Here is a 115,343-nt window from a genome sequence, read left to right on the forward strand (position 1 = left end):
CTTTCTCTTCTAATAAACCTCTTTCACGCAAGGCAAATATTGTCCCAACTGTCCCATGACCACATAAATCCATTTCAAAACCAGGTGTAAAGTAGCGCATTCTTATATCTCCTACTTCTGAGGAAAGAACAAAAGTTGTTTCGTTAAATCCAACTTTTTCAGCAATACGCTGCATTTCCTCTTCTGTTAATCCATCTGCATCTAATACAATACCTGCTGGATTACCCATATTCGGTTTATTCGTAAATGCGTCATAATGAAATACGTTTATAGTCTTCATTTTCTTTTCTCCTAACCTTCTTTAAAATTTTTATAATAAAGCTCTATCTCCGTTTTCAACGAACAATTATTTCTCCAAAATATTCTCTGCATCTTTTCATTTGAAGTATGTGTGCTTCCGATGTAATAAGTAGCCCCTATTTCCTTTAACATATGTAAAGATTGAAGATGCAGCCGGGAAGCAATTCCTTTCCCACGATAACAAGGCATTACCCCAAAATAAAATAATCGTCCTTCACTTTCTGTTCCAGTTTCTATATGCGGTATGGACATACCAATCGGCTCATTTTTATCATAAAAAACAATACATGACTTTTCCCAACCCTTACCTAACTCTGTTTGTACAGAATAAAAATGTTCATCGATAGTTAAAATTGAAGTTTGATCCCCTGAACCCGACATACATTGTTCCCAAATATATTTAAATTCTTTTTCCGATAACGTTCCTTCTGCTATTGATCGATATGTATATTGTCTTTCAAGTTCTTCTATATTGTTCAATTCTCTACATACTTCTACCTTTGCTGCGTGCAAAGAAAAACCTGCATCAAGTAACACTCTCACACTTGAGTTATAACTACTAAACCTTTTGTTTAATACAATACTCGCTCTTTTTAACTCCCAATTAAAACAAACCTCTTCAAATCTACTTATCTTTTCTTTATATGTTTGTACGTTATACAAAACATCTTCTTCTATTTCTTCAATCGTTACTGCATTTGGTAAGCCATTTAATACTTTTTTAGAAGGGCCAAACAAATTCTGAATGATTGCAAGATCATATATCACCACTTTAATTCACCTACACCTGGCTCAATAAACTTCCCTGAAACATCCTCATTTGAATCTATTATCCAATCATATATATTTTTTGCTCCTTCAGCCGGGGTCATATTCGCATCAAAAGCACCAATTTCAGTCTTTAATTTTCCAGGGTGAATAGCAGTTACACGAATTCCTTTATCCTCAAACTCTTGTTGTAAACAGAGTGTTAGCATATTTTGTGCAGCTTTAGCAATTCGATATGAATATGAGAACTGACCTTGTGGAAACTCTTTGTTCGCCATTTTATGCAATGAACCTAACCGAGAGGACACATTTATGATTCTCGGATGATCCGATTTAGCTAAAGCCATATATGTACCTTTTACAGCTCGAATTACACCTAAGCAATGAATATTAAATAAGTCCGTTAACTCTTCTGAATTTGTATGTAAAACCTCAGTCTCCTTCCCAGTAATTCCTGCGTTATTTATAACTAGATCTATATACTCTGTATATTCCTCAAGCTGGTTTTTCATTTGCTCCGTACTCTCATCAATCGATAAGTCTGCCAATATAGGAAAACATCTGCAACTAAACATTTTCTTCAATTGTGTTAACGCAACCTCAGTTCTAACTAACGGATAAACGATATGTCCATTTTCATGAAACACTTTTACTAACTGTAACCCTAATCCGCGATTTCCACCTGTAATTAGAACTCTCATATATTCATCTCCTTATTTTTAAAATAAATAAGAAAATCCATCCACTTACCATTCTCTAATGAAAACGCCTCTCTCTTGCATTCAAAAGAAAAACCGGATCTTTCCGCAAGACGAACGGATGGCTCATTATCAACACGTATATGTAATTCGATTCTATGAAAATGAAGACGATTAAAAAATAACGATACTGCAGCTTTCACACTTTCCATGCCATATCCGTTTTTCCAGTATTGATTATGTATGGAATATCCCATCATCGCCCATTGATAGTCCATACGTAAAATTTTAATCAGCTCTAGCTTACCAATATTAGCTCCGTCTTCTTTACGAAAAATACCTAATACGTACATCTCATCTCGATGCGCTGCTTCATCAAAGCCCCTTATCCATTCCGTGAACCATTCTTTTGTTGATGATGCCATAACTTGATAACCATCATCATATTTATACTGCGATGGTAACCTCTTATTAAATCCATCTAACCAACTTTCATAATCATCATTTTGGAACGAACGGATCATCAGTCTCTCTGTCTCTACCTGTAATAGCGGTAGCTTCATTTACATCTCTTCCCTTAATTAATATTTGAATATTCTTTATTATCTTACACAAAATACAAAATCTAGTAAATTATTATGTTTTTGATAAACAATGACCTGTTAAACTACAATATTGATTTTTGAGAAATACAAAAGGAAACCCTGTTCTGAAGGGTTTCCTTTTGTCATCATACTCTCAATCTTATCTGTAATTTAAACCTTTGTATTCTGTCTTTAATATTCCATACACATCAACATCTTCATATGTATTTAATAAAAGTCTATTTTTTCTCAATGTGCCTTCTTTACGTAAGCCCGACTTCTCTAATACTTTAATTGATGATCGGTTTCTAGAAATGGCAGATGCCCAAATTCTATTTAAACCTAATTCGATAAAACCAAATTGAATTATTCTGTTTACAGCCTCAGTTGCAAAACCCTTTCCCCAATAATTCTTACCAATCCAATAACCAAGTTCACCTCTATTGTTACCCTTGTCAATTCTTAGTGTAATTGTACCTACAATTTCTCTTGATTCTTTAGAGACAATTCCTAAAGGGTATTCAATTCCTTTCCTTATAAGTTCTGGTTGCATATCAACCCAATCTTGCGCGAACTCTAATTTATATGGGTGTGGAAGCCCAAGAATATTAGCTAATTCCTTATCATTAGCTAACTCTTTAATTCTAAACACGTCATCATTAGTAAAAGGTTCTATACATAAATGCTCAGTTTCTAATTTTATAGCCATAGTTTCTCCCCCTAGTACTGAAATTAGTTAGCTCCCTTTATTTTCAATATTACACTAAAAAAACATAAAAGGTTTTAAATATTTACAATATCAACCAACAGAATCATAAACAAAAAATCCAGTTATGCTTTATACATAACTGGATTCCTCATTACCTAATCGTTTTTTATTTTACAAGTACATTTTCTCTTAATTCTCTCTTCAACACTTTCCCTAAAGCATTTTTCGGTAACTCTTCTACGAATACCACTTCTGGAATTTTGTAACTTGCTAACTTCTCCTTACAATACTGAATAATACTTTCTTCTGTTACTGTTGTTTCGCCATCCTTCACAATGTAAGCTCTTGGAATCTCTCCCCAAAATTCATCTGGAACTCCAACTACTGCAACTTCTAAAACACCATGTATTTCATGAATAACATCTTCTACTTGGTCTGGATATACATTGTCACCACCGCGTATAATAACGTCTTTATATCTTCCCATAATATGCAAGAATCCGTCGTCATCTATCATGCCAGCATCGCCCATGTTAAACCAATTATCTTTTACTACCTTCTTTGTCGCCTTTTCATTATTCCAATACCCTTTAAACATGTATGGACTTCTTACATGAATCTCTCCAACTTCATTTGCTTTAAGTTCATGTCCTGTTTCTGGATGAACAATTTTCACCTCTACATTTTTCAAGGCTTTTCCTACAGAAGACATCTTTTCTTTTCCCATCATTGGATGCCATGAAGTTACAACCCAACCTTCTGTACTACCATAGCCTTGCACCATATAGATTCCTTTTTCCATATATTTTTGGATGAGTGTTTCTGGCACTTTTGTTCCACCGCTTTGTGCTACTTTAAAAGTAGAGATGTTACGTTCTTTTTTATTTAGTTCATCAAGCATATAGCTATAAACAGCCGGGAATGCAAGCATCGTAGTAATTTTCTCTTCTTCAATCTTATCCCAAATAAGAGTAGGATTCGAATCAGCTAAGAAGATCATCGTAACACCATGATAAATACAATTTAAAATAGAAAGCACGCCACTCATATGAAATAATGGATGCACGGATAAAAAGCGTTCACCTGCTGGAATTTCTCTTTGTCCTGCAATCTCATCAAAATAATGATGTAAGTTTTTATGACCAATTACACATGCTTTTGCCTGTCCAGTCGTTCCTGAAGTAAATAAATAAATGGCATCGTCTTCTTCATGAACTTCTACGTTCGGTTCTGTCATTGGCTGTTTTTGCAACTCTAATTCAAATGAACCAAAGCCTTCTTTTGTCGTTTGAATTACATAAGGAATTTCTTTAACAGCATCAACATTTAATAACACTTCACTAAATTCTTCATCAATAACTAACACTTTTAATTTCGCTTCTTTTACAATCGTTTCTAATTCATATACAGTAAGCTGATGATTTAGCGGAATACATACCGCTCCAATTTTTAAACTTGCCATCATAACGCTTGGAAATGGGTGATTATTTTTGCATAGTATTCCAATGCGATCTCCTCTTTGCACACCATTATGTAATAAATAATGTGCAAGCTGATTTACTCGTTCATTATATTGCTGAAACGAATATCTTTTCCCTCCGCCTACAAGCGCTTCCAAATTTGGTGATTGCATTGCTCTTTTTTGTAATAATTTTTGCATCGTTCTCAAGTAAAACTCCCCTTTATATATGTTAGGTTTTTTATTTTACCAGATTAACTATTAATTTACTAAAGATTATACTTAGTGAATATAATAAGAATATAAAATAGCCATTTACTTCACAAGTAAATGGCTATTTCCTCTTATATATTAGAATACTTCTTGTTCATCACATATTGCACATACTCAGGTGCACTTTTATCAATCTCTTCATCACTTAGTTTATATTCTGCACCATATAAATAAAATGAAGGTATAAATTCCATACCTGTATATAAGCATGTAGCTTGGAATGGTTTCGTCAACTCATCCATCGTAATTCCGCTATTTTCATAATCTTTTTCTAATCCACCTATAGAAACTGCTACACCAAACTCATTTCCCTTCACTTTATCCCCTTTTGATCCGTATGCAAATCCATATGTTAATACATCATCAAACCATTTTTTTAATAATGGCGGTGTGCTGTACCAGTAAAGCGGAAATTGAAATATATATCTGTCATGTTCTACTAATAACTTTTGCTCTTCTTCAATATTAAACTCCCAGTTTGGTGCCACTTTATATAATTCATGCACCGTAATTTCATCTGAATGTTTCTCAAGTTCTTCTATCCATCTTTTATTAATTTTTGATTTTTCAATATGAGGGTGTGCTACAATTACAAGTGTTCTCATCATTTTCCATCCCCTTTATAAATGAATCAATCCTTTACATATTAGTATGAATGCATTACATATAATTGAAAAGTACGTACTTTCAGGTGCTATAGGAACCTTGAGGTACCTTTGGAGGTGTTATATGAATCAAAATGATAACTGTCCAATTGCAACGACGCTCGATGTAATCGGTGGAAAATGGAAAGTTCATATTTTATGTGTTTTGATGGATGGAAAAATGCGAACAAATGAAATCCGACGAGAAATCCCAAACATTACGCAAAAAGTTCTGACTCAACAACTTCGGCAACTTGAAGCTGATGGGATTATCCATCGTACTGTATATCAAGAAGTACCACCAAAGGTTGAGTACACAATAAGCGAATACGGGAAATCTTTAATGCAAATTATGAATGAACTATTTGAATGGGGAAAAGATCATCAGCTCAAAAGATTACATGACTAAAAAGGCACTATATACTTTGTTTAATCCTCAATGTTTATATTTTGTGTTTTTATAAATTTTATTTTTATCGTTTTTGGGCTAACTTGTTTTCTTAGATTGATGGACGTGACCCCACATCCATCGATCTAAAAAGATATAATTAAAAAAATGAGATTTCTATACAATTTCGCATATAAACACTACTTCTACCTCATTAAACACTTGCCCGACTTTTTCTAATCTCAATTGTACGTAAACTATAAAGGAGCACACCTAAACCGAGAATTTTTTCGTTATTAGACGCATTAGAACCTAAGGTAATAGTAGGTACATTTAAACCCATAAACCTTTCACTCCATTCTATAGGCATATATCCCTGCTTACCAATTACTAATGTACGTCCATCTATTGTACGGAGAGTACTTTGAATAAAATCAAACTCAACTTCTACATCTGACAATTTTGTGGCTTTATCTGTCATCAAAGTACCTCGTATCATAGTAAATCCTTGTATCATTTTTTCTTTAAACATACCAATCTGATTATAATTTGAATCATAGACTACCCAATCATATCCGTCCACTTCAGTATGAAAATAAGCTAGAATTTCCCCGCTACTCGTTTCTAATCCGTAAACATCTTTATTATGTAAAAAGGGTATTACTGAAAAAAGAATATTTGATGAAACCATCTTTGTTCCTGCTATATACTTACCATCAGGATGATATAGACCAAATTGCTTGTTTCGTTTTGGTAATTCTAATACAACCAAAGTATCAACATCCCAAAATGTTGCATTACTTTTTATCATATTCTTTTGTATCAACTTTCCTTTTCTTAACTGCCAAAATCCAATCCCAAAAAAGATAGAAGCAGCGATAACAAAAAAGATAAACTGCCCCCAATTAATATGTCCCCAATCTTCATATACAGCGCATAAAGTAAGAATAAAAATACCCGTCCCAATTAACAGTTTCAACTTTCCTTTTCGTTTATAGTAATCAAATAATTCCATTTCTATATCTTCACCCCTTATTTGTGGTTCCTAACTATTAATATATCAAAAACATATAATTCCCTCTATTCAAAAATATAAGTTCTTCCACTGTCCACTGCATTGGAAACAAAGTGATAGTCGGCCTTTTGAGCTCAAACTCCTGAGAAAGAATAAAAGCGAAATCAATATTTTTTTATTTTAGAGATAATACCATATCACCATCAAGCTAATAAAAAGATACTCCTTAAAAATAAAAAACGCTATTCTCTCTGTAAAATCATAGAAAAGAATAGCGTTTCTTATTTTGAAATAGAAGTCAGCATTTAAACTAAACATGCTAATATTGATTTTGTGCGATTGTCAGTTACTTCATAATAAATTTCTAATCCTTTCCGAGTACCTGTAACCATTTTAGCAGCCTTTAGTTTAGATAAATGTTGACTAATTGTACTTTGAGGCATTTCCAAATCCCCATACATTGTTGTTACATTAGTAGGACCTTTTGCAAGCATTATTTTTACTAATGATAAACGAACAGGATGCGCCAATACCTTTAGTACTTCAGAGATTTCTTCAAACATTTCTTTTTGTTCTTTCATCTTATTGCTCCCCTTTTATATACATATTTATGTTATCCATATATATAATTCGAAGGTATATACGATTTTATGTCCGTCATTTTAAAAAAATATAAAAAAACTTTTTCTCGAAACTAAAGGAGTATCTTCACATAATGTCTCACTATTAGAACTCTTATAGATACAGATGTATGTACTCTACACTCAGCTCACTAAAATTAATAAAAAAGAGAGCAGATAACCTGCTCTCTTAAGATGCCTCCTTATGTTCCGTGGAATGTTTTACACTTCCTATTCTCTTTAGCTTATTCCAACCTACCGCTACTCCTCGAATCGATGAGAATATAGATTTAACGACAACATAAGTCATAAATTGACGATAAATAAAGCGTTGTAAAATTAACCATACTAATGGTTTCGGATTCTCTTCCTCTAATTTAAATGCAAATAGAGATGCGAGAAGATCCATTAAAAAGAATACAAAATAAAATCCTAAAACTTTTAGCGGATCACTACTAAATAACCCCATAATCATTAATATATCTGCAAAAGGAGCAATGAATTGCAAAACATATTGGAATAACCACATGTTAGGCAATGCAATAAATCCTAACGTTTTATGCTTTGAATTACATAACGCTTTTCGATGTTTCCAAAGACATTGGAGTGTACCATATGACCAACGATATCGCTGTTTAATGAGACTTTTCACATCTTCAGGTGACTCCGTAAAAGCATACGCTTTTTCTTCATATACAATTCTATGTCCTTGACGTAAAAATGTAATAGTAAGATCTGTATCTTCTGCTAATGTATCTTCGCTTAAATATCCCGATTCAACTACATTCTTCTTACGCCACGCCCCAATAGCCCCTGGAACTACTGTAATACAATTTAATTCATCAAAAGCTCTACGTTCTAAATTAAATCCTGTTATATATTCAACATGTTGCCAAGTAGTTAACAAGTTTCGTCTATTCCCCACTTTAACATTACCTGAAACTGCTGCTACATTTTGATCTTCAAAGTGTCTAACCATGAGAGAAATGGCGTCTTGCGCAATAATAGTATCCGCATCTAAAGTGACAATAATCTCTCCTCGCGATTGTTGAAACCCTAAGTTCATTGCCGATGATTTCCCGCCGTTTTCTTTCTGAATGAAACGAACTTTAGAGTGTTTATAAAATGTTTCTTGCATTACTTTTGACGTACCATCTGTCGATCCGTCATCCACAACAATAACTTCAAATTCTCCATACTTACTATCCAAAATTGAGCGAATCGTCTTAGCTATCACCTTTTCTTCATTATATGCTGCTATGACAACACTAACAAAAGGTTGATAGGACGAATGAATAGTGTGAGGTAGCGTTTTTCTTTTCTGCTTCCATGCAAAATAAATTAAGAATAAGAATCGAAAAATCCCTAATCCAATAGCGATATAAAAAATAGTTGTTAATATATGTTTAAAGTATCCCGCCCCTGAAAAGACAGCTTTATTGTAAAGTAAATATTGCTTCCCCTCAGAAGAAACAGGAGGCATAATTTCATCACGTTCTTTATTCATTAAATCTGAAATTGTTACAAAACTATATCCATGCTTTTTTAAGTCTTTAATAATGATCGGCAACGCCTCTACCGTATGGGTACGATTCCCTCCCGCATCATGGAGAAGAATAATATTTCCCTCTCCCTTATAAACGGGATTAAGAGCACGCATTACTAATTCATTTGTTGATGGTGTTGCCCAGTCCTCAGGATCCACTTTTTCTGCTACCATTGTATAGTTCATATTTTGTGCTCGTAAAATAGGCAATATTTCATTTGAGGAATCCGGGTTAGCATCCGCTTCGTATGGTGGCCTAAACAAAACTGTAGAATGCCCAGTTATTTCCTGGATCAGACGTTGCGTCGTATTAAGTTCTACTTTTGTTCGTAGTAAAGACGTATCAGCTACGTTAGGATGCTTGAAAGTATGATTGCCAATTTCATGCCCTTCATCGTATATTCTTTTCACAATACTAGTATTTAGTTGTGCGTTTTCACCAAGTACAAAAAAAGCAGCTTTGATCTTATTCTCTTTTAATATATCTAAGATTTCCGGCGTATATTTCGGGTCTGGTCCATCATCAAATGTTAGTACTACTTGTTTCCCTTTCGGTTTTCCATATCGCTGCACTTCGTATGCAGATGGTAAGGATTGATATACTTCATCTGTAAGATAACCATCTTTACCTACTTTAAAATCTCTCAATCCATTTTGCTTTTCATTCTCAATCTGTAAAATTTCACCTTGTCCAGAATAATTCACTTCATCTAAACTAGTGATTTTATGTAATACATCAGGATTTTTTTGTGCCTCAATCGGATTTTTTAAAACTTTCCATATTGTAGGATCTTCTGCTCCTAATCTCCATAACGCAAACCCCTTTGCTTTGTTGTCCATTGCGATTTTCACTTGATTATAGAGAGTAACGCCGTCTAAGAACCAAGCAGTATGTTCTTTATCTCCTGTTTTATATCTAAAATAAGGATTTCCACTCATCTTATCCCATTGAATATTCATATCTGAATTATGAGCCATTACCATAACTTCTGAAAAAGTTAAAGATTTCGCCGGTTCCTTACTATTTACTTTCCAATCATATCCATAGTTACCGAAAGCAACTATAAGTTTATTAGACGGAATATTCAGTTCTTTTAATGTATGTTGAAACCATTTATTTGAAGCAATTGGTCCTGGCTCTCCTGCTCCATAGTGCTCATCGTACATCATTACAATCATTCGATCTATTATTTTTGCTAACGCACTATAATCAAAAGCCTTATCATTAGCTGGAACATCTTGTGTAACGAGCAAATCATGTTTATGAAAGACCCTAGTAAGTTCTTTCATAAAATTTGTTACGTTTTCTCTATCACTTTCAGGTACGGCCTCAAAGTCAATATTAATACCCGCAAATCGATTCTTTTCAACTTGCTTTACTAAATCATTTATAAACTTTGTCTTTACATCATTTGAGGAATTCAGCAACTTATGAATTAGCCCACTATCCGGACCAGAAGCTTCCTCAGTATAGTTAGTTAGTAAAGGCATAATTTTCACTTGATTTTTTTCTGCTAACTTTACTATCTCAGGTTTTATCTCACTTCTAATCGTTAAATCTGCTTTTAAATGATACCACTCTGGTACTAGCGTGGTTAATGAATCGATATTTTCTTTTAAAGAAGCGGTACTATTTTCATCCCAGTTTACATAAAAACCATACACTTCTTTACGTTGTTTACTATCCTTCGGCGAATTCACCAAATTTTTATTATCCTTCGTTTCGGTATTTGGTTTAAACTCTTCCTTCTTTAACTGCTGATCACTAAGTTTTTGATTAATTGGTACAAGTTTATTATCTTGTTGTACAGCTGTATTCATATTTGGAATTTCTGGTGTTGAAAAAATACTTTGAAAGAAAAAATAAAATACAATACTTACGCTAACTATTGAAATACATAGAAACGAAATAAAAGCTATGTTTCTTCTTCCTTTCGGATCATAAAAAACAGGTTTTACTTTATCTTTCTCTTGTTGAATGTTTTTCTCCATTATATTTTTCACATACTCCTTCTTAATAGAACGATAGAATAATAAAGTACAACTTTAAGCAGCCCAACTCCCACCTAACTTCTTTGCCCTAGCCAAATTTTGAGATGGGAGTTTTACTGCCCGCAATAGTGAGATAACTCCTTTTCACTTTAAAACGAATCTCCCACTTCTATATTTCTATTGATTCTTCTTTTCATTCCCTTGCTGGTGGCCTCTATTTTCTTGTTGAGATCCCCTACCATTATTCCCCTGCTCGTTTCCAACATTTTCTTTTTGGGATCCTCTTCCATTGTCACCTTGCTGATTCCCATTATTTCCTTGTTGAGATCCCCTACCATTGTCACCTTGTTGATTCCCATTATTTCCTTGGGGTACTCTTCCGTTGTTTCCTTGCTGGTGCCCATTATTTCCTTGGGACCCTCTTCCGTTGTTTCCTTGCTGATTCCCATTATTTCCTTGGGACCCTCCCCCGTTATTTCCTTGCTGATTCCCATTATTCCCTTGCGATCCTCTTCCATTGTTCTCTTGCTGGTGCCCATTATTCCCTTGCGATCCTCTTTCGTTGTTTCCTTGCTGATTTCCATTATTCCCTTGTTGGGATTCTCGACCGTTGTTTCCTTGCTGATTCCCATTATTTCCTTGTTGGGATTCCCTACCGTTATTCTCCTGCTTAGTCCCTCTATTTTCTTGCTGAGATCCTCTACCATTGTTTTCTTTTATTTGCTTCGTTGGCTGTTCCTCTATTTTCTTTTGTTCTTTATGCTCTGGCTTCTCATATTTTTTGTCTTTTACAGAAGACAAATCTGGCGCTACATCAGGAGATGAATCCGGCTGCGATTGTAACTCTTCTTCGTTTTCCACCGGATTAGACGGCGTGGCCGGCGGCGTAACCGATTTGTTCTTCTCATTCTCTTGCTTTATATAGACACCTGTGCCCATTCCAGCTTTTCTAGCATTCTCTCGTACTTGCATCGTGCTACTTTGATATTCGACTGTAATATGTTTTAGCTCATATTCTTTCTTTAATTCTTTCATTACCTTTTCCAACTTCGGTTCTAGCAACTTATCCTTTGCAATAGCGGTTAGCATAACTTGCTTATCATTCGTTAAATACTTATCCTCTTGACTCTGCTTTATAATTGTACGTATTACTTCTTGCAATTGTTTATTTTCCCATTGCTTTAATTCTTTTAAAATACGCCTTCCATCATCATTACAAGCTTGTAAATCTATAACGCGAAGATCCTTCGTTACACTCACTTCTAAACTTGGATTTATATCAACTGAGACGTAAGCGAATACTTTTTCTTCCGGTTGGTTGTAGAAAAATAACAGCGCGCATAGAAAACAAGCAACAAGTAATGATGCCGGCTTTAAGAAATAAGGAATTGAAAAACGCGATACTTTTTGTTCTTGCTCATCAAATGAAATTTCCTCTCCAATCATGCAAGAATCCCCTTTTCTTTTACACGTAATAAACTCTCCATTTGGCGTTAAAACAACTACGCTATGTTTTTTTATATCCATCACAATTCCTTTATTCATCATGCTTCCCTCCCCTTATATAATCAAGAATGTATGTATAGTTGTTTGCGAAGATAATACACATTGCAATGATATATTTTCTATGCCGCTCCAACGTTTTACGACTTACCCTAACACGCGGTTCAATATGTTTAAGTGGTAATTTTTTCTTTCGGAACAGCTCCTCCATCATTTCCTCTTCTTTTATAATCATCTTTACAATTTCTATTAAGTGTTCACGCGTATCACGATGCTTAGGAGATTCTTTAGCAAGCTCTGAAAATGTGATTTTAAACTCAGCTAACACACTTTGAAAATGAAGAATTTCCTCCTTACGGTTACTATTATCCATCTCTTTCATATACTCCGTAAGCGACACTTGCATTTCTAACATTTCCTCTTGCTCATCTTCTTTTAAAAAGACACGATTATGCTTAGACTCCTTGCGTATATAGTCAATTACATCTCTTTTTATAAGAAGATCAGCAAACGCTAGAAAAGATTTCCCTTTTTTATATGAATACTGTTCAATTGCTTCGTTAAACGCAAACAATCCAATACTATATTCATCATCCTGTTCTGTAATATATCGGCGGCAGACAGACGAGATTGATTTTCTAATAAACGGCTGATACTGTACGATAAATGCTTCTTTATCTTCTTCGTTATTTTGTATGTTACATACGATATCTTCTATTTTCGGTTTTCTTAAGATCTTCATTACTAAACTCAACACGGGTAATCTCTCTCCCTCCTTCTGCTTGAAATAGAAGAATGGTCACTAAACAAGTGACCATTCAACCACATTTTCTTTAGGCTTGTCTTCTTGTTGTTCATATTTTTCAAAGCCAACTTTTCTATCGTTCTTACAGTTAGGCTTACATTTCACTCTACTTTCTTATTTTCTTCCGCTTGTTTTGCTTGCTCTGTTTCTATTTTATCTGCAATCCTTGCATAACTCTTCTCTATATCATTGGTAATTTCACCCTTTTATTTCGGATGCCCCACTTAATCTAGTAATTTTATTAACACATCAATATTCTTTCATAATCAATTTTCTTCTATTTATTTTCTTCACTATACATATTCGGAGGAATACAAAGTTTTATGGGGGTCAAAAAATATTTTTTATAAAAAATACATATTTATTTCAAAAATAAAAACCATTGATTTGAAAAAGGGCTAATCAAATTGATGGTTTTCTTATCATATCTATTAAATTAAGTTAGGCTCTCATTATGTATAAAAAAATCTGCTGTTCTCCCTATTTCCTGCCGCTTTTCTCCATCGTTATCTTTCTTGATTATCATAATATGTCTTATCTGCATATTTTTGATCATTTCCTTTTAGATAAGCTAATATTACTTTTGGATTTTTAAGTAAAGCCCAGTCTCCATATGTATCAAATCTTCTGCATGAAGTTATCATGCCATTTTTAATGGTACCAAATTTCTTATTATTTCGTTTTCCCCATTCTTTTAAGCGTTTCGCGAAATCTGCATCTTCTGCCATAAGCATGTTTTCATTAAATCCGTTAATTGCCATAAAATCTTTTCTATAACACCAAAAAATCCCCACAGATATAGCCCCGTACTTAAAAAGTAAGGGAATTATAATTAGAATTGCAGAAAAGAATATTCCAAAAGACATTCTTTCGAACTTCCCATTCACCCCACCACCAATATATTTACCTGAAGATAAATATTTATCTACATTAGATAACAAAGACTCTGTCATTATCGTATCAGCATCTATAGTAACGATTATTTCTCCACTAGCTATTTCTGCCCCTGCATTTCGGATTTTAGATAAGTTTTTATCTTCATTTTTTAATGTAATACAATCATAAGATTTTGCTATTTCCTCTGTTTTATCTGTGCAACGATTTAAAACAACTATAACTTCCGTTTGCTCTTTATATGCCTCTGATGCTTTTGCAATTGACTCCAAACATTTTCTAATGTACTTTTCTTCATTATGTGCAGGGATTATAATAGAAAACTTCACATCTTTTTGTAAATCGCTTCCTGAAGATTCGTTTATTTCAGTCATAATATTCCCCCTTATTTTAGATAAATATATGTTATACATAACATATATTAAAATTGATTAAGTTTTATTATAAAAAAGTACTTAAAACAATATAGACATATTATTTTAATTGTAATAGGGCTACTATTAAGCTAACAAAAATTGACGTTGCATAAGCTTAGCTTAATAGGGACGTGTTGGGGCCTCTATATAAAAAACCACAGTTTACACCCAAACTGTGGTTTTTTGACGTACAATGATTTATCAACTTCTGTTTTTAGTCTTAAAATCTGCAACAGAACCAGGATCCCTCCTGAAAGTATAAATTCCAAGGAGGGAATCCGTTTTTTTATTTACTTATATACGTACAGCTGTACCACTTACAGCAACCATTAACATTCCATCACGAACAACTTCGTAATCTACGTCAATACCAACGATAGCGTTCGCACCTTTTTGTTTTGCAAGTTCTTTCATTTCGTCCATTGCAATATCACGAGCTTCTTTTAGCTTACTTTCATAAGAACCAGCACGACCACCGACAACATCACGAACAGAAGCGAATAAATCGCGTACAATGTTGGCCCCCATAATAGCTTCACCATTTACAATATCAATATAGTCAATAATTTCTTTACCTTGAATTCCAGACGTTGTTGTTACAATCATGTTTGACACCCTCCTAATTTTTTATAATATTCAATTGCATGTGTCTCTCTATGACATATGTAATTAAAAAATAGCATTAAAATTGTTTAACATATGTATCGCTATAACATATGCAAGGGATCTATTAGAAATAAGATAAGCCGCAGTAAGCATCACCGTGCCAGGTAAATATATAGCAAGATCCGAAAGTTGATTTGAATGAAGACCTGCAAAAATTATAATCGAAACGATGGATGCAATAGCAGTACCAACATATTCCGAAAAACGATTTACTAATATATGACGAAATATAATTTCTTCAATTATTGGTCCTATAATCCCAAATAGAAGTACTGTGAATATAATAGGCACCTCTGGGCCCTTTGAAAGGACCTGTTCTTGGTTCTCTGGCTGACCTGTATTTAGAAAATGCATAATAGAATTTTCCACAATTACCATAAGTAAAACCACCATAGGAACGCTTACTATTTTCAAAATTGTTTTCTCTTTAAAATAAGTAAAACTTTCAATAATTTCTTTCCTAAAGAAAATGATTCCTACAATAGCAGGTACAGTCAAACCGATGGCACTAAGAGCAAATTCTGATTCAACTAAGTTGCTGTTAGTTAAAAGGGATATGCCAAATAATATGAACAAGCCAATTTGAAGTAGTGCAAACAGTATATAAACTATTAGCATAATAAGTTCTTTTGTATTCGTTTTTATAAAGCTCACTTTATTACCTCCATAATGAAATTACTTAGAATCTTTGATTTTTCTTTCTGCATAACGTTCTCCTTCTAAATATACTTATATAATTTCCGGACCGGACGGTTCGGTCTGAAAACTAATGATACTATAAGTTTCTAGTTTTTTAAACCCCCTTTATAAATTATTTACAAAATCAAAACGGTACAAAGCAAATAAATTTATATTTCAGCTTCTGATTTACAATCAAATTCCAGTACTCATTCATTATTAACAATTAATCTTTTATAGTATGAAGTGATACGGCTTTTAACCGCAAGATCTCCTAATTAAACGAAGTGAAAATGAGAGTAGTTCAAACATTTTAGCTAAACATATTAATTAAAATTATATATAATACTCATATGTCGATACGGTAAAATTAGTTGCATGATATGACTGAATTAACCAACTGGTCATATTGTTTTTGACAGAAAATTCATTCGAATAGTATGGATAATACAGTTTGAGGTTTCCATCAGATAGGAATTGATAAGATATTTTTTGTTCCAAACTTATTTCTACTTACAAAAAAATCAAGAAAATAGAGGGTAAACATTACCTGGAATATTAAGCTCGTTTTTATTAGGAGGACTATAAAGCATGACTAAAGTTGATACAGTAAAAGAAAAGATTATTGAAACATCTTTATATTTATTTAATACTAATGGGATAACTCGCACATCCATTCAGGATATAATGACAGCCACTGAACTACCGAAAGGATCTATTTATCGTAGATTCAAAAATAAAGAAGAAATTGTTCTTGCTGCCTACGACAAAAGTGGTGAGATTATGTGGAGTCATTTTCATAAAGCAATGGAAAATAAAAAGACAGCAATCGATAAAATCCTTGCAATTTTCCTTGTATATCAAGATGCAGCTAATAACCCTCCTATCGCTGGAGGCTGTCCATTACTTAATAGCGCAATTGAAAGTACTGGCGTATTTCCAGAATTACAAAAAGCAGCAGCAAAAGGCTATGATGATACAGTAATGTTAATGGCTTCTCTCATAAAAGAAGGAATAGAGAAACAAGAACTTAAAGAAGAGATAAACATTATTTCGCTCGCTTCTTTCCTTGCCTCTTCAATGGAGGGCGCTATTATGGCAAGTCGTGTATCTAACGATAATATCCACCATCATTATTTTATTGAACAAATAAAACATCATCTTTTCTCTTATTCTAAATAAGTGAGAACTTGCATTTCCTTTTTATAGACTTAAATTGAATACCCTTCCCATAAAAAGTATTTACTGTTTATTAGAAGGGTATTAGTTTTTTTGACGTTGTATATTATACATACTACCAATCTCTTTTTCACATACCTCTTCTTTTTACTTTAAAAAATATCCACTTTGGTTTCTCCATTTAAAGCATTACCTATCTCCTTTTCCCTATAGATGGACAAAATATTGGGCACTAAATGAACTTTCCCAGAAGTAAAGTTCTAAAAGTAACCTATCCATAAAGCTACTAAAACTACTACTAACAAAGCAAAACAAAATGTGATATTTCGAATCCACTTTTGTATATCATGAAAATACTTTTCTATAAATGCGGTATAAGTAGAAAGCATAAGAAATAGCACAATGAAAGTAAAGGATCCCAATTTATCGTTATATTTTTCATTAGTAAATGTGCTTACATGGAGGAAAAGAAAAACAAATGTTATTATGGATAGCTCAAATAATCTTTTTTTATTCACTCCGCCACCACCACCTTACAATAATTACCTTTCATTCCAGTTTATCAGAACATAATGTGTAGTAGTATATGAATATTATACTCACGTCAAAAAGGCCAACAATTCAAGATTGTTAGCCTCCATATTCCATAATCGTGCATTTTAAAATACTACAAACGACTGGATTCTTCAACTTACACTATATTCTCTTTTAATTACAAAAAACGAACCCCGAATTGTTCCAGCTAATTTAGACTTCTGCCTAGCAAACTTAAATTTCTCTGCCAATTCTGTTGGTACCTCCATTCCATCAGAAAGCTTAAATCCAACAGCCCTCTTCTTCGGGTTATCCAATGTATACATGACGTTAATCACAAGACCATCTTCATAAAAGACGTATGCAAACTTAATATTTTCCACTTGAAAATACGATGTTTCTAAAGGTTTCGCCGCAAATTCAATATTACGTTCTTCCTTCAAAATGCGGTTCACATAATCAAGAGTCTTCTGGCTTGCACTAGCTGGTACAACTATAAATTCATGCTTGTATTTATTCATAAAGTAACGGGCTTCATGAGCACGTAAACCAGCTAGCGCTTCTACTATAGGTGAAGACTCTAAACCAACTGTAGTTACATTTTTAAAATCAACGATACAGGACAATTTCATCTCTCCTTTTAACTATTTACTTCCTAACAACCGGAATCCACATTTCACCAAACACTAAACCGTTTCTTTTCCCCATCTCAACCGTCGTATTTGGCCCACCAACATAAGCAAAATCTGTTGCTTCTCGTAAAGCTTGACCGAAGGCGATACCAGTAAGCTTATTACTTAGCTCTTCAGCTGTTTTGTCTTCCCCTTTTACTACTAAGTATTCTCCCTTAGGAAACTGAATCACTCTAGATTCTTCTTCTATTTGTGCTTCTGTCATGACGCCCGCATAATACATCATCTTGTTATTCACCGCTTCGCTCACAGAAAAAATATAATCATTTGTAGCTAGAGCTTTTAAAGTATCCAACCTTCCATCTTCTTTAACAGCCGACCAAAAGTCTTCCTTTTCTTTTTTTATTCCAACAAAATCTGTATATTCACTCTTAATTTCAGTTCCAATACCTAACACAATAAAGCTATCTTTTTCTTCAATCGTATAATTTTTCATATTCAAAACTTTCCTTCTTTTAAAATGAATCAAATGATTTATCTTTTCATCTGATGAGTTTATAATAACTTTAAATCATGTCAAAAAATGATACTGTTTAGGAGAACCAAATGAAAAAAGTTGAACGGATTAATACAATTATGCGGTATATCAACAATCGCTCCCACTTTACAATTTCAGAAATCATACGAGAATTTAACATCTCTCGATCGACAGCTATTAGGGACATTAGAGAAATAGAAGCTATGGGCATGCCACTTGTTGCTGAAGTTGGGAGGACTGGGGGATATTTTGTTATGCATAACTCTATCCTGCCCGTTGTTCGCTTTACTGATAACGAAGTGAAAGCTCTTTTTATTGCCTTTATGGCTACAAGAAATCAACAACTTCCCTATTTAAAAAGTCGTCAATCTTTAGCCGAAAAACTGTTAGGACTCATCTCAGAAACCCAGCAAGATGATATCGTTCTTTTAAATCAACTCTTGCTGTTTGAAGGGACTAACCCATATAACCCTGATCTACTTGAGCTTTCTGACCTCCCTCACCCTATGTTAGAAAAACTCATCCAAATCCTTCTTTTGGATAGACATTTATTGATTTCCATTAAAGAAGAGAAAGAAATCAAGTCTTATTCCATTTATCTATTACACCTGTATCAAGAAAAAAGTCAATGGATCATTGAAGGGTTTGACTTAAAAGAAGAAAAGAAGAGGATGTTTCCTGTCGATCATCTCATCCATATCGAACCATACACGACGAAAAAAAAGCTAAATAAGAAAAAGATTTTAGAAAAACTAAGTAAGAAGGATGAAGTGATTAACCTTATACTTGAACTTGGTCCAAAAGCAATTGCCCAGTTCAAAAAATACCACCCTTTCAAAATTTCAATATCTTATACAAATCCTTACCAATCCACAGCCATTTTAAAAACATTTATCAATGTTAACAATTCGGATGAAGTAACGGAAATAGTAAATTGGCTACTTTTCCTAGGGAAAGATATTACAATTAGGGAAATGCCTGAAGAAATACTAGAGAATTTACAAAAGCAATTGTGCTTTTACACTCCATAAACAGTGAGCCATTGTCACTGGGTAGATATCCTTTTTTTAATATCATTTTATTTACTACAGCGAGAGCACAACAAATAATAAAAGCACGGAAAATCTTTCCGTGCTTTTTCAAAGATATATATTATTTCGGACGATTTATTTCACTTACCCTAACTGACGTTTAAATGCTTTACTAGCGAAAAAGTAAGAGATGATCATGATCCCTACGCACCAAGCGAGCGCAATCCAAATATCGCTTCCAACAGATCCTTCATATAAAAGAGCACGAATCGCATTCACGATTGAAGTTACAGGCTGGTTTTCAGCAAATGCACGAACAATTTTCGGCATCGTTTCGGTAGGTACGAAGGCCGAACTAATAAATGGAAGAAAAACGAGTGGGTACGAATATGCTGTCGCCCCTTCCATAGACTTCGCTTTCAGCCCTGGAATGATAGCCAACCATGTTAGCGCTAACGTAAACATCCCTAGTATCCCAGCTACTCCAAGCCAATCTAGAATATTCGCACTGGAACGGAAACCCATTAAGAGCGCAACAAGAATAACAACTAAGATAGTAAGTACATTCGCAACAAGAGAGGTTAAAACGTGAGCCCACAATATCGATGAGCGCTTAATAGGCATCGTAATGAAACGTGCCATAAGCCCACTCTTTACATCCGTAAATAATCGTACAGAAGTGTAAGCGACACCAGATGCGATAGCCATTAGCAAAATTCCTGGCAATAAATAATTGACGTAGTTATCTGTTCCTGTTTGTATAGCCCCACCAAATACGTATACAAACAATAGCATCATCATAATCGGTGTAATCGCTACCGTAATAATTGTATCTGGACTACGCATAATATTGCGCATTAAGCGCCCAAGTAATACCCCTGTTTTGCTTTTCATTTACATCTCCTCCTTTTTGCCAATGATCGCAAGGAATATTTCTTCCAATGTAGGCTGCTTCTCGATATACTCCACTTTTGCTGGCGGGAACATCTCTTTCAGTTCAGTAAGAGTACCTGTCGTAATAATTTTTCCACCATGTAAAATAGCGATACGGTCAGCTAATTGTTCTGCTTCCTCTAAATACTGGGTTGTTAGTAAGATAGTTGTTCCTCCACCAGCAAGCTCTTTAACTGTATCCCACACTTCAATGCGCGCTTCAGGATCAAGCCCAGTCGTTGGTTCGTCAAGAAAAATAACTGCTGGCGCCCCGATCAAACTCATCGCGATATCAAGCCGGCGCTTCATCCCACCTGAATACTGATCTGCCCTTTGATTGGCCGCATCTGTCAGGCTAAATCTATCAAGCAAATCGTCAGCAACTTGAGCAGGATTGGAAACACCACGTAACTTGGCAATCATGATTAAGTTTTCCCTCCCGGTAAGCATGCCGTCTAAAGCTGCAAATTGTCCTGTCAAACTGATACTTTGACGAACATGATCTGGTTGGCGCTTAATATCAAATCCGCAAATACTTCCTTCACCGCTATCTTGTTTCAGTAGCGTCGAAAGGATGTTAACCGTTGTCGTCTTTCCCGCTCCATTTGAGCCTAGCAGCGCGAAAATTTCTCCACGCTGCACCTCAAAATCCACTCCCTTTAAGACTTCTTTATCTCTAAAAGCTTTTTTTAACCCTTTTACAGAAATCGCTGCATTACTCATACTTTTTCCCCCTTATAAAATTAAATTACCTGCACCCTCTATTTAGTACCACTGATAATCTGTATTACTTAGTAGTGGTTTAAAAATATAACTGAATAGCGATGGCGTTAATTCACATTTATGACCAGCTAATCAGTCGGTATTACTTGTTGCATTTATTTTTTTCTCAATTTCTTCATAATACTTTCATTCAAATCTTCACGATACTTAGAAACATACGTTTTAGCGTTTGCCACTAGTTCGTCAGCAAAAGATGCCACATCTTCCCCAGTAATATCTAGCACTTGTCTCCCTTCCGCTGCACCAGCTTCAAACAAATCGATTAATTCGTACTGAATGTGCAGCATATCCATCCCGTTTCCGGTCGAAAAATTCCACATGTAGTTTTGAATTTTCTTAAACACAAACTGATAGTCCTCTGGCAGTGCTGCAACACGTGCCATCATCATTCTGTACTCTTTTTTATCACCAATTAATTTTTTGAATATTTCCAACATCTTATTTTCCTCCTTTTTTTATAAAGCAGAACCAGAAACTCTCCAAATATGAGCCGAAACATTTTATATTATGAGGCTAGTTTGACTTCAAGACGTTAATTTTTGACGATACAAAATCCCATTTTTTCCAAAACAATTCAAGTTCCTGACGTCCAGCTTCATTTAATGAATAAAACTTACGAGGCGGTCCCATATCTGATGGTTTCTTTTCAATATTCACAAGCTTTTTCTTCTCTAATCGTACGAGGATGGTATAGACTGTTCCTTCCACGACTTCTGTAAACCCAAGATCATTCAGGTGGCGAGTAATCTCATAACCATACGTTTCACGGCGACTAATGATTTCCAGCACACACCCTTCCAGTGAACCTTTCAACATTTCAGTTAAATTTTCCATGTTCTGATCCTCCTTTACCCCCTATTCTGTCTGACTTATATTCAGTATTACAGAGTACTAAGGCGAATTTTTACTGAATAGCTTTTGAGTAAAACTACACTATTCAGTATTACTTATTACAACTACACTGTATGACTAAGTAGCGGTACATGTCAACTGATTTTCAAATTTCTTCTAAAATCCGCTATTACCTATTATTTAGTGAAAAGTTTTTTAAGAAACAACACTACTCAGTATCACCTATTACAACTACATTGTATGACTGAGTAGTTGTAAATGTCAACTCGATTTTTATATTTTTCTAAAATCAACTACTACCCACCCCGCTAAGAAAAGAAAATACCCCAAAACAATAATTCTATATTATTGTTTTGGGGCGCTATAAGCTAGCTCTTCTTCTGAATAAGACCAATCATCCTCTTGTTACGATAACATCATATCCATATCTTCTGCTGCAGTTGTAATTAATTTCAAACCGAATGTTTCTTGTAATACATCGAGCACGCCAGCTGAAATAAATTCAGGTGCCTTTGGACCGATGCGAATATCTTGAATTCCAAGACTAAATAGCCCAAGCAAAATAGCAACCGCTTTTTGTTCAAACCAAGATAAGACAATGCTTACTGGCAATTCATTCACTTCGCATTGGAAAGCATCAGCTAAAGCAGCCGCTATTTTCACTGTAGAAATGGAATTATTACATTGTCCTAAGTCGATGTAGCGCGGAATCTCGGTACCAGGTACAACGCCGTAATCCACATCATTGAAGCGGAACTTTCCGCAAGAAGTCGTTAAAATCACTGTTTCAGGCGGAAGTGACGTTGCTAATTCACGATAATATTCCCCGCCTTTTCCTGGTGCATCACAACCTGCGATGACAAAGAAACGCTTAATCTTTCCTTCTTTTACTGCCTCAATAATTTCTGGAGCTAATGATAAGACTGTATTATGATGAAACCCTGTTACTAACTGTTCATCCGACTCCATATGTACTTCTGGAAGTTCTAGCGCTTTTTGAATCAATGGTGCAAAATTATCATTTTCAATTTTTTGTACGCCCTCTAGGCCGGCAATATCATATGAATAAAATCGATCAGAGTATGATCCTTTAATTGGCATAACACAGTTCGTTGTCGCTAATATGGCACCTGTAAATTTTTCAAAAAGGCGTCTTTGATCATACCATGCCTTACCGATGTTTCCTTTTAAATGTTTATATTTTTTCAGCTGCGGATACCCGTGTGCTGGTAACATTTCCGAATGCGTATAAATATTAATTTCTTTTCCTTCTGTTTGTTTTAATAATTCTTCTAACGCAAATAAATTATGGCCTGTAACTACAATAGCTTTACCTTCTACACGGTTTTGTGTAATTTGAACAGGCTCTGGAACACCAAAATGATTCGTATGTGCCTCATCTAGCAACTCCATTACCCGTAAAGCTGATTTCCCAACTTTCATAGCCATATCAGCATGTTCTTGTTCATTAAAGTTAGAATTGGTTAATGTCATATACAATGCTTCTTGCGTCGTAGCATCTACAAAAGCATCCGTATACCCTAGCTGAGCAGCATGTGTGCGATAAGCTGCAATTCCTTTTAACCCAAAAACAATCGTATCTTGTAAACTCGCAATCGTTTCATTCTTGCCACAAACACCCATTACTTTACATCCGCCTGTTGGGGTTTGCTCACATTGATAACAAAACATATCATCCCACCCTCTCCCAATCATTCATTACACCCTAAGCATAATATCCATTGAAAAAAAGTGATGTGATATCAATCACAATAATATATAAAGATTTGTGACAGTTCATATTGTCGACATAATATTTTTACTATATCCTGGCATTCATACTTGCACATGATTTATTTGCATCATATATCGGTACACTTTTAAGGAATACAAATATCCTATCCACCTAACATTTCACAAAATTTTCCTTACTGATGGTACAATTAAAGTTATGGAGGGACAATATGATGGTATATATGATGTTTTATTACGGAATACTGTTTCTTATACTTGGTATTGCAGTATTTCTGTTTATTATGGCTGGGGCACGAAAAATTAGGAATAAAAATCTTTCATTCGTATTGATCGGTTTAGGGATAAATATACTTGCAAGTCCAGTGGCACTTTTTATAGGGGGGATGGCAACAGATTCTCCATATAGTACTGCACTTGATTTTTGGAAAGGATTTTTCTTTATTCAAGGAATACCTCTTTTCTTACTACTTATAGCTTTCGTTTGGTGGTTTATTTGCCCGCCAAAAGTAACAGTTCAAACGAGTATTGAAAAAGAACTTGAACAAAATAGTAAAAGCACTCAGAAAAAAAGGACACGAGGTCGTCCAATTACTGCCTTACGTATTGTAATTCCAATTATTTTAGTAGTAGGCTGTTTGTCTTACATTTTGTATTTACAGGACATTACACTAGAAAAAAGTCATTCTCCAAATAATAAAAATACGATTAAAGTAGTGAAAATAGATTCAGACTCTTCTCATGGTTCCTCTCCCGTCAGAATTAAATACGGCTTATGGGAACATTTTGACATAAGTATTGCAAATGAGGGAGAACGTCTCGATTCCTCAAACGTTTTCGTAGATTGGAAAAATGATTATGAAGCAACGATAACACTGCGAGGCAAAGAATCCGTACCTGAAGTTGTGGAATTTAACATATCAAATAAATCGAATGGTCCTATTTTTAAGAAGGTACAAAAAGTGGTCAGTTCCTTTACCTTTCAAAAAAGTGAATCTCCAAATTTAATAAATATTATTGAGCTTAGAGAAACAATAAAATCAAAAGGACCAAGTCCCAGTTCAACTGTAAGAATCTATTATGGGAAAAGAGGTAGCATTTTAGAAAAATATAAAGAGGTCACTCTTAAGGAAATGTATACGACAGATAACTTTAATATCAATTGGAGAAACGATGAACAAGTACAGGTAGAAGTATTAGAGGAAAATGTAGTAACAGCTACCATCGTGATTGATTTGTCAAAATGAATTTATTTTTTACATGTTATAACTGTGTTCTATCCGGCACACGAGAGATACATAGCATTTATAAATGAATAGATTTACAGACATGATGAACCGCCCCTTTCTTTACAATACATTTACATTATCTTAACATTGTTTACATTATTTATATGATATATTTATATAGAATCTACTTAATAAATTTCATGTACATTGTTATCTTTATAATCTCTGATTTAATTGATAAGAGATTATGTTATATTTTCATACCAGGGGTGAATGAGGATGACTGAAACTTTAAAAACACTTATTATGCTTGATGCTACTTACGTTGTTATCGCAATTATGACGGTACTGGTATTTGTATACTTGGAATTAAAATCTCAGTAACGTATGCGGACTTCGCATTTAAATATAGTTAGAAGAAAGCGAGGAGAAAATTGTTTCTCCTCGCTTTTTTTATTTCAACAAATCCAATGTATGTAAAAGTAATCCTCTATCCCCTACTTCTCCATGACCAGGCACTACTAAATTTATATTTCCATATCGCTTCAGCACATTTTCAATCGATGTGGACCATTCATTTACATAAGCATCAGCAACGTTTCCTAAATCTTTGGCATCTGCAGATTTTACTAAACAACCTCCAGCTAAAATGTTATATTGCGGTAACCACACGACGATATTATCTCCTGTATGTCCTTTCCCTGGATAAAATGTTTCTACTTTCATATTTCCAAACTTCAAATTTGTAACGGTTTGTAAGTCTCCAAGTGGTTCTTCATATCCATTTTTCTTTGCTAGTGCTGCAGTTAGTGCTGTACTATGCGCTTTAATGCCTCTTTCTTTCAACGTTTTTATTCCACCAATTCGATCAGCGTGTGCATGTGTAATAATGACATCCGTTACGCGCTTCTTAAATTTCTTTTCTACCATCTCTATTAATTCCTTCGTTAACTTATCATCCCAAGAAGAATCAACAAGTACTAACCCCCTTGAAGTAGTAAGAATTAAACCGTTCGAAGGAACTGCTTCTCCGTTAAAATAACCTAACTCCGTATGAACCCATACATTTTTGTTTAACTGAGAAATCGAAATAGTTCCTGCCTCATTTTTCATTACTTTTTGCTCTACCGTTCGTTCTGCTTGTACAGAAGAAATTGTGCTAACAAATTGAGTTGTTCCTAGTAAACTAACACATACTCCTAATTTTAATAATATATTCTTTTTCATTTTCTCCACCCTTTCTTTCAAACGAAATAGTTATTACCTATAATAGACAATTCATCTTCAGTGTTTGTTCCATCTTTTCTTACTATTTTTCATACCATTAATTAAAGCGCACAAAATTTTGTACGCTTTTTAACTTCCCTTTTACCATTCACGTTTTTTATTAATCATCATTTTTTCTTCAAATGCCTTCTCCAAATCAATTTCTAACTTGTTTGCTAAATCACATATATTCCAAATGACATCAAACATTTCTAAACCGATTTCTCTTTTTGCATCTTGTATTTTATCGCGCTTTAATATAACTTCCGCTAATTCCCCTAATTCCGCCATTGTATACATTGTACGCTCTTCAATTGTTGTATCTTGAAATCCTTTTTCTTCACTGAAATTTGATACATATCTCTGGAATTCCACAATATTCATACTTAATCCCCCTTCATGATACATACTCCATTTTCTATTACACTTATATTTTGTTAAATTATAACATTCATACTATAATTGATTTATAGCCCTTTAACGGAGGTGTTCTCAATGACTCTCTTCGCTTCCCCATCATTATTCATACTAGCAATCATTTCATTTGCACTAGCTTATTTCATCGGAGTAAAACAATACACTTGGCTCTTATCAGGATTCAATGAACGCCGTGTACCAGAAAAAGATAAGTTATCAAAAATAGTTGGTCTTTATAATTTAACTGCTGGTGTTATTGCCACAATTGGTAGCGTCTTCCTTACTCCTAATGTAAAAATCTTATTTCCTATCATTATAATTGGACACTTTATAATCGCTGCTTATGTAAATACACGCATGGTGCAGTGAAAAAAGATCACCCAAATGGATGATCTTTTTATAATTTATCAACATATTGCTTCGCTTCTAGTAAAGAAAAACCAAAAGCTTCTCTTACTCTCTTAACTGCTGTAACTGTTTTTCCTTCTTCCATAAGCTGCCGCAACTCTTTATTAATTTCCGGTTCTCTATCTACAATTCCCATTTCTTTCGTAATTAGCTGTAACCTATCTTCCATTCGCTTTAAACGCGCATCCGTTTTCTTTTCAATTTTATTTAACTTTTCGACGATATAAATAAACCCAAAGATCGCTATCGGTATGATCATCCAAAATTCCATGACTATTCCTCCTCACTAGCTTTCATTTGTTTTATTTCACTAACTTATGTAAATTTTACCACGAAACACATTTAATGTATAATAGTAATATACAACACTGTTGATAAACCTTTTATTTCAGGGGGACACTTTATGAAAAGATTTTTTAAGACGTTACTACAATTTGTAGTTCTTTCAATTACACTACATGTATTATTTGATATCGTTGGCTGGCTTGTTTTCAAGGCACCAATTCAAAACAAACAAATCATTATTTCATTAATTACAGCCTCATGGCTTATGTACATGTACCGCGATAAATTTTTTAAAACATTCACTTCGAATTAACTAAAACACTTCATCTTTGATCGATGAAGTGTTTCTTTTTCTCTCATTCTCTCTATTTACTACTGTATAATAGAACTAACATTCTGTCTTTTTCGACGAAAGGAGTCACTATGAAATTAAAAAGTAACAATATATACGAGAAAATGAACCAATATTCCATTGTAGGTTTAAGTCTTGCTGTTATACACGACGGCAAGCTAAATGAAACAGCTGCTTTCGGAACACTTGAATCTGGAACAACTAGAACTGTTACTACAGATTCCATATTCAATTCTTGTTCTATTAGCAAATTTATCACCACAATTCTCGTACTAACATTATCCGATCAGAAAATCATACATTTAGATGAAGACGTAAATGATAGACTCACATCTTGGAACATCCCTACTAATCTATTTACTTCACAGAAAAAAGTCACATTGCGAAACTTGTTAAGTCACCAATCTGGAATCATTGACCCACCTAATAGTTTTGAACATTATACACTTGCACATGGGCAACCAAGCATGTCTAAACTCCTTGCCGGTAAAACACCATATTGCTCCGTACCTATAGAAGTAACTTATAAACCAGAAAGCGAATTTCACTACTCGGATGCAAACTTTTGTATAATCGAAATACTACTTGAAGATATAACTGGAAAGCCATTCAACCTTTTACTAGAAGAATATATATTTCAACCACTGCAAATGGAAAATAGTACAATCTTCTCTCCTGAAGACATAGATAAAACCGATGCTTTTGCTTGCGGACATAATAAAGATGGCACCGTTACAAATGAGAAGTATCCATTTTATCCATTCGCAGCTTCTTCAGGTATTTGGACAACACCAACTGACTTATCAGCTTTAGTTATTGAAATCATTCATTCCTTACAAGGAAAGGGTAAACTAAAACTTTCTCAAAAAACAGTACAAGATATGATTTCTCCTCAAGGTTGCTCAAAATGGACGGGACTAGGTGTTTTTCTGGATGATTCAAATGAAGACTTACAAATATATTCACTCGGATGGGGCGTGGGATTTCAATGTATGATGGTTTGTTATCCATACCGGGGTAATGGTGCTGTTATTATGACGAACACTGACTTAGGTGTTCATCAAATGGAAGGGATTATTGGTGAGATTTTAAAAACGTTATCCTTATAATGAAAAAGAAAGAAGCCGTTCCTTTCAGCTTCTTTCTTATATAACATTTTTCGCAACAATTTTTATATGTTCTGGTGCGATAATCTCCGTTATACTTTCTTGGAAATCTTCCTGCAACATTTCTTCAATATGTTCTAGCTGCACTTCAACATGTGTGCATTCTAAATTATGTATATTTAAAAGTGCATAATGATCTTTTTTCTTTATTACTAAATATTGATTTTCTTCTGTTACAAGTACAGAACCTAATCGTACTCCTAGTAGGCGTTGATCATCAAACTTCACAGCCATCCCCCTTACTTTATATGTAATAAAATAACATTTTATGTAATCTACTCTTTATAAACTATATCATAATTTATTAAAATATAAATATCATATTTCTTTTTACTAAAAACTCCCTATTCTTTTATATATTTCGATACAAAAAACTTTCTCAACACGAAATTAGAATTTTCAGTTTTTATCCTTATGAAAATCAATTATAATAAAGTCAATAAATGTTTGACCTCTCCTAATTCATGTACATATGGATGATCAGTAGTCGCTGCTACTGATCTATTTTTTTGATTTCAGAAAGTAAATACGCCGCATCCTTTCCTACACCACAAATAAGTGCAGAACCTCTTTGAGACTGCCATGGCAAGCCGATATAATATAATCCTCTTACTGGACTTATTCCTTTTACATGATTAAGCAATCCATTCTCATCCACTGCCTTTTCTATTTCAATCCAGTTATAGTTCTGAATAAAGCCTGTTGACCATATAATGCTTTCTGCACTATATGTTTCACCATTCTGAAACATAATGTTATTTTCTGATGCACTTACTACTTTTTCTTGTAGTTGTATTGATCCATTACGAATGAGTTCCTTACCTTCAAATCCAAAAATGGGATCCTTTCTCTTTTGAAACCATTCCCCCCTCTTTGTATTTACTTCGGCGTACAATAAACCCAATTTTTCTAACCAATTGAAAATACTTTTTCTAAAAAGATGTAACGGTAAATACGTTAAAGGATGACTAATAGACAGTGTAACTTCATGAGTTTTTGCCAGTTCTACTGCAATTTGCATTCCTGAATTCCCGCCACCTACTACGAGTACTTTCTCCTTAGGAATTTGTGATGGTGATTTATATTGTGATGAATGTATTTGAAAAACATGTGATGATAGATTTGCTGAAACTGAGGGAATAAACGGTTGCTGAAAACCACCTGTTGCGATAATAACTTTTTTCGTTTGTAAAATTTCTGTAGGGGTATGTAATTCGAATATATCTCTTTCTTTCTTTATTTTAAAAACTTTAGTTTGCAATTGGATCGGTAATTGAAAATGTCTTGCATATTCTTCTAAATACGTTGCAATTTCATCTTTATATGGAAATTCATTTTTTTCATCTATTAACGCCATACCTGGTAAACTACTGTAAGGCCGCGGAGTAAAAAGCTGTAAAGAATCATATCGATTTCTCCATGAATCACCAACTCGGTTTCCCGCCTCAAGTAATAAAAAATTATACCCTTCTTGTTTCAAGTAATATCCCATTGTTAATCCAGCTTGACCCGCTCCAATAATAATTAGATCTTTCATTCTAATCCCTCCTCTTCTTAAATATATGAATAATTGTTCATATATTCATACGTTTCCATAATCATAACATTTTATTTTTATATAATTCAATATGTACTCAAAATAAAAAGAGCAGTTTACCATCAAGTAAACTGCCCCTTCATTCTACCTTCCCAGTCTTTAGCGCTTGTGCCCAGTCATATCTTTCCTGTTGAACAGCTAATCCAGCAGCTTCTTCCCAATTATAAGGAACTGAAATTTGTTCAATTATCCATTCTCCCAAAACCTCTTCTATCACTACATATTTTGCATGCGGAGTTCCTGATTCCATTTTATGCATAACAGGTAACTCATCTTTGTATGCTGGAAGTCCTACACTCCCCGGATTTATAACGATTTTTTCGTTTGCTAAATATACAACTCTAGGAATGTGCGTATGACCGCATACTATTATTTTTTGCTCAATATTTTGGAGTTGATCCATTATATTTTTTTCATTCTTTAATATCGCACCATTTTCATTCATCTCTTCTAACAAATACACTTCATCTGAAATTGGCGTACCATGACAACATAACATATCTTCTATAATAAATTGTGACGGATGTTGTTGTAACCAATCTATATGATTTTTTGTTAATTGATTTTGGACAAAAGTTAGTGTAGCCGACTGCTCTTGTATAGGTTCCCAAAGCATGCGATCACAGTTTCCCTTAATATGTACCATCTCGTTCTTCATTAATATTTCAATGGTCCCTAAAGGATCTAACGGCCCATACACACTATCTCCTAAATTTATTATCATTTCGACCTTGCGACGTTCCAAATCTTTTAATACTGCTTGTAAAGCGTGACTATTTCCATGAACATCTGAAATGATTGCTATTTTCATCTAAATCCCCACTTTACTATATTATTTATAAACATCTGCCGCCAATTCTCTCAAAACATCCACATTCACTACTTCAAAGCATCCATTGTTTTTCTTTATAATCTCTTTATCACAAAAAATATTTAATGTACGTAATAGATGCCGATAACTCGTTCCTAACAATTCCGCTGTTTCCGTTAAATTCCCACTAAATACAATTCTATTTCCGTGCTGTACTGCCCGGTCTCCTGCTGCTAACATGTAACTCGCAAGTCTATTTTCAAGAGGATATAGTAAATTAATGGTACTATTTTTTGAAAGCCGATTTAACTTATGCGCTAACGATCCGCAAATACATCGTAAAAATTTCGCATCATGAAATAGTTGATTTCTCACTTTCCCTAAAGGCAAACCAACACAATATGAATCTGCCATCACTTGTACGTTTGAAGTTGTCTTTTGAGAATGAATTAACTCTACATCTCCTAACAGCTGCAAGCTATCATAAAAGCATAATAATACAGATTTCCCGTTACTTAATGTATTAAACGCTTTCGCTTTTCCTTCAACGAAGAAAAATAAATAATCTATCTCTTCATTTTCTCTACAAATAAACTCATTCTTCTTAAAAAATATAAGTTCCATATATGGTTTCATATCATTACTAAAAAATGAGTCAATATTATTTTGTTTCATATACTCTGCTAATTTAATAGAATTACATATTTTCTTCATAGTTCCCCCGCCTTTACAACTACTCCCCATTGTAATCAAAATTTTCTCCTTCCACTATGACATATGTCATAGTAATACACAATTTTAGCATGATACAGTCATTACAAATATGAAATACAAAGGGGATATTACATTGTATAACTTTCTTTCTGTCTTTATTGGTGTGCTCATCGCCGTTATGCTTCCATTGAATGGGATTTTATCTGAGTTAATTGGCAAGTATACAGCAAGTATCGTCATTCACCTTGTCGGTTTAATTGCAGTTATTTTCGTTTTAATCATAAACAAACATAAAATCCATTTTGATAAAAGCATTCCATTTTTTTTATATAGCGCTGGAGCGATTGGAGTATTCACTGTTCTTTTTAACAATATAAGCTTCTCCGTCCTTGGTGCCTCTATTACGATCGCATTAAGTTTACTCGGTCAATCCATTGCTTCCATCGTTATTGATCATTTCGGTTTATTAGGAATGAAAGTTGCAAAGTTTGAAAAGAAAAAACTAATTGGATTATGTTTCATCTCTTCTGGAATTATAATCATGACAATTTATTAATGGGGGCAAGAAAATGTTATATGTTACGATCGCTATTTTAGCTGGTGTTTCTATCGTCGTTGCTAGAATTATTAACGCAAATTTAGCAGCGAAAATTGGAAATTGGGAAGGCACGTTTTTTAATTATATTACTGGCTTATTTTTCTCTATGTTATTTTTAATTTTCAGTTCAGATTCAATGTATATTCCAATGCATACGTTACAATCCATACCTATCGCTGTATATTTAGGCGGATTAGTAGGCGTTATCGTTATTTCATTATCGAACTATATCACTCCTAAAATATCAGCATTTTATTTAACGTTACTCATCTTTATCGGACAGTTATTTGCAGGGACTATCATTGATTTCTTCCTGACAAATGAACTCTCAACTGGAAAGATTATCGGCGGTGTTTTCGTATTAATTGGGCTTACTTACAATTTACTCGTTGATCGCCCTCTTAAAACTGTTAAGAATAGCCACGTTCAACTATAATACTTTACGCTTACCTATCATATATTAATAGAAAAGCTCTTTATACGAAGTAATAGAGAGGAGAATATTCTATTAAGAAAATTATTTTACTGCTTTGTAGCACATTGATTATTTGTGGGATCATATGGTTTATAAACTCTGGAAAATCTATTCAAGATCTCTATACAGCAAATAAGCCCAAGAAAAAAGCTACTATTATTTCCACTCAAAGGGATCCAAATGAGCCCCCTGTCTTTTTAGGAAAACAGGAAATAAAAGATATACATGTCGAATCCATTAAAACAAAAAAGGATCTCTTCCTCACAAAAACAGATGAATTAAAAACGTTTATTAATAGTATGGATACCGCAAAAAAAGGAAAATTAATATTAGATGAAGAAGGATCAGATTTAATAGATTGTGATATGTGGATTACTTTCGGAGATGGAACTTATAAAAAATATTTCATTTGGGTAGTTGATCATCACAATAACGAAGTGATGATTGCTCAGCAAGATACTCCTGATGATGTAAACCTAACGTACTATCAACTAAATGAAGATAGTTCCAAAAAAGTTTATAACTTATTAAAAAAAATTATTTAAACGAAAAAGTCATGAGCACGTGAGCTCATGACTTTTTGCACTATACATATTCAGGAAACACTTTACAACCCTTTTCCTGTTCTATATCATGTCCAAAGAAAATAATTGGTTTCTCTTTTGTCACAACTTCTTTTAAACGTTTAATTGAAGATAAAGCTAATTCCGAATCAAATCCCGCAAACGGCACTTCATCTTCAAAATTCTCTTTCGTATAAGATGCATCAATCGTTAATAGTACAGGACCGTTTTTTTCCGTCTCAATTAATAATGACTGATGTCCTGGAGAATGTCCTGGTGTATACAATAACCGAACACCAGGTACCACTTCATAATCACCTTCAATAATTTTGCAGTTTAAATTTGGCAGATATGCTATTGTTTTTCCACTGTAATATTTCCGTTATGTGTATTTAATTTAATTACATTTTCTCCTTTTCCAATAACGGTATTTCCATTATATTTATCAAGGATATTCGCTCTACCATTATCAACAGCAACATTAAATTGAACATTAGTTGGTTCTTTTTCAGTTTCAATATTAATTTTTCCATTGTGAGTCGTAAAATTGAGATTTCGATCCAGTTCATTCGTTTTCAGAGTAAGACTTCCATTTTTAGTTTGCCCCTCTATTTCACCTTCAACATGGTCTAGCATTATTCGTCCGTTGTTCGATTTCACATGAATATTTTGTGCCAATACATCTTTGAAATCCATAATTCCATTGTTTGTTTCCGCGATAATTTTTGGCGAATTGATTTCTCTTAATTCAACACGTCCATTGCTTGTATTGATATTAAAATTTGTTGCGTTTAGTTTTTTAGCAGAAACATAGCCATTATTATTGGAAACTTTTAATAATTCATATTGTTTTTCAGGTAGATACACATTTAATGTTAATGGCGCCAACACTTCAGAAATATTAAAGTTGAACCAACTCTGTTGTTTTTCTTTATAAGAAATAAGAAGCGTTGAATCTTTCTCATCCGTAGCTAATGTTCTTTTTACGTTTGGATTAACCTCACCATCTAATTTTACTTTCACGTTACTACCTGTTGTAGGGTTGATGTTAACACGAACATTATTCGTATCGATAATGACGCTTGACACATTATTATTAATGACCTTTTCTTCTGAAATTGGTACCCCAGCAATTGAACGATAAGTGAATAAACTTCCAATAATACCAATAATGAAAATAATACCTGCAATGATTGAGAAACGCTTCTTATTTATCATGCTTCAAACCACCTTTTACTAGTGCTATATTGAACTTTAAATAACGAACAAATCCTTTCGTTGCTAACTTCGTTAAAAATAACATAGCAATAACAATGAAATATCCAAGTCCACAAAGTGCTAAAGAAACGAAAAGATTAAATAACAAGAATGTATTTGGATGTATAATCGTATCAACTAAAACAAGTAATGGTGCACCTAAAAATGAGATACCTATAACCCAACCTGAAAAAATCAATGCCGCTAATGTAATTGCAGGTGCAAGTACGATTAACAAATTGAAAAAACCTAATCCAATTACTGCCCAAATTGCACGAAAAACATTTCCTGTTGTTGCACTTGTTGTTACTTTCTCAATATGATAATCTGCTAATAACTCTTTGGCGATTTGAGCTGGAGAACCTAATGAAGCTACAATTTCTTCTTCACTTTTCCCTTCCTCTAATCCGAAAGTAAAATGTTCTTCATAATCTTTTAAAATATCTGCACGCTCTTTTTCAGATAATCTTTTTAGAGATGCATTTAATTGTTGTAAAAATTCATTTTTCGTCATTACTTACACCTTCTTTTATTAATTGATTGACACCTTGTGAGAACTCATTCCATTCCCTCAAAAGTTGGTACAAATACGTTCTACCTTTATCCGTCAGCGTATAATACTTCCTTGAAGGACCTTCTGAAGACTCCTGTAAATACGTTGTAAAATATTCTTCTTTAGTTAATCTACGCAGTAGAGGATAAACAGACCCTTCTGATATTTCAATTCGATTGGAAATACTTCGAACTAATTCATACCCATAACGGTCTTGCTTATCAAGTAAGACAAGAACACAAAGTTCTAAAACTCCTTTTTTAAATTGTACATTCAATATTCATTCACCCTATTCTAATTGATGTTCACTACTATTTATTATTCAGTACTGTTTTATAATAAGTAACCACAAGTATAATATAACACTTGGTATTGTTCATTGCAAGGTACACTGGAAAAATAAGTATAACTTTCATCCAACGCCTATAAAATCAAAACGATGGCGGATCCTCTCCAGTTACACGGTACTACATGATGCTGAAACAGGCCTTTTACAAAATAGAAGGGACTTAACTTTTTTACATAATGACACTCCACCTACTATAATAAAAATAAAAGAGTAAATGACTCTTACTTTAATGGAGGGAATACAAATGAAAGCAATTGGTTTACATGAATACTTACCTATTGAAGAAGAAAACAGTTTAATTGATATGGAAGTTGAAAAACCTGTTGCTACAGGAAGAGATATACTCGTTAAAATTAACGCTATTTCCGTTAATCCAGTTGATACAAAAGTTCGCTCTCCGAAAGATAAAAAAGAAGAAGTAGCGAAAATACTTGGCTGGGATGCGAGTGGTGTTGTTGTACAAACTGGCGAAAGTTGTACGTTATTTAAAGAAGGCGACGAAGTGTTTTACGCTGGAAGTATTACGAGACAAGGTACCTATAGTGAATACCACCTAGTTGATGAAAGAATTGTTGGTAAAAAACCAAGAACGTTAAGTGATGCTGAATCTGCAGCACTTCCGTTAACAGCTATTACAGCTTGGGAAGGTTTATTCGAACGTTTAGGTATTGATTATAATAAGAAAGATACGAACTCCTTTAAAAACATTTTAATTATAGGCGGTGCTGGTGGTGTAGGTTCAATTGCCATTCAACTTGCGAAATGGGCCGGACTAAATGTTATCACAACTGCATCCCGCAATGAAACGATACACTGGGTTGAAAAATTCGGTGCCGATTATATCATTAACCATCACCAACCTTTACAAGAACAAATATTAGAGTTTGGGCTAAAAGATGTAGATTATATTTTCTGCCTAAACAATACAGATCAACATTGGCAAGCAATATGTGACCTCATTAAACCACAAGGCAAAATTTGCTCTATCGTAGAAAATGAACACCCTCTTGAGATGGGCATTTTAAAAAGTAAAAGTGCTACACTCGTTTGGGAATTTATGTTTACAAAAGCGATGTATGAAACTGGAGACATGATTACGCAACACGAACTATTAAATAAAGTAAGCGAACTACTAGATGAAGGCATTTTAAAGACTACTTTAAATGAAACATTCACACCAATTAACGCTCAAAATGTAAAAAAAGCACATGCCCTGCTTGAAAGCGGAAGTACAATTGGGAAGATCGTTTTAGAAAAGTTTTAATAACAAAAAGTCCGATTTCCAAATAAGAAATCGGACTTTTTACTATCTTTATTTACTTGAAATCTCTTGATCATTTTGAACGTCTAACGGAGTTCGCTTCCCTATTCCGAAAGCATAGAAACTAATTGTAACGATAGCTAAGAAAATAATACCTACAACTAGTGAAATGCGCGTATCATCGTTAAACCACATTCCGATTAATACCATAATTAAAAAGGCAATTGTTAAATAGTTTGTAACAGGAGCAAACGGCATTTTGAACGGATGATCTTTCATCTCTGCTCCCTTTTCTTTTCTAAAATTAATTTGGCTAATTAAAATGACAAACCATGGTACCATACCAGGAAGTACACTCGCACTATATACATATACGAATAAGTTTTTTGGTGCAATATAACTTAGAACTACACCGACCGCTAAACCGATAATTACGCCAACTGTACCGAATAAAGGTACACCATTTCCAGAAAGTTTCGTGAAATATTTCGGTGCTTGTCCATTTACACCTAACGTATATAGCATACGACCAGCACTATAAATACCACTATTACAACCAGACATTGCTGCTGTGATAACAACGAAGTTAATAAGTCCCGCAGCTGCCGTAATACCAACTTTCGCAAAAGTTGCTACGAACGGACTTCCAATTGTACTTAATTGATCCCACGGATACACAGTTACAATAACGAAAATCGCACCGATGTAGAAAATTAAAATACGCCAAATTGTACTTTGAATCGCTCTTGTAAGTGTCTTCTTCGGATCCTTCGCTTCACCAGCAGTAATACCGATTAATTCTACACCTTGATACGCTCCTACTACAAGTGATAATGCAAAGAAGAATCCAGAAAAACCACCTGTAAAGAAACCACCATTTGACCAAAGATTCGATATGCCAATCGCTTCTCCACCGTTACCAATTCCAAAGAAAATAAGTCCAAATCCCGCAATAATCATTAATAGAATTGTAACGATTTTAATCATCGCAAACCAAAATTCAAATTCACCAAATGACTTAACAGAAATTAAGTTAGCTGCGCCAAGAATAACCATTGCGATTACACCTGGTATCCAAGCTGGTAAATCCGGGAACCAATATTGCATATACGCCCCCACCGCGATAATCTCTGACATCCCAACGATAACCCACTGGAACCAGTTACTCCACGCTGTCATGTAACCAGCTAACGGGTGAATATACTTATGACCGAACGTTGCAAATGATCCTGTACTTGGCTCCATATACAACATTTCTCCCATGGCACGCATGATGAAGAAGATAAAAATACCTGCAATTGCATACGCAAGCATAACTGACGGACCTGTCCATTTAATCGTGCTGGCTGAACCCATAAACAAACCAACACCAATTGTTCCGCCTAAAGCAATCATTTGAATATGACGTGCTTCTAAACCTCTTTTCAATTCTTTGTTTGCCACTTCACTTCCCCCTCTTAGATGATTCATAGCCGCATTTTAAAACAAGATGCTTTCCCCTAATTCCTTTCGGCCCTGAAAATGATGAAGCAAACGTCATTTTACACTAGCTTTAAAGCTATCCTAAAATCGTTTTTCTGCTTCTTATAAAATTTTCAAAACCTTTCATCTTCCAACATTCTATAAATCTTAAAATTACTTACCTTATATTAATTCATTAATCTGAAAAATTCAATTATTTTTTCAATAAATTAATATGCATGATTACGTTTAAATTTTAACTGAATTAACAATAAAATACATCTATTCAATATGATTCCGGTATGTATATTATTACAATATAAATAACCGAGGAGAGCATTTTTCCCTCGGTTTCACATCTCATGTACTTCAATTGTTATAGTTGATAACGTAATTTCCCACGCGTCCAATTCATATACCAACCAGAAATTTAATATATTAATAAACTACTAACTTTTTTAATCTAATTTTGAGGCAGGAATCTTACTGCCTCAAAACAGCGGGATAAAATATAAAAGAGTCTCATTTTTAATGAGACCCTTTTACCATTACATATTTAAATCGTTTTTGAAGTTTGTTTACCTAGAATAAATACTTTAGTAAACACCATCATGATAACTACTATAGCCAGAAAATAAAGTGGCATCACCAGTAACGAGCCCGTATGCAGCTGACTCATTCCCCAAATTGTCATCGTTACAATTACATAGTACCCTAAGCTAAACAATGCACCTGCTGTACCAATAACATCTTGAAAATCTACTAATGCTAAACTTAAACAGTTAGGTAGCGCTACTCCGATTCCTAATAGCAATATAAACATCGCTACTAAAAATACAACCATATATATTGCATTCGGATTTGGTCCAACAAACGTAATAACAGATAAAAGGATAGCTCCTCCTGTCATTACGAGACAACCGATATATATAATTTTCTCTGGTTTATACGTGGCAAGCAATCGTTTTGAAACTTTCGCTCCAATAATAGAAGCAGAAGCAACAACAATCCCTAAAAATCCATACATACTAGGCGATAATTGAAAGTATTCAATAAAGATAAACGGTGCTTCTGCATAATAGCTAAATAAAACACCATTTGCTCCCCCAATTAATAGCCCATACGTTACTACTTTCGGATTTGTAATTAACTTCTTTAAGACTGCAAACACATTTATTTTATTCGTTACCGAGTCCGTTTTTGTTTCTGGAAGAGAAACAAACGTATACAGAAAGATACCGACACTCATAACTACTAAACTTAAAAATACGATTTTAAATCCAAACATTTGATCAAGAAAGCCACCAATTAACGGTCCTATCGCTGGTGTAAAAGCAATAACTGCCGAAATTTGAGCAAACATAACGTGGCGCTTATGCCCCTCTACACTTTCACGTAGAATCGTTTGTGTCACAACTGATCCTGCACTTGCTCCAAACGCTTGAATAAAACGACTTACTAATAAAACTTCAATGGAATTTGCAATAAAGCATAAGAAACTCCCAACGCCATATACGACAATTCCAAATAACATTGCTGGGCGACGACCAATTATATCTGATAGCCATCCAATAAAAAATACACCTAAAGCAAATCCAGCAAAATACACACTAAGCGTTAACTGTACCTCATTATTACTTACATGTAACGCCTTTGAAATGTCCGGTAAAGACGGTGTGTAGATCGTTTCACTAATTTGCGGAAATGCGACAAGAATAATCATTAACAAAAGTGATGGTACTGAGACTTTTTTCATTTTTCATACCCTCCTATAACTTTGAAAATCTCAGAAATAAAAAGACTTTCCTTAGCTACGGAACAGGAGGGGCCATGATAGAAATTCGCTCATAAAACAACAAAGAAAACACCTCAATTACGTATGTTAATACTTATAGGAGGGTAATATTAACATTGATTTTTTAAATACACTTTTTCAATTATATTACATATTGCGTTTCTTTTTCTATTATTCGGCCTTGGCAGATTTATTAAAGAGATACCTTGAATCAACAACCTTTTTATGGAATAATTAGAAATAGTTTGAATCAATAGATTTAATTATTAAACGATAGACTAGCATATTTCTAATTTCGCCAAGCTTACAAACAGGAGGACTTTCGTAATGATTGAAATTTTAAGGACACTATTAAACTTCCTAATTTCTCTATTCTCAGGAGAATTACCAATTGTATATTATGTATGGATTATCGCTTTATTTGTCATTCAAATAATCCAGGCTACTCTCAGCTATAAGCTCTTTAAAAAGAAAGACAATTTCAGCACTTATATATCGGAAGGATTACTCGCTTTTATTATTTTATTGTTTGGAGGAATATTAGTATCTAAGTTACTTGCCTACATAATAGACGATCCTACTATTAGTATGACGAATGTAACACATTATTTTGTTTCTCTTATCATATTAACTATATTTATCGTAATAACCTGTGTTAAAGACTTTATAGAGACATCTATAAAGAATAAAAATATATTACTTTTTAGCTTGTTAGTAATTTCCTTACTAACAAGTATACTTTCATTCAAGTTTTTATCACCTTTAATTGAAGGTTCTTTTTCTCTTTCTAAATCTTTTATAACTACTTTAATCATTCTTGTAACTATATCAATCCCTCTATTAATTTCCTTAGAGGATAAGTATGCAGATGAAAAAGAAACGGAAAATGTATAGTTTCTCATTTATATAAAAGAAAGAGGGAGCTCCCCTCTTTCTTTTATATCATCCCTTTTAATATCAATCCTAAAACTGACATTATTATCGTACTAATAATAATTCGCAAAATCCAAGTTGTGTTTGTACTTATTTTTTCTAATTGCTTATTAATTGTTGCTATGTCTTTCTCATTAATAGTAGTACGCGTTTCTAAAGCACGAATGTCTCTCATAATTTCTTTTTGGTCGGCCTTGAGACTGTCAATTTTAGCATAAACATCTTCCATGTATTCACACCCTCTGTTCATCTTAATAGAAAAATCTATATATATTATGAGACAACCCTCTTACCGGTGAATACATTCCGTATATGTGCGCACCAAATTATTTGTACAATCTAATTATGTTTCCATTCTTCTATATTTAAATTAGCGTTAGGATAAATTAAATATAGAAAAGGAATCCCTTGTTTATGTAACAGCAAACAAGGTGCTCTCCAGCATATGAGAGCACCTAAGATAATTTCTATTGTTTTCATCACCATTTTCATGTTTACTAACTCAATATAATCAGTATGATTTTATGAAGAGTCTACTTTGTTAGCTGCTTAATGTATACTAATAGTAATACGAAATAGTTCCATTGATAAACTCTCTAGAACAATAAATATACTGGCGGAAACAGACCTATACCCAATATTTTTTCCAGTAACATGAATGGTTATTTCTGATAGATGTGTTTGTATATCATTGTTTTCAAAAATTCCATCCTCAACCTTTACAATATCTGCTTCACAATCTACTTCTTTAAAAGTTTTCAGTAATTTTGTTTTTAATAAACTACAGTCAAAGTTTTTATCTTTTATTACAGCAAATTTAACCTTCATATCGATTTCCCCATTTTTAACAAACTAAAATCATTAAATCTATATAAATATATATTATTCTATTAAACGATTCAAAATATATGTTTCTTATAAACCATTACTAAATTCCAGTTCTAAGGCTTTATATAAAAAAGAAAACAAAAAAAGTGAAATTCTAATCATTAAGAGGGGTATCTATCCCCCACTAATTGTTTAGTTGAACTAACCAGACATTTACAAGATTAAAAAATTACTCTTTCAATCGCTAAACTAATTAATATATAATCCCCCTGTTTTCAGTGGCTCAAATTTTTTCATTTTTAATTCATGGATTCTGAGAACTTTTTGCTTTAATATTAATTAGTCGCTTCTTAAATTCTGTAATATTGGAAATAACTATATAGTGAAACAAATTAACTATTAGGAGTGCTATTGATGTTTGATATACTTCGTCTCTTAATTTTTTTTCTCATTGCTATCTTTTTATTTTTCTCCATAATAATGGAATTTAAAAAACCTCAAAAAAGTGTATTTTGGTTTTCGATTGAAGTCTTATCTCTTCTAGGAATTGTAATGCTTTTTAAAGATTTTTTATCAAAAATATAACTTAACCCACGAATAATCACGTGTTTCAAATACGATATCTTTATCTGTTGAACGACCTTATCTCTCGTTAAAAAATCTTGTTTTCACCCTATTTCTTAACAAGGGCTCTAGCCTTAAGTTGTCTTTTCTTTATAAAAAATAGCCTGCCTATTTCTGTAGGCGGGCTATATCTTTATTACACCATACAAAAAGTATACTCTCTTCTCCACTCGAACTTTATGTAATAATACAGATTCCAAATAATGATAAAAGCAACAAACTTTCTTATAACATCCTCATTCTAGTAAGAAAGTAGCTAAAGCTGTCCTATCTTTAGAAAGGGATGATGCTAATATTGTTAATAGCACAAAAAAGCACCGTCACAAATGACGGTGCTTTTTCTATGTAAGAGCTACTAGAAGATACCCTTCTAGTCTACTCCCATTTATAAGTCCAAAATTGTTCCAGTTGCAGCCATTTTAATGTTGCTGCATCTTTGTTTTTGATTTTTACATGCGTTTCTTCAAGCATCGCTTCTGTTTGCGAACGGTGCGCACCTAGTGCAGCTAATTTATGCTCGAATACTTCACTAATATTATTTACAACATCCGGCTCACCTAGTACAGCTTCGCGATTTTTCGTAATCGCAACCGCATGAATAACTGGACGTTCTTCTTTTGACATACGTGATACGGCGCGAACGACAGCGCGGCCAAATGCATCATGATCTGGATGTACGCCGTGCTCTGGATAAAATGTAATAATTCGAGATGGATTTACTTCTTGAATGATCGCTTCAATTTTATCTGCTACGAAATCAACATCTTCAAATTCTAACGTTTTATCATGGAAACCAAGCATTCTTAAGTCTTGAATCCCCATCGCTTCACATGCATCTTTCAATTCTTTTTTACGGATATTTGGAATCGTTTCACGGTTAGCAAATACGTTCTTACCCATGTTACGTCCCATTTGTCCTAGCGTACCGCACGCATACGTTACAGGTACTCCTTGATCTGTTAATAAGCGAATTGTTCCTCCCGCCGCAAATGCTTCATCATCTGGATGCGGAAATACAACAAGTACATGTCTCTCCATAAGTTTCCCTCCTTCTTACTTAAATGGCGTTAAGCTTAACTCAAGCGCTACTGCTAAGCGGCCTTGGTTATCGTGCCCTGCAAGTAATAAACGCTCTTTATCGTCTACTTCCCAGTGCGTAATACCTTCTGCATATACCCAGCCGTGATCCATCTTTAAACCAACTCGGTATGGGTTTGTTCCAGTTATTTTCCCGCGCTCAAAGCGAATCATTGCATTTCGAATGAATGCTCCAACTGTCATCATCTTTTCATTAAAGTGTGACGCGTACGCTCCGTTCGTCGTTTCTAAATGAATATATACATCTTTATTTACAAAACGTTCAATTTCATTTTGAATAAGAGAACTATCTTTTACTATTTCCATCGGAATTCACCTCTTTAAACCATTTTACGCAAAAATAATGTAAATTGCTATCTCTATATTAGAGGACAACGCCCACTTTTCCTAATAATTTGCACTGTGTTTCTTCATTTTTTTATATCATATTTGACACTCCCACGGCTAAAGCCGCAAGCTGACTAACGTCAATGGGATTCTTGCTACCAAAGGCGACGTCTATTTCTAGTATCGCTGACGTGCAAGATTGCGGTGTGCCATCACCACTCCGTATCCAGTGCATCTAGCAGATACGGCACTCGTTCTATTACCAAACGAGTCAGATTGTGAGTTCTCAAATGTGTTTTAGCGTCTTGTACTTGACGACTCAATACATTTTACGGAGTAGAAGAATTTGTTATTCCAACCTCATATGTATTCTGTTTTCAGAGAACAAGATTGTTTTAGAGACTTTTACTTGTCTGTTATGAAAATTATACCATTTCAAATACTTGATGTACAGAACATACTTTCGATATTGTATCTGTACATCGCATTTGACCTCACTATCATCCACCCCTAAAGGGGGTACTATCGCACCGTAGTGGGCTTTCCTATTCGGAAAATCTGTAAAATCATCATTTTTTCCTTCACTTTGTTAAATAGTTTTCTTTCTTTTTTGAATTTGCTACAATATATTTTATCCCGTATGAATACAGCGAGATACATTTTGACAATTAAATACATACTTTAAAGAAGGTGACATGATTGGAACAATCAGCACATGAAGTAGCAAATTGGCAATATTATTTTGCAATTGCCGTATTTTTAGTCACGTACGGATTTATTATTTCTGAGAAATTGAATCGTGCTGTAATTGCACTATTCGGTGCTGCTATTATGATTATTTTTGGAATTGTAGATTTACATACCGCTTTCACATCACATATTCAATGGGAAACAATCACCCTTTTAATTGGGATGATGATTCTCGTACATATTACGAGTCAATCAGGCGTCTTTGAATTTGTGGCCATTAAAGCAGCGAAGGCAGCTGGCGGAAAACCAATCCGCATTTTATTATTGCTATCCCTATTAACTGCTGTCGGATCTGCATTTTTGGACAATGTAACGACTGTCTTATTAATCGTACCTGTTACACTATCTATTACACGTATTTTAAAAGTAAATCCTGTTCCTTATTTGATTTCAGAAGTATTATTTTCAAATATAGGCGGAACAGCAACATTAATCGGTGACCCACCTAATATTATGATTGGATCAGCAAATAAGCATTTAGACTTTAATGCCTTTTTACTTAACTTAGCTCCTATCGTAATTATTATTTCTATCGTGACACTTGGCATTATTTACTTTATGTATCGCAATAAACTAAAAACAACAACTGAGCAAATCGAAAAACTTATGGTATTAAACGAAAAAGATTATATTAAAGATCAAAGCCTCCTTTTAAAATCGATCACGATTTTGGGACTAACTATTTTAGGGTTTATCCTTCATTCTGTTATTCATGTAGACGCTGCGGTTGTCGCGATGACAGGCGCTACACTTCTTATGCTAATTGGAGTAAAAGAACACGATATTGAAGATGTATTTGCCCACGTTGAATGGGTAACTATTTTCTTCTTCGCTGGACTATTTGTTCTCGTTGGCGGGTTAATTGATATCGGACTTATTTCTTCACTCGCAAAAGAAGTACTCGACGTAACGAATGGTGATATCGGTTTTGCCGCTATACTTATTTTATGGGTATCAGGGATCGCATCTGCGACAATTGACAATATCCCATTTGTCGCAACGATGATCCCACTTATTCAAGATTTAGCTACAGGGCTCGGACTATCTGTCGATTCTCCGCAAATCGAAGTACTATGGTGGGCATTATCACTTGGAGCTTGCTTAGGAGGAAACGGAACGTTAATCGGAGCATCAGCAAACGTAGTCGTTGCTGGTATCGCTAAACGTGAAGGACATGCTTTCTCTTATATGGACTTCTTAAAAATTGGTTTGCCGTTAACAATCATTGCATTACTATTATCACATGCTTATATATATTTACGTTATTTAATGTAAAAGTTGTATTGCATGAAATTATATCGACGATTCGACAGAGAATATCGACTTACCGACAAATAACGACAACAAAAAAAGGTATGCAGCGCTAAACTGCATACCTTTTTTCGTTCACCAAAATATACCGATAATTGCTAATCCACCTAAAATCATACCACCAATTTGTCCAACGATTGCTGGTGATAGTTGAACACCTTTTCTCACTTCAACAACTGGTCTTTCGTGCCTTAGTTGCTGCACTTCGCTTTGCAATTGATGTACACTTCCGTGCAATTCTTTAATTAACTCCTTTAATTCAGCGACCTCTTCATTTACTGGTTTTGCTTTTTCTAAATTCATCTCACATAGCTCCTTATCAATGCAATCAGTACACTGTAAAAATTCGCCAATTATTATTATATCTCCTGCATACTACATATATAATTTCGAATATACTTTCTAACCTTGTAGCTCTATCCATTCATCCCGCAATATCCCCATAATCATACGGTCAAAACACTTCCCATCTCTTTGAACTGCTTCTCTCATAGCTGTTAATTTAATCGTTTTATGTTGATAAAATTCATCGTCATTTCAAACTCCCCCTTTTTTAATAACGGGGATACTTATTTTAGCCTATTTATCCCCTTGTTCCATAAACTGCTTTATAAACGGGATACTTACAATAAGCGCTGACATTGGTACATCTCCTCTACACGAAATTAACTTCATTGTATAATTTTTCGTTTATTCTAACAATAATAAAAAGCCCTCCAAATTTAGAGGGCCTTCCCTAATAGCAAAACTATATTATTTCGTAAACATTTTCTCCGCTTCATCCATTGCCATTTTGTTTCCTAAAGCAGAATAGTCAAGCCATGGTTGGTCATTGATAATGTATACGTGCTTGCCTTTAACTGCTTTTAAGTCTTTCCAGATTGGTGTTTCTTGAAGTTGTTTAAATGCAGCTTTTGCTTTATCGTCTCTGTTTACAACAACGAAAATAGCATCTGCATCAAAGTCAGGTAATACTTCTTGTGAAATGACTTCGAAAGGACGGTTTCCATCGATTTTCTCTACACCATTTGCAGGTTGTAATCCTAAGTCTTGGAATAAAATTGGTCCCATCGGTCTTTTCGTACTAAATACACGTAATTCTTTGGCAGTAACGCGAATTGCCATTACTTTTTCGTTATTACCTAGCTCTTTATCTATTAAACCTTTTACTCGTTTTGATTGCTCTTCGTAATCTTGAATATATTGATCCGCTTCTTTCTCACGGTTTACAAGTTTACCAACTTGTTTTAAATGGTCTCTCCACGTACCTTCATCTAAATTGAAAGTATGCGTTTTTGCAATTTTTTCGTATTTCGCTACATCTTTACCCGCGTATTTTTCATCCACATAAATGTCAGTAGGCTTTAATTGAAGTAATGCTTCCATATTCGGATCAGTTACAACACCCAGTTTCTTCGTATCTTTCAGTTGTTCTTTTGCGTGTGGTAAGAAATCTTTTAAATCTCCACCAATTACAGAACCTACTGGTGTAATTCCTAATGCAAGTAAATTATTTGTTAAATGAATAGACATTGAAGCAATTTTTGGGTCATTACTTTTTTCCGTTTTTTTCGTTGCCTCTTCATTAGATTTCGTTTGACCACATGCTGCTAATACTAAAATACACATGATGCTAAATAAAATAGTAAGTTTCTTTTTCATATGTTCTCCTCTTTGAAGTATTTATTTTGTTTTTGTAAGTAAATAAAGAAAATACGGTGCTCCTAATGCGGCCACTACTACACCAGCTGGAATAGAATTTGGCTCAAATATAGGACGACCTATCGTATCTGCTAGTACTAAAATAATCATTCCGATAATACCAGCCAGTGGAAGGAAATGTTGATAGGTAGTACCTACTAACTTTCTGGCGATATGCGGAGCAACTAAACCGATAAAACCAATCCCTCCTGCCATCGATACACTCCCGCAAGATAATCCAACCGCTGTAGCTAAAAGTAGTAACCGTTCTTTTTGAACAGAAACACCAAGTCCCGCTGCCACACTATCACCTAGTGACAATGCATTTAACGTTTTAGATTTTAACCATGCATACGGGGTAAGTATGAAAATCCAAGGTAATAATGCTAGGACATGAATCCAATCCCTTCCCCACACGTTACCAACTAGCCATCTAGAAGCGAATGTATACGTCTCATCATTTAACTTGAGAGAGAAAAATAACGAAATTGCACTAAAGCCAGCTGAAACAGCAATACCAACGAGAATAAGTCTAATGGGAAGTAAACCTTTCGAACGATCACTCGCAAGTAAAATAATAAGAAATGCAGCTAATACTCCTCCACCAAATGTAAATAACGGTATTAAAATCGATGCATTCTCATTAATAGAATGAAAGAAAGTAACGAATATAATTAGCCCGAAAGATGCACCTGAATGCAGTCCAAGAATACCAGGATCGGCCAACGCATTCCTTGATAACCCTTGCAAAATCGCACCGGAAATCCCAAGGCCAATACCAGCTAACATTGTGATTATAATTCTTGGCATACGATAATCGTATAGCACGGTTGCACTCTCAAAATCACCATGACCGAAAAGCGTTTGAATTACTTTGAGCGGTGCAATGCTAAGTGTCCCCGTATTTAAGCTAAGCAAAATGACAGCGATACTAATACAACCGAATATTGTAGTTACAGTAACGGCTCTCGTTTTATCTGTGTTTAAAATCTTCTTCACTTACAACTCCCTCCCAACTTTACGTGCTATATAGAGGAAGAACGGAACTCCAACAAGAGCCACCATAATTCCTATTGCAAGTTCTTTAGGAGGATTTACTGTTCTTGCCCCTAAGTCAGCTACAACTAATAACATGGCTCCTAAAAATGCTGACATAGGAATAATGAGTCGATAATTCACACCAACTAATTTTCTAGCAATATGCGGGATAACTAGTCCTACAAATCCAATAGAGCCAACAGCTGAAACAGAAACACCTGCTAGAATAACTACTATAATCATTCCAAGTATCCTCGTTCGATTCGTTTTCACACCTAAATTCGTAGCGACATCATCCCCCATTGATATGAGTGAAATAGACCGCCCTAAAATTGTCGCAAAAACAATTGTTATGAGAATAATGGGAACTAAAAATTTCAAGTGTTCCCACTTAACCCCTGCAACACCACCAGCGTACCAAAAAGCTAAATCTTGACTTAAGTCATAATAAATCGCAACACCTGAACTTAACGAATGTAAAAGCGCAGCCATAACAGCCCCAGCGATCGTTAATCTCATCGGTGTTAATCCGCCTGATGTTGCTGATCCGATAATAAAAATGAGCACTGTACTTAAGACTGCTCCAATAAAGGAGACAATCATTAAATAGGAATACGGCATATGCGGGAAAAAGGCAAAACTAAGTGCTACTACAAACATCGCACCTGCATTTATACCCAGCACACCTGCATCCGCTAAAGGATTTCGTGTTACTCCTTGCATAACAGCTCCAGCCACTGCAAAAGCCGCTCCTACAACTGCTGCACCGATTACCCTTGGGAGTCTTAATTCATAAATAATTTGGTGCTGTATTAATTTCGGATTATAATCAAAAACCGCTGTCCATACGGTTTGTAAATGGATATCCTTTGCACCAAATGCAACAGCTAAAAATATAGAGCCGATTAAAAATAAAATTGTTAAGCTCATGAAACATATGAACTTAATATGTAGCCAGCGATTATTGCCAGCATATACAGCAGGCTTATGTAACATGTTTCATTTCATCCTTTATATTCAGTTGTTTTTTATAATTATTTTTTATTTGTAATTATTATTGATAATAATTATCATTTTCATTTAGATATTATATCGCCACTTTTTTTAAATAGCAAACTATTTTTTCACTTCGCTAAATATTAAAATACTTATTACAATTCCCTTCCAAAACTTACAAATACACGCAAAATAGACCTACTAGCTTATTTTTAAAAGTGTAGTATACTTAATCATTATTTTGAGTTTTCAAATAAAAATATCTAAGGTGATGCAATGTTATATATAAAACAACTACTACACTTCACTTACGAGCAAGCATTATCTTGCTTATTCCCAGTCGTTATTTTCTTAACACTAGCCCTTTCAAAAATCGTTTCGATCCCAGGGTTATACCGCTACGATTTCATACTCATCGTATGCCTTCTTATGCAGTGGGTTATGTACAAGACTGGCCTTGAGACGAAAGACGAATTAAAAGTAATTACTGTCTTCCACCTCATCGGCCTTTTACTAGAAATATATAAAGTTCATTTCGGTTCATGGAGTTATCCGGAAGAGGCATATTCAAAGGTTTTTGGAGTTCCACTTTACAGCGGCTTTATGTATGCAAGTGTTGCAAGTTACATATGCCAAGCGTGGAGAAGACTACATTTACAAATGTATCATTGGCCGAAAGCTATTTTTGTAATACCTCTAGGAGCAATGATTTACTTCAATTTTTTCACACATCATTTTCTATACGATTTTAGATGGTTCTTAACGTTACTTCTATTCATCGTTTTCTTTCGAACATTTGTGGAATTTTCATTACGAGGCGTTACATATAAAATGCCGCTCGTTCTCGCCTTTTTTCTTATCGGATTCTTTATTTGGATTGCAGAAAACATCGCAACATTTTTCGGTGCATGGCAATATCCAAACCAACGGGAAGCTTGGAATCTCGTTCACTTAAGTAAAATCAGCTCATGGTTTTTACTCGTTGTCATTAGCATTATGATTGTTACACAACTCAAACATTTGAAGCAGTTGAAAAGATAATACTGATTATATAAAATAGTTAGCCCATCACTCATTAGGGGGTGATGGGCTTTTTTTAGTAATGTTTTTTAAACCATCCTTATCAAAGGAGTTATAATTTACAACAGCATAAACAGTTACACATTATGAACTACTACTAGCTGAAGATGTTGCTACAGATGAAGCGGCAATCGTTGCCATTATAGCTGCCTGTTGTGCTTGGATGAGGACTTCTATCATTGTTTGTAAACCTGTGTTGGTAGCTTTACTTTCCTCACCTTTCTGACTTACGAACAGTTGAATAGCAATAAGAATATTCGTATCTGTATGCCAACGGAATAATTTCTCTCCCTGCAATTTTTCAATCAACGCTTTAATAGAATGAATCTCTTTTTCTCCATCCTCAAGTAACGCTAATAGCCCGATTGCTGGGTAATGCATCTGTTTCACTTTTACCTTTTCTTGCTTTAACAAATTCCATATGTTTGTGCATGTTGCAACTAATATTTCTTCCCTGACATCCTTCTTTAGTGAAAGAATATGGCTTAGAAATTGGAGGTCATTCCCTTTGCGCAAGCCAGCTTTTGCTAGTTTCTGATAAAGACGCTCCACTCGGTCCATAAGTGTTTCTACATGCTCTGATTGTCCTGCTAATAAAACGGAGAGCGGATAATCATTTGTACCTGTTAGGAAAAGATGATCCTCTTTCATACGTTTATATACTTGCATTGAACGCTGAATGTGCGTGCCATGATGCTCATTATCTTCTGTTAAAAGCACAGCTGCTGCAAGATAAGTAAATATACTGCGACTAAAGCCACCAGCGACCAATTGTTCATATAAGTCTAAAAACTCTCGAAAAGCTTTCTTATAATCTGTAAAGTGAATATCTAATGTTGCGGCCACTACAAAGCGATGATAAGACTTTAAGTATGAAAACATCCCTACCTCATTCTTAATATAACTACTAATTTCTAAAAAACGTCCGAGATCAAGCAATTTATCACTACTTGCATACATAGCAGCAATCATCATTCCTGTTCGAGAATCACTCGTTTTCCATTTTAGTTCTCCCTTTAACTGTGAATATGTATGTATATATTGCTCTAGCTTTTGTTCTAATGTAATCATAGTATTCACCCCTATTTCTAGTTCCTCTCTATTATTATACGCATATTCCATATTTAGGAATACTATAATTAATAATCCATCATAAAAATAATATTTTTTTATCCTTATATATTGTTTTTCTCCCTTCTTCATCAGCATCACGATGATAATCCCTAATCCTTCAAGAAGTTATACAAAAAAGGTAGATAATAATTTATCTACCTTTTTTTGTATATATTATTTAACATTACACCTGTATTGCTCGTTATATGCAATTAAGACTAAAGAGCTTTAATAATACGTTCCATCGCCTTCATCTGACCAATATGATCTGCTTCATGATAAAGCATCATACCGTAAAGCTCACCAACTGTTTCTAGTCCTAGGAACGGCTCTGGCAGTTTATTTTCAAATGCTTCTGCTGGAATTTCTTTAATACGTTTTGCTTGTTCTTTTAATTGAACCGTTAACACTTCTAACGATGGTCCTGCTGTTGTCCATTTAGATGGTCTTGATCCATATCCAAACATACCTGGATATTCCGTTGGTAATTGTTTAAATTCTTTTCCAAACATGAAAACTTCTGCTGCCGTTAACACATGACCGATATGCCAGCGAATTGTATTGTTAAAACCCTTTGGCTGCGTATCTGCAGTTTTATCATCTAGCGTCTCCATAAATGTAAGTAACGCACCGCGCGTTATTTCAAATTGTTTTAAGCCAACTAGTCTATTCATTTTATCGTTCCCCTTCTTCATGTACCATTTATTATGAACTAAGAATGTTCAACTTATTAAAGTTTTACCTTGTTTAATCTATCAGAAACAAATAAGAAATACATCTAATATGCTTATTAAAAATAATAAAAAGGTTCACTCCTCGTAAATATAGAATTACTTACTATGTAAATAAAGGAGGAGTGTACTTGCATGTTACATATTTTAAAACAACAATATAATCTTATTAGCTCTACAAGAGAAACTCTATTTTCGTTTTTGGAAGAAATCCCACTAAAAAAATTACATAGCACTATTCCGAATTTCGGGAGCGGTAGCATTATAAAGACACATATTCATGTAGCCGATTGCTACCGATACTGGCTTGGATCATTCGCATTCAAGCAAAAACGGGCAGATTTTTCATTTGCTAGCGATTATGAAATTGAGCATGCAGATGTCACGAAAGTCCGTGCTAGATTTAAGTTAGTAGATGAAACTGTACAACGCTTTTTAGATGAATACAATGACCGATGGCTCGACAATATAGCAAATGAAGTAAAATGGCAAAAAGAACCTTGGAGTACAACGCCGCTATGGCTTTTAACTCATACGGAGACGCATGAGTTTCACCATAAAGGACAAATTGTATCTATGGCTAGACACCTTGGATATGTTCCTCCTGATACAGACCTGATTAGTTGATATCAAAAAGCTTAGGATGAATACAAATCGAGCATGTTTTGAAAACCAATCAAAACATGCTCTTAAAATATTCTACCTTACAATCTCCATATCCTCATCAATACCAAATAGTCTCGGCATAATTATAAGCATCACTATTTGGTATAGCATGTTTCCCTTGTGCTTGTGCCTTTCTTGGATCTAAATCATATACCATTGGTGTATAGCATGATGTTTGCCCTTTATTTACAACACCATTTCCTCCAGCACTTCCGCAAGTATATGCCTTTCCATCTGTTTTTCTAACAATTCTTGCATCAGCTTCGTTATTATAAACTGCCAGGCGAGTTACAGTAACTTTTGCCCATGCTGTTTTACACGTCGTGCTAAATTTTAATTCCACATAAGAATTTGAATCAATCCACTTCTTCTCTTTCGTTACTGCGGATTGATCACAGCTATTATAATAAGGACTTTTCCCATCATATGAGTGGTCTTCTGCGTATGCTTTATCGCTATTAGTCGTACTAAACATACTAGTTACAACGAGTAAAGATAACAATAAACATGCACTCACCTTTTTTAATAGCTCCATATAATTTCACTCCTTTATTAATAACGTGCTGTTTTCCCGTAACCGTTATTAAACGTAACTGCTTCAGCATCTGCTGTGTATCCGAAATCAGCAGTTAAATCAAATACCATTCCTGTATAAGTACTCGTTTGACCAGTTTTAATTGTGCCATTTCCTTGATTGGAAGTGACTGATTTTTGAAACACACCATTTTTGTATTTATTCACAACAGCGTACGCATACACTCCTCCTGAAACAGCTGGTGCTGGTTGATCTAAAACAAACTTAGCCCAAGCTGCATGACATTTATTACTGTAACGTAAATACACTGTCCCTACTTTTTTACTACCTTCGTATACCGCTGTAGACTTTGCATTAAATCCATCTGCATCACACGTTGTACTTCCCCCGTATACTTTCGTTGTTGCTGGATTTTTCCCGTCATAATAACTACTCAGATCGGTAGCTGCAAATGTACTTCCTTGAAAACTAAATAATACCCCTACACTCGCTACACTTAACACACATACTTTCATTAACTTTTTAAACATTGTAAATCTCCCCCCCCAAAATAAGTACGTATATCTATCCCTATGTACGCCCCTCCTTTCATGCTGCCTAGAGGCATCTTACAGAAACGAATAAAAGTTGTAAATTCCCTTACGATTATTGGAATATACGAAGAAATTTACTTACCCTTGTAAGAAAAAAAGTTGAGAAATACACATTTGAAAACATCCTTTATTTAAAACATAAAGAACCGATACTCGTTTCATGCAAGCATCGATTCTCAATACAAAATTACCATTTCTTCTTTTATAGAAAATAAATATTTCTCCACTTAATCCGTTGTAAAAAACTCCCTCGTCACATCAATAAATTGCTGCAGTGACACTGTCATCCATTTATCTTTATGCCAAGCAATTTGTGTGAAAATTGGATTGATAGTATTTTCTAGATGTAACTCTTTTATCGTCCCCTCTCGTATATCTTTTTCTACTACTATCGCCGGTAAAACGGCTATACCTAAATCTGCAATAACACATTGTTTTATTGCCTCTACACTAACAAACTCAATCTTATTTGCTGGATACACATCTTGGATGCGAAATAACTCTTCAAATAAAGTCCGATATGAGCACCCTAGTTCTGTTAATAAAAGTGTTTCCGTCTCTAAATCTTTTATCGAAACAGAAGTTTGCTGGAGTAAATGATGCCCTGGAGCAGCTACTACTTTTAATTCTTCTTTCATAAGCGGCTCAACATGTAAAGCATCTTCTGTTTTACATTCATCCAAAATAAATGCAAGATCGACTTTTCCTTCCATCAATTGTTCCTTCGCATCTTTATTGGAATGTGCGGGTTTAAATATAAGTTTTATTTGAGGAAATTGTGCTTTAAATCTCTTTAATATAGAAGGAAGTCTATATGTACATTGGCTTTCTTGCGCACCAATCGTTAACGTACCAGCTATTTCTTCATCATCTTTCACAGCCGTCTTCGCTTCGTTACTAAGTGCGATTATCTTGTCCGCGTATAGTTGAAACTTTCTTCCTGCTTCGGTTAAGAAAAGACGTTTCCCTAATCTTTCAAATAACGGCGTACCTAGCTCAGTTTCTAACGTTTTAATTTGCGCCGTTACGCTTGATTGAGCAAAGTTTAATTTCTTCGCAGTTTGGGTAAAGTTCAAAGTGTCCGCGGCGATTTTAAAGGTAATTAATTGTTTTATCTCCATTTATCATCCCTCTTTTCAATCGGAATTCCCGATTGATTTCATCGAAATAATCCTCTTTGTCTATTGATATTTGTATTGTATGATAAAGAGCATCGACAAACAATATAATGGAGGTATTCCATATGAAAGCACTTTGTTTCGAACAGTTTGGAAGTCCAGATGTACTACAATATAAAGAAATACATGATCCAATCATAAATCCAAATGAAATTCTTCTCCGTACAAAAGCAATTGGATTAAACTTTGCTGATATTTACAGACGCCGCGGTGATTATCATCTTGCTGGCAATCCACCTTATATATTAGGTTATGAAGGGGCTGGTATTGTTGAAGAGGTAGGAGCTAACGTTACAAATATCAATCCTGGAGACCGTATTGCATTTACTGATGTTCCATTTGCAAATGCAGAATTAGTTGCCGTTCCATCAGAAAAAGCAATCCCGCTTCCAGATTCAATTTCTTTTGAAACAGCCGCTTCTGTCTTATTGCAAGGCTTAACAGCACATTATTTAACGAAAGATAGCTATCAAATAAAACAAAGTGATATAGCTTTAGTGCACGCTGCAGCTGGCGGTGTTGGGCAACTTCTTATTCAAATGATTAAACTGCTAGGCGGAAAAGTAATCGGCCTAACTTCATCAAACGAAAAAGGAAAAGTAGCCACATTAGCTGGTGCCGATCACATATTTTTATATACGGAATCATGGGCTACGAAAGTACTTGAAATAACAAATGGTACCGGGGTAAATGTTGTATATGAATCAGTAGGCTCTACACTTGAGGAAAGTTTTAACGCTACTAAAGTTGGTGGTACTGTTGTATTTTTCGGAATGGCTGGCGGTAATCCTGCTCCCGTTGATCCGCGTATGCTTATGGATACTTCAAAAACTTTAACTGGCGGAGACCTTTGGAACGTGCTTACTACTTTTGAAGAACGAAAAAAACGCTCTACTCAATTATTTGATTGGATCGCTACTGGAAAATTAAACATTGCAAGTCCTACTACATTCTCTTTACAAGACGGTGCCCGTGCTCATAAATTATTAGAGAGCAGAAAAAGTACAGGGAAGATTTTATTGATTCCATAATTCACAAAATGAAAAGGAATCTAGGTTAAGTTTTATGAAAACCTATAGTAAAAAAAGTTGATAAATGAAAGGACATAACTAATACGTTATGTCCTTTCTTCTTCAAAACGCTCGGATAATTTTCGATCTCTTTTCTCAATTAAAAGCATATGTTTTTTATTTGTATATCGCTAGGAAATTATCACTTTATTTATGAATAAGGCTACGTACCGATTTAAACTAAAAACTAGCTTTCGATCCTATAACAACAGTAGCATCTAATTCCTCATCTCGAGCTACTTTCGTGGTAAGCCCAGCACCAGCAAAGATTTCAAAGGTCTGATTTGCCTGCATTTCGCTCGTCTCTATTAAAAGATGACCTCCAGGTGCTAGCCAGAGAAATGCTTCTTTCGCTACTCTTCGCTGAATGTCAAGTCCATCCTCTCCCCCATCAAGCGCCACCTTTGGTTCATGTAGGCGAGCTTCCTGTGGGAGCAGTTTTATTGCATCAGTAGGAACATAAGGTGCGTTTGCAAGTATGGTCTTCACGTTGCCTTTAAGTGAATGAGGCAACGATTTATACAAATCACCTTCAAAAACATGGCCACCGAAACTCGTTACATTGCGGCTTGCACATCGTACCGCAATAGGGTCAATATCAACACAATATAATTCAACTCTTCCTAAAGCTGCCGCTAGAGCTGCACCGACAGCACCTGAACCACAACAGAGATCAACGACAATATCACCAAAACATGACAGCGCTTCTGCTTGGTGAACAAGAAACTCGGTTCGTTGACGAGGCACAAAAACACCCCGCTCCACTTCTATCCGCATCCCACAAAATTTTGCGTATCCAACAACATATTCAAGTGGTAAACCATCGGCTCGCATTTCCACCATTCTCTTGAGGTCCTCTGGAGTTTGGGCTACTGAAATAAGTAACCTGGTCTCTTCTTCTGCGAAAACACACCCCGCGCTCTGAAGCCTGTTAATTATACATTTTTCTGTTTTATTGTCCAAAAAGGAATTACATTCTTTTCCTATTTACCTCACCACTTTTCTTATTTATAACCCTGTATTCGCTAAAAATTGGATGTATCCTTTTTAACAAAGTGGTCCTATTCAAAAAAATACGCCCTTATTCAATTAAATGACCCAATTGTTGAACAAAGAAACATTCTACACATTAAAAACAAAATCATAATATAAAGATACAATACTTCAAATGATGCACTAAAAAATAAAAAGGAAGCTAGATTTTACTAACTCCCTTTTCTTATATCTATTTGAGATAGGATTATATTTTCACACTTTCTTTCCCTTTTGCAACATAGCTCATATCTCCAACTGACTCGACTGTATATGTTCCATCTTGATATAAAATCTTCGTCACACTAGCATTTTCCACTCCAAGTTTTGTTTTACTACTGTCTAGCATTTCTATTAAGGTAGTAATCAACAGCCCATGAACAACAACTAAAACGTTACCGCCGCCATCTTTAGCTACTTCTTCACTAATATTATCTATCTCTGCTTTTATACGAGTAGAAAATAATTCCCAATCTTCCGCCTGTTTCGTAGGATCTGCTGCTCTAATAAGATCAATAACTTCTTGAATAGAAAACTTCATAAGTTCTTCTGGTGATGCAACGCCTGCAGCTTTTCCAACCGCATCCCACATATTATCAAGTTTTTCACCTTCAAAAATACCAAAATTTAATTCTCGTAATTTTTTTCTTTGCTCAAGTTTCAATTTTGATTGCTCACTATATTTTAATACTAAATTAGCAGTTTCAATCGCGCGGCCGCTATCACTACTATACGCACTTGTAAAATGAATATCTTTTAATCCCGTTCCTAAATTAGAGGCAACTTCCACACCTTTTTCTACTAACGGAGAGTCTGCCCAACCTTGCGCGCGATGGTTCGTATTTAATATTGTTTTACCATGTCTTGTAACATATAACGTAACTACGTTGCTATCTGTTTCTCGATTCTTCATTCTTTTTTCTCTCCCTTTACATTTCTATCTCAATTTTAACACCTCAATTATTCATTGAGCAAAATATATGTAAGTAGCTTCGCTTAATAAAAAACGCTACCTTTCTGTATATCCATACAAAAAGATAGCGTCTTTTATGATTATATTTCTTAACCGATACTCCTACTCAGCAAATGCACTCGAATATTGTACAACTCCTTCTACACTCTCAAGAGCATTCTCTGTTAATTCCATTACCATAAACACTTCTTCAGGCACTTCAAATGGTGCTTTTATATTCCACTCACTGGCTTTCTTAAAACCAAATTTCGGATAGTACTCTGGATGTCCTAATACTACAACTGATCCGTATCCAAGTTCTTTCGCTTTTTCTAACGCAGCTACTATAAGCTTTCCACCAATTCCTTTTTTCTGATATCCCGTAGCAACTGATACTGGTGCAAGCGCTAATGAATCTACAGAAGCTCCATCTTGTTCTATCGTAATTTTAGATAACATAATATGACCGACTATTTCTTCATCTACTGCAACGATTGATAACTCTGGAATAAATGCGTCAGACTCTCTAATACGTTTTACAAGTTCATGTTCCTTTTTATCACTAAATTCTTCATTTAAAAATGCTTGTTGTACAACTTCTTCCGTTTTTCTATAATCGGTTTGTCGTTCTTGTCTAATCGTTACCACTCTGGATTACCCTCTATTCTTTCTCATTTCTTTTTGAATTTTACGAAGTGCTTTTTTCGATCCCCGCTCAATATCATGTTGCATTTTTCTTTCTTTATAATCGACAAATAGCGTATTTAAATCGTATCCCTCTGGATATAATTCTTTTGCTGATACCTCTAAAGTAATACGTTTTACATTCACTTCAATGAATTCACCGTTATAATATACAACGACATTATAGAAGTTATCTTTTTCCTTATAGATGATACCAAAATCATCATGATCCAATAAATTTACACGGTCGCCAATTTTATACTCGTAATGATTTTCTCTTTTTTCTTGCAGGAATTTCGGCTTTCTAATTTTACTTTCATTCACTTTTTCTAAAGTATATTCTTTATTTTCCATGTACTCTTTCGCTCTTTTCAGTACACGTTCTCTTACGTTCATTTTATTTGCAATCCAAAGTGCATTACTTTCACCTGATTTACCGATCACTAATTTATAAAGCGGTTCTAGCGTCTCACTATTAAATTGCATGGCTGCGTTCATGAAATCATCGTGCATTTCTGAGAAGCGTTTAATTTCACCGTAATGCGTACTCGCAACTGTAATACATCCTGCAAGATAAAACTCCTCTAAAATAGAAATTGCAAGTGCTGCTCCTTCATTCGGTTCAGTCCCGCTTCCTATTTCATCAAATAATAGCAACGTATTATTATTTGACATCCTCATAATCTCAGATAAATTTTTCATATGTGATGAAAATGTACTTAGTGCATTTTCGATACTTTGATTATCACCAATATCTACAAATACATTTTCGAAAATAGCAATTTCTGTTTCTTTATCTCCGGCAATATGCAAACCTGACATTGTCGCTAATGTTAACAATCCAATCGTCTTTAACACAATTGTCTTCCCGCCCGCATTCGGCCCTGTAATAATTAAACTACGATAGTTTTGACCGATTTCAAAGTTTAATGGTACTACTTTTCCACTTAAAAGCGGATGCTTACAATTTACTAAATGAACGTAGCCATGATCATTTAACTTCGGCTCTATTCCATCAATCGATTTACTAAACTTCGCTTTCGCAAACACCATATCATACTGACTAATTAATTCCATATTAATTTTTATATGATATATATTTTCTACTACCATTCCTGATAAAGTCGCTAAAATTTGATATTCTTCCATCGCTTCTTCTGCTTTCAAACTTGCCAGTTCCGCATTTAACTTTGTAACCGTATGCGGTTCTATAAATACAGTAGAACCTTTAGCCGACGCTTCAACAATACTTCCGGCAACTTGATTTTTATAAGAAGATTTAATCGGAATCGTATAACGATCATCTTTTTTACTAATAAAGAACTCCTGAATATACTTCTTATTTGCACTGCTATTTAAAAACTTCGTTAAACGTTCTTTTATTTTCCCATCTACCGAATCCATATTATTTCGAATTCGTTTTAACTCTTTACTAGCGGCAGAATCAATACTATTACCTTTTATTGAAAAATTAATTTCCTCTTCAATACTTTTAAATTCAGTCATTGAATTTGCATAAGAAGCTAATACTGGCGCAAAAAATTCTTTATCTAACATAAACTTTTTAATCTTTCTACATCCGCGTAAAAAGTCTGAAACACTTACTAACTCTTCTGGATCTAAAATCATTCCTTTTTCTAATTTTTGAATTGTACTAGCAATATTTGAAATACCGAAAAAAGGAACATGCCCTTCTGCATCTAATATAGCTCGCGCTTCGGTTGTTTCATTCAATCGATTCCTTACTACTTTTATACTTGCACTCGGCTCTAATTTATTTATTAATTCTTTTCCTAATCCACTTACACAATAAGATTTCACTATATCCTTTAATTCGTTATATTGTAACTTTTCAAAAGTCATCGTATTCATTTTGTTTCTCCTCACTATGATTGATTTCTATCATAAATGAAGATACCTACTCATTAGATTCCAATGAGTTCTACATTATTCAATTACCATTTTTAACATTAAAAATATACACAAAAAAGCTGCGGGGATACCGCAGCTTTTACATTTACAAAGCATGAGTAATAACATATGGGGAAATAAACCATAAAAAACGGATGGCAATCCCCTTATTACACGCTTTATAAAGTATTGTAGGTATCTTCATAGGTATCGAAATAAATCCATGACAAAATTAGGGGTATGGTATACATAAAAATCCCCTGTTCTTATCCGATTTATTTCATTCAATTTTTCCTATTTAGTACCTACCGCACTCACAAAAAGCACCTCTCATTATTTTATATTATGGTCATTGAAATCTAATTTACTGAAATCATCATACTATATGTATAGCAAGAAGTAAAGGTGTCATACTTTAGTCGTACGCACATATGCAGATGTTTCCTCTTGCGATATTAGATACAATATATATAAATCGTTTAACGGAGGGGTTTCTATGACAGACTTTCAAAAACAATTTTTCGCACGATTACATATAGAAGAAAAAGACAAAGTTTCATTTGAAGATTTACCTAACATTATGTACGCGATGGCACAAACTGTCCCATTTGAAAACTTAAATGTTCTCGAAAAGAATTTTAAGGAAATATCAAAAGAAAATCTAAAAGAAAAAATTTTAGTAAACACTCGTGGTGGTCTTTGTTATGAACTCAATCCTACTATGTATCACTTCCTTAAAGACGCTGGATTCGATGTTCATCTCGTTTCAGGAACAGTGTATAACGCTGCAAATTCTATATGGGCTGTTGATTCTGGCCATATCGCAACCGTTTTAACACATCATAATGAGCTTTATTTAATTGAAGTTGGATTCGGATCATACTTACCACTTGCACCTGTTCCTTTCTCAGGTGAAGTCATTCACTCCGTTACAGGAGATTATCGTATTCGTAAAGAAATGACCGAAAAAGGAAACTACATGTTAGAGATGCGTAAAAACAATGAGTTTTTGGATCAATCTTCTACTGATGATTGGACGTTAGGCTATGCATTTTATATAGAAGAAGTGGATGAAGAAAAAGCAAATGCAGCACAAAAAATTATCGTTGAACATGAGTGCTCACCATTTAACAAAGTACCTCTTATTGTAAAACTAACTGAAGATGGGCATGCCTCTTTAACGAAGGATAGTCTCACAATAGCGAAAAACGGTAAAAAAACGAAAGAAAAAGTTACAGATGGGCAATATAAAAACCTTTTACATTCAAAATTCGGAATTACATTATAATTTTTCAAGCCTTGCCTTTTAGCAAGGCTTTTTAATTTTCAGCAGGGATTTTTTGCAATTTGTTGTATTTCATAGTTATATAGAAATATAACTACATATTTAGAAAGGAAATGATTATGACAGAACTTAAAGATCGACTACAAGTAGATGAGAAAGAAAAATGGGATTTAACGGATATTTACGATACCATTGAAGATTGGGAAAGTGATTTTCATAAAATTGAAGTATTAACGAAAGAACTACACGAGTTTAATGGAAATATTCACGATGGCAATAGTTTATTAGCCTATTTAACAAAGAGTGAAGAAATTTCTAGCATCATATCTTTACTATTCGCTTATGCACGATTACAATCTGATCTTGATACACGCGATACTGACGCTCAATCTCTTGTCGATAAAGTAACACAATTACAAGTGAAAGTAAGTGCAGCTAAATCTTTCTTTTCTCCATTCTTACTTAGCGTAGATGAAAACACATTACACACTTACATAGAAGAAGCTGAAGGCTTACAATATTATAAAGAAGATTTATTTGAATTATACCGTTATAAAAAACACGTATTGAATAAGGACCAAGAAGAGATTTTATCACAAATGGGCGAAGCACTCTCCTCTCCGCAACATACATATGGCATGCTAAATAATGCAGATATACTATTTGGTGAAGTGACTACTAATGATGGAGAAAAAGTTACTTTAACACGAGGAATGTATGCAAAGTTAATAGAAGATGAGAACCGCGAAAAACGTAAAGAAGCCTATAAAGCTTATTACAAACCATACGTTCAATTAAAGAATTCTATCGCTTCTACTTTATCTGCAGCTATTAAAAATAATGTTACTGTTTCTAAGCTAAGAAAATATCCATCAGCGTTAGAGAAATCATTATTTGGCGACATGGTTCCGAAAGAAGTATATGAAAATTTAATTGAAACGACGAAAAAAAACATTCAATCTTTACATACATATAATGAACTTCGAAAAGAGAAATTAAATGTCGATGAACTAAGACAATATGACTTAAGTGTCGACTTAGTAAAAGGTGTAAAACAAGATATTCCATACGATAACGCGTTTGACATCATGATTGAATCACTAGCTCCTTTAGGTGAAGAATATATTGAAACATTAAAAAGCTTTAAAGATAAACGTTATATTGACGTAAGAGAAACGCCAGGAAAACGTTCCGGTGCTTATAACTTTGGTGTATACGGCGTTCATCCATTCATTCTTTTAAATCATCACGATGATTTAAATAGCCTTTTCACCCTTACTCACGAATGTGGGCATGGCATGCATACGCACTACTCACACGGATATCAACCAAGAATTTCTGCACACTATACTATTTTCGTCGCAGAAGTCGCTTCTACAGTAAATGAAGTGCTATTAATTCATCATTTATTAAAAGAAGCAAAAGATGCTAACGTGCGTAACCATTTAGTAAACCATTTCATTGAGAAATTTAAAGGCACTTTCTTTACACAAATCATGTTCGCTGAATTTGAAAAAATCACGCATGAAATGGCACAGCAAGGTAAACCATTAAATGCCCAAACCTTTAGCGAGGTTTACGAAAACTTGTTTAGAGAATATAATGGCGACTCCCTCGTATTTGACGAAGAAGTAAAATACGGATGGGCTAGAATACCGCATTTCTACCGTCCATTTTACGTATACAAATACGCAACTGGATTCGCTTCTGCAATCCAAATTGCTGATAAATTATTAAGCGGCGATCCAAATGCACAGAAAAACTATCTCGAATTCCTTAAAGGTGGAAGTTCAGATTATCCATTAAATCTACTGAAAAAAGCTGGCGTTGATTTAACTACGCCAGAACCGATTGAAAGTGCATTAAATCGTTTTAGTGAACTTGTTGAAGAGTTTTCAACTTTATAAAAAAGAAGAGCCTCTCGCTAGAGGCTCTTTCTCTTTCATGCTCCGTTTCCTTCTATTAAATCATTCGCCATTTTCCTAAACTCTTGATTAAATGTATCATTCATACCATTTTGAACGTTAGAGAACAATATGACGAATGTTTTTTTATCCCAGTTAAAATTATTAAAAGTATTCCAGCCTGCTAATACCCCGTGGTTATGATAATAATCTGGATACGTATAGAAACTAAATCCATATTTTCTTGCAGGTGATGCAGTAAACATATCTAATACACTTTGTTTAGATAACAGCTTTCCATCCATTATTGCCTCATCTAATCTTTTCATATCTTCAACAGTTGTATACATTTCACCACACCCATACAACCAGTTCATTTTTAAGCGGGGGGCAGCTATTAATTCATTATCTTTTCTCGTATAACCTTCTGCTAAAAAAATATCTTCTGGGAGAGTCGCCCCCATTCCAGATTCATACATGCCAGCAGAAGTAAAAATATTTTCTTTCACGTATTCAGCGAGCGGTTTATTCGTAATTTTTTCTACAATATATGCAAGCACCATATAATTATAGTCTGTATATTTCCAGCCTGTCCCTGCAGGAAATTGCAATTTTTGCGCTCCAATCCACGTTACTAACTTTAAACGTGACCCTGCATCCACCCTACCTTGTCCTTGATCTGGCAAGCCAGATGTGTGTGTTAATAGATTTCGTAACGTAATGTTTTTATCTGCTGGAAACGATGGGATATACTTATTTACATTGTCTTCAATATTTAATTTCCCTTTTTCTTTTAGCTGCATAATAGATATTGCAACGACCGTTTTCGTAATAGAACCAATACGATATTTCGTTCTTGGCGTTGTTACTACTTTATCTTTCACATTCGCATATCCATAACCTTTTCGTAAAATCACATGATCTTTACTAGCTACAAGAACGCTCCCATTAAATCCTTTATCTTTTAAATATTGATCTAGTTTTCCAGCTACAGCTTCATAGCGTTTTTTCTCAGTTGCATCAACTTCTTGCATATCGTCCTTTTGCTTACTATTTAAATTAGAAAATGCCTTTATATCATATTTCTTACCTTTATTTGCATGTATTAGTGCAACGACACTCCCACAAAAAATAGCAAAAACAAAGAAAACGATTAACCATTTCTTTAGCATAATAGGAACCCTCTTTTATATAGTTTCACTTAACGCGCATCCATTCTATTCTATATCTATTAATTTTTAAATTTTTTATAATACTACCTATTATTCACCTAAATGAACTAGATTCCTTTTTCTCATATTCAGTTTTCGGCTACTCTCTATTGTATTTCTTTCTCGCAAAATTTCCACCATACAATCGGATGCACCCTACTATAATTTCAACATCTTATGTAACATTTGTTACACAAGATAAGAAACGGAGTTGTTAAGATGAAAAACACAGATAGAAACAATCGTTTAGATGATATGACGTTTCATTATCCTACAATGGAATATAGTTATAATTTAATATTAAGTAAAATAGATTACAACTTTAAAAGGAAATGATACTAAAAATTTTCAAACAAAATAAATCATGTAAATAACGATAAAGAAAAACAAATCATTATAGCTAAAATTACAGGCAATGAACTTCATTGAAAATGAATCTCATTTATACTTTGATTATACAACAAATAAAAAAAGAAATGTCGCTCACTCGGCATTTCTTTATATTTTCTTCATAAAAAATTTACATTGCTAACTTTCTTTTATTTTCTTGTTTTTTCTATATAAACTGACTGCCGAGATACTTAACAATACTACTATACATAACCACGCATACGCATACCCTTTCTCATCCACAATATAACCAAATAAAACAGGTGCAACAATAATAGCAATTTGATTTAATGTAAGTGCTACACTCACTGTTATTCCTACAGATTCTTCACTTGCCAATTCAGCAACTTCGGCTATAAAAAGACTAAACCATCCAATTGAAAAGAATCCTAACAATGCACTTACACTATACAAGACTCCACTCATTATTGTATGTATATTCATTACTAACAATAAAATCAAGCCGATAGAAGCGCAGACAGCTATAAATAAAGGTATACGCCGATTCCCCTTATACAACACATCACTAATAGCTGCTAATGCAATACGACCAATCATTCCAGAAAAGAACATAACTGAAAATACTGTTCCGGCTACAATAGATGTAATCGATTGTTCCCCTGCTAAAAATTTCATGAAGTGTCCAACTAACACCATTTGTAATGAAATCATGCAAATACCCGTTATATAAATTGGATACAACTCTTTTTTGCATATCACTACTTTTAGCTCCATCCAAAAGGAAATGTTATTATGTCCTTTCCTCGCTTCCTCCTGAACATATGGCTCTTTGTAAAACATAAAAAATAATAGCCCTCCAATTATACAAATGCATGCGATACTATTGATCGCGTAAGTCATATTATATTGTACTGTAAGAAACGGGATTAACACTCCCGCTAACGCGCCACCAATCGGTATACCCGCTTGCCTTATTCCCATCGCTAATCCGCGATTTTCTTTTCGGAACCATTTTAAAATCACTTTACTTCCTCCTGGCTGGGAAACACTATAAAACATTCCTATTAATAAAAGTACAAATAATAACCCATTAAATCCATTTACTATATTAGTCAGTAAAAGCGAACTCCCTAGCAAAAATGAACTGATAGAAATTAATATTTTTTCATTATATTGATCAAGTAGCCGACCGACAAAAAGCATACAAAATAACGGTCCAACATTTACAACACTTACTAATAATCCACTCTCCGTATTCGTAAGTGCATATTCTTCTTTCCAAAATAAAGCGAAAACCCCGACACCATACGTTATAAGTGTCGCTGTTGTTTGAGCAATCGTCGCAACAATTAACATAACCCATTTATAAGTACTATTCACCCTTTCTTCAATCAACATAATAATCCCTCCCCCTTCCATTGTATGAAAGTTCTGATATCATATAAAATAAAGATTCATCATATAATCCATCAAAAAAATTGATACCTTTTCGGAGGGATGATACGTGGACATAAAAGATTTAACTGTATTTTACGAAGTCGCGAAGGAAAATAATATTTCTCACGCAGCGAAAAATTTGAACTATGTGCAATCAGGCGTAACGATGCGTATGAAACAACTAGAAAATGAATTAGGTGTTCCTTTATTTTACAGAAACGGAAAAGGTGTAACTTTAACTTCTAACGGTGAGATTTTATTAACGTACGCCAAACAAATTATCCACTTAATGGATCAATCTATAAAAGCGGTTCAAAGTAATGGAACTGATCCTAAAGGTACTTTAAAAATTGGGTGTACAGAATCTACAACTGCGGTAAGGCTTCCCTCTATATTAACGGCCTACTATGAGAGGTACCCAGAAGTCGAATTGATTTTGGAAACAAATACGACTGAACAACTAATTAAGCTTGTATTAGAGCGAAAACTAGACGGAGCGTTTATAGCTGGCTCTACTCAGCATAATAAACTCCATACAACTGTATTTCATGAAGAAGAATTGGTTCTCATTAGTAAAAAACCTTTATCCTCTCTTACAGACATAGAAGATATGAATTTACTCGCTTTTAGTCACGGGTGCTATTATAGAAGTTTATTAGAAGACTGGCTTCAAGAAGAAGACATCTCGCCTAAACGAGTATTAGAATTCGGAACAATCGAAGCGATACTTGCATGTGTAAAATCAAATATAGGCGTAGCGATTATGATGAAATCAATTTTAAAGGGACATGAACATGACGTATCATTCAACCCTTTACCAAATAGCTTCAAAAAGGTTCCTACTACTTTCATTACTAGAAAAGACATATTTCGCTCAGCTGCATTACAAAAATTTATGGAGATGACTCACAATGCATGAAAAGAAAATACGTGGGATGAAACGAAAAACAAACACTATGATTAAACGCATTGAGGAACATACAAAAATATTCCCTTCTACTTTCTATAACGATGAATATTGGTATATGCCTTTACCAGTTTCTCAAGCTTTTATCGAGTCTCATAAAACACCTAGAAAAGTAAAACGATTATGTATACAAACCTTCATAGATCGAGTGAATCATTTAATAAAAATAAAACCGAATGATACACATACATATCGAGTTGTTACTATAATTTCTATAGAAAATTTATGGAGATCGCAAATTATCGTATTTAAAAACGATGACTACTTTCAAAATTTTTTCAATAGAAATAGTGAATTTCAAAATTGGGTCCCTCTTTCAAATGAAATTAATTTTTGGGAAACATGGGGGATTTCAATTCGCCCTACTGCCCAACTGTTTCACTTTCAAGAAGTCATTTATGATGAAGATACAATCGATAAAAAAGAGATTTGGTTTATTGGAGAGTTATCTTAAAAGGGGTACTTTCAAATGAAAAGCTTCCCTTTTTCCACTTATTAAAATTGCTATATGATGAATTTGTCATTTTATTATATAGGAGGTTTTCAAATGGTAATACCTAAATATCCTGATGTCCCTACTCTTACGAAAAAACAAATCGATCAAATTACAGAAATCACTTTTCTAAAAGAAATAACACCACAAAAATGTGATGCAATATTCGTTTTCGGCGGTTCACACCCTGGCAATTGGCAAGCTCCTCTAGAAGCTTATCGACAAGGTTTAGGAAATAAAATTATCGTTACAGGTGGTACTAGTTTACATGGCATGAAACATCCGAGCTGGAATTACGGGGATTTGTCAGATGCAGAAGTAATTGTAAATAAATTACTTGAACATGGCGTACCAAAAGATGCTATCCTATTCGAGAAAAACTCCCTCCATTCTATCGCTAATGTAATGGAAGCGAAAAAGATTTTTGATTTTACAAAGATTAATCAGCTACTATTTGTTTGCAAAAGTTTAGGCGCTGGTCGGCAATATCGAGTATTAAAAAAACATTTACCTAAAACTATTACGTGTATCCCATATACATTTGATACAAGTTTCGATGGTGAGTTTATCATTAATAGATATAATTGGATGGAAAATGAAAAAAGTCGCTCTATGATTTTTGGAGAATACTTGAGAAATATTTGCTACGGTAGAAAGGGCGGCATTGAGCCACCTGAAAATGAGGTTGAAGGTTTAGAAGAATATGTATCCTATTACTATAATCTAGCATAATAAAAAAAGGTATACCAAAATGTCGGTATACCTTTTCTCCTAGTTATTTTTCTTTTAACACACTATGTAATCGATCAGGATAATTTGTAAACATTCCTGTAGCACCCCATTTTATTAACAATCTCATATCTGGTTTCTCATTAATTGTATAAGGATGAATTAGCAGTCCATTATTTCTAGCTATTTTCATATATGACTCATCAATAATTAATTCTCCGTTATCATTACGTAAGTTTGGTCCAATACCAACTGCATACTTTTTAATTTCTTGAAAATCTTCATTCGTTACACGTTTCGGTTCATGTGTAATAGCAGACCATTCAACAATCTCATTGTTTTCATTTGGATAATACCAAAGCAGTTGAACTAACGGAATATTTTCATTCATACTATGAATCTTTGTTAAACTATCTTTACTAAATGATTGAATCATCACACGGCTAGAAGACATGTTTTGACCTATTAAATTATATTTTTCTAATAAAGCTAATAATTTCTCTTCCATTCCTGGATACACATCTGGTGATTTTGTTTCAATGTAATACTTCATGCTTCTTCCGTACTTTTGGAAAATTTCTTCAAGAGTCGGAACTTTTTGACCAACGTACTCTTGCTTAGCCTTTTCTGGATACGCTTTATTGAACCACGATCCTGCATCTAAACTCTTTATTTCACTTAATGTTTTATCTCGTACTTCACCTGTACCATTTGTCGTGCGATCAACTGCCGTATCATGCATTGCAATCAACTGGCCGTCCTTAGTTAATTGAATATCTAACTCCAAATAATCCGCTTTCATTTTTTTCACTAAATCATAAGAAGCAAAAGTATGCTCAGGTGCATGTCCACTTGCTCCGCGATGTGCAATATTTAAAAACTTATTCTTATTCCACTCATGCTTTCCTTCTGCTTTCGCATGAACAGCTCCCCCAGCAAAGATACTTCCCGTCATAAAGAAGATAACTAAAACGCTAATAATTTTTCTCATCCTTCTAACCCTTCCTACGTTACAAATTTCAACAAGTTAATGAGATTTACACGAAATAGAAGATATACTTTCATCATTTTTATAAGTTTATATTAAAATTCCAATCTTACAAATATAATTCCCCTATGTTATTACTATACTATTTATTTTCCATATCCCCCCTATTCACATGTAACTTCCTATTGATTACATTTCATCAATAAAAAAAGCCATAAATTATTTAGAGGACACTTCTGTATCCTTAAATAAATTTATGGCTTATCTCAAATATCTCCGGCCTCGATTAACTTGTCGAAATTAATCATACCAAACCTATTAATATTTGTGAATATTATTTTTTCAGTACGGTAAAGCTTTAATCAGTATAAGTTATATATCTATCTTATACTAATTAGTATTTGAACACATCGAATTTTTCCGAACAGCCCGATTCCTATCTAACTTCTTTAATTTCAATTCATACAAGATAAAATTCTATTGTCATTTGACATGATATTTACGTAAATCTAGGCTTTACTTAATTACAAATTCTTAATTTCGTATATCCTTTCTTGCAAGTTTAGGTTTCTTTTGAGAATGTGGTATATTTACATGTCCCAAAGCAGCCACGGATTGTCTCCTTTCCTTCCTTGACAGTTTAGGCTTCTTTTGAAAATATAATTCTTTTAAATGTCGCGAAGTAATACCTTGTTTTTTGAAATCAAAGTAAAAATACAAATGTGTACTTAGCGCTAGGAAAACAACTGAAATAAATGAAAAAATAACGATTAGCACAATCGCCATAGCTTTTTGGCTCAAAATTCCAATACTAACTTGACCAATCATATAACCTAAACCCGAAAAATATACAATTTTAGAGATTTTCACATCTTGATCAGTGATCCCCCTTAAGCGAGCTGTAAAATATTTAATCCAGAATAATTCAGATTTATAAACAATTAAACTATATGCAATAAGCGATAGAATAAAAAATAAAGGAGATTCTATTTCTACGAATTCGTAAGCTAACTTTTGCACAGCTATAAAACTACAAAATGAAATACTTAACGCAACAAATCCAGAATATAATAAATGTTGCAATTGAGGCTGCCGAGGCTTATGAATAGAAACCCAAATTCCCCATAGATTACATATCACATAAAATGGTAAAGCTACGTAAGAGTATATATTGTACGGTGGAAATATGAATAAAATGATGAGTAGCATAAAATTCATGATAACCCACACAAAGGCCCCTACAATATTTCTTATATCAAATGGTATTAATATCCGCATACAATCATCTATGCTGTTGCCATTATATTTGTCCATTATACACCCCATAAAAATTTAAAAATTTTATCTAATACATTTCCAATTCCTGATTTAACTCTATCTTTTACCGAATCCTGTTTGCCATCATGATTCCAATCACCTTTGTTAAATTTGATTCCATCTGTTAACCAACTTATCCCGATAAAAACACCAAAGCCAATTCCGGCCCCAACTACAGTTCCAATTGGTCCCCCAATTACTGTACCTATTGCAGCACCAGTTAATGCACTAGTAGCAGCAGTAGAACCAACCCCAATTGCTGCATCACCAATAATATCACCAGCTAGCTTAGTTTTTGACGCTTTATTTTCAATATTTTCCTTTGTATCATTAATTACATCCCATCCTACAGCTGCATAACCTAAAGCATTTGTTTTTAATTTCAATGAACCTTTAAAAAATTCTTTTGGTGATAAAACATGTCTTTTTACATCATTTATTTGCTTTACTTCGGCTAAAGGTAATGTAGTCTGTAACCTCTAGGAAATATAATACAATAAAAAAATGATTCAATCTAGTAATTGCCAACACTTATAACTAAAAACTAAAAAAATTCTAACAACAAAAAATAAAGGGAATTAATTTACATATATTTTTATAATAGTAATGTCTCTTCACTACACAATCTTTATTTTGTAAGCTAAAAAAATAGAAGTATCGTCCTATATAAGACAATACTTCCGTAGTTACTTAAAAATCACATAATAAATTACCCATTACCTCTTCCAGCATTACATCTGGATTTACCACTGCTTTTGCCAAACGCCATCCTATAAAGCCATCTGGTCTAATTAATACAGCTCCTCCATTCTCTATCCTATATAATTCACGAAAAACATTTTCTTGAGCAATAAAGTCTCCACTTCCACCTACTCGATACAGTTTAATATTTATTCCTAATTTAGATGAAACATCAAATACAGCTTCAGCCCAAGAGCTATTGTCTACTCCAGTAAGTAATACAAAATTGTTACCAAATAAGTCTAATATAGAAGCTTCTTTCCCTTTATACATCCCCCAAAAGTGTGGCGCTCGCGTTCCAGGTCTCCCGTTCAACTCTACGCTATCCATTCTATGTGGAATGACTGATTCATCTATTATTGCATCTGAACTATAATGATACCCAACAGTCACAGCTAAACCGTCCATATTATTCAGACTGCCTTCCTCTCTATTCGCAGCACGAAACAGTAAACTACTCGCATAATCTGTCGTTAATTTTGCAACAGGATATCTCTCTTCATGATATGTTTCTAACAATTTTGGTTTTGCCTTTCCTTTTATAACAGCCGCTAATTTCCAGGCTAGATTGTGTGCGTCTTGTATTCCTGTATTGGAACCAAACCCTCCTGTTGGCGGCATAATATGTGCAGAATCACCAACTAAAAAAATGCGATTATCTTGAAATTTTGTAGCAGTACTTTCAGTCGCTTCCCACGGTAAAACACTTACTATTTCTGACTCAACATTTGTACTTCCTATTGCGGTTTGAATAATTTGTTTACAACGTTCTATAGTGAAATCTTCTGGTTGCTCTCCTTTTAATGGATCGTAGGATACATGGTAAATCCATCTTCTTTCGTTATCAACTGGAATAAGCGCACCAAGAACTTCAGGATGAAGTACCATAGTAAAACCAAATGCATCTCCTTGTATAAATTCACTTAAATCCGCTTCAAAATAAATATTCATATAATAACCACCAATTGTTCCACGGCCCTCGGTACTAATCCCTAGCTGCTCACGTATTTTACTTTTCGCTCCATCCGCTGCAATTACGTAGTCACAATGAACAACGCTCTCTTTTTCCGTTTCACGATTTCGAATCGTTGCGATTACTCCTTGCTCATTTTGTTCATAAGAAACCAATTCATGATAAAAAGATAATTCTCCGCCTAATGTTCTCGCTTCTTGTAACATCATCTCTTCTAAAGTAATTTGATAACAAGCAGTTTGTTTTGATGGACTAATCTCTTTTACTTTTCGAAGTAATTTTTCATCGTTTCCATACTGAGTCACCCTCAATTGTGCGAATTCTTCCTGATTCGCCTCAGCTATTGTATGAACAGCTATTCTTCCTCGGCAATTTTCTAATGTTTTACCCGCTGATCTAATTCTTTGTTCTAAACCTAATTCTCGAAATAACTCCATCGTACGAAAAGTGATTCCACCTGCTTTCGGATGAATGGCAGTAGACGGATGCCTTTCAATAAGCAAGTATTCAATATTATGTTTTGCAAGGAATAACGCAGACGCTAATCCTGATAATCCCCCTCCAACAATTAAAACTGGTACATCATTCGATTCCATATACTTATCCTCCACATCATTGTTCTGAGCTCAGTGACATAAATATAATCAAAAAAACAACAAAGATATAGACTTATATTTCATTTTAAATTATCATATAGATAGATTACGCCCCAAATTACTTTTACTTTTTCATACATCTATAATCTGCTTGAATTATGCATGTATGAAAGAGTAAAACGAAACAACTCACTTCAAAATAATAAAAACATGATAAGCGGTCGTAACCCAATAAATTATATAGAGTTACGACCGCTTAATTTTTTGTGCAATGACTTAACCATCCTCATCTGTAAACAACGTATTATTAAGCCTTTTCTATCTCCTACCATTTTCAACTCATAAAATTTCATTCGTCTCGATTTTCTTTCCCAATATTGCAGCTCATACAACAATCATGTAGCATTACCGTATCGAAGTAATGGTCCATCATCTTAAACCTTTCGACTCATTAGCAGGAGGTAAAGTAATTGAAATGAATAAACAAGAACAATTAAATGTTATAAAAAAAGATTTTATTGATTCTCAAAAAGTATTATTAGCAATTGGCGATGAAACACGTCAAGCTATTTTGTTAGTTCTCATGGAAACGGAATGTCAAACAGGATTACGTGTAGGTGAAATTACGAAACAAACACACCTTTCTCGACCAGCGGTATCACATCACCTTAGAATTTTACGAGAAGCCGGTATTATTTTAATGCGAAAAGAAGGTACAAAAAACTTTTATTATATTGATATACGTACAAAATTAAGTTTATTAAAAAATCTTGTATTAGATATCGAAAAGCTATTGCACAACTTTTATCCCACTTTAACGGGCAGTAAGACCCCCACCTCAGAATTCAGCGAAAGCAAAGAATTTAGATAGGGGATCAACTGCCCATAAAAGTCCGATTGGTTCAACTAATAATCAGTGGGGGATGAAGACCCCCCCACTGATTAAAGTTTCACTTTATTGAAATTTGGAGGTATAAGAAATGAAAGCGATGATAATTGATAAGTACGGAAAAGTCCCAATGCGTATGGCCGAGGTACCTATTCCTGAAATAAATGAGCATGAAGTGCTCGCAGAAATTCATGCAGCTAGTATTAACCCAATTGATTTTAAAATACGCGATGGAAAAGTAAAGGTGTTACTTAAATATGAAATGCCCCTAATCCTTGGGAATGACTTTGCTGGTGTCATCATAAAGGTTGGATCAAAAGTAACTCGTTTTAAAGTCGGCGATGAAATATATGCACGTCCAAGAAAAAATAAGATTGGTACTTTTGCGGAGTATATAGCCATTCATGAAGATGACATAGCTTTAAAACCGAAAAATTTAAGTTTTGAAGAAGCTGCTTCAATTCCACTTGTTGGCTTAACATCCTATCAAGCATTACATGACATTATGCAATTACAAAAAGATCAAAAGATTTTAATTCACGCTGGATCTGGTGGTGTTGGTACTTTCGCAATTCAGTTAGCAAAAATAATGGGCGCTACCGTTACAACAACTGCTAGTGAAGCTGGTTCCGATTTAGTAAAGTCTCTTGGAGCAGATCAAATTATTAATTACAAAACAGAAAAATTTGAAGAAATACTAAAAGATTATGATGCAGTATTTGATACCATTGGTGGTACAACACTTGAAAAATCATTCAATATTATAAAAAGCGGCGGCAACATTGTTTCCGTTTCAGGAATGCCAAACGCTCGTTTCGGTAAAGAATTTGGTTCTGGATTTTTTAAAACATTCTTATTTTCATTAGCAAGTAAAAAACTTACTGCACTTGAAAAAAAGCATAATGCTCAATATTCATTTTTATTTATGAAGCCAAGCGGAGATCAATTACGTACTATCGCAAACTATATTGAAGCCGGAAAAATCAAACCTGTAATCGATCGAGTTTTCCCTTTTGAAGATGCGCAAAAAGCAATGGAATATTCAGAGGCTGGAAGAGCAAAGGGGAAAATAATTGTAAAAATGAAATAATAATAAAAACTCCATTTTCTTCAAATGGAGTTTTTATATTTACTGTTAAATAGACATAGTGCAGTGAAGTCCTTACAATAGATTGCAAGGGGAAATATCATATTATACTTTTAGCTAATTTTACAAAGAATACATACGTACAAATACATAATAAAAAAATAAACAAGGAGGAGATAAAATGACTAAAAATAATGAAGCTGGTTGGAATTTAGACCATAGTTATACGACTTTACCACAATCATTTTATACAGAAATCCCCCCTACTCCCGTAAGTTCACCGGAGTTAGTTAAGCTAAACCATTCACTTGCGATATCTCTTGGCTTTAATCCTGAAGAATTGAAGAAGGAAGCCGAAATCGCTATTTTCGCTGGTAATGCACTCCCAGAAGGAGCTCGTCCATTAGCTCAAGCATATGCCGGTCATCAATTCGGACATTTTAATATGTTAGGCGACGGTCGTGCTCTTTTAATTGGTGAACAAATGACTCCTTCAGGTAAACGTTTTGACATTCAACTGAAAGGTTCTGGTCCTACTCCGTATTCACGCCGCGGTGATGGTCGTGCTGCACTCGGTCCAATGCTACGTGAATATATTATTAGCGAAGCAATGTATGCACTTGATATTCCAACTACCCGCAGTTTAGCAGTTGTCACAACAGGCGAACCAACATATCGTGAAACAAAGTTACCTGGAGCTATTTTAACTAGAGTAGCAAGCAGCCATATACGCGTCGGCACATTTCAATATGCTGCAGCTCGCGGTTCTATCGAGGATCTTCAATCACTAGCTGACTATACAATAAAAAGGCATTATCCAGAAATTGAAGATCATGAAAACCGATATACTGCATTGCTACAAGAGGTCATTAAAAGACAAGCAAGTCTTATCGCAAAATGGCAACTTGTTGGATTTATTCACGGCGTAATGAACACTGACAATATAACGATTAGTGGTGAAACGATTGATTACGGCCCTTGTGCATTTATGGACAATTACGACCAAGGAACTGTATTTAGCTCCATTGATACACAAGGTCGCTACGCATATGGAAATCAACCATATATGGCCGCATGGGATCTCGCACGACTAGCTGAATCCTTAATACCAATCCTACACGAAGATGAAGAAGAAGCATTAAAGATTGCTCAAGACGAAATTTCAAAATTTAGCGTACAGTATGAAAACCATTGGTTCCTTGGAATGAAAAAGAAATTAGGACTATTTAGCAACGAAGAACAAGATCAATCACTTATTGAGCAACTTTTAAAAATGATGGAGAAATTTAAAGCGGATTACACAAATACATTCCGTTCATTAACTCTTAATACGTTAGAAAATACCCCTCTATTCGATAGCCCTGAATTTAAAGAATGGTACAAACTGTGGCAATCTCGATTAGAAAAACAAGATGAATCGAAAGAAAATGCCTACGAAATGATGAAAAATAATAACCCATCAATCATCCCAAGAAACCATCGCGTAGAAGAAGCACTAGAAGCCGCTGTCACAAATGGCGACTATAGCGTAATGGAAAAACTTCTTGAAGCTCTAGCAAATCCTTATGCATATTCTACAGATCAAGAAGAATACTGCCTTCCACCTGCGCCTACGAATCGCCCTTATCGTACTTTTTGTGGGACTTGATTGTTTAATCTGTAAAAAGGTGTGTTCATACAAATTGTGTGAACGCACCCTTTTTTATATTTTCACCTCTCAACTAGAAATTTAAAATGCCCCCTCCCCCGACACCTTTTCTTTACTCCAAAACAAATTAATACTATTCCAATCGGCTTACTGAAAAGTTTGTTAAACAAATATTGAGAAATAAAAATCGTATTTCTAAATATTGTTATTTTTGATACTATATTTTATAAGAATATTCAAAAAGCGAGGGGATTTCATGAACGTTCAACTACAAGGTAATGAACAAATTACAAAATTATTTAATGATTGGTATTTAGCTATGCTAAAACAAGATGTGTCCCAGGCAACAAACTTAAAGCATGAAATTGAGGAAAAAGAACTAAACTTTGAAGAAGATGAAAACTTAGCATTATACTATTCTCTACTAGATTTTCGTTTCAAAGTTTTAACTGATGGTTTAAGCATCACAAAAGACAGTTTCAATAAAATAGATTCTTACGCGATTTCACCTAATCACCAACTTTCTTACTACTATCATTTATTTAAAGCGATTCATGCTACTTTAACAACAAATTATAATTTAGCAAGTGAACATTATGAAAATGCTGAAAAGCTATTAGTTAATGTTTCAGATAAACTAGAGGAAGCTGAATATAATTACCGATTCGCTATCTTTAATCAACATTTTTATAAACCGATTGATGCAATTCAGCAAGCAACAAAAGCCAGAAATATTTTCATGACTGAAAATGGATTTGAGATAAAGTTAGCACTTTGCGACAATATAATAGGTTCCTCATGTGTATTTCTAAAACAATATGAACAAGCAGAGGAAAAATTCAATTCTGCTCTTTCAATTTTACAAAAACTAAACGAAAAGGATTTAGTATTAAGCGTTCGCAATAATCTAGGTTGGCTCTATGCAAGTCAAAACCTGTCTTCTCTAGCGATTCGACATTTATCAGAGGTAACAACAAAAGTGCCTACACACTTTAAAGCACTCTTTTTACAAGCCAGAGAGCATTATAAACTTGGTGAAATAAACATTGCTGAAGAATTTATAAAAAAAGGATTGGGAGTTTGTACAGAACTAAACAATATTGAATATATACTTCATTTTAAAATTTTAAATTCCCTTAACAATAATGAGACAACTGAAGATCTAGAAAAGATTATTCTTGAAGGAATTACGTATTTCGACAAAGAATCTTTATATAACTACACTCAAGAATATTCAGAGAAATTAGCAACTAAATTTTATGATGAAAATAATCATGTGAAAGCGAGTGAGTATTTTCATAAAGCGTTACAAGCAAAAGAAAAAACGTTTGAGAAAGGAGCTCTAAAATGATTAAAAAAATTAGTTCTGTCGTTCTAGGACTGTCTGTTATTGGTATTATTTCTATTGGGATAAATAGTGCTTTTACATATCAAGCAAGTCACGCCGATCTCCCTGCACCACAAAGGCCTGACCTTGTTCAATCCGTTGACGTAGGTAAAGACTATAACTCAACAACAGCTGAAAAAACACTTTAAAAAACGAAAGACCTTCATTTAAGAGGGTCTTTTTTAAATGCGCTTATTTAGAGTTAATGTAATCAAATGTTTCTTCATATAGAGGTTTCCATATGCATCCGACGGGATTCGAACCCGCACTCCTTTCGTTAGCATAGGCTAAGGGGAACACGCTTCCCTACGGAATTTCACCGACAGGAATTCCACCTGTCTCAGCTTATTTTCTTTTCGGTGCTTCTGAAACCTTCGCCTTGCGACCCGGTGCGACATGTTTTCCGGCGCTCTTCCCTTCTAGAGCTACGGAGGCATTTTTCTTGCAAGTAAAATATATTTCTACAAAATTAGTAAATCACCTTTATTTTACCAAACTCATTTTGTTTCTTTCATCAATTCCGCAATCCCCTTACTCCCCTCACTACCAACTTTCTCAAGTTCCTCCACAACTAATTTCCGTCTCTCTACAGAATGATTTTGACTTAACTTCGCTTTTCCTTCTATTTTATTTATCTTTACTTTGAACCCAACTATCCCCTTACTTAATCCTCCCATATAATTCGGGTCTACATCATTAAGTGAGTAGGTGCTCTCCGGATCTTCATACTTATGTACTAACTCTTGAAGAGAGTCTATTAATTCCTGTTCATCTTCAACAATTTCTAATTCACCATATACATGCACTGCAACGTAATTCCATGTTGGTACTGCATTGTTTGTTTCATACCATGACGGAGAGATGTAACTATGTGGTCCTTGAAATATAGCTAGTACTTGCTGAGTCCCAATATCTTTCCACTGTTCATTCGGCCGTGCGAAGTGACCATGTAAAATAAGGGTCTCCCTATTTAATAACAACGGTAAATGCGTCGCATATGGTTCCCCATTATGTTGAGAAAATAACGTTGCAAAGCTATTTTGTTCCATTATTTCGTACTTCATTTCTTCATCTTGTATTGCGAAATATTTTGGTATATACATAAACTCCCTCTTTTCCGGTCTTTTATTTCTCATTATATTTAAGTCTTGTGGCATTCAACAGGGCCAGTTTGTATTTGTTTTATAATGGCAGCGTTCTATTTCAAAAGAATAGGCAGCATGTATTCCATGCCGCCTTAGTTTATCTTTTCTAATATATTTGTAATAAATGCTGTCTTACCTTCACTATAGCTCGTTCTACTTTTTGCCTCTCTTGCTAACTCTTCCTTTAAATGTCCATATTCAACAGCAACACCTTCATGTTCACGAAGATAATCCCGAAACGCTATATGTCTTCTTAGCTCTTCACTTTCTTTATCACACACATACAAATGATGTTCCATCCAATCTGTACTTTCTCCGTCCCACGGAACGAAAGCGTCCTTTCTGCCAAACGCCTCTCTCCCTTTGTAGCTCCATTCTGCCTGATGATAGTATCCTATCGCTTCAAGCTTTGTTACTACTTTAGGAAAAAACCCATAATCTTCTATTACGATATCAATATCTAATATTGGTTTTGCTGCAAGTCCTTTAATAGATGTACTCCCAACATGTTCAATGGATAAAATACTGTCTTCCATTACATCGTTAATGAGAGTTTGTAATTTATTAAATTCACTTTCCCATTTGATGTTATACTCTTCGATAGTAATTCTCTGTTTCAAAGTATCCCTCTCCTCAAAAGCAACTATAACCTCTGAATATGAGTATCCTTAAAATCCGTCTCATATTTCAATCCATATCCAAACATTCGATCCATTCCAATATGTGCTGTCCATATTAGGCCTATCATAATAACTATATCTATCTTAAAATAAGCACCTATGATAACAATTAATATCGATATGATATATGTGTGAAATAAATTATAAATGTTAGCCCCAACATGATTATTTATACCATACGCTAACATTGATAAATCCGGAGCTAAGAGGAACAGAAAAAATATTATCCAACTAAATTCATATAATGAATACGCATAAATCGCAGCTATGAAAACAACTAGCCCTTCAAAATGTACAATACGTTTTTGCATTCTTTATCATTCCTATTTTTCTATATTTACCGATAAAGTTTCATCACTGAAAGTATCCTTTGCATTTTTTGACCAGATGGTTGCTAAAATCGGTCCTGCAATGTTATGCCATACTGCTGCTAACACACTTGGGAGGGCGGCAGCTGGTCCAAAATGTGCTGTTGCTAGCGCAACACCTAAACCTGAATTTTGCATTCCTACTTCTATTGAAATAGCTCTTCTTGTCCCTTCGTCTAGTCTAAGTATGAATGCTGTTATATATCCGAGTAAAAAACCGAAAGCATTATGGAGCATAACGGCAATAAAGATAAGAAGGCCTGAAGAAGTAATACTACTTACATTCGCTGAAACAACTGCAGAAACAATAATGATAATTGCTACAACCGATATGAAAGGGATAACGGTCATTCCTTTCGTAACAGTTTTAGGGAATAACTTCTTCACTACTAATCCTAAAATAATAGGTATGATAATAACTTGTACGATAGAAAGAAACATAGACATAGGATTAACCGGCATCCATTGTCCTGCAAGTAATAATAAAATAAGAGGTGTAGCAATTGGTGCTAGTAACGTTGATAATGATGTCATTGCAATAGACAACGCTAAGTTTCCTTTTGCTAAATAAACCATAACATTTGATGCGGTGCCACCCGGTACTGAACCGAGTAATACTAATCCAGCTGCTAATTCTGCTGGCAGATTCATAACGTAGGCTAGTACGTATGCGACAAGTGGCATAATAATAAACTGAGCACATACACCGATAATAACTGGCAATGGTTTTGTAGCAATAATTTTAAAATCAACAGCCTTTAATGTTAACCCCATCCCAAACATAACAACCCCGAGTAAAATCGTTATGTAACTATTTAACCCGAGAAATGGAGCGGGAATAAAATACGCAATAGTTGCAATACAAATAACCCAAAACGCAAAATACTTTCCAGCTATATTACTTATCGCTTCTAGTACTTTCACCCCATCATCCCCTATCCTTTAACTGAAAAACTTTATTCGGATTCAAAATATTTTGCGGATCAAGAGCTCTCTTTATTTTTTCCATTACGAATAATGCCGCCCCATGTTCTTCTTCCTGATACTTCCGTTTTCCAATACCAACGCCATGTTCCCCTGTACATGTTCCTCCTCGTTTAAGAGCATATAGAACGATACTTTCATTTATTTCATCTGCTTTTTCCACTTCTTCTTTATCGTTTGGATCAACCATTAAGAGCACGTGGAAATTCCCGTCTCCTACATGACCAAGAATACCACCAACAAGCCCAACCTTATCTAATGTATCTTTCGCATGTTGAACTGCCCCAGCCAATTCTGAAATTGGTACACATACGTCTGTACTCATAAGCTTTTTACCAGGATAGCTATGAACGTAAGCATATGCTAGGTTATGCCGTGCATCCCATAATTTATTTCTCGCTGCAGTTTCCGTTTCAAAAGCAACTTCTTTACATTTATGATCAAAAACAATTTCCTTCGTAAATTCAACATCTTGCTTTAACCCTGCTTCATTACCGTGAAACTCTAAAAACAATGTAGGTTCTTCTCTGTAACTTGTTTCACTATAATGATTGACTTGTTTCATAGATAGTTCATCAACGAGTTCAATTCTCGCAATCGGAATACCCGCTTGCAATATGTTAATAACAGCTTCTACTGCATCATTTATAGTTGGAAACGATGCTCTCGCGGCCATAACATGCTCCGGTATGCCGTATACTTTTAATGTTAACTCTGTAAAGCATCCAAGCGTACCTTCTGATCCTACGAAAACACCATTTAAATGGTAACCTGATGACGACTTCGCAGCTAAATTCCCAGTATGTATTACTTCCCCATCAGCAAGAACGACTTCTAAATCACGAACTTGATCACGCATTACTCCATACTTAACCGCTGTCGTTCCGCTTGCATTTGTAGCAACCATTCCCCCTAACGTTGCATCTGCTCCTGGATCCACACTAAAAAACAATCCGTATTTCTTCAATTCTTTATTGAGCTGAGAACGAGTCACTCCTGGCTGGACTTTCACCAGAAAATCTTTCTCTCTTATTTCAAGAATTTTGTTCATTAATGAAAAATCAACCGTAATTCCTTTTTCATAAGGAATTACATGTCCTTCTAAACTAGAACCTACCCCAAACGGAACGACGGGTGTCCCGTGCTCACTCGCTATTTTCATTATCGTGCTAACCTCTTCGGTCGTTTTCGGAAAAACTACTACATCAGGTAAACTACTAGCATGATAAGATTCATCTTTACTATGTAACTCTCTTACTGTTGTATTAATTACTACTCGATCTTCGGGAAGTACACCCTTTAATTCATTTACTAAACGCTCTACCGTTATTTCCATCTTACACTCTCCTACTTTCTATAAATTTGAATTACAAAATATGTTAACTATTTTATACATAATAATCCGAAAAATTAAATAATTCAAGTTTTACATATACGAAATTCATTTCTTACTTTCGAATAAAAAAAGAACTTGCAACAATTACTGCAAGTTCTTTTCTATAAAACTATATTTTAAATGACTTCTTTATTAACAACATAAACCAAATTAAAGTAAATGCCATCAGCGAATGAGAAAACCCAACAATATAAGTTAACCCTTTAAAGTCCGCTCCATTTAACTGAAGAAGCCCTCTTGCTGCCAATGAACCTAACATTAATATTAATGCGATATTATGTACAACAAACCACTTATTAAAACTTTTCGCTTCATGAAACGCGAATACTTTTGCTAATCCTAAAGCAATTAAAAAGAAGAAAAAGCCGAGTACAAGTGTATGTGTATGTAAAAGGTTTAACAAAGTAGATCCTACAATCCCTTTATACTTTCCATACTCCCTAGCGAAAATCCCTGATAATAAACCGATAATCAAATACGTAAACGATGCATTATATAATTTCTTCATTATATACCTCCTTGAGTAGAATGTGTAGTGTGTCATATTTAGTAATAATGATAGTTATATAGTAAAAACTCCTAGTCACCTAGGAGTCATTGTATAAGCATCTCACTCTTTACAATCAATTCTAATTATAAAATATCCCTTTATGCAAAACAAACGAACTTTATGTGAACAATCCGGGATCTTGTAAAATATGTTGCGATTTTGTATTACACAATCCATACTAATGATTATAAATGTTAAAGGTGGTGCAGTAGATTGTGATAGTTCTTGAAACGGAACGACTCGTTCTTCGCTGGTTTCATCTAAAAGATGCTCCATTTATTCTCGAGTTAGTAAACGATCCTGCATGGATTCAGTATATCGGTGATAAAAGGATTAAAAACTTAGAAGATGCAAAAAAATACATCTTAAACGGCCCCGTTGATATGTATAATAAAATGGGCTTCGGCCTTTACTTAGTAGAACGAAAAGAAGATCTCACTCCGCTCGGTATGTGTGGCCTTATTAAAAGAGATTCATTAGAAGATGTTGATATCGGCTTTGCCTTTTTAGAGAAATTCCGTTCGAAAGGATATGGCTACGAGTCAGCTTCTGCTGTAATCGAATACGGAGTACAAAAACTAGGTCTGAAACGAATTGTAGCCATTACTACTACTGATAACATCCAGTCAGGAAAGCTTTTAGAAAAAGTAGGATTGAAGTTCGAAGAGATCATTTCGAACTCAGGGGAAGATTTAAAATTATTCGGCTATAACGCGTAAAAAGATTTTGAAAGAAAAACCCTTGATCTATCTACGCTAAGCAGAAAATCAAGGGTTTTATTTATGTTCTAAGAGGCGTAATGATCCAATAGAATGCTCTTCAATATGTAAATCTGTTTCGTGATGTAGTAAACCATCAATGTCATGAACGGCATCCCTAGCATTCGGATTAATCACTTTTGTATGAAAGCTAGAGAATTGATCACTCATAAAGCGATAAAGTGAAACTTTAATTAGTGGGGGTTTTCTTCATCTCCCACTGATTATTAGCCTTCACTAATCGGACTTTAATGGTAGCACCTTTACCTGTTCCGTACTGTGGATTTGCGTCTGCATGTAAAGATGAAACCTCCATTTGCATGCCCATCCCATCTGAAGACGAAGTGGTACCATCTCCCCAATAAGAAGCTAAATCTAGTTGGTGCTGGTAATTTACTAATGTTGCTTGTGCCTTATTCATTGAATCTTCACCACTCGTTTTTTATCGGACTTCTTTTTATACTTTTATTTTCTTTATGAGTTATTAGAAAAATAATTGTCTATATAAGTCTTTATTTTTTCAAAATCCTTTTCCATAAATAAGTTTGCTGGTACTTCAATTATTGGAAGATTATTTTCATTATCAAAAGGTGGACACGGTTTGGGAACTACCAAATAGTCAACTGAGTTTTTATCCCTAATATAATTAATCGAAACATCATAATACTCAGAAAAATATTCCTTCAAATCATCGTGATTCCTTAAAAATGGTAGAGAAAATATTGAACCATAATTTATACCAGCGTCGACAATTAATACAAAGCATATTTTTTTCATGATACACCCTCCTAGTATAATAAGTTTTAAGTTAATAACTGTTCCTTGAAAATTAAATAGTTTTTATCTTCAAGAGCTACATCAAAAAATGATGTATGGGTAAAATTTAGTCTTGGATACCAGGGGTTTTCCTAAATAATGGAAGTGCAGAAATGGATCCATCGGGAATATGCTTACTCCTCCTGTAGTTCGAGCACATTAAAAGACTGCGACCTAGACCAAAATGCACTGCATACGCACAAGCTGTATCGGTTTCCTTTTTCTTTATATTCAATTAAATCATATCATTATTTTACATAAATTTACAGACTTTGTTTTTTATTTTATTGGTAAACTTATGCTTAGCGTATAATTTCCGCGTTTCGTCGGCAGAACCCCTTATATGGAATCTTGTACAATACCGTATTGAAATTAAATATGCCTAAATGGACTGCACATATGGTAGCTACGTTATTTTCTCTTGGTAGTGCCTATCAAGCTTTTGTAAATTTTTTTGTATAACACGCAACAAAAAGGTCGCCACTCACGGCGACCTTTTTACTATTTCACTTCTACCGTATAATTCCCTGTTCCCCCGCCATACTGATACACATGTAAATAATATTTCCCTGGATACGTGTAGTAACTTCCTACTAACTTATTTCCTTCTTGCTGGGCATACGTAACATAATTATTTAAATCTGCTTCCGAATAAAGAACCCAGTTTACTCCAATATTATTTTCCTTCGTTACATTAATTTGCAGGTTTTTCGCTGTTTCCACATTTATTTCAAAGTAATCACTCGTATCACCGTTTCCTAAACTAGCACGTAAAATTTGATTTAGCTGCAGTTTATTTGCTGTCTGGAATGAGTTATTCGGCTCTTTTTCTACACTATTATCTTCTTTCTTTTGAACCGTTACATTCGTTGTAACAGTATTCGTTAATCCTTTGTCATCTGTTACTGTTAATTTCGCTGTATATGTTCCTTCTTTTGTATACACGTGAGTCGGATTTTGTTCATTACTTACCGTACCATCACCAAACTCCCATTTATACGAAGTAATTTTCCCATCTTCATCTTTTGATCCATCGCTTTTAAACGAAATTGCTTCATTTATATTTCCACTATAGGGCCCATTTATAACCGCAACTGGCACTTTATTCACAGCACCTTCTTCTGTATTAATACCATGGAATACAACATCATACTCAAATTGTCCTGCTGCATTCACACGGTAATTTATGAAATAAGCTGTTACTGTTTTATAGCCTGTCCATTCTTTCGCACTTAAACGTTTTAACGTATCATTTACGTTTTGTGTAATTGATTTCCAGTCTTCATATTCTCCTTTTGCAGTCGTACCTGTATATGTTCCTTGTAGTGTAAATGTATGAAAGAACTGTGATTTGTTTTTCTTAACTGATACATTACTTAATTTTGCTTCTGCTGTAATTTCTGCTGCAATATCTGAAACTGGTTTCGGTGCGTGCGTCGCTAAATAATCATCTGATACTAATGGAACATTATATTTCTCACGGTTATCTACTAACATTTGCATATAGTCTTGATACTCTTTATTTAAATTCGCATCTTTACTTAAAGCAGAGCGGTATGCATCATATGCTGTTACATCATTTTTCCTAATAAGATCATGAATTTTGTCAAACATATCATATCTCTTATTGTACATGTACGATTGTAAAGCGAAGGAATAATTATAGAAATCCCACGTTCCATATTTTGCGTTTAACGTTCTCTCTGCTGTATAACGTTCTGCTGGATTTGAAGATATGCCTCCTATAATACTCTTTCTCGGTACAACATTATCTGTTCTCGTTGCACCTGCAAAAAACTCCGCATTCCCTTCTTCAAACCAAGATAATCTCTCATTCTCATACATCTTCCCTTGTCCCCAAAGTCCTGGCACTTCATATCTACCTTGTAAATAATGCGTGAACTCATGTCGGAACAATTCTTCCAAACTATAAATGCTTTCTTCTGGCGTACGTTCATAAGTAAAGAACGTACCTGTTCCTTCTATATAAAGACCGCCGTTATTCGTTTCATATCCGTATAATTGACGGTTAAATTGATATTCAGCTGGGCTATTATAAATAACCATCGTTAATACATCATCAGGGTTTCCTTTTTCTAACGGCTGGTCACTTTCAACCGTACGATGGAATTGTGCCTTCACTTCTTTTGCCGCCCAATATAGACGTTTTACTTTTTCCTCAGTCACCTTATCTCCAGCTTTTAACACAATTGCTCCATCATCGAACGTATACGTTTTCGGTAAATATTTTTTCTTACCATCTTCTCTTATTTGATCTAGATCAACCACTTTACCATTCGCATCTTTCCCGCCATAATTCGTCGCAATTTGCTCAGCAGCTACGAAATATTGCTCACTTAAATACGGATAGATTTTTATGGCATCTGTTACAACTTGTAACCCTTTCGTTTCTGTACTATGGAACGTACCAAGTCTACCTGTATAATAAATACCATTATTAATTAACCAACCATTTTTCGCTGTCACCGTTCCAATTAAGGCAAAACGACTTAATTCATTAATATAGCTATCAATTTTTTGATACCATATTGTATCTTTCGGTGCTTTTCTCGTATCGTACAAATACGATTGAATATCGTAATCAACACCTTGCATAATATCGTAAATCGCATTTCCAGCTGAAAGATTATCTACCAATGTAGAAAAATTATCATTATATTGTTTAAAAATCTTTGCAGCTGATGTAATCGTTTCCACATCACTTGAAGCATTTCCAATTAATTTTCCATATGATGAGACAACTCTATTTTGTTCTAATGTACCGAGTTTAAAATTCGGGTTATTCGCAATCGTTTTTAGTGCAGGTAAGCATTTATCATGATAGCTTCGCTCATTTAGTTTACTTAATTCTGTATGATAAAATCCTAAATAAAAACCAGATCGTAACACCTCTACTAAAGTCTCAATCCCTTTTGAATCATCTTTCGTATAAGCTTGTCCTTGCTGGTTCAATTTATCAATAATTGCCTGCATTCTACTATCATTTTGATAGAATGCAAGACTATCCTTATTAAACTGAAATAGCCCAGTAATTTGCTCCCAATCAATTGTTACAAGTAAGTCCACTAACTGCTGATTGCTCAATTGATTTAATTCAGCAATTGTATACGTTTTCGCTACAGCTAATTGCTTACTTTCCTTTTTCACTTCAGGTGGCCTTTGGGACAAATCAGCAAATTGTAGCCTTTTCTCAAAAGACTTATTTTCCAGCACTTTTGATGAATGAGCTAATTCTTGCACTGGTAATTGTAAACCAATCGGCTCCATTTTGAGCACATTCCGATATGAAACTTGCTCTCCCTTTGTACCTTCTGCCAATGCGTCCCCTTGAAAACTCCCTAACATGAAACTAGCAAAACTTACCCCTATTAACACTTTTTTTGAATAGCCTTTCATGCTCTCCCCTACCTTACATTTTTTAGTGTACCGCACCATTATTTTACTATTTTCACTTTTTATACTGTATTGAGAAAAAATAAGGTAACGTTCACACATGTATCCATACCATGCAAAATTAACACTTGACTTTATGTGCGTTTTATATCAAAAAAAGATAGATAATAGCGAAATTCCCGCTACATCTATCCTCGTTTTCAAAACTATGATTTTAACTTTATGAATGTAACTTCTGGTAATGTTTGCATATGCTGAATAAACTCATTCTTTTCTTCTGACGATATGTTTTTCAGTTGCATCCCTACCTTATAAACAATTTCTATCCCTTGCTGTGAAGCTTCCACTTCATATGAAAGTATTGGAATGCCTTTCATATGAAGTGTTTCTAATATTTGTTGTACTGCTTCACGTTTATTTATACACATTTGCACCATTATATTTTGCGGAAATAAAAATTGCACCTTAAAAATACGACTTACAATCTCTAAACCAATTAAAACAAGAATCGTCGCTCCAATTCCTACTACATACATACCAGCACCAATTGCTAATCCAATTCCTGCTGTAGCCCATAAACCAGCTGCTGTCGTTAATCCTTTCACCGCCTGCTTTTGAATAATAATTGTACCTGCACCTAAAAAACCTACTCCACTAACAACTTGCGCTGCAATACGACTCGGATCTAGTGCCATATGATCTTCATTCATAATATCTGAAAAAGCATATTTCGAAACGACCATTATTAAAGCACTTCCTACCGCTACTAGGAAATGTGTTTTTAAGCCCGCTTCTTTTGATCGAATTTCCCTTTCAATACCGATTATTGCTCCTAACAAACCAGCAACACCGATTCGTATAATGAAATCAATATTTACACTCACGAGCTCTTCCCCCTTTCATTCATTATAGATAGATAAAATAAAAATTATCACACACATCTATTTATCGATATGAAGGAATTTTACTAAAATACACTTAATACCTAGGTCGTTTTATGTTAATATTTTAAATATTAACATAAAATAAATAACTTCTAATTTTAAACATCCAATCATTTTCTTGAAAAAACAAAGGTGGATAACATGAAATGAGGTTGAGAAAATTAAGAAAACGCTTTCATTTTGTGTCGTAATTTTTTTATACATACTACATAAATAAAGGAGCTTATTAACAATGAACGTCTCTTTACTTACACCTACTATCGATTTACAAGAAGAATACTTAGATTTTTATAACGAATGGAAAGATAGCGGTGAAACGATGATTCCGTGGGTTATTACAAAGGATCCTTCTAACTTCCCCGCTATGGTACAAGAATTACTCGATGCACATAATGGAATAAATCTTCCTGACTCTTGGGTACCAGATTCTACGTATTGGCTCGTTACAGATCATAATAGGATCGTAGGAGCTGTTAATATACGTCATAGTTTAACCGAACATTTATTTAACGCTGGCGGTCATATCGGTTATGGCATTCGCCCTTCTGAAAGAAGAAAAGGTTATGCTACGAAATTACTAGCATTATCACTGGAAAAAGCGAAGCAATTAAACATCACGAAAGCACTGATCGTTTGCGATGAAGTAAATACTGCTTCAGAAAAAACAATTTTACATAACGGCGGGCTTCGTGATGAGGATTTCATTGAGGAAGATGGGAATGTAGTAAGACGTTTTTGGATTGAGCTATGATGAAGTCCTCCAATGAAAATAATCTTGTTATAGAGAAGTATAGTAAAAATAATGAGCTACAAGTAAAACAACTTATTGATTTATACAATGAAGAATCGTACGTATTTCACTTATTACGAGATAATAAAACAAAATGTGCGTATGTTGCCTACTATAAAAAAGATGTAGTAGGCATCTTTTTCACCTGGGGCAGTAACTTCCATCCATACTGCACATACTTTCGAATATATACGAATCCTTTCTATGCAGAGCTACACATTGAAGAATTTTTATTAAACGAGATTCAAAAGCGAGAAAACTTTAAACTCCCATTACAAACCTCTATATGGGAAACATCAGCTCATTTAAAAACGTTTTTTGAAGAACATAATTTTACGGAAATTCGAAGAACATATATGCCGATATTAGACTTACAAAAAATAGTTTCTATCGATATAGTCCCTAATTCAAATTATCATGTACAAACTTTATCGAACATCGTATCAAATAATAATTTATTAGAAAAACTAGCCTACTTAGTAAAAGAAAATTATGAGCAAACCCACCTAGCAAATCCCGTTGCCTCATTCCCACTACAAACTTGGCAAGAGATGATTTTAGCTGATGACGTACTACTAGATGGGAGCTTTCTCATTATAAATGAAGAGCATCAAATTATGGCATACTCTTTCCTCCATACATCAGAAAAGGATAATACGGTAGAACTAGGATGGTGCGGAACTCACACGAAAGACGATTTATCCTTACTGAAACTGCTCGTTTTCGAACAATTTATGTATGCAAATAAACACGGCTATTCTTTCATTCAAGGTGAATTCGATTCAACAAGTATATATGCAATGGAGATATTAAAATCCGTTCCTTTCAATCCTTGTGCTACCTGGATTACGTATCAAAAAGAAGTCGGAAGGTAATTATACACCTTCCGACTTCTTTTATGCTGTTTCTATTTCAAACTGTACTGTAATACCACTCGGGTCTACTACAGTTAATCCAGTTAAAATCTCACTTATTCCATGTTGTTTTTCTATTAATCTTTCTTTCACTTCATCTAATGCTTCTTTATGCGGTAATACAATCGTATATACCTTAAGTCCAGTTGCATGTGCTGGTGAATGCGGGTTATTTACTCCGTTCCACGTATTTGCGCCTATATGGTGATGATATCCTCCTGCAGAAATGAATAAGCAGTCATCTTCACGTTGCTGCACTTCAAAGCCTACTGTATCTACATAAAAGTCATGTGACTCTTCTACATTAGCTATTCGTAAATGTACATGTCCAACGACAGTATTAGCAGGTAATCCATCAAACTCATAATCAACAAGCGTTGCTAGGTCTTTTAAATCCAGCGGGGTACTTCCTCCTGGCCCTTCTCCCCATTGATCGCGCGGACGATCCGCATATATTTCAATACCATTTCCCTCTAAGTCTTGTAAATAAAACGCTTCGCTATACGTATGATCGCTTGCGCTATTAAACCTTGAAATTGGTAAAATTTCATTTGAATATGTATAACGTCCCTCTTGCTCAGCCGGACTATCAATTACATTCTTATTACGAATCACACCAAATAATGCCGACGCAAAAGCCTCACGAGTCGGAACCAAAAAGGCTACATGATATATACCAGTCGTACGCGGCTCTTGCAGTACCCCGTCCTCTAACTTTTCAAGAACAAGTAATGTATTCTTTCCACCTTTTCCAGATAAATATGCTTTATTCCCCTCTTGCTTAATTACTTCTAAGCCTACAACATTCTCATAAAAGGAAATTTGACGTTCTAAATCTATCACCTTAAATTCAACATGACCAATACGTGTTTTCGGATGAATCTGTACCATAAATAACTCCATCTCCTTATCCCAATATTCTTCCATTACATATAACCGTTACTATGAAGGATACAACTAAAATCATCCTATGTAAATAAGAAAAGTCAGAATTTACACTTATTTTTATGTTCATAATAAAAAGTCACCTCTTCTAACTTTCAGAAAAGGTGACTTTACAAAAATAGTCTGTTCTAATTCTTATCGCATTTTATGTACTTCAGCAACTAACTTTCCGCCCTGAATGCCCATATAAAGCTTCACAGGTGCATCATTCGTATTTTCAAACACTAAGTCTAAGTATGGATATGCAATTGTAGCATCTCTTCCTTGTGGAACGTAACCTACCGTTTTAGAATGTGTTGTTCTCTCTACCATTTTCAAACCAGCTTGATCTGCCGCATTGTATAATGTTGATGATGTTTGACAAACACCACCGCCATATCCATCTACTAATTTACCATCTACAATTTCTTTTCCTAATTGATATCCTTTATCTGGCGTTGTATCACCAATTAATGCATTGAAAGAGAAACGGTCTCCTTTTGCTAATACAACTCCATTTATGCTCGCTGCTGACAAACGAATATTTTCAATACGGCCACCTGTTGAGCCACCTAAATTCGTTTCATATCTACCAATTACCGTACCACTTCCTTGCGCATCACTTAATGTTGCAGTAGGCTTCTTCTCAACAATAGGTAATTGATAGGAAGAATCCCACATACCTACGTTTAATAATTTATCTACTAATTCTTTTTCCATTAATTCATAAGAAGGTTTCCCTTCTTGCCAACTTCCATCAGATCCTAGACGTGAAGGGACCATCTTTTTGTCAACATTTTTCCCAACTTCCCTAGCAACCTTCTCAACTGATTTTTTAAATTTCGCTTCATCTTCAAAATAACCTAGACTCGACAAATCTAACTTTTTTACTTCCGTACCTGTACGCCCATCTACTAAACTAATAGAATCCTGTACTTCTGCTTTAGCCTCTACCGTGTGGCCACCAATATCACTTACTAATGCAACATCACTTACTTTTGTACCACAGCCACTCACTACAGCTACACATAAAACCCCAACTAATATACCCTTTACTTTACGGAACAATATACTCTCCCCTTTTCCCCAATACTACTTTTATGTATTATTTCATTTTTATGTATGTTTTGTTACAATCATTTTACAATATATTTATAAATTGTTACAAGTTATTTTTTACTCTATATAAATTACTCTTTTCTTTTCCAAATGTCTATATATATTTACATAAAAGTTTGAGTTTGATAGAATTGTAACCTTTACGTAACCTCTCCCTATTATCCAGTATATACCATAAAACGAACGAAATACAAATGTAAAACTCCATATTCGTATTTATAAAAAACATCCTGTGAACATAAATAGGTATTTGCCGTGCCACACTCCGCTTTTACACATACATTATGGTGAATTAACCTATTTTAAAGAAATGGAGGATGTTTTTATGTACCCCTACAATCCATACGATCCATATAACCAAACTGGTTATCAACCTCAATATGATTTACAAGCACAATACCAACAATATATAGATCCAGTAGAACAAGTTAATCCATATGATCAAACTCGACAATTCCAACTTCCAATCTCTTTTCCTGGTGCTGGAAACCGTCAATTAGAAAGACGAGTAAATGAGCTTGAACAAAGAGTACGTCAATTAGAAAACACGGTTGAACGTCATACACGTAGATTAAACCGCTTAAACCAACGTTTACGTACAGTAGAAAACAGACTGAACATTCCATTTTCAGCATTAGAAGACGGATTTTAATTTCGGAAATAAAAAATATATGAAGGAAGGGGGCTTCCCCTTCCTTATATAAATTGACGAAAGTTTTTTCCATCTCTATACTGATAAGAGTTAATGAAATGAAACAAGGTGATAAATATGGATTTTGAAATAAATTATCTTTCCTTTTATGTTGTACAAGTAGAAGGAAAAGGTGAAGCTGTTGATAAACGCTACAAACATTTTCAAACATTAGACGCTGAAGAGTATGAAGATAGCTCCTTAAAAGAATTTTTGAATGGAGAATTATTAAAAATTTCAAAGAGAAAAGTAGAACGTCATGCGAAAACAGAGCAAGCTCCGACAAAGATCGGTCGCTTTATTGTAGAAGAAGGGCACGAACTTGATTCAAATCCTCATTACAACTTATTTAATCGCATCCGCTTTGCAGAAACGAAGGAAAACTTCAAAGATATGAGCGAACCTCTCGTTTATACATATCTTGACACAAGTGCTGTACGCGGTGGTGTATTTTTAATTGCGCAAGCTAAACTACGCAAATACTTTGATGATCCATTCGTTTTCGTTATGAAATGTGACTTTGAGCCGAAAGTCGCTTCCATTTCCGATGAATCCACACTAATTCGTAACGTTGAAATGGCCATCACAACAAAAAATATGAAATCTATCCAATATCCGTACATGCCCGAAGAAGGTATGGTCGAAGTGGGCGAGCTAAAGATTCACCAAGCATCACACGCCCGTTACTTTGAAGACTTCTTAAAATTCGTCGAATACGAACGCTCTATGCCTGAAATTATGAAAACACAAGTAATGGACATGGTATACGACCAAATTGAAGATGTATTTGAAGAAGGTACGGAAGAGCGCGAACAGTTCGACCAAGCAATGGAAGTATGGGCTGCCAGTCCGAAACGCGAAATTATGGAACAATTTTCAACCGAAGAAGTAATGGAAGCTACCGCTCAAATCGTCGAGCATGCGCCTGAAGTGGAATTGAAGCTAAAAGCGGATCATATCTCTGTGAAAGCCCTACTTGCTGATTTCGGGGATCAAATACATATCGCAAAGGTAAATGACCGATACGTATTAATGATTGAGGCTGATACACTTACATTTGAGAAAGGCTTCTCTCCTATTGAATTTCTGAAGCCAGACGAGTTGCAAGACGTAATTGAACGGATTGAGAATAAGCAGCAGTATTCTTATGATCCGAACGGGATTGAATAAACCATTCTATATCCCTATTTTTACAGAGCACTATTAACAAACGATCTTTTATTTGTGACACATTTGAAAGTTATGTAAAAAACCGATTCTACTAAGAATCGGTTTTTCTGCTTTATAATAAAATATGCTTATTTTTGATCCAAGAGGACATTTGTCACAGGATTCAGTAGATTTGTTTTTTGGTGTACAAGTGTATTTCCATTAGAGTAGTCACTATGTATATTGGTAAAATGAAATTTTCACTTTACTACCTCAAATTTATTGTACTCGTAAAAAGATAATTGAAAACGATATTTTGGATGCTCTCTCACCCAATCGTAAGCTTCTTCTAAAATATCCATTTTGTTTTGCAAGTCATTCAATTCACTACATTCGTTCCTTTTCTGTTTGCATAGCGGACAGAATCCATTCACTATTTCAATACTCGTCGCCCTAATCGTTTTCCTTTCTAAATCAACTACTAGACGAAGAATAAGAGAATGTTCGTCTTTTGTAGTCACCGTCATTTCAGCAATCCCATCCTCATTCCAAAAGACTCCGTTTAATTCCATCTGTACGGTAACATCGTTAATATCCAAGTCTATCACTATCACACCTCCCATATATATATAAGACTCTTAGCTTACTCTTCTATTTTAATCTTTAATACACCACGATTTAAAGATATATTAAGCCTTTTCCAATTCTTCTTCTGTGCTATGAAAGGAAGTGTAATTACCGCTATAGCGTGGTAAATATTATCCCAAAAACTAAAACTGTTACAATGTTAAAGATTGCTTCCATTCAACTTTACCCTCTTTCATTTCTATGGGCTCTAATTTTATGAATATATTAAAAAATTTCTTACCACACCTTAAATTTCAAAGTAGCACAACAAATCAATTCCTATTTATATGAATACTTTATTCATCCATCAATACAATGACAGTAAATTTATGTAGCTAGAAATAGAGAAGAATGTCATTTAACCTCTGCATTCTTCTCCATCTCAGCCAAATACCTAATCTGCCTTTCCGCTTTTCGAACCGCCGTACGAAAATGTTTTTTCAGAAGTTCTATTGTTGGTTCACTTATATAATATCTTTCCGTTATACTTTCCCACGTGTCGCTACTTTCAAATGTACTCCAAACGAAAGGACGCTCAGTATTTTTTCTCATTTCTTTAAATACCCATTTTCGCATCTTTTTTTTCGCTTTTTCTGTTAGTTTTCCGTTCTCTACTAGTTCAAGTTCACCATGCCTTTTATACCTTTTAGTAATATCTCTCTCGCTATATGCTTTAAGAAGTATGTTCGCTGTATTCTCAGCATCCGCTAAAGCACGGTGCTGCTTCCCTTCCCATATTAAACCGAGCTGTTCTACTGCAGATTGTAAACTTGGTGTATGCTCAAACAATTCTTCATACGCTTGAAAAACAAATTTTTGTAAATCAATTCTTCTTTCTTTTTCCATACAAGGGCATTCTACAGCATGTAACGTACAATCATGAGATAGAAATCGATAATCTTCTTTTCCCCATGTAACAAATATAGAATCTTCTCCGATAAACTGAATAAATCTCTCTATAATTTGCGGAAATTTCTCTACATTCATTAAATCTTTCTTTGTAATTCCCGTTAATTTTGTCGTATGACGAGTAAGTCGTGCACCGGGTTTTACTAACTCCGAAAATTCTCCAATTATCTTCATTGTACTTGCTTCTATTTTTACAGCTCCGATATCAACTATCTCTGACGGATCTTCTGATTTATATGGCCTAAAATTTCTCTCTATATCAAACACAATAAAATGTGTAGCGTTTTCCAATTTATTTACCTCTTTCTACATTCCTTTTCACACACATACTTTATTTTCAGTATTTATTTATTCATACACTTTATGCATGTAATACTTCATCTAAAACACGAAAATTCAATCTCATTATGCTATGTACATAGGAGGTTCTTCAATTAAAACGCAAAAAAAAAGAAGGGCAAGCCCTTCTTTCTTCCACAATTACTTCTTGTTAACGTTTGTAGCTTGAGGTCCACGGTTACCTTGTTCTACTTCGAAAGTAACTTCTTGACCTTCTTCTAAAGTTTTGAAACCTTCGCCTTGGATAGCTGAGAAATGAACGAATACGTCTTCTCCGCCTTCAACTTCGATGAATCCGAAACCTTTTTCTGAGTTAAACCATTTTACTTTACCGTTTTGCATGTAAAAAATCCTCCTACAATGTACCTATATGTACATATTCATTTTCAACCACTTTACAAAAATAAGTCAGACATTAAAAAAACTGCAACTCTGAGGAGATTTAACATTGCTATCCTCCTCGGAAGTTACAGCTCATTTAAATCTCTATATTATTAAAAGTAAAATGGTTTAAATATAATATATCATATCAATATAATAAAAGCAAAGTTTTTTTGCTATACAATTTTTTTCTTCCACTGCATCGCTTTTGATTCACCTGATCCCGCTACAAAATAGGCTTCTTTTTGGTTCACAATGCGCCAGCCATGCCCTTTAACTGAATCACATACTGTTACAATTCCTTCTTCTAAAAGTACACGACAAACAGTACTAATCCCAGCCTTATTTTGCGTTGACGTTGTATATAACACATGTTGATCTACACTTAAGTCTAAATAGCTACTTGCTTTTTGCTCACTTTGACATGTGTGCCAATATGGTTTTTCACTCTCAATACTTTCATTTATTTTACAAAAAGAAATATTCCCGCTAATGCCTTTGCATGATCCACTGGCTGCTACTAAATAAGAGTTGTGTAAAGTCAACGCTGAGATCATTTGATTCATTACGATTTTAATCCTCTTTAATTTAAGTGTCTCCAAATTAAAGAGCCAAACACCACCATATTTAGCATGTATTTTCGTACCGATAAATAAGTAATGTTTATATAAAAACAACGATCGAATAGATGGTGCTCCGCCACCATATTCAAGAAATGGATGAATGGTTTCCCATGTCGAACCAAAATCATTCGAATGATACAACGTTTTATCTCCATGAGCAATGACAGTTCCTTCTATATTACTACATACATTCCAACTCGTTGCCTTTGTTGGAAAACGTTGAACCGTCCAATTCTCTCCACCATTCATACTACGAATAAAAATTCCTTCGTCACCTACACCATACACTACATTATCTTCGCTATGTAAATCCCTAATTCGTTTTTGAAAACCATTTAAAATTTGTTTCCATTCTCCGTCTTGTTCAATAAATAAACCATTATATGTAGTAGCTAACATAAGCTTTCCATCTCTTAACTTTGTAATAGCGGTCGCACTTAACATTGTCTCCACGTTGACACTCCCATTCTTAGAACTTCTCAGCAAATGCAATTGCAAAATTACTGCATTTTTCAACATCCTCTTCATCTTCTGGAGCTAGTTCGATTTTCAACCCTTCTTGTACAAGCTCTGCACCGCGCTCTACAAGTCTTTCTTCAAATATCGTTACCGCTTCACAAAATAGTTCATACGCCGTATCACCTGATCCGAATACCGCTACTTTCTTCCCTGATAAATCTATATTTTCTAAGTCATCATGGAAATCTTCCGCTTCAAATGGTAATTCCCCATCTCCCCACGTATAAGATCCTAAAATGATTCCATCATAAGCTAATAATTCTTCAGCATCCATGCCTTCCATTTCTTGCAATACTACTTCATGATCAAAAGCATCTAAACTAACTTTAATTAAATCAGCAATACTCTCTGTATTTCCTGACATACTTGCATAAGCTATTAAAATTTTTGCCACTTTGGCATCCCCCTCTTTCAATAAATGATTCTCATTCTCATTATATTAATAATGAGAATCAATTTCAATTGTATTTTTTATTTTTATTTATTCCATATAAAAAAGCACAGATGACTATACAATCATCTGTGCTTTTTATTACTTTTTAAAAATACCAAACGGCTTTCCAACTGGTAAAACAACTTTACCAAAGTGTGTGTTTAACACTGCTGCTGCTGAACCATAGAAAGATAATAATGAAATAAGAAGTTCAGAATATGCTGCTAAATTATGCATTGCATGCGGCATAACACCTAAAGTACTTAATGAAAGACCGATAAATAAGAAATCAATAAGGACGAAAATCATAAATAATACTTTATGTGTTTCCATTGCACCAATTGTCATAAAGATTGTGAAAATTAAATATCCGATAAAGGCTACACCAAGCTGTTTTGAATCTGCAGCTTGCGCTAATTTTTCGCCAAATACTCCAAGTTGAATTAACCAAGTCATTCCAACACCTAGCCAAAATAGACCGTATGCACCGAATGCTGTTGTACCGAATGTATTGTTATGCTTTGCATCGTGAATGCAAGCAAAGATTTGTGCAAATCCTCCTAAAAAGATTGCCCATGGTAATACTAGTGAAACGCCATCTGTTAAGCCTAACTTTTGAGATGATGCTACAAGTGTTACCATCGCTAATCCAAATAGACCGATTCCAGATGGATCTGCTGTTGTCATTTTCACATGATGTGTAGTTGTTTGATTGCTCATATAAACCTCCTGATTATAAACATACTCGAATACAATACTTAAATCAGAAGACTATGTCAATGGTTTTTTTTGTATGTTGTCAGACCTTATATTTTATAATGTTCTAATATACTTTCAACCACTTCATACGGTTTTATATTCACTTTTTCCAACTCATATATCGGCAACCATAACGGAATATAAATCCCTCTATCTTTCATTTCGAATTCTTCAGCTTTACCACTTCCAAAAACTCCACCTACAATATCGGCATTAAAATAATACTCCGTACCCTTATACTCCACCTTTGCAATTAGATGCTCCACTTTTATATGTACCCCTAATTCTTCAAAAATTTCTCGCTTTGTTGCTTCTTCAGGTGTTTCTCCTTCTTCAATTCCTCCACCTGGAAAAACATAGTACGTTTCATCTTCTTGGATACGTTTTATAAGAGCAATTTTCCCTTCCTGCACAATGATAGCTGCGCCGCGATTTCTTGTCATTTTATTACCTCAATACCGATCGCAACTGTTCCCCACTTTTGTTCTTGTTCTTTCGTATATATTTTGTATGTACTTTCTAACATTTCCGCTAAACTATCATTTCCACAATCCAATAATTTTTTATCAATTTGTTCGTACATTGCTTGAAAGTTTTTATATCGTTTTATCTCCGTTACTTTTACAGCCATCGTTGCTGCTGTCGTAAGGTTCGTAAATACAATATGATCGCCTTGTTTTATGAGTTGACGCTTTTTATCGTATAAGCGCACTTCATACACTTTTTTTCCTGATTGAATTGACTGAAAAGGTTTATTATATAATCCCATTTCATATCTCATACATTCCACTCCCATTTATTTATTTTACCTATTAACACTGGTCACCTTACTACACCTTGCATATAATATTCCACGCTTATTTCTTGATTGAGAAAGAAGGTTGAAGAATCATGTTATATTTAAATCAAAAACCTGAATATAGTAAGTATGATATCGGTGATTATACTTATAGTAAAGTAGGTCCAACTATTTTTTCTTGGAATGATGAAACGAAATTAAAAATAGGTAAGTTTTGTTCATTAGGAGAAGAAGTTGTTTTCATACTTGGCGGAGAACATCGCGCGGACTGGATAACGACTTATCCATTTAACGCTCTTTTCAGCGAAGGAGCCCATATTACTGGTCACCCCTCTTCAAAAGGTGATATTGTAGTCGGCAATGATGTATGGATTGGTTATCAATCCTGCATTTTATCTGGTGTTACGATTGGTAACGGTGCCATTATTGGCGCAAAGAGTGTTGTTACAAAGGATGTACCACCATATGCAATTGTAGCTGGTAATCCTGCAAAATTTGTTCGATATCGTTTCCCACAAGAAACAATTGACAAACTAGAAAATATCTCATGGTGGGACTGGGACATTTCTGTTATAAAAGGAGCTATTCCATTTCTACTCTCCGACAAAATTGATGAATTTTTCAGCTCACCCGAAAAAGAATCTACTTGATTCATCCAGAAAGAGCATCCTTCTCTTACAGGATGCTCTTTCTGCATTTATTTTCTCTTTATTTGCAAGTGATCACACGGAGAACATTGAAAAGAAATTTTCCCTAAACAATTAAGATTCGTTTCGCAAATTTGTTCTATCGTTGGAACAAATGGAATAACAACTATATTACTTTCTACTATTTGTATAACAGGTGGTAACACTGTGCCTACTTGATGTTCGAAACGAATACTTGCTTGATTTATATAATTCCCCGAACCACTTGGGGCACTCTGAACTACTACTTGGAACGAAACTGTTCGTGCTTCACCTGGATTTAAATTCCCTATAAGAAATCCTGATACCGGGCTTACATTTGGTACTGGTGTATTATCAACCGTTACACTTCCAAGGACAAATCGAACACTACTATCTAACATATCTTGAAAACGAATATTTTGTATGACAGTATCACCCGTATTTGTAATAACTGTCGTAAAGGTAATAACATCTCCAATCGTTGCTGCCTGTAAATCTGCCGTTTTTACGACTGTCGTTGAGACATTTTGAGGAATAAACGGGATAACAACTGTATTGCTATCACCTTCCACTACTACTGGTAACTCATTCGGATTTACAATTGCTAGCCCATTTGCTATAGCAGTATTTGTAACTAAATTATTTATTTGTCCTCCTGTTATGACAACTTGGAAATTAATAATGGCTGCATCATTTGGCTGAAAATCACCTAATGGAATACCGGTATTTGGATTAGCAAATGGAAGAGCTACATCGTTTACCGTTACCGTGCCATTTATAAATAACGTATTTGGATCAATGATATCCGTTAACACAATGTTGGTCACAGGAACTGTACTATCATTTATAACGGCAATTCCGTAAGTGACAACATCTCCTACCATTGCTACTTCAAAGTTTGCTCCTTTTGCAACAAATAAGATTGCAGTATTTACCGTCACTATAACTGTATTGCTCGTGTCCATCACTGTAACTGGAGGCTCTCCTGGTACTAAAATATATTCTGCTAACGCCCCAGCAACGTTTACTACTGTACCACCATCTGGAAAACTTGTAATCGTAGCTTTATATGTTACAAGTGCCGTCTCACCAACTGGAATATCTGGTATCGTAAATCCAATTTGCGGATTTACCCCCGGTTGCAGAACCCCATTTATCGTTACACTATTTGGAACGAAATCAGCTTCCTGAGATAGCACATCGATAAATTGAACATTCATTGCATCAGCAGTACCAGTATTTAATATACGAACCGTATACGTTACCGTTTCTCCTACGCCAACAATTGAATGGTCTACTTCTTTTAGCATATCTAAGCTACCTCTATTTACCGGCGTAACCGTCGTATTACTTGAATTTGTAATTGTAGACGGAGGTTCTCCTGGAATCAATTCGAAATCACCCGTTACTCTCGCTGTATTCATAATGCTACTAGAAGACGGAACCGAGATTACATTTACTTCAAATGTAATTAATACGCTATCCCCTACAGCAAGATCCGGTAATGAAAAGCCTACAAATGGATCTAATCCTACTTGCGGAATCCCATTTATTTGTACACTTCCAGGAACGAATTCTAAACTAGGTGACGGAAAATCGATAAACTGAACATTCGTTGCTGTTACCGTTCCCGTATTTGTAACTTGCACACTATACGTTAACGTATCTCCTAAACGTGTCGCTTCTTTATTTACAGATTTTATAACGCTAAATCGTCCTCTATTCACTCTAGTTATCGTCGTATTACTCGGCTCTGTTACTACAACTGGTGGTTCTCCTGGCACTAAAGTAAAGCTTCCTGTTATATTTGCAACGTTCGTAATTGTTCCTGATGACGGGATGTTTGTAACTGTCGCTTGAAACGTCACTATAACCGTTTCACCAACTGGTATATCTCCAACTCCAAATCCAGTAATCGGATTTAAGTTTGGTTGCGGGGCTCCATTTATCGTTACACTATTTGGTACAAATGACGCTCCTGCTGAAATGGTATCAATAAACTGAACATCATTAGCTGTTACTGTTCCTGTATTCGTTATTTGCACTGTATACGTCAATACATCTCCAACTAGAGTAGCGGCTCTATTTACTTGTTTAATAACATTAAAGCGTCCTCTATTTACAGTTGTGAGTGTTGTATTACTTGGCTGATTTACTATAACTGGTGGTTCTCCTGGTACTAATACAAAACTTCCAGTTACATTTGCCGTATTGGCAATTGTTCCGTTTGACGGAACACTAACAACAGTTACTTGGAATGTGACTTCTACACTTTCACCTGGGTTTATATCTGGAAGCGGGAATCCATTATTCGGATTGAATCCAGGTTGTAACACACCGTCTATCGTTACACTGTTCGGCACGAATGCTATAGAGGAAGGTAGTACATCACTATATTGAATATTCGTTGCTGGCACTGTCCCTGTATTTTGAACTACTGTTGTATATGTGATTGTATCGCCTACTGCAACAACCGGCTGACTTACTGATTTTAAAACATTCAAACCAGGCTCATTGATTTCTGTTAATGTCGTATTACTTGTCGTCGTCTCCGTAATCGGTGGTTCTGTTTCACTTACAGCAAATGTAGCTGTAACGTCTACAAAGTTAACAATCGTACCACCTTCTGGTATGCTTGTAACCACTTCCTGATATGTGACAACTACAAAATCATCTACAGGTATATTTGGAACTGTAAAACCAATGAAAGGATCTAATCCTGGTGCAGACACCCCGTTGATGCTCACACTTCCTGGTACAAATGCTACACCAGCAGAAGTCGTATCGATAAATTGAACATTGGTCGCTGGCACTGTTCCGAAATTAAATATCAATACATCATACGTTAATATTTCTCCTACAGTGGCTACTTCCTTATCTACTAGTTTTAACGGAAAAATAGACGCTATATTAATTGTCGTAACGACTAAATTCGTTAATATCGTTTCTGTAATCGGTGGTTCCTGCGGATTTGGTTGTGAAGTAAATGTAACATCTGCATCATTTAAGATGACTTCATTATCTGGAATTTCCGTAATGGTCACTTGGAACGTGACCTCAATACTTCCACCAGCGATTAATAATGGCGTAACTGTAAATCCTATTTCCGGATTTACACCAATTTGCTGCACTCCACCTATCGTTACACTACCTTCTATAAATGTCGTTCCTTCTGGGATGACATCTTGGAAGAACACATCTGTAACTGGTATAATTCCTACATTTGAAATGAGCACAGTGTACGTTAATACATCCCCAACCGCTCCAGCTGCAACGTCAACTGTTTTTGTTGCTGTTACTTCACCAGGAGGAGGTAACGGTATTGTAACTACCGTTGTATTACTTGAGTTCGTTGTTGTTACTGGTGGTTGTAAAGGATTTAATAAGAAAGTGGCTGTAGCAGATGCTGTATTTAATACTGCTCCACGTGTAGATGGTGCAACCACAGTAACTTGGAACGTTACGGTCAATGATGTTCCAGCTGCAATATTAGGAAGCGGGAATCCAGCATTTGGATCAAATCCAGGTTGTGGTGTTCCATTTATCGTTACACTATTTGCTACAAATGTTGTTTCTGGAGCAATTGGATCAATGAAAGAAACGTTCGTTGCTGTTACTGTACCATTATTACGAATGACAACAGAATACGTGTAAGTTTCTCCAAGTGCTGCTTGTTGTACAGATGAAGTTTTTTGTATATTTAACTGTGCTGTGTTTACTTGCGTCACAACGAAATTACTATTTGTAACAGTCGTTATTGGAGGGTTTGCTGGGTTTATAAGAAAACTGGCAGTAACGTTAGATTGGTTTCTTATATTTCCACCGCTCGGAACACTCGTCACGGTAACTTGAAACGTAACCGTGGCCGTTTGCCCGACCGGAATATTTGGTACTGGGAATCCTGCCATAGGATCCGCGCCTTGCTGAACGACTCCATTTATCGTCACACTATTTGCTACAAACGCAGTACCGGACGGAATTGGATCTTGAAAAATAATATTCGTTGCAGGAACAGTTCCTGTATTTTGAATAAGAATCGTATACGTTAACGTATCCCCTACTCCTGCTTGTGGTGTATTTACACTCTTCATTATATTAAGTGATCCTACATTCACTCGCGTCACAACAATATTACTAATCGTTACAATTGTAATTGGTGGCTGGAGAGGACTTACTTGGAAATCAGCAGTTACATTCGCATTATTCGGAAGAACTCTATTTGGTGGTACACTCGTGATTGTTACTTGGAAAGTAACTGTTACCATCCCTCCTACTGGAATATTAGCAAGTGGAAATCCAGTTGTCGGGTTTAAACCTGGTTGAGGTGTCCCATTTATTGTTACACTATTCGCTACAAAAGTGGTTCCAACTGGAATCGGATCAAGGAACGATACATTAGTTGCTGCTACTGTCCCACTATTTTGTATACGTACTGTATACGTTAACGTATCTCCTACACCAGCTTCAGTAGCGCTTACACTTTTTATTACATTTAATCCTGAAGAATTTACGACCGTCATAACAGTATTACTTGGTTCTGTTACAGTAATCGGTGGCTCTGTTGGATTTACAAGGAAATCTCCTGTAACATTCGCACTGTTTACAACATTATTTCCAAGTGGAACTTCATCAATTAATACTTCAAATGTAACAATTACACTCGCACCAGCGGGCAAATTATTTAATGGGAATCCGAATTCTGGATCTGCCCCTTCTTGTAAGATCCCATTCACAAAGACACTGTTTTCAATAAATAATGTACCTTGTGGAATTGAATCTTGGAAAAATACATTTGTAGCTGGTACACTACCTGCGTTTATGACTTCTATTGTATATACTAAAATATCCCCTACCGTTGCAACATCCGTATTTACTGATTTCACAACTTCAAAGTTACCTGATTGTACAGTTGTATTCACAATGTTACTCGGAACATTGATTGTTACGGGTGGTTCACTCGGATTCACTTGAAAACTTGCTGTTACATTTGCTTGATTTAAAATATCTTCATTTTCTGGATCCTGTATAATTAATACATCAAATGTGACTACAACGGTTTGAGCCGCAGGAATATTCGGAAGAGAAAATCCTGTATTCGGATTCAATCCACTTTGCGGTACTCCATTAATTGTTACAGAATTTGCAACAAATGAAACAGCGGAAGAAATAGTGTCTTGGAAAAATACATTTGTTAACGAAACGTTTCCTGTATTTTGAACGGCAATTGTGTACGTTAAAGTGTCCCCTACTGCGGCTTGCGTTGTATTCACTTCTTTTATTACATTTAAACCGCCTGTATTAACTTGTGTCACAACTGTATTCGTTTGTCTATTAATCGTTATTGGTGGCTGATTTGGAATAACGACGAAATTAGCAGTTACATTTCCGCGATTCGCAATCGTGCCTCCTGATGGCGTCGATGTAACTCGTACTTGAAATGTAACAGTCCTACTTCCGCCGGGAGATATATTAGCTACTGTAAACCCAGTCGCTGGATTTGCTCCAGGTTGTGAAATCCCCTCCACAGTCACACTATTTGCGATAAATGTCGTTCCAATTGGGATTGGATCTTGAAAAATAACGTTCGTTGCAAGTACATTTCCTGTATTTTGAATTGTTACCGTGTACGTAAGAACGTCGTTAACCGTTGCAAAAGCTTTATCCACTGTTTTTCTCGTTGTTATATCAGCTATATTAATTGTCGTAACTACAGTATTACTTGTCGCTTGCCCAGAAACTGGTTGTTGACCAGGCACTGGAGTAAAGGTAAATGTTGCACTTGCACGGTTCGGAATTGGATTGACAAGAGGGTTCGATGTTACTCGAACTTGAAAGCGCACTACGGTCGTTTGCGAAGCATTAATACTGCCTAGATTAATACTACTTGCTGGATTCGCTCCTGGACGTGCTACTCCGTTTACCGTAACGCTGTTTGCTACAAATGTTGTTCCTGCAGGAATACTATCAACAAAAATAACATTGTTTGCAGTAACGTTTCCATTATTCGTCACATTAACCGTGTACGTTAATACATCATTAAGCGTTGCCGTCTGTAGATCTACAGATTTTTGCATACTTATAGTTGCTTGATTCACTGTCGTTTGTACTGTATTCGAAGAAGACATACTAGTAATAAGTGGACTACCGACGAAAGGACGGAATTGATATGATACCATTGCACGATTTGGAATAGGATTGGGGTTCGGAAACGATGTTATTCGCACTTGAAAGGTAACAATTCTTTGCGTATTATTTGGGATTGTACCTAAATTAATTCCAGTAGCAGGGTTCGCATTCGGCTGTGTTACCCCTCCTACCGTTACACTACCTGCAACAAACGTCGTTCCGCTCGGAATACTATCACGTAATACAACGTTTTCTGCACTTCCTGTTCCTGTATTTGGGACCGTAATCGTATAAGTGAGAGTATCCCCTACCCCTGCGACTGTTCTATTGACCGATTTAACAGGATTAATAATTGGACCTGTTGCATCAATTTGAACACCAAAACCAGCTGCAGCGTATCCATCTCCATTTGTAACAAATCGAACAGTTGCTGACGTTTGATTGTTTACTAAAGATGCGGAGGCATCTACATTCGTAATATCCCACCCCTGTCTTCGGACAGCCAAAGCTACCCCTAACGGCTGATTTAAATCTCCAAATGTACCGCTCGTATCTAAATTTCCGCTGTCATTACAAATTTGAGACTGGAAGAAATTATTTGCAGGGTTTCTCGGCCCGAATAATGCAACTGTAGCACTCGCATTCGGTCCAAAGCGAAGTTGATCTCCAGAAATGTTAGAATCACCTTCTTGAGCAGTTACAAGTACCCTTCCTGTTACAGCTCCTGTAGCTGGCGTAGCAAATCCGGAAATAGTAGCATCAACTGGTGGTGATGAAGCATCAATAATTTCTTGACCTGCATATACTGACAAATTTCGAAGTGGTAAACTTGCATTTTGATACACAACCTCAAGCGTCCAGCCCGCTGAACGGCTAATTGTTGGGTCAGCTGAAGTTCTTGCAGCTGGCACGGCACCTGTAGTATATGTGCCTGCTCCACCTGCACTAACAAGATTCGTTACATTGGCAGAGCGAGCATAATAAAACTGGTTTCCTACTGAACCTTGCTGCGCGGTAGCAGGATCTGGCGTAACAGAAAACGTCCCTGCTGGCGTTGTAAATGTAATGTTATCATTTAAAAATGGTAAAACATCTTCCGTATCAGTCCGGAAAGTACCAGCCCAAACTAATTCTGCATATAACACACTGCTTCCCGCTGGAAGATTTAAAATTGCACTTGAAGAATTCAATTGCCACTCATCTGTTGTCCCCGCTGGGAATCCTGGTACTTGCAACGCTGTATTTACTGTCGTAAACACAGCAAGTGTACCAAAAATATTACCTGGTGCAGGCGATGTAGGGCTAAGTCCCAGCGTATTCCCAGTAAACGTGACGGCACCAGGTACTGTTGTCGTAAACCGATTTATAAAAGGCACACAATCATCTCATTTCAATTATAGTAAAAAGTGCTCTATACTATAAAATGTAGACAAACTATACAATGTACGTTGTCCAACAAAATTCCGCACATATGAGAGGGGTTTATAAAACTATGCGCTACGTTATTATAACAGGAACTTCACAAGGTTTAGGTGAGGCTATTGCCACACAATTGTTAGAAAAAAATACAACTGTCATCTCTATTTCTAGAAGAGAAAATAAAGAGCTTACGAAACTCGCAGAACAATATAATAGCAATTGTGTTTTCCACTCCTTAGATCTTCAAGATGTACATAATTTAGAAACGAACTTTAACAAAATCATTTCATCTATTCAAGAAGACAGTGTATCTTCTATTCATTTAATTAATAATGCGGGTACGGTTGCTCCTATGAAGCCAATTGAAAAAGCAGAAAGTGAACAATTCATTACGAACGTTCACATTAATTTACTTGCACCTATGATTCTCACCTCTACTTTCATGAAACATACGAAAGAATGGAAAGTAGATAAACGTGTTATAAACATCTCATCTGGTGCAGGAAAAAATCCTTACTTCGGATGGGGCGCTTATTGTACAACGAAAGCTGGCGTAAATATGTTTACACAGTGCGTGGCAACGGAAGAAGCAGCAAAAGAATTTCCAGTAAAAATCGTCGCTTTTGCACCTGGTGTTGTTGATACAAATATGCAAGCACAAATTCGGGAAACAAATAAAGAAGACTTCACAAATTTAGATCGATTCATCGCATTAAAAGAAGAAGGAAAGCTATTATCACCTGAATACGTTGCAAAAGCTATTCGTAACTTACTAGAAACCGAAGACTTCCCTCAAGGCGAGGTTATTAGAATTGATGAATAACAAAAAGGCGTGCTATTTTAGCACGCCTTTTTGTTCTACTTCTCTAAAAATATAAGCACAGACTCCGCAATTTGTTCATAACCAATTTCTTGATAAATTTTATTCGATGTTGGATTTGCCAGGTCCGTATATAATGTCGTTGTTTTGTAACCTTCATCTAACATACGTTGACTAAGTGCCGCTACACAATTAGATGCGTATCCCTTTTTCCTTTCTTCTTTCGGCGTATATACGAAATTAACTGTTATATTATTTTTAGTTGGACGTGTTTTTGCTGCTACAGAAACAAGTTTTCCATCTACTTCTAGACCAAATAAACGATGATTAGTAATTAATGTATGTGCCGTTTGTTTTGCTTCCTCTTTCGTAGTAGGAAGATTCACATCTTCGCAAAATTGGTATATCCACTGTTCTATTAATGTTAGCTCATCACTATTTACTTCTCGAAAGACTTCATCTCCGTTCCACTTTTTCTTCACTTGTTTTAATTCATATATACCTTGCTCCATCGCAACAGTAGTTTTCTTATTTGCTAACACTGCAATCTCTTCGGCTAATCTCTGTACAATTTTCTTATTACCGATTAATCCAGGAACATTTGGATATACTTCCGCTAATTTTTTTGCAAGTTCCACGATGTCCTCTTCCGCAATTTCAGACGTAGCAACAATAATTTGTTTCTTCTCTTCTGTTTGAAGAAATACAACCGCAATTTCTTCTCCTTGTTTCGCTATCCCCATAAATATCGGTTGGTGGACCATTTGTAATACGCCTAATATGAGATTATTTTCCTGCTCATTCTTTTCTAGAAATGGTGTAACCTCTTCTTTAAAATTAACAATCTCTTCATATACATGCAATTGAATCATCGACAATCTCTTCTCTCTATTTATAGTTTTATTAAGGTATTGGCGATTAATTCACTAAATCCCTCTTTTACGATTCAATAATATTCGAAGCTAACGTATTCAAATTATTTTCAGCTTGTAAAATTCTCTGTTTTTCCTTTTCAAATACCTCTTCTTCTTGTCGAAATAACTCTTTTCGATTGTTAATCATGCGCTCCATTTCTTTTTTACTCGGCCCACCGTATACATTTCTTTTTTGTATAAAAGCTTCTGGCGATATAATTTCTTTCCACTCTTTTTCTAATAAAGTTATATTAAATTTTTCTTGTAAGTACATATTCACATCTTTCAAATGTAATTCATGAAGCTCCTTTTTCTGCTCCAATAACATATTTGCAATAGCACTCGCTGCATGATGCGCATGCCGAAATGGAATGTCATAGTTTTTTGTTAAAGCATCTGCGAAATCAGTTATCGTAATTGCATGTTTATAGGAACGATTTTTCAACGTTTCTTCCTCAACCTTCATCGTTCGAATAACTGCATTCATAATAGAAAAAACACGAATAGTCTTTTCAATCCCTTTATATAAGTATGGCTGCAAGTCATCCTCTGTATCAACAATATCACCAAATGGTGTATTATGAATCATTTGAAATACTGTAAATGCTTCTCCTAAAGCACTACTCGTAATTGCACGGGCGTGTTCAATGGAAACTGGATTTCGCTTTTGCGGCATAATACTACTAATTTGCACATATGGCTTCGCCACAGTAATACCATCATATTCTTTCGTCGCTAATAGTAAGAAGTCATGGATCCATCTGCTCGTATTCGTCATCATTACCATAAGTAAAGAGCTAACTTCTAATAAATAATCCGCTCCAGCAACAGCATCATATGAGTTCTCAATTACATTTGTAAACCCAAGTAACTCGGCAACTCGCTCTCGTTTAATTGGGAAACTTGTTGTAGCTAGCGCAGCGGCTCCCATTGGGGACTGATTTAAAAGTTTGTACGTTTTTTTCATGCGTTCTAAATCTCTCTGCATCGTATCATAAATCGCTAACGTATAATGACCAAATGTCGTTGGCTGCGCTGGTTGTGTATGGGTATAAGCTGGCATAATCGTTTCCTTATGATCAGCAGCAAGTTGCAATATACTCTCTTGCAATAACAAATGATGTTCCATTAATCGTAATACATACCGTCTTAAACTCATGCGATACATCGTGACACCCATATCATTTCTACTTCTACCAATATGCATATTACTTACAAAATTGCTTTTTGCTTCTTGAGAAATTAAATGTTCTACTAAAAAAAAGAGATCTTCATGCTGCTCTGTATAGAGCAATTGCTCTTCTGGCATTCCCTCTACCTTTTTTAACGCGTGTAATATAACTTTAGCTTCTTCCTTTTTCATTAAATTTTCTTCCATCAGCATCGTAATATGCGCTTTATGCACTTGAAACATATCTTTCAATAAGTAATTTCGTTGAAAATTAAATACATGTTGTAATACACAATCCACATATGTTTTCCCAGGGAAATCAGCGCCTTCACTCTTTATAAACTCTTCTTTACTTTGTTTCATCACCTTTTCCCCTTTCACCTAAGTATTACTACCCATCATACCCAGAGATAGCAAAAAAGTGCTTGTACACAAAAATAAACTCGGTGCTCTCTGCACCGAGTTTATTTAATAAAAGTCGCATCATACTTATCACTTTGCAACACTTGGAAATGCAAGTTTGCTAAATGTTTCCGTATTTCTGCACTGTCGTCCTCATTTAAATTATTTGCTAAAAACACTATTTCTGTACAGTTCCCCCGTTTATCCATCGCATAAACTGCTTTTGTAACTGTCCATGGCGTATAGCCGTTTTTTTGCCCTGCATGTCTAAATGTTTTACGGTATTTCTTAGCGCTCATATCTGTTTCAACGATGTTAGCCCATACTTTTTCTTCTGCTTCTGTCAGTCCACCCTTATGATTTGCCTTTTGAAGCAGTACCATATAATCGTTTGCAGAAGCAGCTGGCAATCGATCTGACCAAATTTTATCGTAACGTTCCTCTAAATAAAGAGGAATTTCCTTCTGTAATAATGGTCCCTTCTTTTTTAAGCGCTCATGAATAATCATCGCATATTGACGATATTGCTCTTGAGACATTTCTTTTAACTTTTTCTCTATTTTATATTTCGGAACGTGTAGTTCTTTATGCAAATATCCTGGAATGTACAAAGATGAAACAATTGGAAATAGCGGCTGATGTGCTGGAAGCGATAAACTTTGTAAATTCCGATTAATATTATCTAATCCTAACACTTCCATTAAATATTCAGCATTCGCATTCGAACTAAACTTAACCATTCCTTTTGCCACTTCTTCTAAAGAAATCGCTCCTTCAGTTATCTTACCTGTCTTCTCCAAATACCTTTGCCATCTATCTTGCGCACCACCATCTGTATTCGGTACATAATAACGATTCACATCATTTATGGAAACAAAACTAGACGAATCAATTTTCCCTTCCGTAACTTGTTTCGTAAATTCAAGCGCCACAATTAATTTCATTGTACTAGCAACTGGCAATACAACATTCGGATTTACAGAATAAACGACTTTATCATTTCTTTTTACTAGAAGCGCGCTATTTTTTTCATCTTTATGTTCTTCAATAAAGGATGCGATATACTGCGCATCATCATTATTCGAACTCCAAACTTTTTTCACTAAAAAATTACCCGATATTAGCAAAACGAAAATACCCACAATCACTGCGCATACTATAGTTTTTTTCAAGTAAAATTCCTCTCCTATTGTGTAGCTCTTCTCTATCTATCTCTTACAAACAAAATAATGGAGATGATTATTTTAGTAATCATCTCCATTATTTTAACTTGTATTCTCCCATTATGTCTACGTCATAATTTTAACGAAATCTTCGAGGAATTTTTTATAGTGTAACGACCAACCAATTCGAACCCAATTCTTTAAAGCTTTTGCATCAGGTTGAGGACGAAAATCAGCAATACTCTCTCCTTTTGCAATCCCTACTGTATCTACATCGACACGGCGGTATACATAGTCCAAAATAGAGGGATTTGCCGCAACCATCATTGTAACGACGTCATGTACTGGACTCCCTGTTATTTTCGGATTTAATTTTCTATAAGCTTTATAATAATACGTAAAAATCGGTTCAATTAATTTATTAAAACTTGTTTTAGAATGTTTCGTAATGTACTTTACCATCTCTGGCGTAATTATAGCTTCAGATGTAACATTAAGCGGCACCAATGTCACATTCTTGGCATTTTGCATTACTAATTGTGACGCAATAGGATCACCATGAAAATTAGCTTCTGCGACTGGTGTCACATTGCCAGGCATTAAAAAAGCACCGCCCATTATATAATATTCCTTCACATACTTCATCAATGGTTTTTCTAAAATAAATGCTGTCGCAAGTGTCGTTGACCTACCAGCATCAACTATAATTAATTCTCCTTTATATTT

At 34.8% G+C, this 115,343-nt stretch carries 114 protein-coding genes and 5 pseudogenes (2 of these 119 only partly in view); 34 read left to right on the plus strand and 85 right to left on the minus strand.

Features of this window, described 5'->3' with window-relative positions:
• From PSR14_RS17455 to PSR14_RS17485, 7 genes are all read right to left on the minus strand, one after another.
• On the minus strand, positions 1-280 hold the 5' portion of the coding sequence (locus tag PSR14_RS17455) for a PhzF family phenazine biosynthesis protein (RefSeq protein WP_000849350.1). It extends 620 nt beyond the left edge of the window; 280 of the gene's 900 nt are visible here — the first part of the coding sequence; its start codon is at positions 278-280; its stop codon lies off the left edge, out of view.
• 11 nt (positions 281-291) lie between these two features.
• Complete coding sequence (locus PSR14_RS17460; RefSeq protein ID WP_113732529.1) at positions 292-1,068, minus strand: GNAT family N-acetyltransferase; 777 nt, start codon at positions 1,066-1,068, stop codon at positions 292-294.
• Entirely contained in the window at positions 1,065-1,769 is a 705-nt protein-coding gene (locus tag PSR14_RS17465; protein WP_001264494.1) for an SDR family NAD(P)-dependent oxidoreductase, read from the minus strand. The genes PSR14_RS17460 and PSR14_RS17465 overlap by 4 nt, the downstream gene beginning before the upstream one ends.
• Complete coding sequence (locus tag PSR14_RS17470) at positions 1,766-2,329, minus strand: GNAT family N-acetyltransferase (RefSeq protein WP_073541266.1); 564 nt, start codon at positions 2,327-2,329, stop codon at positions 1,766-1,768. The genes PSR14_RS17465 and PSR14_RS17470 overlap by 4 nt, the downstream gene beginning before the upstream one ends.
• A 181-nt stretch (positions 2,330-2,510) precedes the next feature.
• Positions 2,511-3,059, minus strand: coding sequence for a GNAT family N-acetyltransferase (locus PSR14_RS17475; protein ID WP_000985516.1), 549 nt, complete (start codon positions 3,057-3,059; stop codon positions 2,511-2,513).
• Positions 3,060-3,225: 166 nt separating this feature from the next.
• Positions 3,226-4,719 carry a class I adenylate-forming enzyme family protein gene (locus tag PSR14_RS17480; protein ID WP_073541371.1) on the minus strand — a complete coding sequence of 498 codons (1,494 nt, stop codon included), beginning with the start codon at positions 4,717-4,719 and terminating at the stop codon, positions 3,226-3,228.
• A gap of 143 nt (positions 4,720-4,862) precedes the next feature.
• Positions 4,863-5,396 carry an NAD(P)H-dependent oxidoreductase gene (locus PSR14_RS17485; RefSeq protein WP_113732530.1) on the minus strand — a complete coding sequence of 178 codons (534 nt, stop codon included), beginning with the start codon at positions 5,394-5,396 and terminating at the stop codon, positions 4,863-4,865.
• Between the two features lie 124 nt (positions 5,397-5,520).
• On the opposite strand from PSR14_RS17485, the gene PSR14_RS17490 reads away from it, so the two are divergent.
• A complete protein-coding gene (locus PSR14_RS17490) occupies positions 5,521-5,844 on the plus strand; it encodes a helix-turn-helix domain-containing protein (protein WP_001072984.1) in 324 nt (107 codons plus the stop codon).
• A 193-nt stretch (positions 5,845-6,037) separates the two neighbouring features.
• On the opposite strand, the gene PSR14_RS17495 is transcribed toward PSR14_RS17490, so the two are convergent.
• From PSR14_RS17495 to PSR14_RS17530, 8 genes are all read right to left on the minus strand, one after another.
• The gene (locus PSR14_RS17495) at positions 6,038-6,838 is read right to left on the minus strand and encodes a hypothetical protein (protein WP_000418469.1); all 801 of its coding nucleotides are present in this window, start codon (positions 6,836-6,838) and stop codon (positions 6,038-6,040) included.
• Between the two features lie 305 nt (positions 6,839-7,143).
• Positions 7,144-7,419 carry a helix-turn-helix transcriptional regulator gene (locus PSR14_RS17500; protein ID WP_000662957.1) on the minus strand — a complete coding sequence of 92 codons (276 nt, stop codon included), beginning with the start codon at positions 7,417-7,419 and terminating at the stop codon, positions 7,144-7,146.
• Between the two features lie 229 nt (positions 7,420-7,648).
• Positions 7,649-10,996: a glycosyltransferase gene (locus PSR14_RS17505; RefSeq protein ID WP_000414327.1), complete on the minus strand. Its 3,348-nt coding sequence runs from the start codon at positions 10,994-10,996 to the stop codon at positions 7,649-7,651.
• Between the two features lie 177 nt (positions 10,997-11,173).
• Positions 11,174-12,544 (minus strand): anti-sigma-I factor RsgI, encoded by a 1,371-nt coding sequence (gene rsgI / locus PSR14_RS17510; protein WP_098487391.1) that lies wholly within the window; start codon positions 12,542-12,544, stop codon positions 11,174-11,176.
• A complete protein-coding gene (sigI, locus tag PSR14_RS17515; protein WP_000950302.1) occupies positions 12,534-13,256 on the minus strand; it encodes an RNA polymerase sigma factor SigI in 723 nt (240 codons plus the stop codon). The genes rsgI and sigI overlap by 11 nt, the downstream gene beginning before the upstream one ends.
• A 554-nt stretch (positions 13,257-13,810) precedes the next feature.
• Positions 13,811-14,572, minus strand: coding sequence for a glycosyltransferase family 2 protein (locus PSR14_RS17520; RefSeq protein ID WP_098487392.1), 762 nt, complete (start codon positions 14,570-14,572; stop codon positions 13,811-13,813).
• A 336-nt stretch (positions 14,573-14,908) separates the two neighbouring features.
• Complete coding sequence (locus PSR14_RS17525) at positions 14,909-15,220, minus strand: heavy metal-binding domain-containing protein (protein ID WP_000637502.1); 312 nt, start codon at positions 15,218-15,220, stop codon at positions 14,909-14,911.
• Between the two features lie 63 nt (positions 15,221-15,283).
• A complete protein-coding gene (locus PSR14_RS17530) occupies positions 15,284-15,934 on the minus strand; it encodes a type II CAAX prenyl endopeptidase Rce1 family protein (RefSeq protein ID WP_073541270.1) in 651 nt (216 codons plus the stop codon).
• Positions 15,935-16,549: 615 nt separating this feature from the next.
• Here PSR14_RS17530 and PSR14_RS17535 point away from each other — a divergent pair.
• On the plus strand, positions 16,550-17,140 hold the full coding sequence (locus PSR14_RS17535) for a TetR/AcrR family transcriptional regulator (protein ID WP_000169674.1): 591 nt from the start codon (positions 16,550-16,552) through the stop codon (positions 17,138-17,140).
• A 257-nt stretch (positions 17,141-17,397) separates the two neighbouring features.
• Here PSR14_RS17535 and PSR14_RS17540 read toward each other — a convergent pair whose 3' ends face one another.
• From PSR14_RS17540 to PSR14_RS17550, 3 genes are all read right to left on the minus strand, one after another.
• The gene (locus PSR14_RS17540) at positions 17,398-17,655 is read right to left on the minus strand and encodes a DUF3963 domain-containing protein (RefSeq protein ID WP_098487393.1); all 258 of its coding nucleotides are present in this window, start codon (positions 17,653-17,655) and stop codon (positions 17,398-17,400) included.
• Positions 17,656-17,823: 168 nt separating this feature from the next.
• The gene (locus tag PSR14_RS17545) at positions 17,824-18,303 is read right to left on the minus strand and encodes a phage tail protein (RefSeq protein ID WP_073541274.1); all 480 of its coding nucleotides are present in this window, start codon (positions 18,301-18,303) and stop codon (positions 17,824-17,826) included.
• A 16-nt stretch (positions 18,304-18,319) separates the two neighbouring features.
• Positions 18,320-18,799, minus strand: a complete 480-nt coding sequence (locus PSR14_RS17550) for a GyrI-like domain-containing protein (protein WP_000801047.1) — start codon at positions 18,797-18,799, stop codon at positions 18,320-18,322.
• Between the two features lie 110 nt (positions 18,800-18,909).
• Here PSR14_RS17550 and PSR14_RS17555 point away from each other — a divergent pair, with 110 nt between their 5' ends.
• Entirely contained in the window at positions 18,910-19,872 is a 963-nt protein-coding gene (locus tag PSR14_RS17555) for a YafY family protein (protein WP_000755048.1), read from the plus strand.
• Between the two features lie 144 nt (positions 19,873-20,016).
• On the opposite strand, the gene PSR14_RS17560 is transcribed toward PSR14_RS17555, so the two are convergent.
• The 5 genes from PSR14_RS17560 to hcp all read right to left on the minus strand — a co-directional run bounded on the left by PSR14_RS17560 (position 20,017) and on the right by hcp (position 24,132).
• Complete coding sequence (locus tag PSR14_RS17560) at positions 20,017-20,766, minus strand: ABC transporter permease (protein WP_000837823.1); 750 nt, start codon at positions 20,764-20,766, stop codon at positions 20,017-20,019.
• Entirely contained in the window at positions 20,767-21,528 is a 762-nt protein-coding gene (locus tag PSR14_RS17565; RefSeq protein ID WP_000063321.1) for an ABC transporter ATP-binding protein, read from the minus strand.
• Positions 21,529-21,683: 155 nt separating this feature from the next.
• The gene (locus PSR14_RS17570) at positions 21,684-22,025 is read right to left on the minus strand and encodes a DUF1048 domain-containing protein (RefSeq protein ID WP_000889650.1); all 342 of its coding nucleotides are present in this window, start codon (positions 22,023-22,025) and stop codon (positions 21,684-21,686) included.
• 76 nt (positions 22,026-22,101) lie between these two features.
• Entirely contained in the window at positions 22,102-22,422 is a 321-nt protein-coding gene (locus tag PSR14_RS17575) for a PadR family transcriptional regulator (RefSeq protein WP_000429483.1), read from the minus strand.
• 423 nt (positions 22,423-22,845) lie between these two features.
• On the minus strand, positions 22,846-24,132 hold the full coding sequence (gene hcp, locus PSR14_RS17580) for a hydroxylamine reductase (RefSeq protein WP_406644037.1): 1,287 nt from the start codon (positions 24,130-24,132) through the stop codon (positions 22,846-22,848).
• A gap of 275 nt (positions 24,133-24,407) precedes the next feature.
• On the opposite strand from hcp, the gene PSR14_RS17585 reads away from it, so the two are divergent.
• The gene (locus tag PSR14_RS17585; protein WP_073541373.1) at positions 24,408-25,439 is read left to right on the plus strand and encodes a hypothetical protein; all 1,032 of its coding nucleotides are present in this window, start codon (positions 24,408-24,410) and stop codon (positions 25,437-25,439) included.
• A 435-nt stretch (positions 25,440-25,874) separates the two neighbouring features.
• On the opposite strand, the gene bla2 is transcribed toward PSR14_RS17585, so the two are convergent.
• Together bla2 and PSR14_RS17595 are read right to left on the minus strand one after the other, a co-directional pair.
• Positions 25,875-26,648 carry a BcII family subclass B1 metallo-beta-lactamase gene (bla2, locus tag PSR14_RS17590; RefSeq protein WP_098487394.1) on the minus strand — a complete coding sequence of 258 codons (774 nt, stop codon included), beginning with the start codon at positions 26,646-26,648 and terminating at the stop codon, positions 25,875-25,877.
• Positions 26,649-26,789: 141 nt separating this feature from the next.
• Positions 26,790-27,071: a MazG nucleotide pyrophosphohydrolase domain-containing protein gene (locus PSR14_RS17595; protein WP_001028126.1), complete on the minus strand. Its 282-nt coding sequence runs from the start codon at positions 27,069-27,071 to the stop codon at positions 26,790-26,792.
• Positions 27,072-27,182: 111 nt separating this feature from the next.
• On the opposite strand from PSR14_RS17595, the gene PSR14_RS17600 reads away from it, so the two are divergent.
• Positions 27,183-27,473, plus strand: coding sequence for a DUF3784 domain-containing protein (locus tag PSR14_RS17600; protein ID WP_000171761.1), 291 nt, complete (start codon positions 27,183-27,185; stop codon positions 27,471-27,473).
• Between the two features lie 28 nt (positions 27,474-27,501).
• Here the strand turns inward: PSR14_RS17600 and PSR14_RS17605 are convergent, their stop codons facing one another.
• A complete protein-coding gene (locus tag PSR14_RS17605; protein WP_000397700.1) occupies positions 27,502-27,783 on the minus strand; it encodes a hypothetical protein in 282 nt (93 codons plus the stop codon).
• Positions 27,784-27,915: 132 nt separating this feature from the next.
• On the opposite strand from PSR14_RS17605, the gene PSR14_RS17610 reads away from it, so the two are divergent.
• Positions 27,916-28,110, plus strand: coding sequence for a hypothetical protein (locus PSR14_RS17610; RefSeq protein ID WP_061131050.1), 195 nt, complete (start codon positions 27,916-27,918; stop codon positions 28,108-28,110).
• A 110-nt stretch (positions 28,111-28,220) separates the two neighbouring features.
• Complete coding sequence (locus PSR14_RS17615; protein ID WP_073541278.1) at positions 28,221-29,258, plus strand: serine hydrolase; 1,038 nt, start codon at positions 28,221-28,223, stop codon at positions 29,256-29,258.
• A 36-nt stretch (positions 29,259-29,294) separates the two neighbouring features.
• Here the strand turns inward: PSR14_RS17615 and PSR14_RS17620 are convergent, their stop codons facing one another.
• The 4 genes from PSR14_RS17620 to yeiL all read right to left on the minus strand — a co-directional run bounded on the left by PSR14_RS17620 (position 29,295) and on the right by yeiL (position 32,437).
• Positions 29,295-29,543 carry a hypothetical protein gene (locus PSR14_RS17620; RefSeq protein WP_000666946.1) on the minus strand — a complete coding sequence of 83 codons (249 nt, stop codon included), beginning with the start codon at positions 29,541-29,543 and terminating at the stop codon, positions 29,295-29,297.
• 265 nt (positions 29,544-29,808) lie between these two features.
• Positions 29,809-30,852 (minus strand): NAD(P)/FAD-dependent oxidoreductase, encoded by a 1,044-nt coding sequence (locus PSR14_RS17625; RefSeq protein ID WP_098487396.1) that lies wholly within the window; start codon positions 30,850-30,852, stop codon positions 29,809-29,811.
• 139 nt (positions 30,853-30,991) lie between these two features.
• Positions 30,992-31,723, minus strand: coding sequence for a metallophosphoesterase (locus PSR14_RS17630; RefSeq protein WP_000684267.1), 732 nt, complete (start codon positions 31,721-31,723; stop codon positions 30,992-30,994).
• 21 nt (positions 31,724-31,744) lie between these two features.
• On the minus strand, positions 31,745-32,437 hold the full coding sequence (gene yeiL, locus PSR14_RS17635) for a transcriptional regulator YeiL (RefSeq protein WP_406644038.1): 693 nt from the start codon (positions 32,435-32,437) through the stop codon (positions 31,745-31,747).
• Positions 32,438-32,546: 109 nt separating this feature from the next.
• Here yeiL and PSR14_RS17640 point away from each other — a divergent pair, with 109 nt between their 5' ends.
• The 3 genes from PSR14_RS17640 (at position 32,547) to PSR14_RS17650 (ending at position 34,055) form a co-directional block, all read left to right on the plus strand.
• Complete coding sequence (locus PSR14_RS17640; protein ID WP_001997926.1) at positions 32,547-32,993, plus strand: DMT family transporter; 447 nt, start codon at positions 32,547-32,549, stop codon at positions 32,991-32,993.
• A 13-nt stretch (positions 32,994-33,006) separates the two neighbouring features.
• Positions 33,007-33,471, plus strand: coding sequence for a DMT family transporter (locus tag PSR14_RS17645; RefSeq protein ID WP_073541280.1), 465 nt, complete (start codon positions 33,007-33,009; stop codon positions 33,469-33,471).
• Between the two features lie 89 nt (positions 33,472-33,560).
• A complete protein-coding gene (locus PSR14_RS17650; protein ID WP_073541282.1) occupies positions 33,561-34,055 on the plus strand; it encodes a hypothetical protein in 495 nt (164 codons plus the stop codon).
• A gap of 40 nt (positions 34,056-34,095) precedes the next feature.
• On the opposite strand, the pseudogene PSR14_RS17655 reads toward PSR14_RS17650, so the two are convergent.
• From PSR14_RS17655 to PSR14_RS17670, 4 genes and pseudogenes are all read right to left on the minus strand, one after another.
• A pseudogene (locus PSR14_RS17655) lies at positions 34,096-34,422 on the minus strand (MBL fold metallo-hydrolase); the annotation flags it as partial.
• Positions 34,423-34,427: 5 nt separating this feature from the next.
• On the minus strand, positions 34,428-35,291 hold the full coding sequence (locus tag PSR14_RS17660) for a DUF4097 family beta strand repeat-containing protein (RefSeq protein WP_073541284.1): 864 nt from the start codon (positions 35,289-35,291) through the stop codon (positions 34,428-34,430).
• On the minus strand, positions 35,281-35,844 hold the full coding sequence (locus tag PSR14_RS17665) for an HAAS signaling domain-containing protein (protein ID WP_073541286.1): 564 nt from the start codon (positions 35,842-35,844) through the stop codon (positions 35,281-35,283). Before PSR14_RS17665 ends, PSR14_RS17660 begins: the two co-directional genes overlap by 11 nt.
• Positions 35,831-36,160 (minus strand): PadR family transcriptional regulator, encoded by a 330-nt coding sequence (locus tag PSR14_RS17670; RefSeq protein WP_001102641.1) that lies wholly within the window; start codon positions 36,158-36,160, stop codon positions 35,831-35,833. The genes PSR14_RS17665 and PSR14_RS17670 overlap by 14 nt, the downstream gene beginning before the upstream one ends.
• Positions 36,161-36,476: 316 nt before the next feature.
• Here PSR14_RS17670 and PSR14_RS17675 point away from each other — a divergent pair, with 316 nt between their 5' ends.
• On the plus strand, positions 36,477-37,496 hold the full coding sequence (locus PSR14_RS17675) for a zinc-binding alcohol dehydrogenase family protein (protein WP_000643770.1): 1,020 nt from the start codon (positions 36,477-36,479) through the stop codon (positions 37,494-37,496).
• A gap of 48 nt (positions 37,497-37,544) precedes the next feature.
• Here PSR14_RS17675 and PSR14_RS17680 read toward each other — a convergent pair whose 3' ends face one another.
• Entirely contained in the window at positions 37,545-38,936 is a 1,392-nt protein-coding gene (locus PSR14_RS17680; RefSeq protein WP_001284419.1) for an amino acid permease, read from the minus strand.
• A 574-nt stretch (positions 38,937-39,510) separates the two neighbouring features.
• Complete coding sequence (locus PSR14_RS17685; RefSeq protein ID WP_098487397.1) at positions 39,511-40,710, minus strand: multidrug effflux MFS transporter; 1,200 nt, start codon at positions 40,708-40,710, stop codon at positions 39,511-39,513.
• 366 nt (positions 40,711-41,076) lie between these two features.
• On the opposite strand from PSR14_RS17685, the gene PSR14_RS17690 reads away from it, so the two are divergent.
• Positions 41,077-41,643 (plus strand): DUF5823 family protein, encoded by a 567-nt coding sequence (locus tag PSR14_RS17690; RefSeq protein WP_098487398.1) that lies wholly within the window; start codon positions 41,077-41,079, stop codon positions 41,641-41,643.
• A 43-nt stretch (positions 41,644-41,686) separates the two neighbouring features.
• On the opposite strand, the gene PSR14_RS17695 is transcribed toward PSR14_RS17690, so the two are convergent.
• The 4 genes from PSR14_RS17695 to PSR14_RS17710 all read right to left on the minus strand — a co-directional run bounded on the left by PSR14_RS17695 (position 41,687) and on the right by PSR14_RS17710 (position 44,538).
• A complete protein-coding gene (locus tag PSR14_RS17695) occupies positions 41,687-41,911 on the minus strand; it encodes a hemolysin XhlA family protein (RefSeq protein ID WP_000390460.1) in 225 nt (74 codons plus the stop codon).
• A 320-nt stretch (positions 41,912-42,231) separates the two neighbouring features.
• Positions 42,232-42,510 (minus strand): hypothetical protein, encoded by a 279-nt coding sequence (locus PSR14_RS17700; RefSeq protein ID WP_098487399.1) that lies wholly within the window; start codon positions 42,508-42,510, stop codon positions 42,232-42,234.
• A gap of 999 nt (positions 42,511-43,509) precedes the next feature.
• A complete protein-coding gene (gene bshB2, locus PSR14_RS17705) occupies positions 43,510-44,172 on the minus strand; it encodes a bacillithiol biosynthesis deacetylase BshB2 (protein ID WP_000439477.1) in 663 nt (220 codons plus the stop codon).
• 15 nt (positions 44,173-44,187) lie between these two features.
• Complete coding sequence (locus PSR14_RS17710) at positions 44,188-44,538, minus strand: YojF family protein (protein ID WP_000407043.1); 351 nt, start codon at positions 44,536-44,538, stop codon at positions 44,188-44,190.
• Positions 44,539-45,258: 720 nt separating this feature from the next.
• Here PSR14_RS17710 and PSR14_RS17715 point away from each other — a divergent pair.
• Positions 45,259-46,584 carry an ArsB/NhaD family transporter gene (locus PSR14_RS17715; RefSeq protein WP_000438015.1) on the plus strand — a complete coding sequence of 442 codons (1,326 nt, stop codon included), beginning with the start codon at positions 45,259-45,261 and terminating at the stop codon, positions 46,582-46,584.
• Between the two features lie 111 nt (positions 46,585-46,695).
• Here PSR14_RS17715 and PSR14_RS17720 read toward each other — a convergent pair whose 3' ends face one another.
• The 5 genes and pseudogenes from PSR14_RS17720 to PSR14_RS17740 all read right to left on the minus strand — a co-directional run bounded on the left by PSR14_RS17720 (position 46,696) and on the right by PSR14_RS17740 (position 50,355).
• Positions 46,696-46,923, minus strand: a complete 228-nt coding sequence (locus PSR14_RS17720; protein WP_001047302.1) for a hypothetical protein — start codon at positions 46,921-46,923, stop codon at positions 46,696-46,698.
• Between the two features lie 99 nt (positions 46,924-47,022).
• Positions 47,023-47,112 (minus strand): annotated as a pseudogene (locus PSR14_RS17725) (N-acetyltransferase); the annotation flags it as partial.
• Positions 47,113-47,373: 261 nt separating this feature from the next.
• A complete protein-coding gene (locus PSR14_RS17730) occupies positions 47,374-48,282 on the minus strand; it encodes an iron-hydroxamate ABC transporter substrate-binding protein (RefSeq protein WP_000728196.1) in 909 nt (302 codons plus the stop codon).
• Positions 48,283-48,303: 21 nt separating this feature from the next.
• Positions 48,304-49,320, minus strand: a complete 1,017-nt coding sequence (locus tag PSR14_RS17735; RefSeq protein ID WP_098487400.1) for an iron ABC transporter permease — start codon at positions 49,318-49,320, stop codon at positions 48,304-48,306.
• Positions 49,321-50,355 (minus strand): iron ABC transporter permease, encoded by a 1,035-nt coding sequence (locus PSR14_RS17740; RefSeq protein WP_098487401.1) that lies wholly within the window; start codon positions 50,353-50,355, stop codon positions 49,321-49,323.
• A gap of 276 nt (positions 50,356-50,631) precedes the next feature.
• Here PSR14_RS17740 and PSR14_RS17745 point away from each other — a divergent pair, with 276 nt between their 5' ends.
• The gene (locus tag PSR14_RS17745) at positions 50,632-51,396 is read left to right on the plus strand and encodes a DUF817 domain-containing protein (protein WP_098487402.1); all 765 of its coding nucleotides are present in this window, start codon (positions 50,632-50,634) and stop codon (positions 51,394-51,396) included.
• A 123-nt stretch (positions 51,397-51,519) separates the two neighbouring features.
• Here PSR14_RS17745 and PSR14_RS17750 read toward each other — a convergent pair whose 3' ends face one another.
• Both PSR14_RS17750 and PSR14_RS17755 read right to left on the minus strand, forming a co-directional pair.
• Positions 51,520-52,557 carry a DUF4003 domain-containing protein gene (locus PSR14_RS17750; RefSeq protein ID WP_061184754.1) on the minus strand — a complete coding sequence of 346 codons (1,038 nt, stop codon included), beginning with the start codon at positions 52,555-52,557 and terminating at the stop codon, positions 51,520-51,522.
• 209 nt (positions 52,558-52,766) lie between these two features.
• Positions 52,767-53,243, minus strand: coding sequence for a DinB family protein (locus tag PSR14_RS17755; RefSeq protein ID WP_001997933.1), 477 nt, complete (start codon positions 53,241-53,243; stop codon positions 52,767-52,769).
• A gap of 171 nt (positions 53,244-53,414) precedes the next feature.
• On the opposite strand from PSR14_RS17755, the gene PSR14_RS17760 reads away from it, so the two are divergent.
• Positions 53,415-53,906: a DinB family protein gene (locus PSR14_RS17760; RefSeq protein ID WP_098487403.1), complete on the plus strand. Its 492-nt coding sequence runs from the start codon at positions 53,415-53,417 to the stop codon at positions 53,904-53,906.
• Positions 53,907-54,003: 97 nt separating this feature from the next.
• Here the strand turns inward: PSR14_RS17760 and PSR14_RS17765 are convergent, their stop codons facing one another.
• From PSR14_RS17765 to PSR14_RS17775, 3 genes are all read right to left on the minus strand, one after another.
• Entirely contained in the window at positions 54,004-54,480 is a 477-nt protein-coding gene (locus tag PSR14_RS17765; protein WP_000421718.1) for a DUF2690 domain-containing protein, read from the minus strand.
• 17 nt (positions 54,481-54,497) lie between these two features.
• Positions 54,498-55,010 (minus strand): YjfA family protein, encoded by a 513-nt coding sequence (locus PSR14_RS17770; RefSeq protein ID WP_000473749.1) that lies wholly within the window; start codon positions 55,008-55,010, stop codon positions 54,498-54,500.
• Between the two features lie 290 nt (positions 55,011-55,300).
• The gene (locus PSR14_RS17775) at positions 55,301-56,194 is read right to left on the minus strand and encodes a LysR family transcriptional regulator (protein WP_074540709.1); all 894 of its coding nucleotides are present in this window, start codon (positions 56,192-56,194) and stop codon (positions 55,301-55,303) included.
• Between the two features lie 122 nt (positions 56,195-56,316).
• Here PSR14_RS17775 and PSR14_RS17780 point away from each other — a divergent pair, with 122 nt between their 5' ends.
• Positions 56,317-57,282: a quinone oxidoreductase gene (locus PSR14_RS17780; protein ID WP_076856369.1), complete on the plus strand. Its 966-nt coding sequence runs from the start codon at positions 56,317-56,319 to the stop codon at positions 57,280-57,282.
• Positions 57,283-57,501: 219 nt separating this feature from the next.
• On the opposite strand, the gene PSR14_RS17785 is transcribed toward PSR14_RS17780, so the two are convergent.
• The 4 genes from PSR14_RS17785 to PSR14_RS17800 all read right to left on the minus strand — a co-directional run bounded on the left by PSR14_RS17785 (position 57,502) and on the right by PSR14_RS17800 (position 61,861).
• The gene (locus PSR14_RS17785; protein ID WP_098487404.1) at positions 57,502-58,284 is read right to left on the minus strand and encodes a putative protein N(5)-glutamine methyltransferase; all 783 of its coding nucleotides are present in this window, start codon (positions 58,282-58,284) and stop codon (positions 57,502-57,504) included.
• Between the two features lie 277 nt (positions 58,285-58,561).
• The gene (locus PSR14_RS17790; protein ID WP_098487405.1) at positions 58,562-59,266 is read right to left on the minus strand and encodes a histidine phosphatase family protein; all 705 of its coding nucleotides are present in this window, start codon (positions 59,264-59,266) and stop codon (positions 58,562-58,564) included.
• A 162-nt stretch (positions 59,267-59,428) separates the two neighbouring features.
• A complete protein-coding gene (locus PSR14_RS17795) occupies positions 59,429-59,953 on the minus strand; it encodes a GNAT family N-acetyltransferase (RefSeq protein WP_098487406.1) in 525 nt (174 codons plus the stop codon).
• Between the two features lie 6 nt (positions 59,954-59,959).
• On the minus strand, positions 59,960-61,861 hold the full coding sequence (locus PSR14_RS17800; protein ID WP_001095174.1) for an endonuclease MutS2: 1,902 nt from the start codon (positions 61,859-61,861) through the stop codon (positions 59,960-59,962).
• A gap of 535 nt (positions 61,862-62,396) precedes the next feature.
• On the opposite strand from PSR14_RS17800, the gene PSR14_RS17805 reads away from it, so the two are divergent.
• Together PSR14_RS17805 and pepF are read left to right on the plus strand one after the other, a co-directional pair.
• Entirely contained in the window at positions 62,397-63,188 is a 792-nt protein-coding gene (locus tag PSR14_RS17805; protein WP_098487407.1) for an arylamine N-acetyltransferase, read from the plus strand.
• Positions 63,189-63,304: 116 nt separating this feature from the next.
• A complete protein-coding gene (pepF, locus tag PSR14_RS17810; protein WP_000137580.1) occupies positions 63,305-65,092 on the plus strand; it encodes an oligoendopeptidase F in 1,788 nt (595 codons plus the stop codon).
• Between the two features lie 35 nt (positions 65,093-65,127).
• Here pepF and PSR14_RS17815 read toward each other — a convergent pair whose 3' ends face one another.
• Positions 65,128-66,261 (minus strand): serine hydrolase, encoded by a 1,134-nt coding sequence (locus PSR14_RS17815; RefSeq protein ID WP_000915219.1) that lies wholly within the window; start codon positions 66,259-66,261, stop codon positions 65,128-65,130.
• A gap of 258 nt (positions 66,262-66,519) precedes the next feature.
• On the opposite strand from PSR14_RS17815, the pseudogene PSR14_RS17820 reads away from it, so the two are divergent.
• Positions 66,520-66,729, plus strand: a pseudogene (locus PSR14_RS17820) (hypothetical protein).
• Positions 66,730-66,828: 99 nt separating this feature from the next.
• On the opposite strand, the gene PSR14_RS17825 reads toward PSR14_RS17820, so the two are convergent.
• Positions 66,829-68,049: an MFS transporter gene (locus PSR14_RS17825; RefSeq protein WP_142328656.1), complete on the minus strand. Its 1,221-nt coding sequence runs from the start codon at positions 68,047-68,049 to the stop codon at positions 66,829-66,831.
• Positions 68,050-68,155: 106 nt separating this feature from the next.
• Between PSR14_RS17825 and PSR14_RS17830 the strand changes: the two genes are divergently transcribed.
• The 3 genes from PSR14_RS17830 to PSR14_RS17840 all read left to right on the plus strand — a co-directional run bounded on the left by PSR14_RS17830 (position 68,156) and on the right by PSR14_RS17840 (position 70,280).
• Positions 68,156-69,007 (plus strand): LysR family transcriptional regulator, encoded by an 852-nt coding sequence (locus tag PSR14_RS17830; RefSeq protein WP_000351704.1) that lies wholly within the window; start codon positions 68,156-68,158, stop codon positions 69,005-69,007.
• Positions 69,000-69,509: a DUF3916 domain-containing protein gene (locus PSR14_RS17835; protein WP_098487408.1), complete on the plus strand. Its 510-nt coding sequence runs from the start codon at positions 69,000-69,002 to the stop codon at positions 69,507-69,509. Before PSR14_RS17830 ends, PSR14_RS17835 begins: the two co-directional genes overlap by 8 nt.
• A 93-nt stretch (positions 69,510-69,602) precedes the next feature.
• Positions 69,603-70,280 carry a YdcF family protein gene (locus PSR14_RS17840; protein ID WP_000236536.1) on the plus strand — a complete coding sequence of 226 codons (678 nt, stop codon included), beginning with the start codon at positions 69,603-69,605 and terminating at the stop codon, positions 70,278-70,280.
• 43 nt (positions 70,281-70,323) lie between these two features.
• On the opposite strand, the gene PSR14_RS17845 is transcribed toward PSR14_RS17840, so the two are convergent.
• The 4 genes and pseudogenes from PSR14_RS17845 to PSR14_RS17860 form a co-directional block, all read right to left on the minus strand.
• A complete protein-coding gene (locus PSR14_RS17845) occupies positions 70,324-71,268 on the minus strand; it encodes a glycerophosphodiester phosphodiesterase (protein ID WP_001226327.1) in 945 nt (314 codons plus the stop codon).
• Between the two features lie 531 nt (positions 71,269-71,799).
• Entirely contained in the window at positions 71,800-72,591 is a 792-nt protein-coding gene (locus PSR14_RS17850) for a hypothetical protein (protein ID WP_050541425.1), read from the minus strand.
• A pseudogene (locus PSR14_RS17855) lies at positions 72,579-73,055 on the minus strand (type VII secretion protein); the annotation flags it as partial. The pseudogene PSR14_RS17855 and the gene PSR14_RS17850, both read right to left, overlap by 13 nt.
• Before the next feature lie 217 nt (positions 73,056-73,272).
• Positions 73,273-74,892: an FAD-dependent monooxygenase gene (locus PSR14_RS17860; protein WP_142328657.1), complete on the minus strand. Its 1,620-nt coding sequence runs from the start codon at positions 74,890-74,892 to the stop codon at positions 73,273-73,275.
• A 475-nt stretch (positions 74,893-75,367) separates the two neighbouring features.
• On the opposite strand from PSR14_RS17860, the gene PSR14_RS17865 reads away from it, so the two are divergent.
• From PSR14_RS17865 to PSR14_RS17885, 5 genes are all read left to right on the plus strand, one after another.
• Positions 75,368-75,763: a helix-turn-helix transcriptional regulator gene (locus tag PSR14_RS17865; RefSeq protein WP_001041183.1), complete on the plus strand. Its 396-nt coding sequence runs from the start codon at positions 75,368-75,370 to the stop codon at positions 75,761-75,763.
• A gap of 109 nt (positions 75,764-75,872) precedes the next feature.
• Positions 75,873-76,871, plus strand: a complete 999-nt coding sequence (locus tag PSR14_RS17870; RefSeq protein ID WP_000646405.1) for an NADP-dependent oxidoreductase — start codon at positions 75,873-75,875, stop codon at positions 76,869-76,871.
• 178 nt (positions 76,872-77,049) lie between these two features.
• Positions 77,050-78,516, plus strand: a complete 1,467-nt coding sequence (locus tag PSR14_RS17875; protein WP_048557153.1) for a YdiU family protein — start codon at positions 77,050-77,052, stop codon at positions 78,514-78,516.
• A gap of 256 nt (positions 78,517-78,772) precedes the next feature.
• Positions 78,773-79,867 (plus strand): Rap family tetratricopeptide repeat protein, encoded by a 1,095-nt coding sequence (locus PSR14_RS17880; RefSeq protein ID WP_001102715.1) that lies wholly within the window; start codon positions 78,773-78,775, stop codon positions 79,865-79,867.
• Positions 79,864-80,052 carry a Phr family secreted Rap phosphatase inhibitor gene (locus PSR14_RS17885; RefSeq protein ID WP_000592020.1) on the plus strand — a complete coding sequence of 63 codons (189 nt, stop codon included), beginning with the start codon at positions 79,864-79,866 and terminating at the stop codon, positions 80,050-80,052. The genes PSR14_RS17880 and PSR14_RS17885 overlap by 4 nt, the downstream gene beginning before the upstream one ends.
• A gap of 348 nt (positions 80,053-80,400) precedes the next feature.
• On the opposite strand, the gene PSR14_RS17890 is transcribed toward PSR14_RS17885, so the two are convergent.
• From PSR14_RS17890 to PSR14_RS17915, 6 genes are all read right to left on the minus strand, one after another.
• Positions 80,401-81,006, minus strand: a complete 606-nt coding sequence (locus PSR14_RS17890; RefSeq protein WP_074532821.1) for an FMN-binding negative transcriptional regulator — start codon at positions 81,004-81,006, stop codon at positions 80,401-80,403.
• A gap of 134 nt (positions 81,007-81,140) precedes the next feature.
• Positions 81,141-81,668, minus strand: a complete 528-nt coding sequence (locus tag PSR14_RS17895; RefSeq protein WP_074540696.1) for a GrpB family protein — start codon at positions 81,666-81,668, stop codon at positions 81,141-81,143.
• 23 nt (positions 81,669-81,691) lie between these two features.
• A complete protein-coding gene (locus PSR14_RS17900; protein ID WP_001172036.1) occupies positions 81,692-82,039 on the minus strand; it encodes a DUF4260 domain-containing protein in 348 nt (115 codons plus the stop codon).
• Between the two features lie 12 nt (positions 82,040-82,051).
• Positions 82,052-83,020, minus strand: a complete 969-nt coding sequence (locus PSR14_RS17905; RefSeq protein ID WP_061535937.1) for a bile acid:sodium symporter family protein — start codon at positions 83,018-83,020, stop codon at positions 82,052-82,054.
• Positions 83,021-83,024: 4 nt separating this feature from the next.
• The gene (locus tag PSR14_RS17910; protein WP_061535936.1) at positions 83,025-84,416 is read right to left on the minus strand and encodes an FAD-binding oxidoreductase; all 1,392 of its coding nucleotides are present in this window, start codon (positions 84,414-84,416) and stop codon (positions 83,025-83,027) included.
• 169 nt (positions 84,417-84,585) lie between these two features.
• Entirely contained in the window at positions 84,586-84,984 is a 399-nt protein-coding gene (locus PSR14_RS17915; protein ID WP_000737903.1) for a DUF2871 family protein, read from the minus strand.
• Positions 84,985-85,241: 257 nt separating this feature from the next.
• Between PSR14_RS17915 and PSR14_RS17920 the strand changes: the two genes are divergently transcribed.
• Positions 85,242-85,745, plus strand: a complete 504-nt coding sequence (locus PSR14_RS17920) for a GNAT family N-acetyltransferase (protein ID WP_000636234.1) — start codon at positions 85,242-85,244, stop codon at positions 85,743-85,745.
• 93 nt (positions 85,746-85,838) lie between these two features.
• Here the strand turns inward: PSR14_RS17920 and PSR14_RS17925 are convergent.
• From PSR14_RS17925 to PSR14_RS17940, 4 genes and pseudogenes are all read right to left on the minus strand, one after another.
• Positions 85,839-86,214 (minus strand): annotated as a pseudogene (locus tag PSR14_RS17925) (Tn3 family transposase); the annotation flags it as partial.
• 44 nt (positions 86,215-86,258) lie between these two features.
• Complete coding sequence (locus PSR14_RS17930; RefSeq protein WP_000717602.1) at positions 86,259-86,561, minus strand: hypothetical protein; 303 nt, start codon at positions 86,559-86,561, stop codon at positions 86,259-86,261.
• A 540-nt stretch (positions 86,562-87,101) separates the two neighbouring features.
• Positions 87,102-90,017 (minus strand): collagenase ColA, encoded by a 2,916-nt coding sequence (gene colA / locus PSR14_RS17935; protein ID WP_098487410.1) that lies wholly within the window; start codon positions 90,015-90,017, stop codon positions 87,102-87,104.
• Positions 90,018-90,220: 203 nt separating this feature from the next.
• Positions 90,221-90,898 (minus strand): MgtC/SapB family protein, encoded by a 678-nt coding sequence (locus PSR14_RS17940; protein WP_000115697.1) that lies wholly within the window; start codon positions 90,896-90,898, stop codon positions 90,221-90,223.
• A 292-nt stretch (positions 90,899-91,190) separates the two neighbouring features.
• Between PSR14_RS17940 and PSR14_RS17945 the strand changes: the two genes are divergently transcribed.
• Together PSR14_RS17945 and PSR14_RS17950 are read left to right on the plus strand one after the other, a co-directional pair.
• Positions 91,191-91,709, plus strand: a complete 519-nt coding sequence (locus PSR14_RS17945) for a GNAT family N-acetyltransferase (RefSeq protein ID WP_001103101.1) — start codon at positions 91,191-91,193, stop codon at positions 91,707-91,709.
• Entirely contained in the window at positions 91,706-92,623 is a 918-nt protein-coding gene (locus PSR14_RS17950; RefSeq protein WP_000978258.1) for a hypothetical protein, read from the plus strand. Before PSR14_RS17945 ends, PSR14_RS17950 begins: the two co-directional genes overlap by 4 nt.
• A gap of 21 nt (positions 92,624-92,644) precedes the next feature.
• Here PSR14_RS17950 and PSR14_RS17955 read toward each other — a convergent pair whose 3' ends face one another.
• Both PSR14_RS17955 and PSR14_RS17960 read right to left on the minus strand, forming a co-directional pair.
• On the minus strand, positions 92,645-93,553 hold the full coding sequence (locus PSR14_RS17955) for a VOC family protein (protein ID WP_098487411.1): 909 nt from the start codon (positions 93,551-93,553) through the stop codon (positions 92,645-92,647).
• Between the two features lie 189 nt (positions 93,554-93,742).
• A complete protein-coding gene (locus tag PSR14_RS17960) occupies positions 93,743-94,654 on the minus strand; it encodes a VanW family protein (protein WP_000488988.1) in 912 nt (303 codons plus the stop codon).
• Between the two features lie 361 nt (positions 94,655-95,015).
• Between PSR14_RS17960 and PSR14_RS17965 the strand changes: the two genes are divergently transcribed.
• Together PSR14_RS17965 and PSR14_RS17970 are read left to right on the plus strand one after the other, a co-directional pair.
• The gene (locus PSR14_RS17965; protein WP_001997954.1) at positions 95,016-95,357 is read left to right on the plus strand and encodes a hypothetical protein; all 342 of its coding nucleotides are present in this window, start codon (positions 95,016-95,018) and stop codon (positions 95,355-95,357) included.
• A 117-nt stretch (positions 95,358-95,474) separates the two neighbouring features.
• On the plus strand, positions 95,475-96,566 hold the full coding sequence (locus tag PSR14_RS17970; protein WP_000345047.1) for a DUF3900 domain-containing protein: 1,092 nt from the start codon (positions 95,475-95,477) through the stop codon (positions 96,564-96,566).
• Between the two features lie 239 nt (positions 96,567-96,805).
• Here the strand turns inward: PSR14_RS17970 and PSR14_RS17975 are convergent, their stop codons facing one another.
• From PSR14_RS17975 to PSR14_RS18010, 8 genes are all read right to left on the minus strand, one after another.
• A complete protein-coding gene (locus PSR14_RS17975) occupies positions 96,806-97,153 on the minus strand; it encodes a hypothetical protein (RefSeq protein ID WP_000566117.1) in 348 nt (115 codons plus the stop codon).
• Between the two features lie 373 nt (positions 97,154-97,526).
• Positions 97,527-98,372 carry an exonuclease gene (locus tag PSR14_RS17980; protein ID WP_000426499.1) on the minus strand — a complete coding sequence of 282 codons (846 nt, stop codon included), beginning with the start codon at positions 98,370-98,372 and terminating at the stop codon, positions 97,527-97,529.
• A 189-nt stretch (positions 98,373-98,561) separates the two neighbouring features.
• Positions 98,562-98,762 (minus strand): cold shock-like protein CspB, encoded by a 201-nt coding sequence (cspB, locus tag PSR14_RS17985; RefSeq protein ID WP_001179150.1) that lies wholly within the window; start codon positions 98,760-98,762, stop codon positions 98,562-98,564.
• A gap of 215 nt (positions 98,763-98,977) precedes the next feature.
• Positions 98,978-99,877 (minus strand): hypothetical protein, encoded by a 900-nt coding sequence (locus PSR14_RS17990; protein WP_000449508.1) that lies wholly within the window; start codon positions 99,875-99,877, stop codon positions 98,978-98,980.
• A gap of 16 nt (positions 99,878-99,893) precedes the next feature.
• Positions 99,894-100,337, minus strand: coding sequence for a flavodoxin (locus PSR14_RS17995; RefSeq protein WP_001062756.1), 444 nt, complete (start codon positions 100,335-100,337; stop codon positions 99,894-99,896).
• 138 nt (positions 100,338-100,475) lie between these two features.
• Positions 100,476-101,096 carry an acetate uptake transporter gene (locus PSR14_RS18000; RefSeq protein ID WP_000070938.1) on the minus strand — a complete coding sequence of 207 codons (621 nt, stop codon included), beginning with the start codon at positions 101,094-101,096 and terminating at the stop codon, positions 100,476-100,478.
• A gap of 86 nt (positions 101,097-101,182) precedes the next feature.
• Complete coding sequence (locus PSR14_RS18005) at positions 101,183-101,578, minus strand: NUDIX domain-containing protein (protein WP_000197779.1); 396 nt, start codon at positions 101,576-101,578, stop codon at positions 101,183-101,185.
• Positions 101,575-101,916: an ASCH domain-containing protein gene (locus tag PSR14_RS18010; RefSeq protein WP_074532814.1), complete on the minus strand. Its 342-nt coding sequence runs from the start codon at positions 101,914-101,916 to the stop codon at positions 101,575-101,577. Before PSR14_RS18010 ends, PSR14_RS18005 begins: the two co-directional genes overlap by 4 nt.
• 110 nt (positions 101,917-102,026) lie before the next feature.
• On the opposite strand from PSR14_RS18010, the gene PSR14_RS18015 reads away from it, so the two are divergent.
• Positions 102,027-102,584 carry a CatB-related O-acetyltransferase gene (locus tag PSR14_RS18015; RefSeq protein ID WP_000966320.1) on the plus strand — a complete coding sequence of 186 codons (558 nt, stop codon included), beginning with the start codon at positions 102,027-102,029 and terminating at the stop codon, positions 102,582-102,584.
• 47 nt (positions 102,585-102,631) lie between these two features.
• Here PSR14_RS18015 and PSR14_RS18020 read toward each other — a convergent pair whose 3' ends face one another.
• Positions 102,632-110,104: a DUF11 domain-containing protein gene (locus tag PSR14_RS18020; protein WP_169509405.1), complete on the minus strand. Its 7,473-nt coding sequence runs from the start codon at positions 110,102-110,104 to the stop codon at positions 102,632-102,634.
• Positions 110,105-110,220: 116 nt separating this feature from the next.
• On the opposite strand from PSR14_RS18020, the gene PSR14_RS18025 reads away from it, so the two are divergent.
• Complete coding sequence (locus PSR14_RS18025) at positions 110,221-110,970, plus strand: (S)-benzoin forming benzil reductase (RefSeq protein WP_001271062.1); 750 nt, start codon at positions 110,221-110,223, stop codon at positions 110,968-110,970.
• A gap of 35 nt (positions 110,971-111,005) precedes the next feature.
• Here the strand turns inward: PSR14_RS18025 and PSR14_RS18030 are convergent, their stop codons facing one another.
• The 4 genes from PSR14_RS18030 to PSR14_RS18045 all read right to left on the minus strand — a co-directional run.
• A complete protein-coding gene (locus tag PSR14_RS18030; RefSeq protein WP_000615394.1) occupies positions 111,006-111,839 on the minus strand; it encodes a GNAT family N-acetyltransferase in 834 nt (277 codons plus the stop codon).
• A 67-nt stretch (positions 111,840-111,906) separates the two neighbouring features.
• Complete coding sequence (gene argH / locus PSR14_RS18035; protein ID WP_000813994.1) at positions 111,907-113,415, minus strand: argininosuccinate lyase; 1,509 nt, start codon at positions 113,413-113,415, stop codon at positions 111,907-111,909.
• Between the two features lie 101 nt (positions 113,416-113,516).
• Positions 113,517-114,626 (minus strand): serine hydrolase, encoded by a 1,110-nt coding sequence (locus tag PSR14_RS18040; RefSeq protein WP_000751358.1) that lies wholly within the window; start codon positions 114,624-114,626, stop codon positions 113,517-113,519.
• A 117-nt stretch (positions 114,627-114,743) separates the two neighbouring features.
• On the minus strand, positions 114,744-115,343 hold the 3' portion of the coding sequence (locus PSR14_RS18045) for a nucleoside hydrolase (protein WP_155005152.1). It continues 348 nt past the right edge of the window; 600 of the gene's 948 nt are visible here — the last part of the coding sequence; its start codon lies beyond the right edge, outside the window; the stop codon is at positions 114,744-114,746.

Source organism: Bacillus sp. A01H (assembly GCF_045277205.1).
In the GTDB taxonomy this organism is placed as follows: Bacteria; Bacillota; Bacilli; order Bacillales; family Bacillaceae_G; genus Bacillus_A; species Bacillus_A paranthracis.

What these genes read in the sequence shown, in the direction of transcription:
- PSR14_RS17505 (WP_000414327.1), bottom strand. Translation starts at nt 10,996, where the DNA reads ATGGAGAAAAACATTCAACAAGAGAAAGATAAAGTAAAACCTGTTTTT.
- PSR14_RS17470 (WP_073541266.1), bottom strand. Translation starts at nt 2,329, where the DNA reads ATGAAGCTACCGCTATTACAGGTAGAGACAGAGAGACTGATGATCCGT.
- PSR14_RS17565 (WP_000063321.1), bottom strand. Translation starts at nt 21,528, where the DNA reads ATGAGTAATGCAGCGATTTCTGTAAAAGGGTTAAAAAAAGCTTTTAGA.
- bshB2 (WP_000439477.1), bottom strand. Translation starts at nt 44,172, where the DNA reads ATGGAGAGACATGTACTTGTTGTATTTCCGCATCCAGATGATGAAGCA.
- PSR14_RS17755 (WP_001997933.1), bottom strand. Translation starts at nt 53,243, where the DNA reads ATGAAGAAGGGGAACGATAAAATGAATAGACTAGTTGGCTTAAAACAA.
- PSR14_RS17535 (WP_000169674.1), top strand. Translation starts at nt 16,550, where the DNA reads ATGACTAAAGTTGATACAGTAAAAGAAAAGATTATTGAAACATCTTTA.
- PSR14_RS18025 (WP_001271062.1), top strand. Translation starts at nt 110,221, where the DNA reads ATGCGCTACGTTATTATAACAGGAACTTCACAAGGTTTAGGTGAGGCT.
- PSR14_RS17520 (WP_098487392.1), bottom strand. Translation starts at nt 14,572, where the DNA reads ATGACTGAAATAAACGAATCTTCAGGAAGCGATTTACAAAAAGATGTG.
- PSR14_RS17605 (WP_000397700.1), bottom strand. Translation starts at nt 27,783, where the DNA reads ATGGAATTTTGGATGATCATACCGATAGCGATCTTTGGGTTTATTTAT.
- PSR14_RS17760 (WP_098487403.1), top strand. Translation starts at nt 53,415, where the DNA reads ATGTTACATATTTTAAAACAACAATATAATCTTATTAGCTCTACAAGA.
- PSR14_RS17790 (WP_098487405.1), bottom strand. Translation starts at nt 59,266, where the DNA reads ATGAAGAATCGAGAAACAGATAGCAACGTAGTTACGTTATATGTTACA.
- PSR14_RS17710 (WP_000407043.1), bottom strand. Translation starts at nt 44,538, where the DNA reads ATGGAAATAGTAAAAGATAGTTCTCTTATTCAAAATGAAATTGAACGT.
- PSR14_RS17685 (WP_098487397.1), bottom strand. Translation starts at nt 40,710, where the DNA reads ATGAAAAAAGTCTCAGTACCATCACTTTTGTTAATGATTATTCTTGTC.
- PSR14_RS17770 (WP_000473749.1), bottom strand. Translation starts at nt 55,010, where the DNA reads ATGTTTAAAAAGTTAATGAAAGTATGTGTGTTAAGTGTAGCGAGTGTA.
- PSR14_RS18030 (WP_000615394.1), bottom strand. Translation starts at nt 111,839, where the DNA reads ATGATTCAATTGCATGTATATGAAGAGATTGTTAATTTTAAAGAAGAG.
- PSR14_RS17915 (WP_000737903.1), bottom strand. Translation starts at nt 84,984, where the DNA reads ATGAAGAAATTATATAATGCATCGTTTACGTATTTGATTATCGGTTTA.
- PSR14_RS17885 (WP_000592020.1), top strand. Translation starts at nt 79,864, where the DNA reads ATGATTAAAAAAATTAGTTCTGTCGTTCTAGGACTGTCTGTTATTGGT.
- PSR14_RS17575 (WP_000429483.1), bottom strand. Translation starts at nt 22,422, where the DNA reads ATGGAAAATTTAACTGAAATGTTGAAAGGTTCACTGGAAGGGTGTGTG.
- PSR14_RS17805 (WP_098487407.1), top strand. Translation starts at nt 62,397, where the DNA reads ATGACAGACTTTCAAAAACAATTTTTCGCACGATTACATATAGAAGAA.
- PSR14_RS18000 (WP_000070938.1), bottom strand. Translation starts at nt 101,096, where the DNA reads ATGAGCAATCAAACAACTACACATCATGTGAAAATGACAACAGCAGAT.
- PSR14_RS17815 (WP_000915219.1), bottom strand. Translation starts at nt 66,261, where the DNA reads ATGCTAAAGAAATGGTTAATCGTTTTCTTTGTTTTTGCTATTTTTTGT.
- PSR14_RS17970 (WP_000345047.1), top strand. Translation starts at nt 95,475, where the DNA reads ATGGATTTTGAAATAAATTATCTTTCCTTTTATGTTGTACAAGTAGAA.
- PSR14_RS17835 (WP_098487408.1), top strand. Translation starts at nt 69,000, where the DNA reads ATGCATGAAAAGAAAATACGTGGGATGAAACGAAAAACAAACACTATG.
- PSR14_RS17570 (WP_000889650.1), bottom strand. Translation starts at nt 22,025, where the DNA reads ATGTTGGAAATATTCAAAAAATTAATTGGTGATAAAAAAGAGTACAGA.
- PSR14_RS17730 (WP_000728196.1), bottom strand. Translation starts at nt 48,282, where the DNA reads ATGAAAAAGAAACTTACTATTTTATTTAGCATCATGTGTATTTTAGTA.
- PSR14_RS17640 (WP_001997926.1), top strand. Translation starts at nt 32,547, where the DNA reads ATGAAATACAAAGGGGATATTACATTGTATAACTTTCTTTCTGTCTTT.
- PSR14_RS17485 (WP_113732530.1), bottom strand. Translation starts at nt 5,396, where the DNA reads ATGAGAACACTTGTAATTGTAGCACACCCTCATATTGAAAAATCAAAA.
- cspB (WP_001179150.1), bottom strand. Translation starts at nt 98,762, where the DNA reads ATGCAAAACGGTAAAGTAAAATGGTTTAACTCAGAAAAAGGTTTCGGA.
- PSR14_RS17475 (WP_000985516.1), bottom strand. Translation starts at nt 3,059, where the DNA reads ATGGCTATAAAATTAGAAACTGAGCATTTATGTATAGAACCTTTTACT.
- PSR14_RS17870 (WP_000646405.1), top strand. Translation starts at nt 75,873, where the DNA reads ATGAAAGCGATGATAATTGATAAGTACGGAAAAGTCCCAATGCGTATG.
- PSR14_RS17545 (WP_073541274.1), bottom strand. Translation starts at nt 18,303, where the DNA reads ATGAAATTGTCCTGTATCGTTGATTTTAAAAATGTAACTACAGTTGGT.
- PSR14_RS17610 (WP_061131050.1), top strand. Translation starts at nt 27,916, where the DNA reads ATGAAAAGATTTTTTAAGACGTTACTACAATTTGTAGTTCTTTCAATT.
- PSR14_RS17765 (WP_000421718.1), bottom strand. Translation starts at nt 54,480, where the DNA reads ATGGAGCTATTAAAAAAGGTGAGTGCATGTTTATTGTTATCTTTACTC.
- PSR14_RS17740 (WP_098487401.1), bottom strand. Translation starts at nt 50,355, where the DNA reads ATGTTACATAAGCCTGCTGTATATGCTGGCAATAATCGCTGGCTACAT.
- PSR14_RS17930 (WP_000717602.1), bottom strand. Translation starts at nt 86,561, where the DNA reads ATGAAAAAAATATGCTTTGTATTAATTGTCGACGCTGGTATAAATTAT.
- PSR14_RS18005 (WP_000197779.1), bottom strand. Translation starts at nt 101,578, where the DNA reads ATGACAAGAAATCGCGGCGCAGCTATCATTGTGCAGGAAGGGAAAATT.
- PSR14_RS17825 (WP_142328656.1), bottom strand. Translation starts at nt 68,049, where the DNA reads ATGTTGATTGAAGAAAGGGTGAATAGTACTTATAAATGGGTTATGTTA.
- PSR14_RS17700 (WP_098487399.1), bottom strand. Translation starts at nt 42,510, where the DNA reads ATGAAGGTTAAATTTGCTGTAATAAAAGATAAAAACTTTGACTGTAGT.
- PSR14_RS17490 (WP_001072984.1), top strand. Translation starts at nt 5,521, where the DNA reads ATGAATCAAAATGATAACTGTCCAATTGCAACGACGCTCGATGTAATC.
- PSR14_RS17525 (WP_000637502.1), bottom strand. Translation starts at nt 15,220, where the DNA reads ATGATTGTAACAACAACGTCTGGAATTCAAGGTAAAGAAATTATTGAC.
- PSR14_RS17550 (WP_000801047.1), bottom strand. Translation starts at nt 18,799, where the DNA reads ATGAAAAATTATACGATTGAAGAAAAAGATAGCTTTATTGTGTTAGGT.
- bla2 (WP_098487394.1), bottom strand. Translation starts at nt 26,648, where the DNA reads ATGAAAAAGAATATATTATTAAAATTAGGAGTATGTGTTAGTTTACTA.
- PSR14_RS17600 (WP_000171761.1), top strand. Translation starts at nt 27,183, where the DNA reads ATGACTCTCTTCGCTTCCCCATCATTATTCATACTAGCAATCATTTCA.
- PSR14_RS17595 (WP_001028126.1), bottom strand. Translation starts at nt 27,071, where the DNA reads ATGAATATTGTGGAATTCCAGAGATATGTATCAAATTTCAGTGAAGAA.
- PSR14_RS17845 (WP_001226327.1), bottom strand. Translation starts at nt 71,268, where the DNA reads ATGAGAAAAATTATTAGCGTTTTAGTTATCTTCTTTATGACGGGAAGT.
- PSR14_RS17780 (WP_076856369.1), top strand. Translation starts at nt 56,317, where the DNA reads ATGAAAGCACTTTGTTTCGAACAGTTTGGAAGTCCAGATGTACTACAA.
- PSR14_RS17745 (WP_098487402.1), top strand. Translation starts at nt 50,632, where the DNA reads ATGTTATATATAAAACAACTACTACACTTCACTTACGAGCAAGCATTA.
- colA (WP_098487410.1), bottom strand. Translation starts at nt 90,017, where the DNA reads ATGAAAGGCTATTCAAAAAAAGTGTTAATAGGGGTAAGTTTTGCTAGT.
- PSR14_RS17555 (WP_000755048.1), top strand. Translation starts at nt 18,910, where the DNA reads ATGAAAAAAGTTGAACGGATTAATACAATTATGCGGTATATCAACAAT.
- argH (WP_000813994.1), bottom strand. Translation starts at nt 113,415, where the DNA reads ATGAAACAAAGTAAAGAAGAGTTTATAAAGAGTGAAGGCGCTGATTTC.
- PSR14_RS17675 (WP_000643770.1), top strand. Translation starts at nt 36,477, where the DNA reads ATGAAAGCAATTGGTTTACATGAATACTTACCTATTGAAGAAGAAAAC.
- PSR14_RS17910 (WP_061535936.1), bottom strand. Translation starts at nt 84,416, where the DNA reads ATGGAAATAACGGTAGAGCGTTTAGTAAATGAATTAAAGGGTGTACTT.
- PSR14_RS17660 (WP_073541284.1), bottom strand. Translation starts at nt 35,291, where the DNA reads ATGATAAATAAGAAGCGTTTCTCAATCATTGCAGGTATTATTTTCATT.
- pepF (WP_000137580.1), top strand. Translation starts at nt 63,305, where the DNA reads ATGACAGAACTTAAAGATCGACTACAAGTAGATGAGAAAGAAAAATGG.
- PSR14_RS17775 (WP_074540709.1), bottom strand. Translation starts at nt 56,194, where the DNA reads ATGGAGATAAAACAATTAATTACCTTTAAAATCGCCGCGGACACTTTG.
- PSR14_RS17860 (WP_142328657.1), bottom strand. Translation starts at nt 74,892, where the DNA reads ATGGAATCGAATGATGTACCAGTTTTAATTGTTGGAGGGGGATTATCA.
- PSR14_RS18015 (WP_000966320.1), top strand. Translation starts at nt 102,027, where the DNA reads ATGTTATATTTAAATCAAAAACCTGAATATAGTAAGTATGATATCGGT.
- PSR14_RS17875 (WP_048557153.1), top strand. Translation starts at nt 77,050, where the DNA reads ATGACTAAAAATAATGAAGCTGGTTGGAATTTAGACCATAGTTATACG.
- yeiL (WP_406644038.1), bottom strand. Translation starts at nt 32,437, where the DNA reads ATGAAGAAAATATGTAATTCTATTAAATTAGCAGAGTATATGAAACAA.
- PSR14_RS17850 (WP_050541425.1), bottom strand. Translation starts at nt 72,591, where the DNA reads ATGGGGTGTATAATGGACAAATATAATGGCAACAGCATAGATGATTGT.
- hcp (WP_406644037.1), bottom strand. Translation starts at nt 24,132, where the DNA reads ATGTTTTGTTATCAATGTGAGCAAACCCCAACAGGCGGATGTAAAGTA.
- PSR14_RS17480 (WP_073541371.1), bottom strand. Translation starts at nt 4,719, where the DNA reads ATGCAAAAATTATTACAAAAAAGAGCAATGCAATCACCAAATTTGGAA.
- PSR14_RS17500 (WP_000662957.1), bottom strand. Translation starts at nt 7,419, where the DNA reads ATGAAAGAACAAAAAGAAATGTTTGAAGAAATCTCTGAAGTACTAAAG.
- PSR14_RS17950 (WP_000978258.1), top strand. Translation starts at nt 91,706, where the DNA reads ATGATGAAGTCCTCCAATGAAAATAATCTTGTTATAGAGAAGTATAGT.
- PSR14_RS17645 (WP_073541280.1), top strand. Translation starts at nt 33,007, where the DNA reads ATGTTATATGTTACGATCGCTATTTTAGCTGGTGTTTCTATCGTCGTT.
- PSR14_RS17625 (WP_098487396.1), bottom strand. Translation starts at nt 30,852, where the DNA reads ATGAAAGATCTAATTATTATTGGAGCGGGTCAAGCTGGATTAACAATG.
- PSR14_RS17750 (WP_061184754.1), bottom strand. Translation starts at nt 52,557, where the DNA reads ATGGAATATGCGTATAATAATAGAGAGGAACTAGAAATAGGGGTGAAT.
- PSR14_RS17495 (WP_000418469.1), bottom strand. Translation starts at nt 6,838, where the DNA reads ATGGAATTATTTGATTACTATAAACGAAAAGGAAAGTTGAAACTGTTA.
- PSR14_RS17665 (WP_073541286.1), bottom strand. Translation starts at nt 35,844, where the DNA reads ATGACGAAAAATGAATTTTTACAACAATTAAATGCATCTCTAAAAAGA.
- PSR14_RS18010 (WP_074532814.1), bottom strand. Translation starts at nt 101,916, where the DNA reads ATGAGATATGAAATGGGATTATATAATAAACCTTTTCAGTCAATTCAA.
- PSR14_RS17465 (WP_001264494.1), bottom strand. Translation starts at nt 1,769, where the DNA reads ATGAGAGTTCTAATTACAGGTGGAAATCGCGGATTAGGGTTACAGTTA.
- PSR14_RS17560 (WP_000837823.1), bottom strand. Translation starts at nt 20,766, where the DNA reads ATGAAAAGCAAAACAGGGGTATTACTTGGGCGCTTAATGCGCAATATT.
- rsgI (WP_098487391.1), bottom strand. Translation starts at nt 12,544, where the DNA reads ATGATGAATAAAGGAATTGTGATGGATATAAAAAAACATAGCGTAGTT.
- PSR14_RS17720 (WP_001047302.1), bottom strand. Translation starts at nt 46,923, where the DNA reads ATGAATTTAGAAAAAGCAAAACCAGTAAATGAAGAGGTCGCTGAATTA.
- PSR14_RS17890 (WP_074532821.1), bottom strand. Translation starts at nt 81,006, where the DNA reads ATGTATATACCAAAATATTTCGCAATACAAGATGAAGAAATGAAGTAC.
- PSR14_RS17630 (WP_000684267.1), bottom strand. Translation starts at nt 31,723, where the DNA reads ATGAAAATAGCAATCATTTCAGATGTTCATGGAAATAGTCACGCTTTA.
- PSR14_RS17900 (WP_001172036.1), bottom strand. Translation starts at nt 82,039, where the DNA reads ATGCAAAAACGTATTGTACATTTTGAAGGGCTAGTTGTTTTCATAGCT.
- PSR14_RS17880 (WP_001102715.1), top strand. Translation starts at nt 78,773, where the DNA reads ATGAACGTTCAACTACAAGGTAATGAACAAATTACAAAATTATTTAAT.
- PSR14_RS17945 (WP_001103101.1), top strand. Translation starts at nt 91,191, where the DNA reads ATGAACGTCTCTTTACTTACACCTACTATCGATTTACAAGAAGAATAC.
- PSR14_RS17865 (WP_001041183.1), top strand. Translation starts at nt 75,368, where the DNA reads ATGAATAAACAAGAACAATTAAATGTTATAAAAAAAGATTTTATTGAT.
- PSR14_RS17955 (WP_098487411.1), bottom strand. Translation starts at nt 93,553, where the DNA reads ATGGTACAGATTCATCCGAAAACACGTATTGGTCATGTTGAATTTAAG.
- PSR14_RS17800 (WP_001095174.1), bottom strand. Translation starts at nt 61,861, where the DNA reads ATGAATACGATGACTTTTGAAAAGTTACAATATAACGAATTAAAGGAT.
- PSR14_RS17695 (WP_000390460.1), bottom strand. Translation starts at nt 41,911, where the DNA reads ATGGAAGATGTTTATGCTAAAATTGACAGTCTCAAGGCCGACCAAAAA.
- PSR14_RS17840 (WP_000236536.1), top strand. Translation starts at nt 69,603, where the DNA reads ATGGTAATACCTAAATATCCTGATGTCCCTACTCTTACGAAAAAACAA.
- PSR14_RS17965 (WP_001997954.1), top strand. Translation starts at nt 95,016, where the DNA reads ATGGAGGATGTTTTTATGTACCCCTACAATCCATACGATCCATATAAC.
- PSR14_RS17585 (WP_073541373.1), top strand. Translation starts at nt 24,408, where the DNA reads ATGGTATATATGATGTTTTATTACGGAATACTGTTTCTTATACTTGGT.
- PSR14_RS17615 (WP_073541278.1), top strand. Translation starts at nt 28,221, where the DNA reads ATGAAATTAAAAAGTAACAATATATACGAGAAAATGAACCAATATTCC.
- PSR14_RS17690 (WP_098487398.1), top strand. Translation starts at nt 41,077, where the DNA reads ATGATTGAAATTTTAAGGACACTATTAAACTTCCTAATTTCTCTATTC.